This window comes from Nocardioides pyridinolyticus, assembly GCF_054653575.1.
Genome location: NZ_BAAIFY010000004.1, coordinates 1 through 115343, shown reverse-complemented (window position 1 = coordinate 115343; position 115343 = coordinate 1). Strand labels below are relative to the sequence as shown.

Annotated in this window: 107 protein-coding genes and 3 tRNA genes (1 of these 110 running past the window's edge); 57 read left to right on the top strand and 53 right to left on the bottom strand. The window is 71.2% G+C overall.

Going from position 1 to position 115343, the window contains the following annotated elements:
- The 4 genes in view from ACYQ0U_RS05345 to ACYQ0U_RS05330 are tightly spaced (at most 52 nt apart) and all read left to right on the top strand, a layout consistent with a single transcriptional unit that may run on beyond the window.
- A protein-coding gene (locus tag ACYQ0U_RS05345; RefSeq protein WP_459970216.1) for a maleylpyruvate isomerase N-terminal domain-containing protein crosses the window boundary here: on the top strand, positions 1-100 show its 3' end. Its footprint begins 500 nt before the window's first position; 100 of the gene's 600 nt are visible here — the last part of the coding sequence; its start codon lies off the left edge, out of view; its stop codon occupies positions 98-100.
- A gap of 4 nt (positions 101-104) precedes the next feature.
- On the top strand, positions 105-1112 hold the full coding sequence (locus ACYQ0U_RS05340; protein ID WP_459970213.1) for a glycoside hydrolase family 6 protein: 1008 nt from the start codon (positions 105-107) through the stop codon (positions 1110-1112).
- Between the two features lie 52 nt (positions 1113-1164).
- The gene (locus tag ACYQ0U_RS05335) at positions 1165-2448 is read left to right on the top strand and encodes an MFS transporter (protein WP_459970211.1); all 1284 of its coding nucleotides are present in this window, start codon (positions 1165-1167) and stop codon (positions 2446-2448) included.
- Entirely contained in the window at positions 2445-3908 is a 1464-nt protein-coding gene (locus tag ACYQ0U_RS05330) for an SDR family NAD(P)-dependent oxidoreductase (RefSeq protein WP_459970209.1), read from the top strand. The genes ACYQ0U_RS05335 and ACYQ0U_RS05330 overlap by 4 nt, the downstream gene beginning before the upstream one ends.
- A gap of 231 nt (positions 3909-4139) precedes the next feature.
- On the opposite strand, the gene ACYQ0U_RS05325 is transcribed toward ACYQ0U_RS05330, so the two are convergent.
- Positions 4140-4643, bottom strand: coding sequence for a mycothiol transferase (locus ACYQ0U_RS05325; protein WP_459970205.1), 504 nt, complete (start codon positions 4641-4643; stop codon positions 4140-4142).
- 58 nt (positions 4644-4701) lie between these two features.
- Positions 4702-6381 carry an ABC1 kinase family protein gene (locus ACYQ0U_RS05320; RefSeq protein WP_459970202.1) on the bottom strand — a complete coding sequence of 560 codons (1680 nt, stop codon included), beginning with the start codon at positions 6379-6381 and terminating at the stop codon, positions 4702-4704.
- Positions 6382-6531: 150 nt separating this feature from the next.
- On the opposite strand from ACYQ0U_RS05320, the gene ACYQ0U_RS05315 reads away from it, so the two are divergent.
- Complete coding sequence (locus ACYQ0U_RS05315; RefSeq protein ID WP_459970198.1) at positions 6532-7608, top strand: alkene reductase; 1077 nt, start codon at positions 6532-6534, stop codon at positions 7606-7608.
- Between the two features lie 88 nt (positions 7609-7696).
- Here ACYQ0U_RS05315 and ACYQ0U_RS05310 read toward each other — a convergent pair whose 3' ends face one another.
- The 11 genes from ACYQ0U_RS05310 to ACYQ0U_RS05260 form a co-directional block, all read right to left on the bottom strand.
- Positions 7697-8707, bottom strand: a complete 1011-nt coding sequence (locus ACYQ0U_RS05310; protein WP_459970196.1) for a S8 family serine peptidase — start codon at positions 8705-8707, stop codon at positions 7697-7699.
- A gap of 37 nt (positions 8708-8744) precedes the next feature.
- Positions 8745-9692, bottom strand: a complete 948-nt coding sequence (locus ACYQ0U_RS05305) for a hypothetical protein (protein WP_459970194.1) — start codon at positions 9690-9692, stop codon at positions 8745-8747.
- 143 nt (positions 9693-9835) lie between these two features.
- Positions 9836-10087, bottom strand: a complete 252-nt coding sequence (locus ACYQ0U_RS05300) for a GIY-YIG nuclease family protein (protein ID WP_459970447.1) — start codon at positions 10085-10087, stop codon at positions 9836-9838.
- Positions 9996-10931 carry an SNIPE associated domain-containing protein gene (locus tag ACYQ0U_RS05295; protein ID WP_459970192.1) on the bottom strand — a complete coding sequence of 312 codons (936 nt, stop codon included), beginning with the start codon at positions 10929-10931 and terminating at the stop codon, positions 9996-9998. Before ACYQ0U_RS05295 ends, ACYQ0U_RS05300 begins: the two co-directional genes overlap by 92 nt.
- A gap of 512 nt (positions 10932-11443) precedes the next feature.
- The gene (locus tag ACYQ0U_RS05290; protein ID WP_459970190.1) at positions 11444-12688 is read right to left on the bottom strand and encodes an HNH endonuclease; all 1245 of its coding nucleotides are present in this window, start codon (positions 12686-12688) and stop codon (positions 11444-11446) included.
- A 294-nt stretch (positions 12689-12982) separates the two neighbouring features.
- Positions 12983-14632, bottom strand: coding sequence for a DUF429 domain-containing protein (locus tag ACYQ0U_RS05285; protein WP_459970188.1), 1650 nt, complete (start codon positions 14630-14632; stop codon positions 12983-12985).
- 40 nt (positions 14633-14672) lie between these two features.
- Entirely contained in the window at positions 14673-15506 is an 834-nt protein-coding gene (locus ACYQ0U_RS05280) for an SGNH/GDSL hydrolase family protein (protein ID WP_459970186.1), read from the bottom strand.
- Positions 15506-16627, bottom strand: coding sequence for a glycosyltransferase family 4 protein (locus ACYQ0U_RS05275; RefSeq protein ID WP_459970184.1), 1122 nt, complete (start codon positions 16625-16627; stop codon positions 15506-15508). Before ACYQ0U_RS05275 ends, ACYQ0U_RS05280 begins: the two co-directional genes overlap by 1 nt.
- Before the next feature lie 39 nt (positions 16628-16666).
- Positions 16667-17587, bottom strand: coding sequence for a pseudouridine-5'-phosphate glycosidase (locus ACYQ0U_RS05270; protein WP_459970180.1), 921 nt, complete (start codon positions 17585-17587; stop codon positions 16667-16669).
- On the bottom strand, positions 17584-18678 hold the full coding sequence (locus ACYQ0U_RS05265) for a carbohydrate kinase (protein WP_459970177.1): 1095 nt from the start codon (positions 18676-18678) through the stop codon (positions 17584-17586). Before ACYQ0U_RS05265 ends, ACYQ0U_RS05270 begins: the two co-directional genes overlap by 4 nt.
- Positions 18679-18699: 21 nt before the next feature.
- Positions 18700-19872, bottom strand: a complete 1173-nt coding sequence (locus tag ACYQ0U_RS05260; protein WP_459970175.1) for a YibE/F family protein — start codon at positions 19870-19872, stop codon at positions 18700-18702.
- 62 nt (positions 19873-19934) lie between these two features.
- Between ACYQ0U_RS05260 and ACYQ0U_RS05255 the strand changes: the two genes are divergently transcribed.
- Positions 19935-20576, top strand: coding sequence for a LysE family translocator (locus ACYQ0U_RS05255; RefSeq protein ID WP_459970173.1), 642 nt, complete (start codon positions 19935-19937; stop codon positions 20574-20576).
- 82 nt (positions 20577-20658) lie between these two features.
- Here the strand turns inward: ACYQ0U_RS05255 and ACYQ0U_RS05250 are convergent, their stop codons facing one another.
- A complete protein-coding gene (locus tag ACYQ0U_RS05250; protein WP_459970170.1) occupies positions 20659-22176 on the bottom strand; it encodes a PucR family transcriptional regulator in 1518 nt (505 codons plus the stop codon).
- 80 nt (positions 22177-22256) lie between these two features.
- Between ACYQ0U_RS05250 and ACYQ0U_RS05245 the strand changes: the two genes are divergently transcribed.
- The 5 genes from ACYQ0U_RS05245 to ACYQ0U_RS05225 all read left to right on the top strand — a co-directional run bounded on the left by ACYQ0U_RS05245 (position 22257) and on the right by ACYQ0U_RS05225 (position 27290).
- A complete protein-coding gene (locus ACYQ0U_RS05245; RefSeq protein WP_459970167.1) occupies positions 22257-23750 on the top strand; it encodes a CoA-acylating methylmalonate-semialdehyde dehydrogenase in 1494 nt (497 codons plus the stop codon).
- 26 nt (positions 23751-23776) lie between these two features.
- Complete coding sequence (locus ACYQ0U_RS05240) at positions 23777-25084, top strand: aspartate aminotransferase family protein (protein ID WP_459970163.1); 1308 nt, start codon at positions 23777-23779, stop codon at positions 25082-25084.
- Positions 25071-26486, top strand: a complete 1416-nt coding sequence (locus ACYQ0U_RS05235) for an NAD(P)/FAD-dependent oxidoreductase (protein WP_459970161.1) — start codon at positions 25071-25073, stop codon at positions 26484-26486. The genes ACYQ0U_RS05240 and ACYQ0U_RS05235 overlap by 14 nt, the downstream gene beginning before the upstream one ends.
- A gap of 39 nt (positions 26487-26525) precedes the next feature.
- Positions 26526-26753 (top strand): hypothetical protein, encoded by a 228-nt coding sequence (locus tag ACYQ0U_RS05230; protein ID WP_459970159.1) that lies wholly within the window; start codon positions 26526-26528, stop codon positions 26751-26753.
- 138 nt (positions 26754-26891) lie between these two features.
- On the top strand, positions 26892-27290 hold the full coding sequence (locus tag ACYQ0U_RS05225) for a low affinity iron permease family protein (RefSeq protein ID WP_459970156.1): 399 nt from the start codon (positions 26892-26894) through the stop codon (positions 27288-27290).
- On the opposite strand, the gene ACYQ0U_RS05220 is transcribed toward ACYQ0U_RS05225, so the two are convergent.
- The gene (locus ACYQ0U_RS05220; protein ID WP_459970154.1) at positions 27287-27928 is read right to left on the bottom strand and encodes a GNAT family N-acetyltransferase; all 642 of its coding nucleotides are present in this window, start codon (positions 27926-27928) and stop codon (positions 27287-27289) included. The two genes, ACYQ0U_RS05225 and ACYQ0U_RS05220, sit on opposite strands and share 4 nt — an antisense overlap.
- A 40-nt stretch (positions 27929-27968) precedes the next feature.
- Here ACYQ0U_RS05220 and ACYQ0U_RS05215 point away from each other — a divergent pair, with 40 nt between their 5' ends.
- Genes ACYQ0U_RS05215 through ACYQ0U_RS05200 form a run of 4 tightly spaced genes read left to right on the top strand, consistent with a single transcriptional unit; the run spans position 27969 to position 30809 of the window.
- On the top strand, positions 27969-28604 hold the full coding sequence (locus ACYQ0U_RS05215; RefSeq protein ID WP_459970152.1) for an MBL fold metallo-hydrolase: 636 nt from the start codon (positions 27969-27971) through the stop codon (positions 28602-28604).
- On the top strand, positions 28601-29299 hold the full coding sequence (locus ACYQ0U_RS05210) for a DinB family protein (protein ID WP_459970149.1): 699 nt from the start codon (positions 28601-28603) through the stop codon (positions 29297-29299). The genes ACYQ0U_RS05215 and ACYQ0U_RS05210 overlap by 4 nt, the downstream gene beginning before the upstream one ends.
- Positions 29299-30381 (top strand): heparan-alpha-glucosaminide N-acetyltransferase domain-containing protein, encoded by a 1083-nt coding sequence (locus tag ACYQ0U_RS05205; protein ID WP_459970147.1) that lies wholly within the window; start codon positions 29299-29301, stop codon positions 30379-30381. Before ACYQ0U_RS05210 ends, ACYQ0U_RS05205 begins: the two co-directional genes overlap by 1 nt.
- A gap of 56 nt (positions 30382-30437) precedes the next feature.
- On the top strand, positions 30438-30809 hold the full coding sequence (locus ACYQ0U_RS05200; protein ID WP_459970143.1) for a sulfotransferase domain-containing protein: 372 nt from the start codon (positions 30438-30440) through the stop codon (positions 30807-30809).
- Positions 30810-31641: 832 nt separating this feature from the next.
- On the opposite strand, the gene ACYQ0U_RS05195 is transcribed toward ACYQ0U_RS05200, so the two are convergent.
- On the bottom strand, positions 31642-32331 hold the full coding sequence (locus ACYQ0U_RS05195) for a GntR family transcriptional regulator (RefSeq protein ID WP_459970140.1): 690 nt from the start codon (positions 32329-32331) through the stop codon (positions 31642-31644).
- Positions 32328-32846 (bottom strand): VOC family protein, encoded by a 519-nt coding sequence (locus ACYQ0U_RS05190; protein WP_459970138.1) that lies wholly within the window; start codon positions 32844-32846, stop codon positions 32328-32330. The genes ACYQ0U_RS05195 and ACYQ0U_RS05190 overlap by 4 nt, the downstream gene beginning before the upstream one ends.
- Before the next feature lie 130 nt (positions 32847-32976).
- Here ACYQ0U_RS05190 and ACYQ0U_RS05185 point away from each other — a divergent pair, with 130 nt between their 5' ends.
- On the top strand, positions 32977-35154 hold the full coding sequence (locus tag ACYQ0U_RS05185; protein ID WP_459970136.1) for an alpha-ketoacid dehydrogenase subunit alpha/beta: 2178 nt from the start codon (positions 32977-32979) through the stop codon (positions 35152-35154).
- A gap of 1 nt (position 35155) precedes the next feature.
- Positions 35156-36469 (top strand): dihydrolipoamide acetyltransferase family protein, encoded by a 1314-nt coding sequence (locus tag ACYQ0U_RS05180; protein ID WP_459970133.1) that lies wholly within the window; start codon positions 35156-35158, stop codon positions 36467-36469.
- A gap of 119 nt (positions 36470-36588) precedes the next feature.
- On the opposite strand, the gene ACYQ0U_RS05175 is transcribed toward ACYQ0U_RS05180, so the two are convergent.
- Complete coding sequence (locus ACYQ0U_RS05175; protein ID WP_459970130.1) at positions 36589-37824, bottom strand: hypothetical protein; 1236 nt, start codon at positions 37822-37824, stop codon at positions 36589-36591.
- 364 nt (positions 37825-38188) lie between these two features.
- The gene (gene dnaB, locus ACYQ0U_RS05170; protein WP_459970444.1) at positions 38189-40594 is read right to left on the bottom strand and encodes a replicative DNA helicase; all 2406 of its coding nucleotides are present in this window, start codon (positions 40592-40594) and stop codon (positions 38189-38191) included.
- Positions 40595-41135: 541 nt separating this feature from the next.
- Between dnaB and ACYQ0U_RS05165 the strand changes: the two genes are divergently transcribed.
- Together ACYQ0U_RS05165 and ACYQ0U_RS05160 are read left to right on the top strand one after the other, a co-directional pair.
- Positions 41136-42479: an MATE family efflux transporter gene (locus ACYQ0U_RS05165; RefSeq protein WP_459970442.1), complete on the top strand. Its 1344-nt coding sequence runs from the start codon at positions 41136-41138 to the stop codon at positions 42477-42479.
- Positions 42476-43021 carry a hypothetical protein gene (locus tag ACYQ0U_RS05160; RefSeq protein ID WP_459970128.1) on the top strand — a complete coding sequence of 182 codons (546 nt, stop codon included), beginning with the start codon at positions 42476-42478 and terminating at the stop codon, positions 43019-43021. The genes ACYQ0U_RS05165 and ACYQ0U_RS05160 overlap by 4 nt, the downstream gene beginning before the upstream one ends.
- Before the next feature lie 103 nt (positions 43022-43124).
- Here the strand turns inward: ACYQ0U_RS05160 and rplI are convergent, their stop codons facing one another.
- The 4 genes from rplI to rpsF all read right to left on the bottom strand — a co-directional run bounded on the left by rplI (position 43125) and on the right by rpsF (position 44843).
- Complete coding sequence (rplI, locus tag ACYQ0U_RS05155) at positions 43125-43571, bottom strand: 50S ribosomal protein L9 (RefSeq protein ID WP_459970126.1); 447 nt, start codon at positions 43569-43571, stop codon at positions 43125-43127.
- A gap of 14 nt (positions 43572-43585) precedes the next feature.
- On the bottom strand, positions 43586-43822 hold the full coding sequence (gene rpsR / locus ACYQ0U_RS05150) for a 30S ribosomal protein S18 (RefSeq protein WP_008355445.1): 237 nt from the start codon (positions 43820-43822) through the stop codon (positions 43586-43588).
- Between the two features lie 81 nt (positions 43823-43903).
- Entirely contained in the window at positions 43904-44455 is a 552-nt protein-coding gene (locus ACYQ0U_RS05145; RefSeq protein ID WP_459970123.1) for a single-stranded DNA-binding protein, read from the bottom strand.
- 97 nt (positions 44456-44552) lie between these two features.
- Complete coding sequence (gene rpsF, locus ACYQ0U_RS05140) at positions 44553-44843, bottom strand: 30S ribosomal protein S6 (protein ID WP_459970120.1); 291 nt, start codon at positions 44841-44843, stop codon at positions 44553-44555.
- Between the two features lie 214 nt (positions 44844-45057).
- Between rpsF and ACYQ0U_RS05135 the strand changes: the two genes are divergently transcribed.
- Entirely contained in the window at positions 45058-45864 is an 807-nt protein-coding gene (locus ACYQ0U_RS05135) for a deoxyribonuclease IV (protein WP_459970118.1), read from the top strand.
- 491 nt (positions 45865-46355) lie between these two features.
- On the opposite strand, the gene ACYQ0U_RS05130 is transcribed toward ACYQ0U_RS05135, so the two are convergent.
- A complete protein-coding gene (locus ACYQ0U_RS05130) occupies positions 46356-47873 on the bottom strand; it encodes a CHAT domain-containing protein (protein WP_459970115.1) in 1518 nt (505 codons plus the stop codon).
- A gap of 36 nt (positions 47874-47909) precedes the next feature.
- On the opposite strand from ACYQ0U_RS05130, the gene ACYQ0U_RS05125 reads away from it, so the two are divergent.
- A complete protein-coding gene (locus ACYQ0U_RS05125; protein ID WP_459970113.1) occupies positions 47910-48470 on the top strand; it encodes a hypothetical protein in 561 nt (186 codons plus the stop codon).
- A 337-nt stretch (positions 48471-48807) separates the two neighbouring features.
- Here ACYQ0U_RS05125 and ACYQ0U_RS05120 read toward each other — a convergent pair whose 3' ends face one another.
- From ACYQ0U_RS05120 to ACYQ0U_RS05110, 3 genes are read right to left on the bottom strand one after another with little or no spacing between them, the layout of a single operon-like run.
- A complete protein-coding gene (locus ACYQ0U_RS05120; protein WP_459970111.1) occupies positions 48808-50382 on the bottom strand; it encodes a S8/S53 family peptidase in 1575 nt (524 codons plus the stop codon).
- A 10-nt stretch (positions 50383-50392) separates the two neighbouring features.
- Positions 50393-50854, bottom strand: coding sequence for a hypothetical protein (locus tag ACYQ0U_RS05115; protein ID WP_459970109.1), 462 nt, complete (start codon positions 50852-50854; stop codon positions 50393-50395).
- 1 nt (position 50855) lies between these two features.
- Positions 50856-51428: an RNA polymerase sigma factor gene (locus tag ACYQ0U_RS05110; RefSeq protein ID WP_459970106.1), complete on the bottom strand. Its 573-nt coding sequence runs from the start codon at positions 51426-51428 to the stop codon at positions 50856-50858.
- A 180-nt stretch (positions 51429-51608) separates the two neighbouring features.
- On the opposite strand from ACYQ0U_RS05110, the gene ACYQ0U_RS05105 reads away from it, so the two are divergent.
- Entirely contained in the window at positions 51609-52745 is a 1137-nt protein-coding gene (locus ACYQ0U_RS05105) for a lipid II:glycine glycyltransferase FemX (RefSeq protein ID WP_459970104.1), read from the top strand.
- On the top strand, positions 52742-53797 hold the full coding sequence (locus ACYQ0U_RS05100) for an alanine racemase (RefSeq protein WP_459970102.1): 1056 nt from the start codon (positions 52742-52744) through the stop codon (positions 53795-53797). The genes ACYQ0U_RS05105 and ACYQ0U_RS05100 overlap by 4 nt, the downstream gene beginning before the upstream one ends.
- Here ACYQ0U_RS05100 and ACYQ0U_RS05095 read toward each other — a convergent pair.
- Both ACYQ0U_RS05095 and ACYQ0U_RS05090 read right to left on the bottom strand, forming a co-directional pair.
- Positions 53758-55197: a glycosyltransferase family 87 protein gene (locus ACYQ0U_RS05095; RefSeq protein WP_459970100.1), complete on the bottom strand. Its 1440-nt coding sequence runs from the start codon at positions 55195-55197 to the stop codon at positions 53758-53760. The two genes, ACYQ0U_RS05100 and ACYQ0U_RS05095, sit on opposite strands and share 40 nt — an antisense overlap.
- Positions 55197-57434 carry a transglycosylase domain-containing protein gene (locus tag ACYQ0U_RS05090; RefSeq protein ID WP_459970097.1) on the bottom strand — a complete coding sequence of 746 codons (2238 nt, stop codon included), beginning with the start codon at positions 57432-57434 and terminating at the stop codon, positions 55197-55199. The genes ACYQ0U_RS05095 and ACYQ0U_RS05090 overlap by 1 nt, the downstream gene beginning before the upstream one ends.
- Positions 57435-57625: 191 nt before the next feature.
- On the opposite strand from ACYQ0U_RS05090, the gene ACYQ0U_RS05085 reads away from it, so the two are divergent.
- From ACYQ0U_RS05085 to ACYQ0U_RS05075, 3 genes are all read left to right on the top strand, one after another.
- On the top strand, positions 57626-58246 hold the full coding sequence (locus tag ACYQ0U_RS05085) for a PadR family transcriptional regulator (protein WP_459970095.1): 621 nt from the start codon (positions 57626-57628) through the stop codon (positions 58244-58246).
- Positions 58247-58274: 28 nt separating this feature from the next.
- Entirely contained in the window at positions 58275-59360 is a 1086-nt protein-coding gene (locus ACYQ0U_RS05080) for an inositol-3-phosphate synthase (RefSeq protein ID WP_459970093.1), read from the top strand.
- 366 nt (positions 59361-59726) lie between these two features.
- A complete protein-coding gene (locus tag ACYQ0U_RS05075) occupies positions 59727-63356 on the top strand; it encodes a PKD domain-containing protein (protein WP_459970091.1) in 3630 nt (1209 codons plus the stop codon).
- A 73-nt stretch (positions 63357-63429) separates the two neighbouring features.
- Here ACYQ0U_RS05075 and ACYQ0U_RS05070 read toward each other — a convergent pair whose 3' ends face one another.
- The gene (locus tag ACYQ0U_RS05070) at positions 63430-64845 is read right to left on the bottom strand and encodes a CCA tRNA nucleotidyltransferase (protein WP_459970440.1); all 1416 of its coding nucleotides are present in this window, start codon (positions 64843-64845) and stop codon (positions 63430-63432) included.
- A gap of 99 nt (positions 64846-64944) precedes the next feature.
- Between ACYQ0U_RS05070 and ACYQ0U_RS05065 the strand changes: the two genes are divergently transcribed.
- The 7 genes from ACYQ0U_RS05065 (at position 64945) to trxA (ending at position 73597) form a co-directional block, all read left to right on the top strand.
- Complete coding sequence (locus tag ACYQ0U_RS05065; protein WP_459970089.1) at positions 64945-67140, top strand: DUF6049 family protein; 2196 nt, start codon at positions 64945-64947, stop codon at positions 67138-67140.
- Entirely contained in the window at positions 67137-68816 is a 1680-nt protein-coding gene (gene murJ, locus ACYQ0U_RS05060; protein WP_459970087.1) for a murein biosynthesis integral membrane protein MurJ, read from the top strand. Before ACYQ0U_RS05065 ends, murJ begins: the two co-directional genes overlap by 4 nt.
- A gap of 47 nt (positions 68817-68863) precedes the next feature.
- Positions 68864-70696: a protein kinase family protein gene (locus ACYQ0U_RS05055; RefSeq protein ID WP_459970085.1), complete on the top strand. Its 1833-nt coding sequence runs from the start codon at positions 68864-68866 to the stop codon at positions 70694-70696.
- On the top strand, positions 70693-71382 hold the full coding sequence (gene sigM, locus ACYQ0U_RS05050) for an RNA polymerase sigma factor SigM (RefSeq protein WP_459970083.1): 690 nt from the start codon (positions 70693-70695) through the stop codon (positions 71380-71382). Before ACYQ0U_RS05055 ends, sigM begins: the two co-directional genes overlap by 4 nt.
- 54 nt (positions 71383-71436) lie before the next feature.
- Positions 71437-72087 (top strand): hypothetical protein, encoded by a 651-nt coding sequence (locus ACYQ0U_RS05045; RefSeq protein WP_459970081.1) that lies wholly within the window; start codon positions 71437-71439, stop codon positions 72085-72087.
- 70 nt (positions 72088-72157) lie between these two features.
- A complete protein-coding gene (gene trxB, locus ACYQ0U_RS05040) occupies positions 72158-73183 on the top strand; it encodes a thioredoxin-disulfide reductase (RefSeq protein WP_459970079.1) in 1026 nt (341 codons plus the stop codon).
- 90 nt (positions 73184-73273) lie between these two features.
- A complete protein-coding gene (gene trxA, locus ACYQ0U_RS05035; protein WP_459970078.1) occupies positions 73274-73597 on the top strand; it encodes a thioredoxin in 324 nt (107 codons plus the stop codon).
- 10 nt (positions 73598-73607) lie between these two features.
- Here trxA and ACYQ0U_RS05030 read toward each other — a convergent pair whose 3' ends face one another.
- Positions 73608-74234, bottom strand: coding sequence for a GNAT family N-acetyltransferase (locus ACYQ0U_RS05030; RefSeq protein WP_459970076.1), 627 nt, complete (start codon positions 74232-74234; stop codon positions 73608-73610).
- A 61-nt stretch (positions 74235-74295) separates the two neighbouring features.
- Here ACYQ0U_RS05030 and ACYQ0U_RS05025 point away from each other — a divergent pair, with 61 nt between their 5' ends.
- Together ACYQ0U_RS05025 and ACYQ0U_RS05020 are read left to right on the top strand one after the other, a co-directional pair.
- Complete coding sequence (locus tag ACYQ0U_RS05025) at positions 74296-75510, top strand: pyridoxal phosphate-dependent aminotransferase (RefSeq protein WP_459970074.1); 1215 nt, start codon at positions 74296-74298, stop codon at positions 75508-75510.
- Between the two features lie 10 nt (positions 75511-75520).
- Complete coding sequence (locus ACYQ0U_RS05020) at positions 75521-76264, top strand: lysophospholipid acyltransferase family protein (RefSeq protein ID WP_459970072.1); 744 nt, start codon at positions 75521-75523, stop codon at positions 76262-76264.
- Between the two features lie 44 nt (positions 76265-76308).
- Here ACYQ0U_RS05020 and ACYQ0U_RS05015 read toward each other — a convergent pair whose 3' ends face one another.
- The 8 genes from ACYQ0U_RS05015 to rpmH are packed head-to-tail and all read right to left on the bottom strand — an operon-like array spanning position 76309 to position 81427.
- The gene (locus tag ACYQ0U_RS05015; protein WP_459970070.1) at positions 76309-77274 is read right to left on the bottom strand and encodes a ParB/RepB/Spo0J family partition protein; all 966 of its coding nucleotides are present in this window, start codon (positions 77272-77274) and stop codon (positions 76309-76311) included.
- Positions 77271-78338, bottom strand: a complete 1068-nt coding sequence (locus ACYQ0U_RS05010; protein ID WP_459970065.1) for a ParA family protein — start codon at positions 78336-78338, stop codon at positions 77271-77273. Before ACYQ0U_RS05010 ends, ACYQ0U_RS05015 begins: the two co-directional genes overlap by 4 nt.
- A complete protein-coding gene (gene rsmG, locus ACYQ0U_RS05005; RefSeq protein WP_459970063.1) occupies positions 78335-79033 on the bottom strand; it encodes a 16S rRNA (guanine(527)-N(7))-methyltransferase RsmG in 699 nt (232 codons plus the stop codon). The genes ACYQ0U_RS05010 and rsmG overlap by 4 nt, the downstream gene beginning before the upstream one ends.
- Positions 79034-79091: 58 nt before the next feature.
- Entirely contained in the window at positions 79092-79658 is a 567-nt protein-coding gene (locus ACYQ0U_RS05000; RefSeq protein ID WP_459970061.1) for a Jag family protein, read from the bottom strand.
- Entirely contained in the window at positions 79606-80592 is a 987-nt protein-coding gene (gene yidC / locus ACYQ0U_RS04995; RefSeq protein ID WP_459970438.1) for a membrane protein insertase YidC, read from the bottom strand. Before yidC ends, ACYQ0U_RS05000 begins: the two co-directional genes overlap by 53 nt.
- A 16-nt stretch (positions 80593-80608) precedes the next feature.
- Positions 80609-80899, bottom strand: coding sequence for a membrane protein insertion efficiency factor YidD (gene yidD, locus ACYQ0U_RS04990; RefSeq protein ID WP_459970057.1), 291 nt, complete (start codon positions 80897-80899; stop codon positions 80609-80611).
- The gene (gene rnpA / locus ACYQ0U_RS04985; protein WP_459970055.1) at positions 80896-81255 is read right to left on the bottom strand and encodes a ribonuclease P protein component; all 360 of its coding nucleotides are present in this window, start codon (positions 81253-81255) and stop codon (positions 80896-80898) included. Before rnpA ends, yidD begins: the two co-directional genes overlap by 4 nt.
- A 34-nt stretch (positions 81256-81289) precedes the next feature.
- Complete coding sequence (gene rpmH / locus ACYQ0U_RS04980) at positions 81290-81427, bottom strand: 50S ribosomal protein L34 (RefSeq protein ID WP_459970053.1); 138 nt, start codon at positions 81425-81427, stop codon at positions 81290-81292.
- A 535-nt stretch (positions 81428-81962) separates the two neighbouring features.
- Here rpmH and dnaA point away from each other — a divergent pair.
- The 13 genes from dnaA to ACYQ0U_RS04915 all read left to right on the top strand — a co-directional run bounded on the left by dnaA (position 81963) and on the right by ACYQ0U_RS04915 (position 94131).
- Positions 81963-83429 carry a chromosomal replication initiator protein DnaA gene (gene dnaA, locus ACYQ0U_RS04975; protein WP_459970051.1) on the top strand — a complete coding sequence of 489 codons (1467 nt, stop codon included), beginning with the start codon at positions 81963-81965 and terminating at the stop codon, positions 83427-83429.
- A 389-nt stretch (positions 83430-83818) separates the two neighbouring features.
- A complete protein-coding gene (gene dnaN / locus ACYQ0U_RS04970; protein WP_459970049.1) occupies positions 83819-84958 on the top strand; it encodes a DNA polymerase III subunit beta in 1140 nt (379 codons plus the stop codon).
- A 29-nt stretch (positions 84959-84987) separates the two neighbouring features.
- Positions 84988-85896, top strand: coding sequence for a phosphogluconate dehydrogenase (NAD(+)-dependent, decarboxylating) (gene gnd, locus ACYQ0U_RS04965; RefSeq protein WP_459970047.1), 909 nt, complete (start codon positions 84988-84990; stop codon positions 85894-85896).
- A 23-nt stretch (positions 85897-85919) separates the two neighbouring features.
- Positions 85920-87035 carry a DNA replication/repair protein RecF gene (gene recF, locus ACYQ0U_RS04960; RefSeq protein ID WP_459970045.1) on the top strand — a complete coding sequence of 372 codons (1116 nt, stop codon included), beginning with the start codon at positions 85920-85922 and terminating at the stop codon, positions 87033-87035.
- Positions 87025-87546, top strand: coding sequence for a DciA family protein (locus ACYQ0U_RS04955; RefSeq protein ID WP_459970043.1), 522 nt, complete (start codon positions 87025-87027; stop codon positions 87544-87546). Before recF ends, ACYQ0U_RS04955 begins: the two co-directional genes overlap by 11 nt.
- A gap of 225 nt (positions 87547-87771) precedes the next feature.
- A complete protein-coding gene (gyrB, locus tag ACYQ0U_RS04950) occupies positions 87772-89826 on the top strand; it encodes a DNA topoisomerase (ATP-hydrolyzing) subunit B (protein ID WP_459970040.1) in 2055 nt (684 codons plus the stop codon).
- A 52-nt stretch (positions 89827-89878) separates the two neighbouring features.
- Positions 89879-92572: a DNA gyrase subunit A gene (gyrA, locus tag ACYQ0U_RS04945; protein WP_459970038.1), complete on the top strand. Its 2694-nt coding sequence runs from the start codon at positions 89879-89881 to the stop codon at positions 92570-92572.
- The gene (locus tag ACYQ0U_RS04940) at positions 92572-93093 is read left to right on the top strand and encodes a DUF3566 domain-containing protein (RefSeq protein WP_459970036.1); all 522 of its coding nucleotides are present in this window, start codon (positions 92572-92574) and stop codon (positions 93091-93093) included. Before gyrA ends, ACYQ0U_RS04940 begins: the two co-directional genes overlap by 1 nt.
- Before the next feature lie 52 nt (positions 93094-93145).
- A tRNA-Ile gene (locus tag ACYQ0U_RS04935) sits at positions 93146-93222 on the top strand.
- Between the two features lie 36 nt (positions 93223-93258).
- On the top strand, positions 93259-93384 hold the full coding sequence (locus ACYQ0U_RS04930) for a DLW-39 family protein (protein WP_459970034.1): 126 nt from the start codon (positions 93259-93261) through the stop codon (positions 93382-93384).
- Between the two features lie 27 nt (positions 93385-93411).
- Positions 93412-93487 (top strand) — tRNA-Ala (locus ACYQ0U_RS04925).
- A 123-nt stretch (positions 93488-93610) separates the two neighbouring features.
- A complete protein-coding gene (locus tag ACYQ0U_RS04920) occupies positions 93611-93868 on the top strand; it encodes a type II toxin-antitoxin system Phd/YefM family antitoxin (protein WP_459970032.1) in 258 nt (85 codons plus the stop codon).
- 2 nt (positions 93869-93870) lie between these two features.
- Entirely contained in the window at positions 93871-94131 is a 261-nt protein-coding gene (locus ACYQ0U_RS04915; protein WP_459970030.1) for a Txe/YoeB family addiction module toxin, read from the top strand.
- Positions 94132-94157: 26 nt separating this feature from the next.
- On the opposite strand, the gene ACYQ0U_RS04910 is transcribed toward ACYQ0U_RS04915, so the two are convergent.
- The 4 genes from ACYQ0U_RS04910 to ACYQ0U_RS04895 form a co-directional block, all read right to left on the bottom strand.
- A complete protein-coding gene (locus ACYQ0U_RS04910) occupies positions 94158-95030 on the bottom strand; it encodes a hypothetical protein (protein WP_459970028.1) in 873 nt (290 codons plus the stop codon).
- 109 nt (positions 95031-95139) lie between these two features.
- Positions 95140-95916, bottom strand: coding sequence for an MBL fold metallo-hydrolase (locus ACYQ0U_RS04905; RefSeq protein ID WP_459970026.1), 777 nt, complete (start codon positions 95914-95916; stop codon positions 95140-95142).
- An 18-nt stretch (positions 95917-95934) separates the two neighbouring features.
- Positions 95935-96660 (bottom strand): sterol desaturase family protein, encoded by a 726-nt coding sequence (locus ACYQ0U_RS04900; protein WP_459970024.1) that lies wholly within the window; start codon positions 96658-96660, stop codon positions 95935-95937.
- Entirely contained in the window at positions 96660-97394 is a 735-nt protein-coding gene (locus tag ACYQ0U_RS04895) for a FadR/GntR family transcriptional regulator (RefSeq protein ID WP_459970022.1), read from the bottom strand. The genes ACYQ0U_RS04900 and ACYQ0U_RS04895 overlap by 1 nt, the downstream gene beginning before the upstream one ends.
- A 61-nt stretch (positions 97395-97455) precedes the next feature.
- Here ACYQ0U_RS04895 and ACYQ0U_RS04890 point away from each other — a divergent pair, with 61 nt between their 5' ends.
- The 4 genes from ACYQ0U_RS04890 to ACYQ0U_RS04875 all read left to right on the top strand — a co-directional run bounded on the left by ACYQ0U_RS04890 (position 97456) and on the right by ACYQ0U_RS04875 (position 100525).
- Complete coding sequence (locus ACYQ0U_RS04890; RefSeq protein WP_459970020.1) at positions 97456-98220, top strand: SURF1 family protein; 765 nt, start codon at positions 97456-97458, stop codon at positions 98218-98220.
- Positions 98217-98642 (top strand): DUF3817 domain-containing protein, encoded by a 426-nt coding sequence (locus ACYQ0U_RS04885; RefSeq protein WP_459970018.1) that lies wholly within the window; start codon positions 98217-98219, stop codon positions 98640-98642. Before ACYQ0U_RS04890 ends, ACYQ0U_RS04885 begins: the two co-directional genes overlap by 4 nt.
- Positions 98639-99463: a patatin-like phospholipase family protein gene (locus tag ACYQ0U_RS04880; RefSeq protein ID WP_459970016.1), complete on the top strand. Its 825-nt coding sequence runs from the start codon at positions 98639-98641 to the stop codon at positions 99461-99463. The genes ACYQ0U_RS04885 and ACYQ0U_RS04880 overlap by 4 nt, the downstream gene beginning before the upstream one ends.
- Positions 99464-99529: 66 nt before the next feature.
- On the top strand, positions 99530-100525 hold the full coding sequence (locus ACYQ0U_RS04875) for a 1-acyl-sn-glycerol-3-phosphate acyltransferase (protein WP_459970014.1): 996 nt from the start codon (positions 99530-99532) through the stop codon (positions 100523-100525).
- 184 nt (positions 100526-100709) lie between these two features.
- Here ACYQ0U_RS04875 and ACYQ0U_RS04870 read toward each other — a convergent pair whose 3' ends face one another.
- Positions 100710-102311, bottom strand: a complete 1602-nt coding sequence (locus ACYQ0U_RS04870) for an IS1182 family transposase (protein ID WP_459970012.1) — start codon at positions 102309-102311, stop codon at positions 100710-100712.
- A 76-nt stretch (positions 102312-102387) separates the two neighbouring features.
- Positions 102388-102987, bottom strand: a complete 600-nt coding sequence (locus tag ACYQ0U_RS04865) for a DLW-39 family protein (protein ID WP_459970010.1) — start codon at positions 102985-102987, stop codon at positions 102388-102390.
- Positions 102988-103140: 153 nt separating this feature from the next.
- Here ACYQ0U_RS04865 and ACYQ0U_RS04860 point away from each other — a divergent pair, with 153 nt between their 5' ends.
- Positions 103141-103647 (top strand): peptidylprolyl isomerase, encoded by a 507-nt coding sequence (locus ACYQ0U_RS04860; RefSeq protein ID WP_459970009.1) that lies wholly within the window; start codon positions 103141-103143, stop codon positions 103645-103647.
- 14 nt (positions 103648-103661) lie between these two features.
- Positions 103662-104594: a rhomboid family intramembrane serine protease gene (locus ACYQ0U_RS04855; RefSeq protein ID WP_459970008.1), complete on the top strand. Its 933-nt coding sequence runs from the start codon at positions 103662-103664 to the stop codon at positions 104592-104594.
- Between the two features lie 237 nt (positions 104595-104831).
- On the opposite strand, the gene ACYQ0U_RS04850 is transcribed toward ACYQ0U_RS04855, so the two are convergent.
- A complete protein-coding gene (locus tag ACYQ0U_RS04850) occupies positions 104832-105284 on the bottom strand; it encodes a cell division protein CrgA (protein WP_459970007.1) in 453 nt (150 codons plus the stop codon).
- Positions 105285-105335: 51 nt separating this feature from the next.
- Between ACYQ0U_RS04850 and ACYQ0U_RS04845 the strand changes: the two genes are divergently transcribed.
- Positions 105336-106166 (top strand): DUF881 domain-containing protein, encoded by an 831-nt coding sequence (locus ACYQ0U_RS04845; protein ID WP_459970006.1) that lies wholly within the window; start codon positions 105336-105338, stop codon positions 106164-106166.
- Here the strand turns inward: ACYQ0U_RS04845 and pknB are convergent.
- From pknB to ACYQ0U_RS04810, 7 genes are read right to left on the bottom strand one after another with little or no spacing between them, the layout of a single operon-like run.
- Positions 106096-107907 (bottom strand): Stk1 family PASTA domain-containing Ser/Thr kinase, encoded by a 1812-nt coding sequence (gene pknB, locus ACYQ0U_RS04840; protein WP_459970005.1) that lies wholly within the window; start codon positions 107905-107907, stop codon positions 106096-106098. The two genes, ACYQ0U_RS04845 and pknB, sit on opposite strands and share 71 nt — an antisense overlap.
- Before the next feature lie 16 nt (positions 107908-107923).
- On the bottom strand, positions 107924-109237 hold the full coding sequence (locus ACYQ0U_RS04835; protein WP_459970004.1) for a serine/threonine-protein kinase: 1314 nt from the start codon (positions 109235-109237) through the stop codon (positions 107924-107926).
- Complete coding sequence (locus ACYQ0U_RS04830) at positions 109234-110706, bottom strand: peptidoglycan D,D-transpeptidase FtsI family protein (RefSeq protein WP_459970002.1); 1473 nt, start codon at positions 110704-110706, stop codon at positions 109234-109236. The genes ACYQ0U_RS04835 and ACYQ0U_RS04830 overlap by 4 nt, the downstream gene beginning before the upstream one ends.
- Positions 110707-110724: 18 nt before the next feature.
- The gene (locus tag ACYQ0U_RS04825) at positions 110725-112128 is read right to left on the bottom strand and encodes an FtsW/RodA/SpoVE family cell cycle protein (RefSeq protein WP_459970000.1); all 1404 of its coding nucleotides are present in this window, start codon (positions 112126-112128) and stop codon (positions 110725-110727) included.
- Complete coding sequence (locus tag ACYQ0U_RS04820) at positions 112128-113429, bottom strand: PP2C family protein-serine/threonine phosphatase (protein WP_459969997.1); 1302 nt, start codon at positions 113427-113429, stop codon at positions 112128-112130. Before ACYQ0U_RS04820 ends, ACYQ0U_RS04825 begins: the two co-directional genes overlap by 1 nt.
- Before the next feature lie 6 nt (positions 113430-113435).
- Positions 113436-113909, bottom strand: coding sequence for an FHA domain-containing protein FhaB/FipA (locus ACYQ0U_RS04815; protein ID WP_459969995.1), 474 nt, complete (start codon positions 113907-113909; stop codon positions 113436-113438).
- A gap of 7 nt (positions 113910-113916) precedes the next feature.
- Entirely contained in the window at positions 113917-114624 is a 708-nt protein-coding gene (locus ACYQ0U_RS04810; RefSeq protein ID WP_459969991.1) for an FHA domain-containing protein, read from the bottom strand.
- A 182-nt stretch (positions 114625-114806) separates the two neighbouring features.
- Here ACYQ0U_RS04810 and ACYQ0U_RS04805 point away from each other — a divergent pair.
- Positions 114807-114890: transfer RNA gene (locus ACYQ0U_RS04805), tRNA-Leu, on the top strand.
- 102 nt (positions 114891-114992) lie between these two features.
- On the top strand, positions 114993-115241 hold the full coding sequence (locus ACYQ0U_RS04800; RefSeq protein ID WP_459969986.1) for a hypothetical protein: 249 nt from the start codon (positions 114993-114995) through the stop codon (positions 115239-115241).
- Positions 115242-115343 lie beyond the last annotated feature (102 nt).

Here is a 115343-nt window from a genome sequence, read left to right as displayed (position 1 = left end):
CCGCACCCAGATGCAGGCCTGGGGGTTGGCGCTCTCGCCGGAGCAGCTCGACGAGCTCTGCATCTTCGGCCCCCGCGAGGACGACCAGCCCGTACCCTGACCCGGTGCTCCCTCGTCCGTTCCTGCGGGCCCTCGGCCTGGCCCTCGCCCTCGGGATCGGTGTCGTCGCGCCCGGCGCGGCGCAGCAGCCGGCGGACCACTCGTCCGTCGACAAGGGCGTCGAGAAGGGCACGGACCCGCGCAAGACGCGGGGCCTGTTCGTCGACCCGAAGATGCCGGCGTACACGCAGGGCGGCGTCTACCGCGAGCGGATCGGCGAGGTTCCGCAGGCGTTCTGGGTGATCCCGGAGGCATACGGCACGCACGCGGTGCGCGCCAAGGTCGAGGAGTACACCGGCGACGCCCGCCGGGCCCGCAAGACGCCGGTCCTCACCGTCTACGGCATCCCCGGCCGCGACTGCGGGATGTACTCCTCCGGCAACCCGCTCACGACAGCCGCCGAGTACCGCGGTTGGATCAAGCAGCTGGCGCGCGGACTCGAGGGCACCAAGGCGCTGGTCGTGCTGGAGCCGGACGCCCTGCCGCTCTTCAGCAGCTCGGTGCAGGCCTGCCCGGAGAAGCCCCGCCGCTGGAAGGGCATGCTGGCGTTCGCGAGCAAGCGGCTCAGCGACACCGGGGCCTGGGTCTACCTCGACGCCGGACACTCCAACTGGACCCCGTACGACGACCGGCCCACCTTCCTCCGGGCGGCCGGCGTGAGGTATGCACGGGGCATCAGCACCAACGTCTCCAACTTCCGCCCGACCGCCGATGAGAAGGCCTACGCGCAGGAGATGCTGCGCGGGCTCAGGAAGCTCGGCATCAGGGGCAAGCGCTACGTCGTCGACACCTCGCGCAACGGCGCGACGCCGAGCTCGGACGGCTACGACGTCATCAACCCCACGTGGGCCCGGCTCGGCAAGAAGCCGCGGCTGGTCTTCGACGGCGCGTTCGACGGCACGCTGTGGGTCAAGCACCCCGGCGAGTCCGACGGCGAAGAGGTCGACTCAGGCGATTGGTGCGACTACCTCGCCGACCGGCTGCTCGACCGTCGCGAGTCCGACTCCTGCTGAGCCGGCCTCCCGGCGGCGGGAACACCGGGCGGCCGGGCTAGGTTCGGGGATCGTGCGCGGACTCCGAGGACTGATGGCGGACACCCGCCCGTTGCGCAACGAGCACTTCCGCCGGCTGTGGCTGGCCAACATCATCACGGTGATCGGCGCCCAGCTCACGGTCGTCGCGGTGCCGGCCCAGATCTACCAGATGACCGGGTCGTCGGCGTACGTCGGCCTGACCGGGCTGTTCGGCCTGGTGCCGCTGGTGATCTTCGGGCTGTGGGGCGGGGCGCTGGCCGACCACTTCGACCGGCGCACGCTGCTGATCTGCACGACGCTCGGGCTGATCGGGACGAGCGCGCTGTTCTGGGTGCAGGCGGCGCTGGGCAACACCGACGTGTGGCTGCTGCTCGGGCTGTTCTCGGTGCAGCAGGCGTTCTTCGCGATCAACCAGCCGACCCGGTCCGCGATCCTGCCCAAGCTGCTGCCGACCGAGCTGCTGCCGGCGGCGAACTCGCTCAACATGACGCTGTTCACCGCCGGCGCCATCGGCGGCCCGCTGATCGCCGGCGTGCTGATCCCGGTGATCGGCTTCGGCTGGCTCTACCTCATCGACACGATCACGCTCTTCGCGACGCTGAGTGCGGTCGTCCGTCTCCCCCGGCTGCCGGTCGAGTCGGTGACGGGCACGCCGGGGCTGCGCTCGGTGATCGAGGGCTTCGCCTACCTCCGCGGCCATCCGGTGCTGATGATGTCGTTCGTCGTCGACCTGATCGCGATGATCTTCGGCATGCCGCGGGCGCTGTTCCCCGAGATCGCGCACGTCTCCTTCCACGGCCCCGACGAGGGCGGCCTGGTCTTCGCGCTGCTGTTCGCGGCGATCCCCGCTGGCGCGGTGCTCGGCGGCATCTTCTCCGGCTGGGTCTCGCGGGTGGAGCGGCAGGGGTACGCCGTCATCGTCTGCATCCTCATCTGGGGCGCCGCGATGACCGGCTTCGGCGTCGCGGTCGCGCTGGCCGACCACTGGCAGCAGGCGATGCTGCTGGTCGCGCTCCTCATGCTCGTCGTCGGCGGCGCGGCCGACATGGCCTCGGCGGCGTTCCGCACCTCGATGCTCCAGAGCGCCGCGGACGACTCCGTGCGCGGCCGCCTCCAGGGCATCTTCATCGTGGTCGTCGCGGGTGGCCCACGGATCGCCGACGTGGTGCACGGCGCGAGCGCGGCCATGGTCGGTACGGCGGCAGCCGCGGCCGGCGGCGGGCTCCTGGTCGTCGTCGGGACGATGGTCGCGGCGGTCGCCGTGCCCTCGTTCATTCGGTACCGGATCACCCGGCCACCTACCATCTCCGCGTGAATCGCCCCGTGATCGACCCCGACGACCTGGCCACGACCGTGCGCGTCCTCGGCCAGCTGCACCACCTCGACCAGGACGACCCGGACCTGGTGACGGTCAAGCGGGCGGCCTCGCACATGTACAAGGCGCTGAAGGCCGAGCGGCGCACGCGCAAGCGGCAGGCCGAGCTGGCCCACGACCGGGCGGTCACCGAGGCGACGGCGACCGGGTCGCCGATGCGCATCGACGACGAGACCCGGGGCATCCCGCTCGTGTCGAACGCTCCGGGCGCGTACGCCGGCGAGCTGATCAACCCGCGCGGCTGCTACATCTGCAAGACCGACTACACGCTGGTCGACGCGTTCTACCACTGGCTCTGCCCGAGCTGCGCCGCGATGTCACACGCCAAGCGCGGCCAGGGCACCGACCTCACCGGACGGCGCGCCCTGCTCACCGGCGGACGCGCGAAGATCGGCATGTACATCGCGCTGCGCCTGCTGCGCGACGGCGCCCACACGACGATCACGACGCGCTTCCCGCACGACGCGGTCCGCCGCTTCTCCGAGCTGGAGGACAGCGCCGAGTGGATCGACCGGCTGAAGATCATCGGCATCGACCTGCGCGACCCCACCCAGGTGATCGCGCTCGCCGACGAGGTCGCGGCCGACGGTCCGCTCGACATCCTCATCAACAACGCCTGCCAGACGGTACGCCGGTCGCCGGGCTCCTACGCCCCGCTGGTCGAGGCCGAGCGCGCGCCGCTGCCGAGCGGCGTCGTCCTGCCGGAGATCGTGTCCTTCGACCGGATCAGCGACGCCCACCCGGCCGCGATCGCGGGCACCCTGAGGCAGCACGCGGTCGCCCACCACGAGACCCCGGCGCACACGCCGGCCTCGATCACCGCCCTCGCCCTCACGGCCGGCAGCGCCAGCCTGGACGCGCACCTGGCCGGGACCGCGGTGGACGCGGGCGGCCTGCTGCCGGACCTCCAGACCGTGAACTCCTGGACCCAGACGGTCGACGAGGTCGATCCCCTCGAGCTGCTCGAGGTGCAGCTCTGCAACGCGACCGCGCCGTTCCTGCTGATCTCCCGGCTGCGGGCGTCGCTGCGGGCGTCCCCGGCACGGCGTACCCACGTCGTCAACGTGTCCGCGATGGAGGGCCAGTTCGGCGGCCGCCGCTACAAGGGCTCCGGCCACCCGCACACCAACATGGCCAAGGCCTCGCTCAACATGCTGACCCGCACGAGCGCGGCCGAGATGTTCGAGACCGACGGGATCTTGATGAACGCCGTCGACACCGGCTGGATCACCGACGAGCGCCCGCACCAGGACAAGCTGCGGATCGCGGCCGAGGGCTGGCACGCGCCGCTCGACCTGGTGGACGGCGCGGCGCGCGTCTACGACCCGATCGTGCGCGGCGAGGCCGGCGAGGACCTCTACGGCCACTTCCTCAAGGACTTCGTGCCGGCTCCCTGGTGAGAGGCTGGTGAGGCCCTGGTGAGGCGCGCCTCCCCTCTGCCGGGCCCGCCGCTGGCAGGATCGCGGCCATGGACGCGATGGAGTGTGACGGCTGCGGGGCGACGATGCGCTGGGAGACCTCGCACTCGCGCTGTGACCGGTGCGGCTACATCCGGCCGTGCTGCGAGGGCGCCCCGGTGACGGCGAGCTGCGTCGTCCCGTCCGCCGCTCCGGTGTCCGCCGGCTCTCGCGTCAGCCCTCGATGAGCCCACGCAGGTACGCCGCCTGGCCGACGTGCTGGGCGTCGTCGTCCGCGATGCTGACCAGCCGCACCCCGAGGCTCACGGGCGGGTCCCAGCGGTCATCGACGATCCGGTCGAGGTCGCTCTCGCCGAGCGTGCCGAGGTAGCTGGCGGTCGCCCGGTGCACCGCGGTCAGGTAGTCGGCGAGCAGCTCGCCGCTGGCCCGCACCTTCCCGACCTGCTCGCTGGTGTGGCCGTAGCCGTGGTCCTGCGGGTCCAGGTCGAGACCGAACCGGTCGACCCACCCCTCGCTGAACCACACCTGCTCGGTCCCGGCCACGTCGGCGACCTGCGCGTCCTGCACCCGCGCCGCGTGCCAGACCAGCCAGGCGATCGAGTTCGCGTCCGGCGTCGGCCGGTGCGCGAGCTGGTCGTCATCGAGCCCGCCGACCACGGCGGTCCCGTTCTCGAGGATCCGCTCGAAGAAGTCCAGGTAGACGTCCGCTGGAGTCATGGTCCCGACGGTACTCAGGGCGCGCGGCGCCGTCCTGCGGGCAAACCGGACCGCACCCCTACGAGTCGGCCGTCGGCGACCTGCCGGCCGCCTGCGCGACCTTGCGGTCGGTGAGCACGATCCAGAGCGCGAGTGCCGCCCCGGCCAGGACGGCGAAGGTGAAGAACACCATCGCGATCGCGGGGTAGCCGAACACCTGGTGGTCGCTGGGCACCCGCATCATCATCGCCGCACCCAGGATGGTGGCGGCGATGATGATCCCGAGGGTGAGCCGGTTCGCGAGCCGGTGGAGAACCGTGTGGAGCCGCTCCTCGTCGAGGGCCCGCACGCGCATGCTGAAGTCGCCCTGGGCGAGATCCTCGAGGATCCGGTTGCCGCGCTTGGGCAGCATCGAGGCGAACTCCTTCGCCTCGATCGCGGCGGCCATGACTCCGGCCGGGCTGACCTTGAGCCCGCTGGTGAGCAGGTGGGAGAGGTTGTCCCGGATCGCCTCGGCCGGATCGAAGTCCGGATCGAGGTGCAGGGTGGACTGGTCGAGGTTGAGCAGCGCCTTGCCGACCATCGACATCTCGGCCGGCGGCCGTAGCCCGTGCGCGCCGGAGATCCGGCTGAGCTCGACCAGGACGCTGCCGGCCTGGAGCTCCGGTCCCTGGCTGGCAGCCTCGGAGACGAGGTGGGCGACGTTGGCGCGGAAGGCCGCGGCGTCGTAGTCGGCCAAGGGGTGACCCATGCTGGCCAGGACCGCGGCCACCTCCTCCCCGTCGCCGTCCCCGATCGCGAGGAGCAGCTTGACCAGCTTGTCCTGGAGCCGCGGGGACACCGAGCTCACCATGCCCAGGTCCAGCAGGGCGAGCCGGCCGTCGTCGGTGATCATCACGTTGCCCGGATGGGGGTCCGCGTGCAGGACGCCGTGGTCGAGCATCAGCTCGAGGTAGCACCTGAACAGCTGGTCCACGATCGGCCGGGCGTCGATGTCGAGGAGCCCGAGCGGCCCCACGTCGGTGACCTTGCGCCCCTCGATCCGGTCCATGGTGAGGACGCGGGAGGTGCTGTACTCGAGCACGGGCTGCGGGACCACGAGCAGGTCGTACTGCTCGGTCAGGTCACCGAACCTGAGCAAGTTGCGGGCCTCGCGCCGGTAGTCCAGCTCGCCGGCCAGCGAGCGCCGGAAGTGCGTGAGCAGCTCCTCGAACCCGTACGTCCTGCCCGCCGACGTGTGCTTGTCCGCGAGCCCGGCCAGCCGCGCCAGCGTCTCCATGTCCTCCCGGGCGATCTCGCGGACGTCGGGCCGCTGGATCTTCACCACGACCTCGCGGCCACTGGGCAGCGTGGCGCGGTGCACCTGGCCGAGGGACGCCGCGGCCAGCGGCTCCTCCTCGAACTCCGCGAAGAGGTGCCGGAGCCGACCGCCGAGCTCGGACTCGACGATCTCCTGGACATCGGCGAACGGGAACGGCTCCGCGTCGTCCTGCAGTCGGGCGAGCGCGGTGGTGTACGCCGGCGGCAGCAGGTCGAACCGGGTCGAGAGCAGCTGCCCGAGCTTGATGAAGGTGGGCCCGAGCTCCTCGAGGTCGCGGGCGAACGCCGCAGCCTTGGCCTCGTCCCCCATCGGTGGGTCCTCGTCGAAGGTGAACTCGTCGAGACCGGCACCGGAGATGAGGTCGGAGCGCCCGAACCGGGCCAGCAGGCGCGCGAGGGCCGTGTACCTTCCGACGTTTCGCACGCTGAGCACCGGCATGGAGCCAGAGTGCCCACCTCGGCGGGCCGCCGAACCTGAACCCACGGCGTGGGTCGTGAGAACGGCCACAGGGCTGTGCGGGATGGACCGCCCGGGGTTCCACCGTTGTGCAGAGCAGAACCACGACCCCCGAACATGAAGGAGTAGCGCATGCGCCTGCTGGAGCCGTACCAGCTGGGACCGATCGAGCTGCAGAACCGGATCGTGATGGCGCCGATGACCCGCTCCCGGGCCTTCGACACTGTCGCGGGCGACCTCCACGCGGAGTACTACGCGCAACGCGCCGGTGCCGGGCTGATCATCACCGAGGGCACCCAGGTCAGTGAGCTCGGGGCGGGCTACCCGTTCACCCCGGGCATCCACACGGACGCCCAGGTCGCGGGCTGGCGCAAGGTCACCGACGCCGTACACGCGAAGGGTGGCCGCATCTTCGCCCAGCTGTGGCACGTCGGCCGGATGAGCCACCCGGCCGTCCACGGGCAGACGCCGGTCGCGCCCTCCGCGATCGCGCCGGGCGAGGACATCTTCACGACCGAGGGCATGCAGCCGATCCCGACGCCGCGAGAGCTGGACACCGCCTCGATCGCCGGCGTCGTGCACGAGTTCCGGCTCGCGGCTCACCAGGCCAAGGCGGCCGGCTTCGACGGCGTCGAGGTGCACGGCGCCAACGGCTACCTGATCGACCAGTTCCTGCAGAGCGGCTCCAACCAGCGCACCGACGAGTACGGAGGTTCGGTGGCGAAGCGCACCCGGTTCCTGTTCGAGGTGCTCGACGCCGTCACCGACGTCTGGGGCCCCGGCCGGGTGGGCCTGCGGCTCTCGCCCGGCGGCGCGTTCGGCGGGATGAGCGACGACGACCCGGCCGACACCTTCGGCTACGCGATGAAGTCGCTCAACAACTACGACCTCGCCTACCTGCACGTGGTCGAGACCTCGCAGACCCTCCCGCCGGTGGGCCTCGACGAGGTCGGCGGACCCACCGCGCTGGCCCGGTCCACATACGACGGAACGATCATCACCGCCGGTGAGTACGGCCGGGAGTCCGCCGACGCGGCCGTCGCGGACGGACGCACCGACCTGGTCGCCTTCGCCCGAGCCTTCATCTCCAACCCCGACCTGCCGGAGCGGTTCCGCGTCGGCGCGGACCTCAACGAGGGCGACGAGGCCACCTACTACGGCGGCGGCCCCGAGGGCTACGTCGACTACCCCACCCTCGAGCAGGCCTGACACACCCCACGATCAGCGGCGGCCGGTGCCTCACCGGCCGCCGCTGTCGTCGAGAACGCCTCGGTTGTTGGAAGACGCCTCGCCAGCCTCAAGGGACAAGGAGCGCCGTGGCGACGGCCGCCGCGAACGAAGTGCCGTAGATCGGCTCGACGTTCCCTGCGCCATCCGTGATGGTGCCAAAGGTGTCCGCGGCGTCACCGCCGGTCGCATGCACTGGCTGATGGGTCGAGGGAACAGCGACGTTGTAGGTCGTTGGAGAGCGGGAGAAGTCCCAGGCCTGCACGACCGTGCTGCCAGGCAGGCTCGCGGGGTACCCGAACGCCTGACCTGTGGTGGTGTTACCTGCCGCTGCAACTATCTGAGGCGGAATCACTCCGTTGTTGTGGCAGATGTCCAGGACCATATCGAGGGAGCCCCCGAGCACCGTCATGCATGTGTTGGTTCCTTGGGCTGACAGACTCACGTTCACGACGTCGAACATCCCGGACCACAGCGCGTACGTCATGGCGCACAACAGCTCGTAGCTGCCGCCCTTCTGTGCGTTGACGGCGCGTAGCGCACTCACGTCTGAGTTGGTGTTGACCTGACGGATGACCTCTGCGACGGCGGTGCCGTGACCCACGACATCGTCGGCCGGCATGGGGCCGGCAAGGCCGCCAGTGAAGTCCGACATCGTCGGCTTGCCGAGCAGGTCACCGGTGTCGATGACGGCGACCCTTGGACCGGGGGCCGAACCCTTCACTGCGTCTGTGTCGACCGCCGCGAGGGCAGCAGGATCGAGGGCCACGGATGGGATCCCACCTCCACCGCCGGGTCCTCCGCCAGCCGAGAGTCCAACGCGGTGCTCAGCTTCAACCAGGATCGGCAGTTGGTGGAGGATCATCTCGGCCTGGAGTCGCTCTGCCACCGGCACACCGAGTTCCCACTTATGGTGCACGCGGGCCACGGCGGGGGCTCGGTCGTCGAAGGGACGCTCGCTTTCGAGGTGCCCGAGGTATCCCATCTGAGGTGGTTCGAGGTACATCGCACGAGCGGTGCGGAGTCGGTCCCAGCCGTCGTGCAGCTCGTGGAGAGCACCGAAAGGTCCCGTGAATGTCACCGAACCTCCTACCAGGTCGCACATCTTCTCCGCCTCCTCAGCACTTCGCTCTCTGCTCCAGCTCTGTCACCGAGGTCATGTCGATGGACTCCGTAGTCGTTCGCGGCCCATCTGTGACCTTGAGTTGGAGTTGGCCGTCCTTCACCCCCACCACCTCTCCGCACAGTGACATCTCCCTGCCGCCGTCGTCGTAGGTGGCTGTGACCGGCCGATCGGGATCCGGCTGAAGCCACAGGACCCCGAGCGCGGCGAGCAGGGCGGTCAAGGAGGCAACGGACAGTCCGGCGCCGATCCGTACGTTCCGCGCGATCTGAGCGTTGCGGCTGTTGATCTTCTCTACTGCGGCGAGGACGTCGTCGTTGGTGCGAAGCGAGACTTCCTTCGGCCAGCCGAACGCGGCCCGGTACACCAGGATGACCGAACCGGCGGCCGTGAGCACGGCCAGTGCCACGAGCGAGAATGCGAGCAGCCGGGCACTCCAACCCAGGCCGGCCACCGAGTCCTTGGACACGACCACGCCGGCCAGGCCGAGGATCCCGACGATGGCACCGACCCCTGGAATCCACTTCTCCGCAAGAGTGCGAAGCCCCTTCCCCGTCGCCTGCGACTCTTCCGCGATGAGCTTGGCTGCGGCATTCAGCTCCGGTTGCGCGGAGATCTCGAGGTGGTACCGATCGTTGTGCTTGTTCTTCCGCGGCTGCGCCACCCAGTAGGCGCCGCAGCCCTTGTCCTTGGTCTTCGGCCTACCTGCGTGCACCTCCTCGCACGCACATGGGAAGTAGGTCACCGCGTCGAACGCGGCCTCACCGTCTGCTGCCGCGGTCACGATCACTGTCGACGAATGAATCTGTTGGGAGAAGTCGGCATCGCAGCGGGGACATCTGCCGCTGAGAGTCAGAATCCCAGACCGCTCTTGGCCCTGCCAGGACTCGAGGGAGGCTGCCCGAAGCACAACGGGGCCTTCCTTCCACGCCTTGGTGGCCATGGGAACCGGTGTACAGGCCTCGGTCAGGTGCCGACGCGCCTTGGGGTCGAAACCACCAAAGTGGGCTACGGGTTCTCTCCGCCGTGCGCCGGCTCCTCAGATGGGTCCGATGGGGAGCGTCCTACCGCCGCCATTCTCCGTCGTCAGGTCCCGGCGGGAGCCTTGATGACGGCGGCATCCTCATCTGTGACCGACACGCCCTGATGGAACTCGATCGCCTCAGGTAGTTCGTCGAACTGGAGCAGTTCTCCGGTGAGCTCGGCGAGCAGGTCACGAGCCTCGGCTGGGGTGGCGTAGAAGAACTCACGTCTGAGGTTGACGCGGTTGACACGTCGGTCGGCGAGCCGGGCGTGCATCTTGCTCTCGATGTCGACGGCGTCGTCTGCGAAGAACAGTGCATGGACGTCGAAGTTGAACGGAACTGATGCGTCGCTGAGGCTCCTTGATGCGCAGACGGTGATACTCCGGTGCCACTCGGATCGACATGGTCTTCCCGAGCCGCTCGATCGTGAACGCGACCTTCTCCAGGCGGTCCACGGCGGTCGCGAGCTTGTAGGGCTTCATGCCGCGCGACAGGTTGTCGGCCTCGGCGTTGTAGGCGCGGAGCATCAGCTTGGAGAAGTCGCTCACCATCTTGCGGCCCTGTGCCGCGGAGCCGTTGACCTGCCAGTTGCTGGTCGCCTGGATCGCCCCGCCGTCCTTGCGGGCCATCGCCTTGATCTGCTCCTGCAGCACCTTCAACTGCTCCCTGTACGCCACGGAGTCGTTGAGCGGATGCCGGTAGGTGTAGATCCCGACTTCCTGGAGGATCTCCTCTTCCTGCGTGAGCGCCACTCGCTGCCTGAGCTTCGACAACTCCGATTCGAGTTGGGACCGCTGCTCCGCGTACTCCCGCCGCAGCCCTTCCACCTCGGTGCGCAGGCGCTCGGCCTCCCGCTGTAGGTCAGCAGCGTCCAGCACACCGAGGCGTTGCATCTCGGCCCGCAGCTGCTCGAGCTCGTCAGCCTGCTGGCGAGCCACGTTGCGAGCGCCGAACAGCGGAACCTTCGTCTTCGACCCAGCCTGCGGGCCGGCGCTAGGTGCTGCGGGAACGCTCGGCTCGGCAGCGCTCGACGCGGTCCGTGCCGGGGAGCGGGCCTCCCGCGGTGCTCGGTGTTCGGTCCACTGGTGGCCGTCCCAGTACCTCAGTTGATCGGGATCATGAGGATCCGGGTACCAGTTCGCCGGCGGGTTGGTCATGGCCTCTTCCCCCTGGATTCGCTTCCGAGATCTCGTCGCTGCATACCAGCACGCCCAGCAAGACGGACAGCAGCCGCCCGGCAGCACCGCGCGCCTGGCCTCCGGCTCGCGCGACGTGCGAGCAGCGACATTCCGCCACCTGTCGGCGCGGGCGAAAACATCCCTGAACCCGCACCGATGTGCTGAGGTCGCTGCGGACAAGTCTTCGCTCACAACTTCACGACTGAAGATGAGGCCATCTCCGTGGACAATGCCCGGCCGTCACGAGCATCGTCGAAGAGCGGCCCCGAGCCAGTCCCGCAGGAGACCCCCGCACGACCTCACCGGTACGGGATCGCACCCGCGGTGGACCGCCCAGGTGTAGCCCGCGGCAACGCCAACGAGCAGCACCACGCCGAGGGTGACGGAAACCAAGTACACGGACAGCGGAAGAGGACCCGACTCGGTCGACTGAACTGCCATAGGGCATTGGGCCGATGTAGCGGAAGGAGTCGGGGTGAGCGGACTTCCCGTTACGTGCGTCGGTGGAAGCTGACGTCGCCGTTGGGGTGGTAGGTGGTCTGGTAGTTGGTGTCGTGGGCGCGGTTGTGGTGCCAGTGGCACAGCGAGATGGCGTTGTCGAGGTCGGTGGTGCCGCCGTCGGTCCAGCGTTGCTTGTGATGGGCGTGCAGGCCCGCCGTGCGGTCGCAGCCTTCGGCGGCGCAGCCGCGGTCGCGGACCTGTAGGGCGAGGCGCTGGGCGTCGGTGAAGAGCCGGTGCTTGCGGCCGACGTCGAGGGGCTGGGAGGCGCCGCCGAGGACGACGGGGATGACCCCGGCCTCGCAGGCCAGCCGGCGGGCCAGGGCGGGTGAGATGCGCTCGCCGGTGTCGAGGACCCCGGCCTTCCCCAGGCGTCCGGTGAGGACGTCGAGGTCGATGGTGACCACGACGGTGGCGTTGACGCCGCCGGTCTTGGGGAGCCGGTCCGTGGGGTAGCGCTCGATCAGCTCGCGGAACGCCTGACCAAGGGCCTCGGGGGTGGGGCGGCGCTCCGGGCCGGGGCCCTCGGCGGCGGCGCGGTGCTTGGGTGCGGCGAGCGCGGCCAGGGCTTTCCTCAATGCGGCTCCGGCGAGGGTGGGGATGGTGAAGGTGCCGTGGGTCCGGCCCTGCCCGTCGTCCCACATCGACAGCCGGGTCGCCTTCGCCGCGGCGGCCTCCTCCTTGGCCAACAGGGCGGCCTCCCGGGCATCGGCCTCGTCGGGGGCGACGACCTCGTACAGGTGCTTGCCGAGCCGGTTCAGCGCCTTCGCGTCGTGGTGCCGGGCCTGCGCCAGCAGGTGCGCCTCCGCCTGCTCGCGGGTCTCGGCGTCGACCTCGGCGGGGAGCCGGTCGACCCAGCGGATGATCGCCCGGGCCTGCTCGGCCAGCACCTGGCCGGCGGCGAGCGCGGACCGGGTCTGCTGGTGCTGCTCCAGCGAGTGGCCGAGCCGGACGATGTCGTGCGCATCGGCCCGGGTGGCCTTGGACTCGTGCGCCAGCCAGTTCGCCGCCGAGGAGGCACCGACCTCGGAGCCGACGTGGAGGTCGTCGGCGTGCGCCGCGACGCGGGCCTTCAACTCGAAGATCCGGGCCTCGGCCCGCTGCAGTGCGACCAGGGTGGAGGCGGTCTCGGCAGCGTCCATCGACCACACCGAGGCGTCGGCGACGGTGTCGAGCTCGGCGTGGACGTGCGCGGTCGCGACACTGACCCGGTGGCGGGGTGTGGCGATCGCTGTCATGGGTCTACTCAAGCACTGCCCACCGACAACGAAATGCCTAGAAGCCCTTGTTTCACAGGGATCTGGGTCACGAAAGGGTCACGGTTGTTCCACAGGCTGGGGTGGTTTCGAGACGGGCGCAGAGCGCCCTCCTCAACCACCGCGAGCATGCCGGCCGGACCGCAGGTAGGCGTCCTTCCGATAGGCGCCAACTGTGCGCGAGGGAGGAGCCGTCAAGGGCGCGAAGCGGCGAAGCGAACCCTTGACGGCGGAGGACTCGCGCGCATCCTTGCGCCGTACGGAAGGACGACGAGATCAACCACCGTCCATGCGGGCGAGGCGGGTGCGGAGGGCGTCGCGGCGGTGGGCGTTGCCGGGCAGGTCGACGTAGCTCTCGCCGAACGCCGACAGCAGCGCGTCGTCGAGACGGCGCACGGCGCCGGGCGGGTACTTGTAGTCCATCCGCGCGGCGATCGCCGCGGAGTCCACGCCGGCGAGGGCGTCGCCGAGCTCGGCGAGCGTGGTGATGCCGAGCTCGGGCAGCAGGCCGGCGATCCAGGCGTAGTGGTCGGTGCGCGACCACTCGGCGTCCGGGTACTGCCCGGCCAGGTACGCCGCCAGCTCCTGGGGCGACACGCCGCCGGATGCGGCGACGGGAGAGGCGACCGCCCCACCGCGCAGCCGCTCGCGGATCGTCGTGAACTCCTGGTCGGCGAGCTCGAGGAGCCCGGCCGCGAGGGTGAACCGGCGGTCGAAGTCGCGGGCGTGCTCGGCGGGCACCGTGCCCTTGTAGCGGATGTCGTGCTCGAACTCGGCCCACGCGTGCTGGAGCACCGTGCGCACCTGCACCTGCGCGACGCCGCCCTCGCGGGCCAGCAGCAGGTGCCGGCTCGCGTAGCCGAACCGGCCCTCGCTCGCGGTCTCCTGCCCCAGGTCGCGGTCGTCGATCACGGTCAGCTGTGCGCCGAGCACGTCGGCCACGGCGGCCACGTCGCTGCGCACGTAGGTGATCACGCGGACGCCGACCTGGTCGGTGATCTCGCGCAGGGGGTCGGTGTAGCCCGGGCGGCCGTCGACGGTGCGCGAGGCCTTGGCCGCGAACGAGCCGACGCTCTTCGCCCGCCCGGTGACCGTCAGGTAGTTGATGCCGGCCTCGTCGAGGATCGAGGTCACCGTGGCGACGTACTCCTCGGCCGCCTCGACCAGGCCGGGCTGCAGCAGCTCGTACTCCTCGACCGCCTGCCGGATCGTGGCGTGCGCGTCGAGCAGCGTCGGCGTGACGATGTAGCCGAGCTCGAAGCTGCCGTAGGTCGTCACCCGCTCGGGCCAGCGGTCCGCGAACAGCGCGACGTAGGCGCATACCACCGCGTCGACCTGGTCCTCGACCTCGCGCAGGTCGACCTTGCGGGTCGCGGTCTCGACCTGGGTGCGCAGCGCCTGCCAGGTGCGGTCGGTGCGCACGACCCGCTCGACGTGCCCCATCAGCCGCAGCAGCTCGGCCCGCATCGAGTCCAGCGTCCGGCCGGGCTTCGCCTTGTACTTCAGCGTCTTCGACAGGCCGAACAGCACGATGGTCGCGGGGTGCGGGTAGACCTCGATCGCCCGCTTCGTGCGGCCCGACGCCGGATTCATGTCGAGGCCGAGCAGCTTGGCGACGCGCGCGCCCCGGGTCCCGTCGCGGAACTCCGGCTTGCCGGTGTTCGACGGGTGCGCGCCGGCCTCGAAGCCGCGGAAGTCCGCGTTCAGCTCCTGCTCCGCGACCCGCGAGCCGGTCGGGTTCGTGACGATCAGCGGCGCGTCGATGCCGACCAGGCAGGCGCCCTCGACGTACGGCGCCAGCTCGTCCCGGATCTCCTCGTCGGTGTGCACCGTGGCGAGGTGCACGAGCGCGCCGTCCGCGTCGAGGACCGCCAGCCCGGTCGGGCTCTTCGTCCCCCACGCGAGGTCGATGCCGATGTAGTGCACGGGCTCAGCCTGCCCTAGTGCGCCGCCGGAACCACGAACGTCAGCGCCGAAGTCCGGGTGCGGAGCCCTCGCGGGTCACCACGGGCGGGTGGTGGCCGAAGGGCACCGACTCGGCGTGGCCGAGCGCCAACAGCACGCTGGGCAGCATCGCCTTCGCGGTGCGCCGGTAGCCGGCTCCCGAGGGGTGGAACCGGTCGAGCGCGAACATCTCGTCGGGCTGGGTGATGAAGAACGGGCCGACGACCTGCGCGAGCGCCACGACGTAGCCGCCGTGCTCGGTGGTGACCTCGCGCTGGGCGGCCGCGAGCTGGCGCGACGCCCGGGAGCCGAGGGAGCGCAGCGGCTGCGGCAGCGGCTGGAGCGCCCCGAGGTCCGGGCAGGTGCCGACGACGACCTCGGCGCCGAGCCCGCGCAGGCGACGCACCACCTCGCCCAGGTCGCGCCGCGAGTCCGCGACCCGCACCCGGTGCGTGATGTCGTTGCCGCCGACCACCACGACCGCGACGTCCGGCACGTAGCCCGGCGGCAGCCTCGCGAGCTGGCCGGGGAGGTGGGAGGTCTCGGCGCCGACCACCGCGACGCTGCGCAGCCGCACGCTGCGGTGCGTGGCCCGCGCGAGCCGGCGGGCGAGCTGGCCGCCGAGGGTGTCCCGGGGGCGCTCGGCGCCCAGCCCGGCCGCGATCGAGTCCCCGACCAGCAGCAGGTCGACCGGGTCGCCGTAGGACGACTTGTAGGTCTTGTCGATCCGGAGCGCCTCCTCGCCGAGCGGCTTGCCGATCCGGGCGCGGGCGATCGCGGCCTGGTGGCGCAGTGCGTACGCCGACGCGGCGACCGAGGCCGCGACCACACCGGTGGCGGTGAGGAACGTCCGCATCAAGCGGCAGTCACCGCGCGGTAGTGGACGTCGACCAGCTCGGCGACCACCCCCGCCCAGCCCCGGCCGGACACGGCCGCGCAGCCGTGGCCGGCGAGGGTCGCGCGGAGGTCCGGCTCGTCGACGAGCGCGGCCACCTGGTCGCGCAGCGTGCCGAGGTCGGAGGGGTCGAAGAGCAGCCCGGTCCGGCCCGGGTCGACCAGGTCGAGCGGTCCGCCCGAGGCCGGCGCGACCACCGGGACGCCGCTGGCCTGGGCCTCCTGGACCGTCTGGCAGAAGGTCTCCGCGTCGCCGGTGTGCACGAACACGTCGAGCGAGGCGAACGCCGCCGCCAGCTTGTGGCCGCGCAGCAGGCCGGTGAAGTGAGCCGTCGGCAGCCGCTGCTCGAGCTCGGCGCGAGCCGGGCCGTCGCCGATCACGACCAGCTGGACGTCCGGCAGGCTCGCCAGCGCCGCGAGCCGGTGGACCTGCTTCTCGTGGGCCAGCCGGCCGACGTACCCGACCGCGACCTTGCGGCCGCAGGTCCAGTGCGCGTTGATCGCCGCGCTGCGACGGCTCGGGTCGAAGAGGTCGAGGTCGATGCCGCGCCGCCAGAGGTGCAGGTTGCCCACGCCGAGCGCGGCGACCTGGTCGAGCGAGGCCGACGACGGCACCAGCGTCCGGTCCACCCGCTTGTGCAGGCGTCCGACCCACCGGTCCACGACCTGGTCGGCCACCAGGTCGGCCACGAGGTCGGCGCCGGCGCCGTATCGGCGCGCGAAGCCGGCGACGTCGGTCTGGTAGACGGCGAGCGTCGGCAGCTCGTAGCGGCGGGCGGCCCGGAGGCCGACGGCGCCGAGCGCGATCGGCGAGGCCAGGTGGACCAGGTCGGGGCCGAAGCGGTCGAGCGTGCGCGCGAGTGCGCCGTCGGGGAGCCCCACCGGGAAGGACCTGTAGCCCGGCAGGCCGACGGAGCGGACCCGGACCACGGGCACGCCCCGGTAGTGGTGGGGTCCGGGGCCGGGGGCCACGACGACGGCCTCGTGGCCGGTGTCGGTGAGCTCCTCGACGACATGGCGCACCGTGTTGGAGACGCCGTTCACCTGCGGCAGGAAGGACTCGGTCACGATCGCGACGCGCATGCCTTCACGGTGGGTGTGGCCGGTGAACGGCCGGTGGCGTCACCGGGAGGGTCGGGCGAACTCCCGCGCAATGGCAGCACCCAGGCGCGCATTGTTCCGCACCAGCGCGATGTTGGCCGTGAGGGAGGCGCCGCCGGTGATCTCGACGATCCGGCCGAGGAGGTACGGCGTCGCGTCCTTGCCGCGGACGCCGAGCCGGTCCATGTCGGCCAGCGCCTGCTCGATGATGACACCGATCTCGTCGGCCGGGATCTCGTCCTCGGCCGGGATCGGGTTGGCCACGACGACACCGCCGCCCAGGCCCAGGCGCCACTTGGCGTCCATGAGCGCGGCGATCTCGGCTGCGGAGTCGACCCGGTTGGGCGCCGCGTGGCCGCTGGAGCGGGAGTAGAACGACGGGAACTCGTCGCTGCCGAGCACGACCACCGGGACGCCCAGCGTCTCCAGGGTCTCCAGGGTGAGCCCGATGTCGAGGATCGACTTCACCCCGGCGCTCACGACCGCCACGTCGGTCTGGCCGAGCTCGGTCAGGTCGGCGGAGACGTCGAAGGTCTGCTGGGCGCCGCGGTGCACGCCCCCGAGCCCGCCGGTGACGAAGACCCGGATGCCGGCCAGCGCGGCCAGCCGCATGGTCGAGGCCACGGTGGTCGCGCCGTGGGCGCCGCGCGCCATCACGACCGGCAGGTCGCGGACGCTGACCTTGGTGACGTCCTCGTGGCTGGCGAGCAGCTCGAGGTCGTCGGCCGACAGGCCGATGCGGGGCCGGCCGTCGAGCACCGCGATCGTCGCCGGCACCGCGCCGTGCTCGCGGATGATCCCCTCGACCTCGATCGCCATCGCGACGTTCTGGGGGTAGGGCATGCCGTGGCTGATGATCGTGCTCTCCAGCGCCACGACGGGCGCGCCCTCGGCGAGCGCGCTGGCGACCTCGTCGGTCACGGTGAGGAGGGGGTGGGTCACAGGAGGCTCCTGACGAGTCGGTCGGTGAGGTCGGGCCGCACCGTGTGCGGGCTGGCGATGGTGAGGGCGGCGGCCGCGTGGCCGTACGCCGCCGCCTCGGTCGTGCCGGCGCCGGCGAGCAGCGCGTGGCAGAAGCCGGCGAGCATCGCGTCGCCGGCGCCGGTGACGTCGACGACCTCGGCCGCGAGCGACGGCAGCGGGGTCTTCTCCTCGCGCGTGCTGAGGAGCGAGCCGTCGGGGCCCAGGCGCACCCACACGAGCTCGACACCTCGCTCGTGCAGGGCGTTCGCAGCCTTCTCGACCTGGCGGGCGGTGCGGGTCGGCAGGCCGGTGAGCGCCCCGAGCTCGTCGCGGTTCGGGGTGATCGCGTGGATCGGCCGCTCGGGGGCGACGAGGTGGGCGCGGGCGGCGGCCTTGGGCACGCTGACCGGCTCGAGCACCACCCGGGTGCCGGCGGCGGCCGCGAGGTCGAGCGCGAAGCCGATCGTCTCCGGGGCGAGGTTGCCGTCCAGCACGACGAGCGCCGCCGCGGCGACCAGGTCCCGCGCGGCGTTGACCTGCTCGGTCGACAGCTCGTCGGTCGCGGCCATGTCGGCGACCGCCACGACGAGCTCGCCGTCGGCGTCGAGGACGGCCGTGTAGGTGCCGGTCGACCGGGCGCTGCGGCGTACGTGCTCGACGTGGACGCCGGCGCCGGAGGTCGCCGCGAGCACCTGGTCGCCGAGGCCGTCGCTGCCGATCGACGCGACCAGGTGGGTGCGGGTGCCGAGGCGGGCGAGGTTCTCGGCGATGTTGCGGCCGACCCCGCCGACGGCCATGGAGCCGGTTCCGGGGTTGCTGGTCGCCGGGACCGCGGTCGCGCTGCTCCGGGCCTTGACGTCCATGTTGGCGCCGCCGATCACCACGACCGACGGCTGCTCGCTGAGCACGTAGCCGCGGCCGAGGATCACGCCCTTCTTGCCCAGGTTCGACAGGTGCACGTTGACCGCGGCGCGCGTGGTGCCGAGGGCGTCGGCGATCGCCGCCGAGCCCATCAACGGGTCGCGGCGCAGCAGCGCCACGATCTCGTTCTCGCGCTCGGTCAGGCTCATGCTGACCAGGATAAAGGATCCTTATTCAGATGAAGGACCGGGGACGACGAGGGCGGCGATGCCCGTCGTCAGCGGCACCGCCAGCACCAGGCCGATGCTGCTGGCGAGCGTCCGCACGATCTCCTCGGTGACGTCCTCGGTCGTGAGGAGGACCGAGAAGGGCAGGCCGTAGAGCTGGAGGATCAGCAGGACGGCGAGTGCGGTGCCGGCGTAGGCGAACACGATCGTGTAGATGGTCGAGGCGATGTGGTCGCGGCCGATCCGCATGCCGCTCGTGAACACCTGCCGGCGGCCGAGGGCGGGGCCGGCCCCGCGGATCTCCCACACCGCCGAGGACTGGGTGATCGTGACGTCGTTGAGCACGCCGAGGCCGGCGATGACGATCGCGCAGGTGAACAGGCCCTGGAAGCTCAGGTCGCCCGCCAGCGACTGGAGGATCGAGCCGTTGTCGGTGACGCCGGTCGCCCGGGTCGTCGCGGCGCCGACCGTCCCCAGCGCCGCCGTCACCAGGACGCCCACCAGCGTGCCGGCGAGCGCGGTCGACGTGCGCAGTGAGAAGCCGTGGGTCGTGTAGAGGACGACATACATGATCAGCGCCGACCCGGCCAGGCCGACGGCCAGCGCGGGCGCGCCGGTGAGCAGCGCCGGCAGCAGGAACTTCCAGATGACGACGCCGCTGAACACCAGCCCGAGCAGGGCGAAGAGCCCCCGCCACCGTGCGACCAGCAGCACGAGCACCACGAACGCGAGCGTCATCACCAGCAGCGGCGTCGAGCGGACGGTCTCGAAGAAGCTGTACTGGAGCTCGGTCCCCTCGGTCGCGGGGATGCGCTGGAGCTTGACCTCGTCGCCCTCCCGGAGCCCGGCGTCGACGACCTGGGGTGGGACCCGGACGGTGACCTGGTCGCCCTTCCCCGTGCCCTCCTGCACGATGACCTCGACCGCGCCGTCGCCGGCGACCTGCTGCACGACCGCGTTCGGGAACGTCACGCCGTCGGCCGCGAAGCTGACCTCGTCCTTGATCCGGTCGACCTCGGCGCCGTCGGGCCACAGCCACACGACGGCCGCGACCGTGACGACCGCGGCCAGCGCCAGGCAGGCCAGCAGCACCGCCCGCGGCCCGCGGGCCACCTCGAACCCGTCCCCGTCGGCCCGGTGCGCGCGGTGCGCCCCGTGCGCATGTCCCGAACCCATGGCGCACATCCTCCACGACAAACCTCGGGCACCGGCGGCCCGGACCCTCCACAATGGCCTGCGTGCCGACGACCAGCCAGTGGCTCGCCTTCGTGATCGCGAGCGCCCTCTTCATCCAGGTGCCGGGGCCGAGCCTGCTGTTCACGATCGGTCGCGCCCTCACCGTCGGCCGTCGCGACGCCCTGCTCTCGGTGGTCGGCAACGCGCTCGGCATCACCACGCAGGTGCTGCTCGTCGCCGTCGGCCTCGGCGCCGTCGTCGCCGCGAGCGCGGAGGCCTACACCGTGCTCAAGGTCGCGGGTGCGGCGTACGTCGTCTGGCTCGGTGTCCAGGCCATCCGCCACCGCGCCGACGCCCGCGCCGCACTGGTGGCCGTCGAGGGCCAGCACGTGGTCCCGGCGCCCGCCTCGCGCTCGCTGCGGATCGGCTTCACCGTCGGGCTCACCAACCCGAAGACCATCGTGTTCTTCGTGGCGTTCCTGCCGCAGTTCGTCAACGAGCCCGCCGGCCACCCCGGCGCCCAGCTCGCCCTGCTCGGCGTCGTCTTCGGCGCGATGGCCGTCGTCTCCGACGGCGCCTGGGCCCTGGCCGCCAGCAGGGCCCGCGACTGGTTCGCCCGCCGCCCCCACCGTCTCGACCGCCTCGGCGTCGCCGGCGGCGTGATGATGATCGGCCTCGGCGCGACCATGGCGGCGTCGGAGTAGTCGCGCCGCCGCCACTTGTAACGCGGGGTTAGGACGTCTTTGATCCCGTTCGAACGGGGTGACCAGATGTCCTAACCCCGCGTTACAGCTGGCGGGCCTGGTCGTGGGCCAGCAGCGCCACCCCGAGCGAGAGCCGCGAGGTGGGGTCGTCGAGCGGGTGGCCGACGAGGTCCTCGAGGCGACGCAGCGCGGGGTAGAGCGAGGTCCGGTTGCGGTGGGCGACCCGGGCCAGCTCGGTCTTGTTGCCGCCGACCGCGAGGAACTGGCGCAGCAGGTCGACCAGCCCGCCGCCGTGCCGGGCCTCGTGCTCGAGCAGGGCGCCGAGCTCGGCCTCGGCGAACTCCTGGAGCCGCGCGTCCTCGCGCAGCGACATCAGCAGCCCGGGCAGCCGGATGTCGGCCTGCCGCACGCACCCGTCGAGCGCCGGCAGCGTGGCCGCGACGTCGGCGACGACGCGGGCCGAGCGCAGCGAGTTCGCCGCCGGGAGTACGCCGGCCACCACGTGCCCCGCGGCCAGGACCGCGTCCTGGCCGAGCGACCGGGCCACCGCGTCGAGGTCGCTCGACGCGGGGACGAGCAGCCCGACGTGGACCGCGTCGAGCACACCGACCAGGCCGGGGACCGCACCGAGCGCCGCCACCAGCCGGTCGACCGGCCCCTCGGAGCGCAGCCGGGCCACCGCCCCGACGTACGAGGCCGACCCGGGGACGCCGAGGGCGCGCAGCCGCGCGGCGGCGACCGGCTCGCTGCCGACCCGGCCGTCGAGCAGGTCGAGCAGGAAGCCGCCGTGCACCCGCAGCTGGATCGAGGTCTCGTCGCGCTCGATCATCCGGCCCAGCTCGAGCGCCTGCGCCGCACGCTCCAGCACCAGTCGCCCCCGGGCGCCGGCCCGCGGCAGCACCAGCCGCCCCCACGCACCGCCCTGGATGCCGACCGGCGTGGTCAGCCAGCCCTCCGGGCCGCCGACGCCCGAGGCCCGGAGGAACGGCGTCAGCCGCGAGCGCCGCTCCCAGTCCGTCAGCAGCCGCTCGACCGGCTCGTCGCGCGCCACCGGCACCAGCACCCGGCGGGCCAGGTCCTCCAGCACCACCGAGCCGCCGGCCAGGTCGGCCGCGGCCTCGACCAGCCGCCCCATCGGCGCGCGCTCGAGCCCGAGCGCGGTGAACGTCTCGTGCACGTCGCCGGCGAACCGCACCTCCTCGAACTGCTCCGCGACGATCGCGCGGTGCACCTCCTCGGTCACGTCGACGAACCGCACCGGCCGGTTCAGCGCGACCAGCGGCAGCCCGGCCGCCCGGGCCCGCCGCAGCGCCGGCTCCGGCACCGAGGGGTACGCCGCGCCGAGCTCGATGACCAGTCCCGCGGCGCCGACCTCGACGAGCTGCCGGACGAAGTCGTCGGCCGCGTCCGCCGAGGCCGCCATGCCGAGGCCGGTCGTGAGCACCAGCTCGTCGCCGGCGAGCACGGCGCCGACGTCGCGCACCTCGGACACGTGCACCCAGCGGAGCACCGCGTCCAGGCCGGACTCGCCGCCGAGCACGACCGGGTCGCCCGCCGCGAGGGCGGGGAGCGCGAGCGCTTCGCGGACGGTCACCGGCACGGACACAGTGTCGCACTCGGCGGCCGACTGGGGACAGATCGTCCCTCGCCAGGCCGGGAGGGCGGCGACACGATGGCGGCATGGAGACCATCCCCCACTGGATCGACGGCCGGGCGCACCCGGGCAGCAGCGAGCGCGCGGGCGACGTGGCCAACCCCGCCACCGGTCAGGTGACCGGCCGGGTGGCCTTCGCCGGACCGGGGGAGGTCGAGGCCGCGGTGGCCTCGGCCAAGAAGGCGAGCACGGACTGGGCCGCCGCGTCGGTCAGCGCGCGCACCCAGGTGGTCTTCCGCTTCCGCGAGCTGCTCAACGAGCGCAAGGAGGAGCTGGCCGCGATCATCACCGCCGAGCACGGCAAGGTGCACTCCGACGCCCTCGGCGAGGTGGCCCGCGGCCAGGAGGTCGTGGAGTTCGCCTGCGGCATCCCCCACCTGCTCAAGGGCGGCAACTCCCCGCAGGTCTCGAACGGCGTCGACGTGAAGAGCCTCCGCCAGCCGCTCGGCGTGGTGGGCATCATCAGCCCGTTCAACTTCCCCGCGATGGTCCCGATGTGGTTCTTCCCCATCGCGATCGCCGCCGGGAACGCGGTCGTGCTGAAGCCCAGCGAGAAGGACCCGTCCGCGTCGATCTGGATGGCCGAGCTCTGGAAGGAGGCCGGCCTCCCCGACGGCGTCTTCACCGTGCTCCAGGGCGACAAGGTCGCCGTCGACGGCCTGCTCGACCACCCCGACGTCGCGGCGATCAGCTTCGTCGGGTCGACCCCGATCGCCGAGTACGTCTACGAGCGCGCCAGCCGGGCCGGCAAGCGCGTCCAGGCCCTCGGCGGCGCCAAGAACCACATGGTCGTCCTGCCCGACGCCGACCTCGACCTGGCCGCCGACGCCGCGGTCAGCGCGGGCTACGGCTCGGCCGGCGAGCGCTGCATGGCGATCAGCGTCGTGGTCGCGGTCGGCGACACCGGCGACGCACTCGTCGAGAAGATCGTCGAGCGCACCGCCACGCTGAAGATCGGCGACGGGACCCGCAACACGGACATGGGCCCTCTGGTCACGCGGCAGCACCGCGACAAGGTGGCGTCGTACGTCGACGCCGGCGAGTCCGAGGGCGCGACGCTCGTGGTCGACGGGCGCACCGTCGACGCCGACGGCGCGAGCGACGGCTTCTGGCTCGGCCCGACGCTGTTCGACCACGTCCGCCCGGACATGAGCGTCTACACCGACGAGATCTTCGGACCGGTGCTGAGCGTCGTCCGTGCGGACACCTACGCCGACGCGCTGGACCTGGTCAACCGCAACCGGTACGGCAACGGCGTAGCGATCTTCACCAGCAACGGCGGGGCCGCCCGCGCGTTCGAGACCGACGTGCAGGTCGGCATGGTCGGCGTCAACGTGCCGATCCCGGTGCCGATGGCCTACTACTCCTTCGGCGGCTGGAAGGCCTCCCTCTTCGGCGACACGCATGCCCACGGCACCGAGGGCCTGCATTTCTTCACCCGTGGCAAGGTCGTCACCACCCGCTGGCCCGACCCCGCGACCGCCGGGGGCCTCGAGCTGGCCTTCCCGAAGAACCACTGAGCCGCACGGACGACGGAGGTACGACGATGAGCACCGCCTACGAGCTGGACCGCAAGCACGTCTTCCATTCCTGGTCCGCCCAGGCCGAGATCACCCCGATGGTGATCACCGCGGCCCGCGGCTCCTACGTGTGGGACGACGAGGACCGCCGCTACCTGGACTTCTCCAGCCAGCTGGTCTTCACCAACATCGGCCACCAGCACCCGCGCGTGGTCGCCGCGATCAAGGAGCAGGCGGACCGGCTCTGCACGATCGCGCCGCAGTTCGCCAACGACCAGCGCTCCGAGGCCGCGCGGCTGATCAGCGAGCTCGCCCCGGACGGCTTCGAGAAGACCTTCTTCACCAACGGCGGCGCCGACGCCAACGAGCACGCCGTCCGCATGGCCCGTCTGCACACCGGCCGGTTCAAGGTGCTGTCGACCTACCGCAGCTACCACGGCGGCACCCAGACCGCGATCAACATGACCGGCGACCCGCGCCGCTGGGCCAACGACACCGCGACCGCCGGCACCGTGCACTTCTTCGGGCCGTTCCTCTACCGCTCAGAGTTCCACGCGACCACCGAGGCCGAGGAGACCGAGCGCGCGCTGGCCCACCTGGCGCGCACGATCGAGGCCGAGGGCCCCGACACGATCGCGGCGATCATCCTCGAGACGATCCCGGGCACCGCCGGCATCTTCCCGCCGCCGCCGGGCTACCTCGCCGGCGTCCGCGAGCTGTGCGACCGGCACGGCATCGTGATGATCCTCGACGAGGTGATGGCCGGCTTCGGCCGCGCCGGCACCTGGCTGGCGCTCGACCTGTACGGCGTCACCCCGGACCTGATCACCTTCGCCAAGGGCGTGAACTCCGGCTACGTCCCGCTGGGCGGCGTCATCATCAGCGAGCCCATCGCCGAGACCTTCGCCCACCGCCCCTACCCCGGCGGCCTCACCTACTCCGGCCACCCGCTCGCGACCGCGGCCGCCGTCGCGACCATCAACACGATGCGCGACGAGGGCATCGTCGAGAATGCCGAGCGGCTCGGCCGCGAGATCCTCGGTCCGGGCCTGCGCGAGATCGCGGAGCGCCACGCGTGCGTCGGCGAGGTCCGCGGTGTCGGCGCGTTCTGGGCGGTCGACCTGGTGACCTCCCAGGAGACCAAGGCGCTCATGCCGCCCGCCGGGCTCAACGACGTCGTCGCGGCGTGCCGGGCCGCGGGCGTGCTGCCGTTCTCCAACACCAACCGGATCCACTTCGTGCCGCCGTGCACGATGAGCGACGAGGAGGCCCGCGAGGGCCTGGCCATCCTCGACGACGCGCTCAAGGCCGGCGACGTGCATGCCGAGTCCTAGCCCGGCTCACCGCACCGTCTACGAGCGGCTCGCCCCGCCCGCGGCGGCGGTCGACGCCGCCCTGGAGGGCAGCCGGCGCGCGGTGTTCTGGCTGGAGGACGCGCCCGCCACGGCGTACCCCCCACTCGCGGGCGACGCCGCCGCAGACCTGACCGTGGTGGGCGGTGGCTACTGTGGGCTGTGGACCGCGGTGCTCGCCAAGCGCCGCAACCCCGGCGCACGGGTGGTGCTGCTGGAGGCGGAGACCGTCGGGTGGGCGGCGTCGGGCCGCAACGGCGGGTTCTGCGAGGCCAGCATCACCCACGGCGAGGAGAACGGACGGCGCCGCTGGCCCGAGGAGTACGACCTGCTCGAGCGGCTCGGCCGGGAGAACCTGGACGCGTTCGAGAAGGACGTCACCGAGCTCGGGCTCGACGCGGAGTACGAGCGCACCGGGGCGATCACGGTGGCGGTGGAGGAGCACCAGGTCGACTGGATCCGGGACCAGCCCGGCTTCCTCGATGCCGCGGCCGTCCGCCGGGAGATCGACAGCCCGGTCCTCCTCGGGGGCGTCTGGGACCGGGAGGACTGCGCGCTCGTGCACCCGGCCAAGCTGGCCCGCGAGCTGGCCCGGGCGGCGGCCGAGCTCGGCGTCGAGGTGCACGAGCGGACCCGCGTCACCGGGCTGGACACGCCATCCCCGGGACCGGTGCGGGTGCGGACGGCGGGCGGCACGGTGACCAGCGACCGGGTGGTGCTCGCGACCAACGTCTTCCCGTCGCTGCTGCGCCGGACCCGGCTGCTGACCGTGCCCGTCTACGACTACGTGCTGATGACCGAGCCACTCACCGACGAGCGGCTCGCCTCCATCGGCTGGGCGCACCGGCAGGGACTCGCCGACCTGGCCAACCAGTTCCACTACTCCCGGCTCACGGCCGACAACCGGATCCTCTGGGGCGGGTACGACGCCATCCACCGGCGCCGGGTCCGCGACGAGCACGAGGAGCGGCCGGCGACGTACCGACGCCTCGCCTCGCACTTCCTCACGGTCTTCCCGCAGCTGGCGGGCGTCCGGTTCAGCCACCGGTGGGCCGGCGCGATCGACACCTCCACCCGGTTCGCCGCCTTCCACGGACTCGCATCGCACGGCCGGATCGCCTACGCCGCAGGCTTCACCGGGCTGGGGGTCGGCGCCACCCGGTTCGCCGCGGAGGTGATGCTCGACCGGCTGTCCGGCCTGACCACCGAGCGCACCGGGCTGGAGATGGTGCGGCGCAAACCGGTCCCGTTCCCGCCGTCCCCGGTCGCCGACCTCGGCATCGGGCTCACCCGCTGGTCGCTCGACCGGGCCGACCACCGGCAGGGCCGGCGCAACCTGTTCCTCCGCAGCCTCGACCGGGTCGGCCTCGGCTTCGACTCCTGACGCGTGAGTTGAAGCTGCCGTGACCGGGTACGGCCCGGCATGGCCAGGCACAACTCCGACCTCCAGGCAGCCGTCGACGCGACCTCGGTCGCCAACGACGCCCACACGACGACCGACCTGCACAGCTATCTGGTGGAGCAGCTCTCCGAGCGCGACATCGAGACGACGGACGAGGACTGGCTGCGCCGGACCGTCGAGGCGATCAAGGCGGACCCGAACTACATGATCGCGGACGAGCCGTCCGACTTCGAATCGGAGGAGCACTGAGATGACGACGACACCCGAGGAACCCCAGCCCGAGCCCGAGGTCGTGCCCAGCGGCGACCCGGCGCCGGAGACCGACCCGCTGCCCTAGCGTCGCCGAGTCGCCGAGCGGATCCACGCGCGCGCCCGTAGGGTGCGCGCATGGAGCAGCGCAGCGACGCGGCGGAGTCCCGCGAGAAGCCCGACGCCCGGGGGCCTTTCGAGCGGTTCGTCGAGGCGGTGTACGACTGGGTCAGCCGCGCGCCGTTCTTCCTCCTGTGCACCGCCCTGGTCGTCGTGTGGGCCGTGAGCTTCCCGCTCTGGTCGAGCGCCAAGTCCTGGCAGGTCGCGATCCACACGGTCGCCAGCGTGATCACGCTCCTGCTGCTCGCGCTGCTCGAGAACTCCGGCCGCCGGGCCCAGGAGGCCGCGCAGGAGAAGCTCAACGTCATCGCCGAGGCCCTCTCGGACCTGATGTCCTCACGCGCGCAGGACGACCCACACCTCGAGGAGTCCGTCCGCAAGCTGCGCGACGCGGTCGGGCTCGAGGAGCGGCACTAGGGCTGCGCGGTCCAGACCATCGTCTGCTGGTGCATCGGCCGGCCCTCGAACCGCAGGCCCGGCACCGGCGGGCTCGGGCCGTGCCTCGTGAAGCCCATCCGCTCGAAGTAGGCGATGCCCCGGGTGTTCTCGGCCGAGGTGTGCAGGTAGCAGCCCGGCGACCCCACGGCCCGGAGCCGGTCGCACCACAGTGCCATCAGCTGCGCGGCCGCGCCGGTCCCGCGGACGACCGGCTCCACGTCGACGTGCAGGTGCGAGGGCCAGCGCGGGTCGCTCAGCTCGCCGGCGACCTCGTCCCACCTCCGGGCGTCGCGCCGGGCCCGGAGGAAGAACCGCAGCGGTCCCGGGCGCCAGTAGAGGTGGTGCCGGCGGATCGCCTCCCGCGTGCGGTCGTCCTCGCTGGGGAACGCGGCGTCGTCGACGCAGCCGACGAGGTAGCCCGCGGGCCGGCCGTCGGCGGTGACCACGAAGGCCGACTCCGGCTCGAGGTCCAGGTACGGCGTCAGGTAGACGTCGGCGAGCGACCGCGCGTGTCCCCACGCCTCGCCGCCGGGCGCACCGCAGCCCGCGAGGCCGAACCCGCCGCCCAGCTCCTCGCGGTCGGCGGGGTCGTAGGGCCGGACGGCGATCTCGGTCACCGGTCCACCCTAGGAGGCAGCACTCCTTAGGGTGGGCGGTGTGCGCATCGAGGACGTGCGGCGGATCCCGCTCGGCACCTTCACGCGGCCGGCCGAGGAGACCGGTGGCGCGCCGGGCGGCGAGGTCGTGAACGGCTACCTCGTCCGCCACGACGCCGGGCTGGTGCTGCTCGACACCGGCATGGGCCGGGGCAACGACGGCACCGAGGCCTGGTACCAGCCCCGGCGCATCGACCTGCGCGACGCGCTCGCCACGGCCGGCGTACGCCTCGGCGACCTGACGCTGGTCGCCAACTGCCACCTGCACTTCGACCACTGCGGCGGCAACCCCTTGCTGGGGACGACTCCGGTCCTCTGCCAGCGCGACGAGCTGGCGACCGCGCAGGCGGGCGGCTACACCGTCGAGCACCTCCTCGACGGTGTCCGCTACGAGCTCCTCGACGGTGAGTCCGAGCCGCTGCCCGGTCTGCACGTGGTCCCGACACCCGGCCACGTCGACGGCCACCAGTCGCTCGTCGTCGAGTGCGCCGACGGCTCGGTGGTGCTCGCCGGCCAGGCGCGCGAGCACGCCGACGACTGGAGCACCGACGACCCCACGGGCTGGATGGCACGACTGCTGTCCTTCGCCCCGCGGCGCGTCGTGTTCGCCCACGACGACGAGGAGTGGCGCCCGTGAGCGAGATCCGAGGCGAGTGGTTCCGCAACGTCTACGCCCGCGACGTCGTCGTGCGCGGCGGCTGGTTCGAGAACGTCGACATCGACGCGGAGCTGCGCAACGTCGTCGTCAACGGCGTCGACATCCACCCGCTGCTCGAGGCCGAGCTCAACCGCCGCGACCCCGAGCGGCACCTCATCCACCCGCAGGACGCCGACGGGTTCCGCGCCGGATGGGCGATGACCGAGCGCCGCTGGGCCGCGACCGTCGAGCGCGCCCGCGCGCTGCCCGCGGAGCTCCTCCACGAGCGGGTCGAGGAGGAGTGGTCCTTCATCGAGTCGCTGCGCCACCTGGTGATGGCCACGGACGCCTGGGTGCTGCGGGTCATCGGGGGTGACCCGCGCCCGTTCAGCCCGCTCGGCCTGCCGCACGACGAGATGGGCGACATCCCCGGCGTCCCGAACGACCGCACCCTGCGGCCCACGCTGGACGAGGTGCTCGCGGTCCGCGCCGAGCGGATGGCCGTCGTGCGTCGCGTCATCGGCGCCCTGTCCGATGCCGACCTCGACCAGATGACCGAGCCGGTCACCGAGCCGGGCTACCCGGAGTCCCGGTCCTACCGGGTCGGTACGGTGCTCGAGAAGATCCTGGTCGAGGAGTACCTCCATCGGGGGTACGCCGAGCGTGACCTCGCCGTGCTGGAGGCCCGCCTCTAGTGGGGCCGGCGAAGGACCGGCTGGTCGGCCTCGACGTCGCCCGGTGCCTTGCCCTGCTCGGCATGGTGGCCACCCACATCGTCGACGAGCGCACCCCCGCGGGCGACCTGACCGTCGGCCAGTGGCTCGCCGGCGGACGGTCGTCGGCGCTGTTCGCCGTGCTCGCCGGCGTGAGCCTGGCGCTGATGACCAGGAGCGACCGTGGCCCGCGGAGCCTCGCCGCGATCGCCGTACGCGCCCTGCTGATCGCGCTCCTCGGCCTGTGGCTCGGCGGGCTGGGCAGCGGGCTGGCGGTGATCCTCACCTACTACGGGCTGCTGTTCCTGCTCGGCCTGCCGTTCGTGTTCCTGCGCGCGCGGACGCTCGGAATCCTCTGCGGGTGCTGGGTGCTGGCCGCTCCGGCGCTGTCGCACGTCGTCCGTCCCCATCTGCCCGAGCGTGGCTTCGCCAGCCCGACCTTCGACCAGCTCGCGGACCCCGGGCAGCTGCTGAGCGAGCTGCTGTTCACCGGCTACTACCCCGTCGTCCCGTGGCTGGCCTACCTCCTCGCCGGCCTCGCGCTCGGCCGGGCGAACCTGCGCGACCCGCACCTGCTGGGCATCCTCACCCTCGGCGGGCTCGGCGTCGCGATCGTGGTGACCCAGGTGTCGCGCGTGCTGGTCGACCCGGTGGTCGCGTCGGAGAACGCGACCGGCATGTACGGCACCACCCCCGCCGACGGCGACTGGTCCTGGCTGCTCGTCGTGGCGCCACACAGCGCGACGCCGTTCGACCTCGCCCAGACCATCGGCAGCGCGCTCGCCGTCGTCGGCGCCTGCCTGCTGCTGGAACGGCTGCTCCCGCGCCCCGGCGTGGTCGCGCTCGCGATCGTCTTCGGCGCCGGCGCGATGACGCTGACGCTCTACTCGCTGCACGTGGTCCTGCGAACGCCGGACGTCTGGCCGCCCGACGACCCCGGCGCCTACCTCACGCACGTCGCGGTGCTGCTGGCGATCGGCGCGGTCTACGCGGCCGTCGGGCGGCGCGGCCCGCTGGAGACGCTCGTGGGTTGGCCGCGGCGCTGGCTGACCGCGAAGGAGTAGCTCCTCGTCGAGCGCCACCGCGACCGGCGTTCCGTCCGCTCGCTAGTCTGCAGCGCATGCCGGCGCCGACCTTCCTCCGCATCGGCGCCCAGAAGTGCGGCACCACCTGGCTCGCCCCGGCGGTCGCCCAGCACCCGGAGGTGGGCACGGGCCGCAAGAAGGAGCTGCACTTCTTCGACCAGCGCGCCGCCTGGGCACGCGGGCTCGACTGGTACGAGCGGCAGTTCCGCACCACTCCTGCAACCCGCGCCGTCGGCGAGTTCGCACCGAACTACTGGCGCACCGTCGGCGCCGAGACGCCCACGAACTTCCTCGGCTCGGCCGACCGCGTCGCCAACGCCTACCCCGACCTCCGGCTGTTCGTCTGCCTGCGCGACCCGGTCGACCGGGCGGTCTCGAAGAGAGCGACGGAGAGATCCTCGAGGTAGCCGGCACCCTCCTGACGCTCGCCGACCTGACGCTAGGCGCTCGGGAGATCTGGCGCCGCCTGCGGCCCACTCTTCTGCGGCGGGCGCACCTGACCTGGGCCTGAGCGGAGGTCACGGGCGTCGAATCTGACTCCCGAACTGCGCGCCCTGTTCGGGTGTGGCGTGCCGGGTTCAGCAGAGGCTCTGGGCGAGCCCCTGGTCCCCGGAGTCTGAACTCTTCTGGACTCTGCCGCCGGGCATCACGAGGACGAGACGGGGCGGGGCTACCCCGACAGGGTCTCGACGCACGTGCCCAACCTGGACGCGGACGGCAAAGGCGTTGCCCGCGTCACCCGCCATCTCGGCAGCGATCAGACGACCTACGGCAGGCGTAGCCCAGACCGCGTCGGCCGGGATCTCCAACCCGGACTGAGTACGGCCGAGACCGCCGACTCGACCAAGGCGTAGGAACGCCTCGCCGGCCCAGCCGCTGCCGTACAAGCCGTCAACGAGCCGCAAAGACAGGTCGTGTGCGCCGGCGCGTGCTGCGTGCCATGGGCACTGGCACTGGCCCTTGACGGAGGAGCAGATCACGAGAGAGGCCTGATCACCTTGCTGACGAAGGCGTCCGATAGGTCAGGCGTCGATCAAGCGCGCATCAGTTGTCGCACGTCATGTTGTTGTCAGTGCTGGCGTCATGAACTGTCACTACTGACATCCTCGTGTCGTTCCTCCACAGCCTTACTGACCTGAGGTATCGCGGCGCTGACGCTGAGATGTCGCCGCCTCACGACGGCTGTGTCTGGTCGCCTAACTAGGGGATGCTCGAACACTGGTGGTGCCTTTCGCTGGGTCAGTTGGTGTCGAAGAGAGCCGGGTGGTGGCTCAGCTCGATGCGGGTCCGTCGGATGTGGCCTTCCAGGAAGCGCTCAGCGTCAACGGAGTCGCGTCGCACGATGGCGTCGAGCAGCAGTCGGTGCTCGGCGTTCACGACCCACATGCGGCCCTGGCCACCGAGCGAGACGAACGCGCGGCGGTAGTGCTGGGTCGAGTTCCACAGTCGGGTGACGATCGCGTTAAGCGGGTCGACCTGGCAGCCGGCGTACGTGCCGAGGTGGAACGTGCGGTCGAGCTCGAGGAACCTGTCGAGATCGGTGTTCTGCTCGATCTGCTGCTGGATCTCCTCCAGCCGGTCGAGGTCTTCCTGCACCAACTGCGGAAGGCTCACGGCCAGCGCGATCGGTTCGAGGCGTTCCCTCATCCGGTAGATGACGTCGACCTCGTGCATAGACAGACGAGGCACCCGGGCACCCTTGTGTGGCTCGTGCTCAGTCAGACCTTCGGCCTCGAGCATCCGCAGGGCCTCGCGTACCGGCAGACGGCTCGCACCAAGCCGGTCGGCGATGTCCTCCTGGCGGATGCGGTCGCCCGGCTTGAGGACGTCACGCAAGATCAGGTCGCGCAGGTAGCCCGCGACGCGAGCGGATGCAGCACCGCCGGTGTCGGTGGGCTCGTCGGTGGTCGAGATGTCGGGGTTCGTCACGCGCCCATCCTCTCGCCGCCGGGGTCGCGCGGGTGCTCGTTGTCCCACGCCTTCCCGTTCGGGTAGCAAACGAGCTCGAACTGCATCCCCCACGGGCTGAGGAAGTAGATCCACCTGTTGCCCGCAGCTGCACCCTTGCTCGCAGTGGGGCCCTCGAACACGCGGACGCCGCGTGACCGAAGGTGGTCCACCGCCACGTCGATGTCATCGACGTACAGGCCGATGTGGTGCCCGCCGACGTCGCTGTTGCGGGCGATCATGTTGCGCTGGTCAGGCGACTCGTAGTGAAACACCTCGAAGACGGCCTGCTCACCGCAGCGAAACCACCGGTTGAACATGCGGGTGTCGCGGTGGACGTTGAGGTGGGTCTCCATCCAGTCGTCCTCGGCCTCGTACGGGCCCAGTGTGTAGAGGTACTCGCAGCCGAGCACGTCGACCAGGAACTCGTGGGCCTCGTCGATGTCGGGCACGGTGAAACCGATGTGGTCGAAGCGCCGCAGCCCGGGCATCGCCATTCGCCGTACACCTCCTGATTGGATCCCAAATGGGAGGCAACCACGAAGGTCTCAGCGTTGTCTACCTCATCTGGTCTAGAGTTTGGATCCAATTCGTGTCATGGTGCGGCCGAAGCCAAAGGAGAGCCGCATGCCCGAGCACAACCCCCTTCAGCCCGCCTCCCCCTGGGTGGAGGTCGCCGCGACCGACGCTGACTGGGACGCCGCCGACCCCGAACTGCTGCGCACGATCTACGCCCAACTGGTGTGGATCCGCAGCTTCGAGCAGTACGTCCTCGACCTCGCAGGAGCGGGCCTGATCCACGGTCCGGCGCACTCGAGCATCGGCCAGGAAGGCGGCGCCGTCGGCTCCGTCCTGGCGCTGAACAGCCTGGACTCCATCAACGGCTCGCACCGCGGCCACCACCAGTTCCTGGCCAAGGCGCTGCACCACATCGAGCCGAAGGGTCTCGACCCGCTCGCGGCCCCGAGCGAGGAGATGCGCGAGGTTCTGCTGCGCACTCTCGCCGAGATCGCCGGCCTCGACCGCGGCTGGTCCCATGGCCGCGGCGGGTCGATGCACCTGCAGTGGCAGGAAGCCGGCGCAATCGGTACCAACGCCATCGTCGGCGGCGGTGTCCCGCAGGCCGCTGGGTACGCGTGGGCACACATGCACGCCTACAAGGACAACGTCGCGGTCAGCTACTTCGGTGACGGCGCCGTGAACATCGGCTCGACGCTGGAGACGATGAACCTCGCGGCGGCCTGGGACCTTCCGGTGTGCTTCTTCATCGAGAACAACCGGTACGCCGTCTCCACCACGGTCGAGGAATCGACTGCCGAACCACGCCTGTCAGCCCGCGGTCTCGGGTTCGCTATCGCCTCCTGGAAGGTCGACGGCATGAACCCGCTGGCCGTCTACCTCGCGATGACCGAGGCGGTCGCGCACATGCGGCGTGGCGACGGCCCGTCCGTCGTCGAGGTCGACACCTACCGCTACTTCCACCAGAACGGCGGGTTCGCCGGTAGCGCGTTCGGCTACCGCAGCAAGGACGAGGAGCGGGAGTGGCGTGATCGCGACCCGCTGAAGCAGACCGCCGCGCAGTTGGTGCGCCTCGGCATCATGAGCGAGGAGGAGACCCAGCAGGCTGTCTCCCAGGCCAAGGCTGTCATGGAGGAGCTCGGCTCCGTCATCCTCGAGCCCGACCCGGACGGGAAGCCCGGCCAGCGGCGCATCAAGCCGTCCGAGTGGCCCGACACCGCCTTCGCCGACGTCGGGATCCGCGGCGACCTGTCCGAGCTCGACAGCGCCCCGGTCATCACGGACGAGGTGTCGATCGCCGTCCAGGACACCAAGTTCATCGACGCGGTCGCCTCCACGATGGGTCGCCGGATGGAGACCGACCCCGGCATCGTCGTCATGGGCGAGGACGTCCACCAACTCAACGGGGGCACGAACGGCGCTACCCGCGGCCTACGGGACCGCTTCCCCGAGCGGGTTCGCGGAACGCCCATCAGCGAGAACGCGTTCGCCGGCCTCGCCGGCGGCATCGCCCAGGACGGACGGTTCACCCCCGTCGTCGAGTTCATGTACGCCGACTTCATGTGGGTCGCCGCCGACCAGGTCTTCAACCAGATCGCGAAGGCCCGACACATGTACGGCGGGAACGGCTCAATGCCGCTCGTTCTTCGCAGCAAGGTCGCGATGGGCACCGGCTACGGCTCCCAGCACTCGATGGACCCCGCCGGCGTGTTCGCCACTTCCCCCGGTTGGCGGATCGTGGCCCCGAGCAACCCCTTCGACTACGTGGGCCTGATGAACACCGCCTTGCGACTGCAGGACCCCGTGGTCGTTCTCGAGCACGTCGACCTCTACAACTCCTCCGGTCCCGGCCCGGTCGACGACTGGGACTACTGCCTTCCCGTCGGCAAGGCAGCCGTCCGACGCAGTGGCTCCGACCTGACCGTCCTGACCTACCTCGCGATGACGCCGTACGTGATGGAGGCCGTTGAGGGGCAGAGCGACGTGGACGCCGAGGTGATCGACCTGCGCTGGCTCGACCGCGCCAGCATCGACTGGGACACCATCGAAGAGAGCCTCAAGAAGACCAACAAGCTCCTGATCGCCGAGCAGGGTGCCATCGGCACCTCTTACGGCGGCTGGCTAGCTGACGAGATCCACCGCCGGTTCTTCGACCTGCTCGACGCCCCCGTGTGGCGCGTGACCGGAGGCGAGGCGTCGCCGTCGATCAGCAAGGTGCTCGAGCGCGCCGCGATCGCCCAAGCCGCCGAGGTCTCGGCGGCACTCGCCGAGATCGCGAGGTACTGACATGGCGCAGGTCATGCGAATGCCTGGCGTCGCCGCTGACTCCACTGAGGCCGTGCTGTCGGACTGGCTGGTCAAGGAGGCCGCCGACTTCGGGGAGTCCGACGCGATCGCGACAGTCGAGACCGAGAAGGCCGCCGTTGACGTCGAGGCCGAGTCCGCCGGGCGAATCCTCAAGTACCTCGTCCCGGCAGGTGCGCTGGTCGAGGTCGGTGACCCGATCGCAGTCCTGGGCGACCCGGGCGAGACCGTTGACGACCTCGACGCGCTCCTGACGTCCTTGGGCGTCGCACCGGTAACCGACGTCGTGGTGCCTGAGCGCCGCGCCGTTCCCGATCCTGCGCCGCAGGATCCCGAGTCCGCCGCCCCGCTGGCCGAGGTTTCCTCCGCTCCGGCACCCCTCCAGCCTCGGCCAGATGGGGCGGCTCCAGACCGAGTTTGGTCGAGCCCGTTGGCCCGCAAGATCGCCAAGGACGCCGGACTGTCCATCGAAGAGATCGCCGGCACCGGTCCGCGCGGACGGATTCTTCGCCGCGACGTGGAAGTTGCCCTGGCGAACCGCACGACGCCCGCCGCCGAACCGGAGCCCGCAAAGGCAACCCCGCCGGCTGCGAAGGCACCGGCGGTCACCGGTGCAGCGGCCGCCTACGAGGAGATCCCTCACTCCCGCATCCGGGTTGCGACCGCACGGCGACTCACCGAGAGCAAGCAGCAGGCTCCGCACTTCTACCTGCGTGCCACGGTTCGAGCTGAGGCTCTGTTGGCTCTGCGCGCCGAGATCAACGACGAGACCACACGGGTGTCAGTCAACGACCTGGTCGTCAAGGCGGTCGCTGCGGCTCACGTCCGCGTTCCGGAGATGAATGTGACCTGGACGGCGGATGCAGTTCGCCAGTACTCGTCCGTCGACATTGCTGTCGCGGTCGCGACCGAACGCGGGCTGATGACGCCGGTCGTTCGCGACGTGAGTTCTCTGCCCGTGTCGGCCCTGTCCGCGTCGGTCCGTGACCTCGCTGAGCGTGCTCGGGACGGCAAGCTGAAGCAGGACGAGCTCGAAGGCGGGTCGATCGCAGTGACCAACCTCGGCATGTTCGGTGTCGAAGAGTTCGCGGCCATCATCAACCCTCCGCAGGCCGCGATCTTGGCAGTCGGCGCCGTCCGGGACGAGCCCGTCGTCGAGGCCGGCACGGTCGTTCCCGGGAAGGTCATGACCGTCACTCTCTCGGTCGATCACCGACCCGTCGACGGGGTCCTTGCAGCGAAGTGGCTCGCTGCACTGGTCAGCGTGCTGGAGCACCCGGCACGCGCCCTGGCATAGGCACCTCAACCCCCTGGGCTCCTGGCCCGCCGCGTCGGCAACACGGCCTCCTGGCCTGCCGCGTACGCAGCGCGGCGGGTCAGGTCCGTATAGGCACCGAATGACTGCCGAGTCAGCCGCTATGCCGGCTGGGAACGGACCGCATCGGCGCGATCTCGCTTCGGGATAAGGCGGTACCGAATTCGATCGAGTGCCTCGTCGGAGACCGTCGCCCAGGTGAATCCCGTCAAGGGGAAGAGGAACGACTCGATCTCCTGCATGCAGGAGACAACGCGAGCCTTCTCCGCGGCCGTGCCTTCGTCGGCGTGCTTCAGTTGCTGCAAGTTCCGGCGGGTTCGGGTCAGTGCGATCGCGGCGACGATGTTCATGTCGGCCGCCGTGCCGGCCGGCTCGCCCGCGTGGACGAGGCAGAGGGCTTGACCACGCTTGCTCGGGCGGACTCGTCCGTGGCCATCAACGTAGGTCGTCTCCGGCAGGCTCGGATAGTTAGCGTCTAGCCACTCGAGCACTTCGTCGTCGGTGAAGACTCGAAGCAGCCTGTCGACGAGTTCGATCAGTGAATTGGCTGCTTGGGAGACTGAGTCCGACGAGTGCGCCAGGGCATCCTTCGCGCCGGCGAGCTTACGACTGAGTGTGGCGCTGAGGTCCTTGACGGCCTCACGGGAACGGCCGGCCGTCAGTTCGCGCATCTCAGCACGGAGTAGATCCATCTCGTCCTCGCCGACCCTGGTCAGCGTCGCGCGCCCGCTCCACGTCTCAGGTATGTCCAGGTGCACGACCGTCGAGTCGAGCAGGCGGAAGAGGGCCGCCATCATCGGAAGCATCGCTCCCCGACTCTCAGCGATGTCCTTGAACGCCGACAACTGCGTCTCACTGAGTTCGGCAGTGAGGTCGTCCCAGGCCACGATGTACGGCGCAACGGCGCTCAGAGCGATACGAGAGACGGTTACCACGGGAGCCGAGTCCTTCGTGAATGCAGCACTGAGCCGGTGGTACGCGGCCGCGCCAACCAGCCTCTGGAAGAATCGGCGGAAGTTTTCTGTCGGAAGTGTCTCGACATATGTCGCGACGTCGATCTCCGCGAGGTCGGCGATGAAGGCATCGATGTCGCCTTCGCTCAGGTCGTAGCCGTCCAAGACCATGTCGGCGACGTCCTCGACCTTGTCGAGCCAACCACGGTTGTCAGATTCGTCCAGAACCGGCCAACAGAACGCAACCAATCCGTCGAGGACGACCAGAACCGGGGTGGTGATGCCGTAGCGCCTCCGAACGGACGCCGGCAACTTCGCTAACTCAGCAGCAAATTCTGACCGTCGTAGTTGGATCTGAACCCGTTGGTCGGCGGCAACGTCCACTGACGTCGATCTGGCTTCTGGCGGTTGAGCGGTGTCCAACTGATGTCTACCCTGCGAGTGACTAGCAAGCAGGTGGGCTCTGTTCCGGACACAAGTTCGGGCAGAGCCCTCACTGTTAGGTGACATTCTACGCTCGCGCGCCCCCACCACCGGGACCTGAAGGCTCGCGACAGCCGTCAGGTTCGCCAGGAAGCGGTTGCCCGCCGACGTGGGAAGGCGGCCCAGCCGCACGGTGCGCCACAGCGAGTCGCGGGCGTGCTCGCACGGCGTCATCTCGCTCACTGAAGCGGTGCACCTGCAACTGGCGGTTTATCTCGCATTACTGGCACCTTTCTCCTGCTCCGTCACGTCGATCAAGCGCGCATCAGTGCGCCATGTCGACGAAGCGGGAGTAGTGGCCCTGGAAGGCGACGGTGATGTCGCGGGTGGGTCCGTTGCGGTGCTTGGCGACGATCAGGTCGGCCTCGCCGGGACGGGTCGACTCCTTCTCGTAGACGTCGTCGCGGTGGAGGAGGACGACCATGTCGGCGTCCTGCTCGATCGAGCCGGACTCGCGCAGATCGGACATCATCGGGCGCTTGTCGCCGCGCTGCTCGGGACCACGGTTGAGCTGGGAGAGCGCGATGATCGGGATCTCGAGCTCCTTGGCGAGCAGCTTGATCTGCCGGGAGAACTCCGAGACCTCGAGCTGGCGGGACTCGACCTTCTTGCCCGAGCTCATCAGCTGGAGGTAGTCGATGATCATGATCCGCAGGTCGTGCTTCTGCTTCAGGCGCCGGGCCTTCGCGCGGATCTCCATCATCGTCATGTTCGGCGAGTCGTCGATGAACATCGGCGCCGAGCTGACCTCGCCCATCTTGCGCGCGAGCTTGGCCCAGTCGTCGTCGTTCATGTTGCCGTTGCGGATGTGGTTGAGCGGCACCTTGGCCTCGGCCGAGAGCAGGCGCATCGTGATCTCCGAGCGCGTCATCTCCAGGCTGAAGAACGCGCTGGTGAGGTTGTTCGCGATCGAGGCGGCACGGCAGAAGTCGAGGGCCAGTGTCGAGTTGTGGGTCGGGATCATCGACTCGCCGGCGAGGTACAGGTGGTCGTCGTTGTCGACCTGGACACAGCGGACCGGGACGCTCTCGATCGGCCGCACCGCCGTGATGTAGCGACGGCCGATGCGCGAGGTGGTCTGCGGGCGCTCCTCCTTGTGGAGCAGGTGCTTGCGCTCGAGCCGGAACACGTCGTCGGTCGCGGAGAAGTTCAGGATGTAGCAGGTCGACGTCGCCTCGGATCGACCCTGGACCGCCTTCGTCGTGCGGCCGCACTTGTAGCCGAGGCTGACGACCAGCTCGTGGACGTCGTCAGCGAGCCGCTTGCTCGTGACCGCGAACTGGCACGAGCCGACCCCCCTCACGACGGTGCCGTCGGTGTCCATCAGGCCGGCGAGCAGCTCGCGACGCTGCTGCTCAGAGGCCCGCAGGTAGGCGGTGGGGATGTGCTTGCCGTTCAGCACGCCGAGCTCGCGGAGCAGTCCCTGGAACGAACCCCGCCGGTCGCCCTCGGGCAGCTTCACGCTGTAGAGCATCGCGCCCCTGTGCTCGACCCGGAGACCGAGACCCTCGAGGTACATCGGGATCTCGTCGGTCTCGCAGGTGATCCGCGCTGACGCGCTGTGCCCGTCGCCCAGCCAGGCGCCCAGTGCGTACGGCGGGATCGGCAGCGCTGCGTCCGGCGCGGCGAGAGCGCCGGCGTTGAGCACCGCGTGGTTGGCCCGCTCGTCCGCGTTGACCCGCACCGTCGCGGCGATCTCCTCGGTCGTCACGACCGAGGCGGCGATGCGCTGGTTGCGGGCGCGGTTGTACTGGTGGTCAGCGGCCCACTTCGACTTGCGGGCGGCGCGGGTCTCGGTCAGCCACTGGTGCTGGGCGTCGGCGACGATCCGCGACCCGTCCGAGAACTCGACCTCGTAGCAGGGTCGACCGGTCATCACCTCGGTCGCTGCGACGACGCGCGTCGGCAGTCCGTCCGCGTCGTACAGCAGGTCGCCGACCTGGACCTCACCCATCGTCGTCCACCCCGTCGGGGTGGGGAGCGGGGTGTCGAGCGCGAGCGCCTTGCCCATGGCGGGACGCGCCGCGACGATGATCATCTGGCCGGCGTGCAGGCCGTTGGTGAGGTCGTCGAGGTCGGCGAAGCCGGTCGGGACGCCGTACAGGCCGGCCTCCCGGTTGGAGATCGCCTCGATCTCGTCGAGGACGCCGTCCATGATGTCGCTCAGCGGCGCGTAGTCCTCCGACGAGCGCTTGTCGGTGATCTTGTAGACCTCGGCCTGCGCCTCGTCGACGATGTCGTCGACCTGGCCCTCGCCGGCGTAGCCGATCTGCACGATCTTGGTGCCGGCGTCGACCAGCCGCCGCAGGATCGCCTTCTCGCGGACGATCTCGGCGTAGTAGCCGGCGTTGGCGGCGATCGGCACGTTCGCCGAGAGCGTGTGGAGGTACGGCGCCCCGCCGATGCGCTGGAGCTCGCCCCGACGCTGGAGCTCGGCGGCGACGGTCACCATGTCGACCGGCTCACCGCGGCCGTACAGGTCGAGGACCGCGTCGTAGATCGTCTCGTGCGCGGGGCGGTAGAAGTCGACGCCGCGGATCGTCTCGGTGACGTCGGCGATCGCGTCCTTGGAGATCAGCATCGAGCCGAGCACGGACTGCTCGGCCGCCATGTCCTGCGGCGGCGTCCGGTCGCCCGGGGTCGAGGGCCGCTCGCCGGGCGCGTAGGACACCGGGCCGTCGCCCCAGTCGTCGTACGGCGGCTCGGGAACCCGCGCGTCCTGGTCGGTGACGCTCACCTGTGGCCTCCTCTGATCGCACCCGTCTCGACCCACTGCCGACCGCCGCCGAGGCTAGGGAAGACCACCGACATCCGGACCGCGATGCCGGCCAACGCGGAGACGCTACGTGGCCCGGGTGGGTCGGCGACAGCCCCGTATCCACACCCTCTCCACCCGGTTGGGGATAACCGGCGGACGGGTCGTGGAGGACACGCCGACAGATGTGCACAGGTTGGGGAGGGCGCTGTGGACAGGTCCGGCCTCCACGCGCGCGACAACGCGCTGACCTGCGAGGATGCTCGCTCACAGGTGTGGATCGGAAATTCCCGGGCCGGATTTCTCGTTCACCCGGTGGTCACCTCGCGGTCAACTGCCGGTTTGTCGACATACCGTGGTCGCGGCTGGTTTTCCCAGGCTTGTCCACAGATGTTGATAACTAGTCATGTAGGAAGCAGGACACGCCGATGCTCATTACCATGACTACGTGCAGCGCATGAGGGACGCCCGGGACCGCGAGATCCTCCGGCTGGCCGTCCCGGCGTTCCTGGCCCTGATCTCCGAGCCCCTGTTCCTGCTCGCCGACGCCGCGATCGTCGGCCACCTCGGCACCGCGCCCCTCGCCGGTCTCGGCATCGCCGCCGTGGTCCTCCAGACCGTGGTCGGGCTGTGCGTCTTCCTCGCCTACGGCACCACCGGCAGCGTCGCCCGCCGTCTCGGCGCGGGCGACCTGCGCGGCGCGATGGCGCAGGGGGTCGACGGCCTCTGGCTCGCGCTCGCCATCGGGACCGTCGTCACGGTCGCCGGCGTGCTCCTCACCGAGCCGCTCGTGCACCTCTTCGGCGCCTCGGAGGAGGTGTCCGGCCCGGCGGCGACGTACCTGCGCATCGCGTTCCTGGGTGTGGTGCCGCTGTTGCTCGTGCTCGCCGCGACCGGTGTGCTCCGCGGCCTCCAGGACACCCGCACCCCGCTCGTGGTCGCGGTGGCCGGCAACGCGCTCAACGTCGTGCTCAACCTGCTCCTGGTCTACCCCGCGGGCCTGGGGATCGCGGGCTCGGCCCTCGGCTCGGTCCTCGCGCAGGTCGCCATGGCCGCGGCGTTCGTGCTCGTCGTGGTCCGCGCCGCCCGCCGCCACGGCGCCTCGCTCCGCCCGCACCTGCCCGGCATCCGCGCCGCCGGCCGCGCGGGCGTCCCGCTCGTCGTCCGGACCCTCACCCTGCGCGCCGCCCTCCTCGTCACGACGTACGCCGTGACGCTGGCCGCCGTGGGCGCCCGCGACCAGGAGGTCGACCTGGCGACGCACCAGCTCGCGCTGACGCTCTGGGGATTCCTCGCGTTCGTGCTCGACGCCATCGCGATCGCGGCCCAGGCGATCACCGGACGCGCGCTCGGGGCCGGCGACGTGGCCGGTACCCGTGAGCTCACCCGCCGGATGATCCAGTGGGGCGCGGTCAGCGGGGTCGTGACCGGCGTGCTGCTCGCGGCGCTCAGCCCGGTGCTCGGCCACCTCTTCACCGGCGACGGCGCCGTGCAGGACCTGCTCGTGCCCGTGCTGATCGTCGCGGCGCTCGGCCAGCCCGTGGCCGGCGTGGTGTTCGTGCTCGACGGGGTGCTCATCGGGGCCGGCGACGGGCCGTACCTCGCCCGCGCCGGGGTCCTCACCCTCGTCGTCTACGCGCCGGTCGCCCTCGCCTGCGCGGCGCTGGAGACCGGGCTCGTCGCGATCTGGGTCGCGTTCACGGTCGTCTTCATGGGCGCCCGGCTGGTGGTCCTGCTCCGCCGGGCCCGGGGCGACGGGTGGCTCGTGACCGGCGCGGTCACCGTAGGGTCGGGCCCGTGAAGCCGCTGCCCTGGATCGCGATGGGCCTGGTCATCGTCGCGCTGTCGGCCCAGGCCCGCGGCGTCGACCTGCTCGCCGACCCGGTGGGCTGGCTGCTCGTGCTCCTCGGCGTGCACCGGTTCGGCAGGCTGCCGTCCGCGGTGACCTGGCTCGCCCTCGTGGCGCTCGTCGTCTCGGGCTTCCTCTGGTGGCCGGGCGCCGCGGACGCGCTCGCGGACCGGGACCCGGCCCTGGTCTGGGCGGCCTCGGTGCCCGAGCTCGCCACGATGGCGGCCCTCTGCGCCGGCCTCGCCCGGGTCGCGGGGCCGGCCGGAGACCGGCGCGCCCGCGCCTGGCTGGGCACGGCGGCCGTGCTCGCGGTCGTGACCGCCCTCGCCCCGCTGCCCGTGCTGGCCGTTGAGCGCGACATCGAGTCGGTGCTGCTGCTCGGGCTGGTCACCGTCGTGGCCGTGATCGTCCTGCTGTTCCGCTACTCCTCGCGGCCGTGGGCGGTCGTCGAGTCGGACCGGACCACAGCCGCCGCCCGACCACGGTCCCGTTGAGGCAGCCCGACGCTCGGTGTGGCGGTCCTCGTCGCCGGAAATGGCGTCGGCCCGCCCGATCAGAGATCGGGCGGGCCGGCGACTCGAGCCGCTGCGCTGAGGATCAAGCAGGGATGACGTTGAGGGCCACCGTGGCGGACACCTCGTCGTGCAGCTTGACCGAGACCTCGTGCGAGCCGAGGGCCTTGATCGGGTTGTCGACCACGATCGTGCGCTTGTCGACCTGCTCGCCGGAGGCGTCGGCGAGGGCGCCGGCGATCTCCGAGACCGTGACGGCGCCGAACAGGCGACCGCCGGCACCGGCGCGCACCTTCACGCTGACCGGCTGGGCCTCGAGCTTGGTCTTGATCTGCTCCGCGTGGTCGTGGTCGCGGACCGAGCGCGACGCCCGGGCGGCCTTGATCGACTCGACGGTCTTCTCGGCACCGCGGGTCCAGCGCAGCGCGAGGCCACGCGGAACCAGGTAGTTGCGGCCGTAGCCGTCCTTCACCTCGACGACGTCGCCGGGGGCACCGAGACCGGTGACCTCCTGGGTCAGGATGAGCTTCATCTTCCAGGCTCCCTTCAGCGACCGGTGGAGGTGTAGGGCAGCAGGGCCACCTCGCGGGCGTTCTTGACGGCGATCGCCACGTCGCGCTGGTGCTGGACGCAGTTGCCGGTCACCCGACGCGCGCGGATCTTGCCGCGGTCGGAGATGAACTTGCGGAGCAGCGTGGCGTCCTTGTAGTCGACACCGGTCGCCTTCTCCTTGCAGAACTGGCAAACCTTCTTCTTCGGCTTGCGAATCACTGCCTTGGCCATTGTGGTGCTTCCTCTCTAGAAGCCCGGCCCAGACTGGTTACTGGCCCGGAATGGTTGAGGGTGTTCGGGTTGGGTTGAGGATCAGAACGGCGGCTCGTCGGAGCCCACACCGGGCGCGCCCCACGGGTCGTTCGCCGGGGCCTGGCCACCGCCGGACGGCTGGCCGCCGCCCTGCTGCGGAGCCGGGGTGGCCCACGGGTCGTTGCCCGCCGGCTGCGGCCGGGACTGGCCGCCACCGCCACCGTACCCGCCGCCGCCACCACCCGAGCGCGACGCCCGGGTGACCTTGGCGGTGGCGAACGCGAGCGCGGGGCCGACCTCGTCGACCTCGAGCTCCACGACGGTGCGCTTCTCGCCCTCGCGGGTCTCGTAGGAGCGCTGCTTCAGGCGGCCCTGCACGATCACGCGCATGCCGCGCTGCAGGGACTCGGCGACGTTCTCCGCGGCCTGGCGCCACACCGAGCAGGAGAGGAACAGCGCGTCGCCGTCCTTCCACTCGTTGGTCTGGCGGTCGAAGGTGCGCGGCGTCGACGCGATCCGGAAGTTCGCCACGGCCGCACCCGACGGGGTGAAGCGCAGCTCCGGGTCGTCGACGAGGTTGCCGACCACCGTGATGACGGTCTCGCCTGCCATGTAGGGCTCCCTAAGCGTTGGTTCTGATCAGAGTCGTCCGACCACGTCAGCACATCGTTGCGTCTCGCACCGACAGGCGGAAGTGGTCGTCCACAGCTCAGTGTGCGTCGGGACGCAGCACCTTGGTGCGGAGGATCGACTCGTTGAGGGTGAGCTGGCGGTCGAACTCCTTGACCGTGGCCGGCTCGGCCTTCAGCGTGATGACGGCATAGATGCCCTCGGCGTTCTTCTTGACCTCGTAGGCCAGCCGACGGCGACCCCACACGTCGACGGACTCGACGGTGCCGCCGTCCTTGCGGATGACGTTGAGGTACTTGTCGAGCGACGGCTCGATGGTTCGCTCTTCGAGGCTCGGGTCGAGGATGACCATCACTTCGTAGGCACGCATAGCGGTCTCCACCTCCTCTGGACTCAGGCGGCCACGGACTCTCCGTGGCAGGAGGGATATGCGTCTCCGCCGCCCCGATCACTCGGACCGGCGGGTCCTCCGCGGGCTCCCGTCGGTGGGAGCTGGACGCAGAGAACGCCCAAGGCTAGCAGTGGGCACGGAGGCGATCCCAATCCGTGCACAGGCCGTCGGCGGGGGCACCTAGGGTGGCGGCATGAGCACCACGGGAAGCATCGCCATCGGCGCCCACGTCGACCAGTCCGACCCGATCGCCGAGGCGCAGGCGAGGGGCATGTCGCACGTGCAGTTCTTCCTGGGCGACCCGCAGAGCTACAAGGGACCGGTCTTCCGGTACGCCGGCGGCGCGGACGGCCTGAAGGCCGATGCCGAGGCGGCCGGCGTGGGGCTCTACGTCCACGCGCCGTACCTCATCAACGTCGCCACCACGAACAACCGGCAGCGGATCCCGAGCCGCAAGCTGCTCCAGCAGCACATGGACGCGGCCGCGTCGATCGGGGCGAGGGGCCTGATCGTCCACGGCGGCCACGTGCAGGACGAGGACGACCCCGCGAAGGGCTTCGACAACTGGCGCAAGGCGATCGAGGCGACCGACATCAAGGTGCCGCTGCTCATCGAGAACACCGCCGGCGGCACCAACGCGATGACCCGCTACCTCGACCGCATCGCCGGCGTGTGGGACGCGATCTCCTCGACCGAGCAGTTCGGCCTGGTCGGCTTCTGCCTCGACACCTGCCACGCCCACGCCGGCGGCAACGCCCTGGAGACCGTGGTCGAGGACGTCCGGGCCATCACCGGCCGGATCGACCTCGTGCACTGCAACGACAGTCGCGACGCCTTCGACTCCGGCGCCGACCGGCACGCCAGCCTCGGCGCCGGCCAGGTCGACCCCGACCTGCTGGCCGCCGTGGTCCGCGACGCCGCCGCCCCGGTGATCCTCGAGACGCCCGGCGGTGCGGCCGAGCACTCCGCCGACGCGGAGTGGCTGTCCTCGCGGGTCTAATGCTGGTCGCTCGTGTCGCTGATTCATCACGGTAGGTGGGTGAACCTGCACTCCCCGCGCCGTACCCACCGCGGGGAGTGGCGACTCGACTGCCTACCGTGATGAATCGGCAGGCGCGTCGGCCGACCAGCACCACCAGGTCGCGGACCTCGCTCGAGCCCGGCCGGTCGACCCGGCTCCGGACGAGCCGCAGCGGCTGCGGGCCGGCCTCGTCCCCGCGGAACACCAGGAAGTGGAAGCCGTGGTCGCCCTCCTCCAGCGGGACGAGGTGTGCCGGCCGGTCCTCGACCTGCCACCGACTGAGCCCGAGGCCGCGGCGGCGGAAGCGCAGCTCGAGCCGGCTCCCCGGCTCGACGCGGACCACCTCGCCGGCCTTCGGGTCGCGCAGGACGCGGTGCTGCGTGCGGATGCTCATGCTGCTCACTCCTCCCGGTCAGTGCTCCCCCCGTGACCCAGAGGAGCGGCGACCCACGGGCCTGATACCGGTCCGGTCAGCCGAAGCAGACGAGCGGCACCGGGGCGGTGTCGGCCGACACGGCCGGCACCGCCGTGGCCAGGGCCGCCGCCGGGTCGACCCCGGAGGCGAGCTGCTGGTGGAGGGCGACGAGGACGTCGTACGCCGCCTGGTCGTTGATCGCCGCCGGCGACGCGACCACGCGACGGGCGCCGGCGTGCAGCCAGGCCGTGGTCATGCCGATCAGCTCGTCGCCCCAGCGGACCGTCGAGCGGCCGACCTCGCAGGCGGACAGCACGACCACGTCCGGCACCTGGCGTAGCTGGTCGATGTCATAGCCGAACCACGGACCGTCGGCGAGCTGGAGACCGGAGAACATCGCGTTCTCCGAGGTGTGGCGGCCGTGCGCGGCGACGTGCAGGACATCGACCGAGGAGGCCAGCTCCGACACGGCCTCGGCCGTCGCGGCGTCCCCGGTCAGCACGCGCGCAGCCGACCACTCCTTGGCCGCCGCGGTCACCTCCTCCTCGGCGCGCGCGACGCGCGGCCCGGCGACGAACCCGGCAGTGGACGACCGGAGCGGCGTCCTCCGGCGGACGAGCCAGCTGGTCGCGGACTGCGCCACCGTGAGCGGACGACCGGTGAAGCCCGGGAGCAGCGTCCACGGGACACCCGCGAGCACTCCCGACGGCGTGAGCACGACCCGGCGGTCGCCGACCGTGGCGAGGACCGGCGCGACCAGGACCTCGGCGATCGCGAAAAGACGTTGGGCCAGCTCCTGGCGGACGAACCCGGCCATCGCACCCGGCAGCTCGGACGCTGCCATGTCGAGGTCGGGCAGCAGGCCGCCGAGCAGCGGGTCGATCGCGGCGCGCTCACCGAGGTCGGCCCAGGCCACCTCGGCCGTCGTGACGGCGAGCGCGACCACGCGGTCGGCGGCCACGACGTATGCCACCAGCGCGGTGTCCCCGTCGAGGGCGGCTCGGAGCTCCGCGAGCGTGACCGGGTCGACCACCTCACCCGACCCCCGGTGTTGCCAGGCCCGCTCGCGCACCCGCTGCCGCAGCACCGCCTCGCGCTCGGGGTCGCGGCGCCCGCCTTCGGCCGTCATCTCGCGCAGCTCGGTCAGGTCGGCGACGATCTGCTCGTCCTCCGGCGCCCGAACCGGCTGCACGCGGCTGGCCAGCATGCGCGCCCGCTCGGACCACTCGAACAGCACGTCTGGCCTGCCCGTCTCTAGGGCGAGAGCCAGACCCCGCGCGGCGAGCCGGGCACCCTGACCTGCCACGCCGGTCTGGAGGTCGAGCGAGCCGAAGGAGCTCTGCCAGGCATGGAGCTCCGAGAGTCCAGAACGCAGGTGCTTCAGAGCCGCGGATCGTCGATCGCCGGCGACCGCCACCTCACACTGTGCCTCCCGGTTCATCAGTCGTGCATCGAGCGGTCCGCTGGAGCCGACTCCGGCGGCCCCGATCAGGACCTTGGCACGCTCCGGAGCGTCGTTGGCGGCGTAACGGAGGGCGAGCGCCAGTCGTACCCGAGCTGCCACCCATCGCATCTGCTGAGCATCAAGTGCGGCCGCCAGGTCCTCCCCTTGGCGGAGCCGTTCCGACAGCCGCCCCGGTCCGACAAGAGCAGCGACGATCGCGACAGCCTTCGCCCGATCCGCCATCGGGTCCGCACCTGCCCGCGCGAACCGACGGGCAGCGCGACTGGCGACGTCGCGCGCTGCGGTCGGGTCGGATGTGAGGAGGTTGCGAGCAAGTGCGAGCTCGGCGTCAGCCTGTCGGCGAAGCACGCGCCGCTGACCATAGGTGCGCGCGGCCGCTGCGAGCGCCGCCTGCCCACTGCTGGCCAAGCCAGCGGCGAACAGCACCTCGGCCCGGTCCTGGTCGCAGGTCGCCTGCGCGAGCGGGCTCAGCGGCGCAAGCACTTCCCTCGCCCGATCCATCTCGCGAAGGGCTCCCACGAGATCGCCGGCCAGCAGAAGGGCGTACCCCAGGTTGTGCTCGTCCATCGCTGCCTCAGTCGGGAGACCGGCCTCGCGCAGAAGGTCGACGGCTGCTGTGAAGTCCCGCTGCGCGGCCGCCACCTCGTTGCGCTGCAGGTGCAGGTTGCCGCGGTGGCTGTAAGCGCGGCCGAGGAACTTCGTTGATCCAGCCAACATGACAATCGCGGCGTCGAGCTCTCTCATCGCCTCGACTGATCGACCGCCCAGCATCATCAAGGTGGCACGCTGACTGTGGATCGACCCGCGAGTCTCCTGGTCGAGCCCAGCCCGGGAGAGGGCAGTCTCACACAGCCGCATCGCTTCGACGAGGTTGCCTGACTCAGCCTCGACGTAGGCAAGGGTCGCCTCCACCGCGCCGCTCACGGCCGGGGTCGTCGCCGTCGCCTGGGCTCTGCTCAAGAGGCTTCGAGCACGGGCGAAACGACCTGCATTGACCGCCTCGACCGCGCGCGCGTGCCACTCCTCCGCAGAGACCACCCGCTCAGTCTGGCGTGATGGTCGTCAGCGCGGCCAGCGCTGCGCGAGCCCGTGCCCGCGCGATTGCCGGCGCGTCGCCGTCCTCGAGACCACCGGCGATGTGGGCAGCGATCCTGCCGGCCATCAGCGGCCCGGCGAACGACGTACCGCTCCACACCGCGAAGCCACCACGGAAGTCGTCGGGGTCAATGGTGTCGCGACGACGCCCGTACGCGGTCGTGGCGGCAGCCGACTGGAGACCTCCCTCGAAATCCACGGGCAGCGTGCTCACGACCGCGGCACCGTGGGTGTGGGCGCGTACCCAGGGACCGGCATTGCTGAACAAGGCGTCGCTCTCGCCGTTGGGGTTGAGCGCTCCGACCGAGAGGACGGGCAGGGTGTCGACGTCGTGGGTCACCGGCCCGTTGCCGTCGCTCCATGGCGCGAACGCGGCCGGGAACGCCGGCCGGCTGGTCGCCTCGTTGCCCGCCGAGCAGACGACCTGGGTTCCGTTGCGCGACAGGTCAGCGAGGACGTCGTACAGCGTCGGGTCGAAGAGCTCGTCCGCCGGAGTCTCGTGGTAATAGCCGAGCGACAGCGCGAGCACATCGATCATGCGGCCGTGCGGGTCGCCCTGGTGGTACCGGTGGACCAACTCGGCGATCTGGGCCAGGCAGGCGACGAGGTCCGACTCGACGATCGGGCGATCAGCCCGGACGCCGCGCCAGACGAGGATGTCGGCGTCGGGGCAGGCCTGGTGAACGAGCCCCGCGATGAAGGTGCCGTGCCCACTGAGCGGATCAATCAGCCCGTCGAGGGGTCCATCGACATCACCGCCGGACTCCGAGATCGACACCTGATCGTCGTATCCGATCGTCATGCCGTCGATCTGGATATCCCTGATCACGGCTCGATCGAGCCACCGGTGCTTGCCACAACCGGTGTCGAGGACGGCAACGACTGGGCGCCTGGGGCCCGGGAAGTCGGCCTGCCGGACCGGGTCGGGGCCGACGTAGGCAACCGGCTGCCGACCGCCGAAGCCGGGAACGCCGTAGCTCGTGACGGGCCCGGACGACTCGCCCGCGGCCGGGTTGCTGTGCGTGAACGGGTTGCTGTGCGTGAACGGATTGCTGTGCGTGAACGGATTGCTGATGAGCCCACCGGGGAAGACGATGTGGTCGAGACCGACGCCCCGTACGGCCTTCGGGCCGTACTTCAGCCGCGTCTGCTGGAGCAGGGTCCAGCCATCGGGGGCGATGGCGGCCCGGGCCGAGGCCACGCTGATCATCACGGTTCGCAGTCCGAAGCGCAGTCGGACGGTCCGCTCGTCCTCCGGCTCGAGATCGACGCGCCATCCCAGCGGATCTGCGACCTCGCCCAGGATCCGCACGGCCAGCTCGACGTCGATCGATTTCGCGATGGTGAGCCTGGGGCCGATATAGACCGTAGGTCGGGGCACCACACCGGACACCATGATCGCGGTCGCAGGATCGAGCACCCGACCTTCGACGGCCGCGATCGCCGGGGGCCACGGCGGGGAGGGATCGCGATCCAGGGGCTTGCGGACGGGGCGCTTCTGCTCGGGCTGCTGCTCCGCCATGGCGGGGCTCCTAGATCTCGAAGGTCGGCGTCGCGAACGCCGGGCGGGTGGTGTCGTGGGGTTCGAGACGCAGCCGCAGCAGCCCGAGCGGCAGGTCGGTGAGCTCGAACCTTCCGGACTCGGTGACGACCGCGGAGTGCGCGGTCGGCTCCTCGCCGGGCAGGGCACGGATCGTCATCGGCTCAGGTGGCACGACCCAGCCGTCGACGCGGGAGCGGGCGCCGTCCACGGCGACCCGCAGCAGGAGGTCGGTGTCGCCGTGCACGAAGCGGAGCGTGTACGACGAGGAGCCGCGTGCGCCGGCCAGCTCGGTCGCCTGCTCCACGAGCTCCATCAACTCGACGTCGAGGTCGGACGCGGCGAACGCCGCCGCGGCCTGCATCGCCGGGACCAGGTGGTCGGGGACCGGGTCGTGGCGCTCCCAGGTCTCGCGCACGATCCCCAGCAGGGCGTCTCTGCTCAGCTCGCTCATCTCACAAGTCCCCCGTCTGCATCAGGGCCACGCGCAGCTTCGCCAGACACCGTCCCCGGGTGGGGCCGATGCTGCCGACCGGCATCCCGAGGTCGGTCGCCAACTCACGGTAGTCCGGTCTGTCCTCGAACGCGACGATCCGCAGCAGCCGGCGGCACCGCTCGGGCAGGCCGTCGACGGCCGCCCAGATCCGGTCGCCCTCGTCGTGCTGGACGGCGGTGTCCTCGGCGGAGCGCTGGGTGGGGATCCGCGGCTCGAGGTCCTCGTCGGCGACCGGCAGCGTCCGGTGGTCGCCCTGGGCGACCCGCCACGCCTCGCGCCGGGCCGTCGTGGTGAGCCAGCCGCCGATCGCGGTGGCGTCGACGATGGCGGCGCGGCGGCGTACCAGCGCCAGCCACGTCGTCTGGAGGACGTCCTCGGCCTGCGACTCCGACAGCCGGTAGGAGCGCACCACGTGCCACAGGACGGGGGTCATCGCGGCGACCAGGTCGTCCAGCCCGGCCGGATCTCCGGCGACCCAGCGGTTGAATCCCTCGGTCGCCTCGGCCCACACCTCGTTCGTGCGTGTGCTCACTGGCCGTACCGCTCCCCGGTGTCGGTGGTTCTGTCTCTCGATCAGGATCACGCCACGGAGGAGGTTCCGCGAGTGCTTGTGGATACGTGGTCACCGGAAAATTCCGCGGCCCGGGCCGGACCGGCCTCGCCCGGTCCGGGTGGGACCGGACGCTTGGCACCGGTTCGCTAGTGTCGGACGGTGCCCCGGCCCGAGCTCAGCGTCCGCGAGATCTCCCCGAGCGACCACCTGGACCACCTCCGGAGTCGCCGCTCGGTGAGCTTCCTCCAGACCCCGGCGTGGGCGCGGGTGAAGTCGGAGTGGCGGCACGAGTCGATCGGCTTCTTCCGCGGCGGCGAACTGGTCGGCGCCGGCCTGGTGCTCTACCGGCAGCTGCCCCGCCTCAAGCGGTTCCTCGCCTACCTCCCGGAGGGTCCCGACCTCGACTGGGAGGACGAGGACCTCGCCGCCTGGCTGGTCCCGATGGCCGCCCACCTCAAGGCCCGCGGCGCGTTCGGCGTCCGCATGGGCCCGCCCGTCGTCGCCCGCCGCTGGGACGCGGCGACCGTCAAGGAGGGCATCGCCGACGAGGCGGTCCACCGTCTCGGCGACCTCGTCCCCACCGAGCGCACCCACCACGGCGCCCGCGTCGTCGCCCAGCTCACCGAGCTCGGCTGGCGGCCGCAGGCCGCCGCGGGCGGCTTCGCCGCGGGCCAGCCGCAGTACGTCTTCCAGGTCCCGCTCGCCGGGCGCGCCGAGGAGGACGTGCTCGCCGGCATGAACCAGCTGTGGCGCCGCAACATCAAGAAGGCCGCCAAGGAGGGCGTCGAGACCGCGTCGTACGGCGGTGCGGACATCGAGCCGGAGCTGAAGTCGTTCCACGACCTCTACGTCCACACCGCCGAGCGCGACCGCTTCACGCCGCGGCCGCTGTCCTACTTCCACACGATGGTCGACGCGCTCAGCAGCGAGGACCCCGACCGGATCCGGCTGCACACCGCCCGCCACGAGGGCACGCTCGTCGCGGCGACGATCGCGATCCGCGTCGGCGCCCACGCCTGGTACTCCTACGGCGCCTCCTCCACCGAGAAGCGGGAGGTCCGCGGCTCCAACGCCGTGCAGTGGGCGATGATCCGCGAGGCGATCGCCGCCGGCGCCGACGTCTACGACCTGCGCGGCATCACCGACACCCTCGCCTCCGACGACCCGCACCTGGGCCTGATCCAGTTCAAGGTCGGCACCGGCGGCGAGGCGGTCGAGTACGTCGGCGAGTGGGACCTGCCCCTCAACCGGCCGCTCTACAAGGCCTTCGAGCTCTACATGAAGAGGCGCGGATGAGCCTGGTCCTCACGGTGGACGGCGACCGCTGGCGCCGGCACCTGCGAGCGGTCGCGGACGGCGAGCCCGGCCTGGTCCCGGTCGCCAAGGGCAACGGCTACGGCTTGACGCTCGGGCGGCTGGCCCGCAAGGCCGGCTGGCTCGGCGTCGACACGCTCGCCGTCGGCACGTACGACGAGCTGCCGGAGGTCGTCCAGCGCTACGACGGCAGCCTGCTGGTCCTCACGCCGTGGCGCCCGTTCGGTGCGGCCCTCGAGACCGACCCGTCGCTCGCGAAGCGCGTCATCCACACGGTCAGCCGGGTCGAGGACCTCACCGACCTGCTCGACCGCCAGCCCGACGCCCGCTTCGTGCTCGAGCGCGCCACGAGCATGCTGCGCCACGGCATGACCGCCCGCGGGCTCTGGGCAGCCGCCCGCGAGGTCGCCGCCCGGCCGGGCGCGCGGATCGAGGGCGTGGCGCTGCACCTGCCGCTCGCGCACGGTGCCCACCTCACCGAGGTCCGGCGGCTGGTCAACGACGTGGTCGCGGCCGAGCTCGACCTGCGCACGATCTGGGTCAGCCACCTCAGCGCCGGCGAGCTCGCCGAGCTGCGCGCGGCGTACCCCGACCTCACCTTCCGCCCGCGCATCGGCACCGACCTCTGGCTCGGCGACCGCGGAGCGCTGCGGGTGACCGCCACCGTGCTCGACGCCCACGAGGTCGAGCGGGGCGACTCCTACGGCTACCGCCACCGCACCGCCCCGAAGGCGGGCCACATCCTGGTGGTCAGCGGCGGGACGGCGCACGGCATCGGGCTCGAGGCGCCGACCGGCGACGCGTCGATCAAGGCCCGCGCCGCGACGCTCGCCCGGGGAGGCCTCGACGCGGCCGGCTTCGTGCGCTCGCCGTTCTCCATCGACGGCAAGCAGCGGCTGTTCGCCGAGCCACCCCACATGCAGGCGTCGATGCTGTTCCTCCCGCACGGCGCACGGGTGCCGGCGGTCGGCGACGAGGTGGACGTGCGGGTGCGCTACACCGCGACGTCGTTCGACCGCATCGTGGTCGCCTGACGCTGCGTCTGCCGCACCGGGTCGTGCCGCGGGGCGCGGATGTCGCGCACCACCATCGCCACCAGGTAGAGCTCGCACGCGACCCGCAGCAGCGTGGCCACCCAGTAGAAGCCGGCGTCGCCGCCGGCCGCCGGCGCCAGGAAGCCACCGAGATACCACCAGACCGCGGCGAAGTAGAGCACCTCGCCGGCCTGCCAGATCAGCAGGTCCCGCCAGCGCGGCCGCGCGAGCACCGCGAGCGGCAGCAGCCACAGCACGTACTGCGGTGAGTACACCTTGTTGACCAGCAGGAAGCCGGCCACGACCAGGAAGCCGAGCTGGGCCAGCCGGGGTGTCGACGGCGAGGTCAGTCCGAGCGCCAGCACGCCGACGCACCAGAGGCCGAAGAACAGCCACGACCCGAGGTTGATCGTGTGCGGGTCGAACGCGAACGGGTGACCCGTGCGCTCCAACGCCTGCTGCACCACGAGCCAGACCGAGCCGAGGTCCGCGCCCCGGTCGGAGTTGAAGGTCCAGAAGACCTTCCACTCCTCCGGTCCGGCGAGGTACGCCGGGGCGTTGGCGGCCAGCCAGGCGCCGGCGGCGCCGAGGGCGGCCGTGGCGAACGTGCGGATCCGCCGCTGGCGCAGGCAGATCACCAGGATCCCGCCGAGCAGGAAGAGCGGGTAGAGCTTCACCGCCGTTCCCACGCCGATCAGAACCCCGGCGAGCAGCGGTCTCTCGCGGGCCCACGCCCAGAGCGCCCCGGCGACGAAGACCACGGCGACCAGGTCCCAGTTCACGAGGGCGGTGAGCAGCAGGGCCGGCGCGAGCGCGAACGCGGCGGCGTCCCAGGGGCGGCGCGGGTTCACGCCGGCCAGGAGCCAGACCGCGAGCAGCGTCAGCACCGCGAAGCCGAGCGCGTTGACGATCACGAACGCCCGCATCTCGCGCTTCACCTCGGCCGTGCCGGCGAAGCCGGACACCGGCATCCGGTAGCGCGCCTCCACGTCCGGCGACCCCGTCAGCCAGTGCGTCACGACCGCCGTGCCGTAGGCCCAGTAGGCGATGCCGACGGGGTACTCCATGACCTCGTAGCGGGCGCGCGTCTCGGTGTCGTCGCTGTAGGGCCAGCTCAGCTCGGCGAACCCGCGCCCGGTGTAGAGGTAGGGCAGGTCGGAGTAGCACATGTGGGAGTACCGGGCGTCGCCGTCCTGCCACGTGTCCTCGTAGCAGTGGGTCTTCTGCCACATCCCCAGGGCGAGGACGACCGCGGTCAGTGCCAGCACCACGCGCACCGGCGTCCACCAGGGGTGCCGCGCCGCGCGCGGGCCCGTCGGCCCGCCCACGCTTTCGCTCAGCGCGCCGACGACGGGGTCATCCGTGGTGGGATGGACCCAGTCGCCGCGCGCCGGCGGCATCAGGCAGCCCGGCCCGGCGTACGCCGCCGGCCGCGCCGGTCCCGGACGGCCCCGGCCTCGGCGGACTGGCTCGCCGTCTGCGACGGGGTCTGCGAGGGCGTCTCCGACGGGCTCGACGACTCGCAGCCGAGCACGCCGCACGGCTCCGACGGCTCCTCGGTCGGGGTCGGCGTCGGCGTCGGGGTCGGGGTCTGCGAGGGCGTGCTCGACGGCGTGCTCGACGGCGTCGGCCTCGCGGTCCTGGTGTTCGTCGGGGTGGGCGGGGCCGGCTCGTGGCCGGTCGACGGCGCCTCACCGTCGACGTACGCCGGCGGCGGGAAGTCCTCGACGTCCAGGCCCTCCATCGCCCGCGTCATCACGGCGGTCCAGGTCTGCGCGGGGTAGCTGCCGCCGAAGAACGGCTCGAGGTAGCCGTCGAGCGGCTCCGCGCCCTTGCCGCGGACGTAGACGACCGAGGTCGCCAGCTGCGGGGTGTAGCCGGTGAACCAGGACGACACCACGTCGCCGTTGTCGTTGGTCGAGGTGCCGGTCTTGCCGGCGGCCGGGCGACCGAGCTCGAGCGCGGCGGTGCCGGAGCCCGCCTGCACCACCTGCTGGAGCGCGTAGGAGACGTCGGCCGCGATGTCGGGATCGACGGCGTCGCGCGTCTGCACCTTGTGGCTGTAGAGCTGCGCGCCGTCGGCGTCCTCGATCTTCTCGATGACGTACGGCTGCGCGGCCTCGCCCTCGGCCGCCAGCGTCGCGTAGGCGTTGGCCATGTTGATCGGGCTCACCGTCGCGCTGCCCAGGGCGACGCCGATGTTCGGCTGGAGACCCGGGGTCTGGTCGGGGAAGCCGTGGACCTTCGAGGTGCGCTCGGCCGGCGGCAGGCCCATGTCCTCCATCGCCTCGAGGATCTTGTCGGGCCCGTCGTCCATGCCCAGCGCCATGTCGATGAACGCGGTGTTGATGGAGTCCTCGGTCGCCTTGATCATGCTGACCGTGCCGTAGCTGATGTTGCCCTGGTTCTCGACGTCGGAGCCGTCGGGCAGGATGTAGGGCGAGTTGCCGTCGAAGGTGTCCCTGAGCGAGAAGCCGTCGCGGATCGCGGCCACCAGCTCGAACGGCTTGAGCGTCGAGCCGCCCTGGCCGCCGGCGACCGCCCAGTTGATCTGCGACTGGAGGTAGTCCTGGCCGCCGTAGAAGCCGCGGACCGCGCCGGTGCCCGGCTCGACGCTGGCGACGCCGACGTGGAGCTCCTTGTCGCTGAGCCCCTCGGGCCGCGCCTCGGCGACGCCGGCCGCGGCGGCGGCCATGTCCTTCGCGGTGAACGTGGTGGTCACCCGGAGCCCGCCGCCGTCGATCTGCTGGTCGGTGTAGCCGAGGCGCTCGAGCTCGTCGCGGACCAGCGTGAGCATGTGGCCCTTCTGCCCGCCGTACCGGCTCTCCGCCTTGATGGGCGGGAACTTCGGCAGGCGGCGCTGGGCCTTCTCCGCCTGCTCGGCGGTGATGTAGTCGGCGCCGGCCATGCCGTTCAGCACGTAGTCGTAGCGCTCCTTGAGGTTCGCGCGCGCTTCCTTCCCGTTGTCCGGGTCGTAGCCCGACGGGTTGTTCAGGACGCTGGCGAGGACCGCGGACTCCTTGAGGCTGAGGTCCGAGACGTCCTTGTCGAAGTACGCCTCGGAGGCCGCCTGCACGCCGTACGCGCCGCGGCCGAAGTAGATCGTGTTGAGGTAGCCCTCGAGGATCTCGGACTTGCTCTGCTCGCGCTGCACCTTGAGCGAGAGGATCGCTTCCTTGATCTTGCGCTTGTAGGAGCGCTCCTGGGTCAGGTACAGGATCTTGACGTACTGCTGGGTGATCGTCGACGCGCCCTGCTGGGCGTTGCCCTGGGCGTTGCTGAACGCCGCGCGGACGATGCCCTTGGGGTCGATGCCCCTGTCGCTCCAGAAGCTGCGGTTCTCGGCGGCCACGACCGCGTTCTGGATGGTCTCGGGGATCTTGCCGAGCGGGACGAACGTGCGGTTCTGGACCGCGAAGTTGCCGACCTCGGTCTTGCCGTCGGCGTAGTAGACGAACGAGGTCTCGGTCTGGAAGTCCTCGTTCGCCTTCGGGATGTCGATCGCCCGGTAGAGCACGACGAAGACACCGACGGCGAGCAGCACCAGCACCAGGCCGGTGACGCCCAGCCACTTCACGACCCGCAGCACCTTCTGCTTGCGCGTGCGTGGAGGCCGCTTCGCAGCACTCTTCTTCACTGCGGGGCCACTGGCCCTCCGCTTACCGCTCACGAGGCTGGCTCCGGGGTCGGGGTCGAGATCCTCGTCAGGGTACGGGGATCGTCCACAGCCTCCCAACACGTGGTCCGCGTGCCCTCGGACACGTCGGTCCGCGCATCCCGACAGGTCCACGGTTCGCAACGCGCGGATATATCGCTACGATAGGTCGTATGGCACGTCGTGCGGAGACCATCGAGCTGGCAGTCCTCGGGCTGCTGCACGAGGCGCCGATGCACGGCTACGAGCTCCGGAAGCGGCTGAACCTCATGCTCGGATGGGGTCGGGTCCTCTCCTACGGATCGCTCTACCCCACCCTGAAGAAGATGCTCCGGGCGTCCCTCATCGAGGAGACGATGAGCACGAAGACCCCGGGCACCCCGGTGTCCAAGCGCCCCCGGATCACCTACCAGGTCACCGAGGCGGGCACGCGCGAGTTCGAGCGCCTCATGTCGGAGGTCGGTCCCACCGCGTGGGAGGACGACAACTTCGACATCCGCTTCGCCTTCTTCTCCTCGACCGACATGGAGATCCGGCTCCGGGTGCTCGAGGGGCGGCGGACCCGCCTCCAGGAGCGCCTCGACCGGGTCCAGAGCCAGCTGTCGATGACGCAGAAGGAGGTCGACCGGTACGCCGCGGAGCTCCAGCGCCACGGCGTCGAGTCGGTCGAACGCGAGGTCCGGTGGCTCTCGGACCTCATCAACGCCGAGCGCAGCGGAGAGCACGACCGCGTGGCCCCTCCGCCGGAGGGCGACACCACCAGCAGCGGCCAGCAGGCCACCCCTCAGAAGTAGTCGTAGAAGACAAGGAAAGGGATCCCTCATGGGTTCGGTACGAGTGGCAATCGTGGGAGTGGGCAACTGCGCCACCTCCCTGATCCAGGGCGTGCACTACTACAAGGACGCCGACCCCTCGGGCACCGTCCCGGGTCTCATGCACGTCACCTTCGGCGACTACCACGTCTCCGACGTGCAGTTCGTCGCGGCGTTCGACGTCGACGACAAGAAGGTCGGCAAGGACCTCTCCGAGGCGATCAACGCCTCCGAGAACAACACCATCAAGATCTGCGACGTGCCGACCCTCGGCATCGAGGTGCAGCGCGGCCACACGCTCGACGGCCTCGGCAAGTACTACCGCGAGACCATCGAGGAGTCGGCGGCCGACCCGGTCGACATCGTCTCGGTCCTCAAGGAGACCGGCGCCGACGTCCTCGTGTCCTACCTCCCGGTGGGCTCCGAGGAGGCCGACAAGTTCTACGCGCAGTGCGCGATCGACGCGGGCGTCGCGTTCGTCAACGCCCTCCCGGTCTTCATCGCCTCCGACCCCGTATGGGCGAAGAAGTTCGAGGACGCCGGCGTCCCGATCGTCGGCGACGACATCAAGTCGCAGGTCGGCGCCACCATCACCCACCGCGTGATGGCCCGCCTGTTCGAGGACCGTGGCGTGACGCTGGACCGCACCTACCAACTCAACGTCGGCGGCAACATGGACTTCAAGAACATGCTCGAGCGCGAGCGCCTGGAGTCCAAGAAGGTCTCCAAGACCCAGGCCGTCACCTCGAACCTCAACGGCGAGCTCGCCGGCAAGGTCTACGACAAGAACGTGCACATCGGCCCGTCCGACTACGTCGCGTGGCTCGACGACCGCAAGTGGGCCTACGTCCGCCTCGAGGGCCGCGCCTTCGGTGACGTCCCGCTGAACCTCGAGTACAAGCTCGAGGTCTGGGACTCCCCGAACTCCGCCGGCATCATCATCGACGCGATCCGCGCCGCGAAGATCGCCAAGGACCGCGGCATCGGCGGCCCGATCATCTCCGCCTCGTCGTACCTGATGAAGTCGCCCCCGGTGCAGCTCCCCGACGACGAGGGCCGCCGCCGCGTGGAGGCCTTCATCCGCGGCGAGGAGTGACCTGCCCCTGATGGGCCTCGGCTGACGCCGAGACCGTCGAGACACGAACGGCCCCTGGGACCTGGTCCTGGGGGCCGTTTCTGGTGTCTCGACGCAGCCACGAGATCGTCGCCCGAACGGCGCAATTGCGCCGCAAGCGCAGTCCGACCCGCGCCCGAGCCGCCCAAACCGCGCAATTGCGCCGAAAGGCCGGCAGCCGGCCCCGCCCACCCCGGGCTGGCACGACCCGTCAGGTCCAGACCGGTCGGTGGACGTGGTCTGTCTGTTGCGGGCGGGGGGGAACGCGACGTAACCAGCGCGACCGGTCGGTCGTTGCAGACCCAACGTGTCGTCACCCGCGACCCATTTCGGAGATCAGGTCCATCCATGACCAAGCGCACCACCGCCCTTCTCGCCGCTCTCGCCACCGGCCTCACCACCGGTCTCGTCGCTCTCACCGCGACACCCGCCGCCACCGCGGCCCCCACCGCGGCCCCCACCGCGGCCACCGCGGCCACCACCGCCCCGCTCGCACGGGTCGCCCCGGCGGCACCCGCGGTGAGCACCGTCGACGTCGGCGGCCTCCAGGTCGAGAACAGCTTCGTGTCCTCGGTCGGCTGGGTGAAGCCCGGCGACGAGTACCCCTCGCGGATCATCGTCAGCAACACCACCGACCTCCCGGTGGCCGGCGCCACGGTGACGGTCACCGCGCCCGAGGGTTCGACGATCGTCGACGCCGGCTCCGGCGCGGTCGTCAACGGCAGCGGCGACCAGGTGACCTGGGCGGTCCCGACGGTGCCCGCCAAGCAGACCACCACGCTGGTGCTCGAGAGCATCGCCGACACGACGGAGCAGAACCCGGAGATCGTCTGGCGCGACATCTCGACCACCGCCGACATCACCGTCGCGGGTACGACGAAGTCGGCCACCAGCCACGGGCCGAAGGTGATCCCGCCGTCCGGCGTCTACGACACCGCGCGCTACGGCGACCGGCCGTTCCCGGTCGTCCCGGTCCAGTACCGGGACCGCGCCTACCAGGCCGGCCACAGCGGCGACTCGCTCGAGTCGGTCATCAACGACCCGGCCAACCCGGGCTCGACGTACAACCTCTTCCAGGAGATGTCGCTGGGCCAGCTCTTCCCCGACGGCACGGTCCCGTCCGTCGGCATCGCGAGCAGGGACTTCACCTACGCCCCGGGCTTCCCGTTCACCCAGATCGAGCCCGGCCAGACCTGCGCGGGCATGACCCAGACGGCCGGCGTCCCCGCACCCGGCACGGTCGGCGGCGCCGCGTACACCCAACGGATCACCAACGGCGTCTACAACCTGCCCGGCAACACCGGCTACTACGGCTCCGACGCGAACGGCTCCGCGATCATCGGAGCCGTCGGGGGTGTCGGGGCGCTCCAGAACATCGACTCCGGCTGCGGCTCGGCGGGCAAGCTGGTCTACGACGCCGCCGCGATCGCGGACCCGGAGATCGACTACTCCGACTACGACACCGACAAGGACGGCATCGTCGACTTCTTCATGGCCGTCTTCGCCGGCTGCGGCGGCAACGGCTCCTCGCAGCTGTCGGTCGTGGGCTGTGACTACCCCGATGCGTCGTACGACAACGTCTGGCCGCACTCCTCGTCGCTCGAGTACTACTACTCCGACCCGGTGACCGGCCTGCCCGGCTTCACGACCGACGACCAGCTCAAGGACCTCGAGGGCCGGCCGCTCTGGTACGAGGACGACACCTACTCCGACATGACGACCACCGACAAGGGCGACGCGCTCAAGGTGCTCGTGCGGGTCGGCCCCTACAACGTGAACCCCGAGACCGCCATCGACAAGGCCTCGGTCATCTCGCACGAGTATGGCCACTCGCTCGGCCTGCCGGACTTCTACTCCACCGGCAACCGCGACACCTACGGCGACTGGAACCTGATGGCGACCGACAAGTCGCAGAACATGGACGCCTTCTCCCGCCAGGAGCTCGGCTGGGTCGTTCCGCAGGTGCTCGCTCCCGGCCAGTCCAGGACCGTCACCGGCATGACCGACTCCAAGGAGGACATCGGCACCATCACCTGGCAGCGCCCGGACGGTACGCCGTACACGCTGACCAACGGCCCGGACGGCACGGTGCACAACTCCCAGATGTTCGTCGCGAAGCTCCCCGGCCGGCAGCTCCTGGACCCGGCGGTGTTCGAGCTCGGCGACAAGGCCTCGAAGACCCACGCGTGGTGGTCGGGCTCGGGCAATGACTTCGGCTGCGCGCCGAACGCCGGCCACAACCTGGATCTGTCGATCCCGGCGCTGACGAGCCTGCCCGCCGGGAGCACGGTCAAGCTGTCCTTCAAGTCCAACTGGGACATCGAGTGGGACTACGACTACGGCTACGTGCTGACGACCACGGACGGCGGCAAGACCTACACCTCCCACGCGTCGGAGAACGGGTACACCACCTCGAACACCGACCCGCTCGCGGGAAACCCCAACCAGAACGCCTGCCAGACCGAGTACGACAACGGGCTCACCGGCTCCAGCGGGTCGTACGAGGCGGGCACGGAGGCCAGCGACCGCAAGCTCAGCGAGTACCCGCCTGCGGTGTTCCTGACCGACAGCTACGACATCAGCGACCTCGCGGGCAAGCCGAACGGCGCTCTCCGGTTCAGCTACGCCACCGACCCGGGCCTGGCCCGGCCGGGCTGGTTCATCGACGACGTCACCGTCACCGCGACGACGCCGTCCGGTGAGAGGGTGCTGCTGAAGACGGACTTCGAGACCGACGGGGGCCCCGACGACGCCCGGGTGTTCAACGGCGGCTGCCGCGAGGATCTCACCACCGCCCAGCGGTGCACGCAGGGCTGGAAGTTCCTCGAGGCGGGTGCGGAGTCCGAGCAGGACCACGCCTACTACCTGGAGCTGCGGGACCGGTCCGGCTTCGACCTCGACGGCCACGGCCAGATCGACCGCGACCCGATCGGCTTCGAGCCCGGCCTGTACCTCTCCTACACCGACGAGGCGCACGGCTACGGCAACGCCGGCACGGACGACCCGCCGGCGCAGTCGCCGCTCGACTCCACCCCGCAGCCGGGCTCGTCGTCGCCGAACCTCAACGACGCCGCGTTCAACGCGTCGGCCGCGCGCTCGTCGTACTCCGACGCGAAGGCCAAGCCGCACGTCGACAACTACTCAGACCCGGGCTCGGCGTCCGGCAACTGGGAGTTCGGCTACGACTGCCTCGGCTTCAAGGTGCAGTCGATGTCGGGCAACACCAACGGACCGGCGACGTCCAACGGCGACCTGACCGGCACGGTCGCGTTCACGATGGGCTCCGGCTGTGGCGCCTTCGACTACGGCTACGTCCCGGTGACGGCCCCGCAGAACACGGCGCCCACGGCGAAAGCGGCGGCCACGCCGAGGAACGCCCGGGTCGGTCAGCGCGTGACGCTCGACGCCGGTGGCAGCAGCGACGCCGAGACGCCCGGCGACCTCGACTACAGCTGGGACTTCGGCGACGGCGGCAGCACCAAGGACGCCGCCGGCAAGGTCGTGCGGCACCGCTTCGACAAGCCCGGGACGTACGACGTGACCGTGCTCGTCACGGATCCGTCGGGCGTGACCGACACCGACAGTGTCGAGGTCACCGTGGCCAAGGGTGACGACCCGACGCCGACGAAGCGGCGGACGGTCGCCTGCGAGAGCGACCGGGTCGCCAAGCACGGCAGCTGGCGCGAGGTGCGCAGCTACTGCGACAACCTCGGGACGGGTCGGGGCAAGGACACCATGACGCTGACGACCGCCGGGCCGCGGCTGGAGCTCTTCTTCGGGAAGGCCGAGGGCGGCGGCAAGGCCCGCCTCCTCGTCGACGGCGAGCGGGTCGCGACGATCAGCTTCGACGGTGCGAAGAAGAGGGTGACGCTCGGTCACCTCAAGGTCGTCAAGGGCCTCGGCGCCGGCGAGCACGTGGTGCGGCTGGTCGTGGTGAAGGGCCGGGCCTACGTCGACCGGTTCCGCTTCAAGGCCTGACCGGACCCGGCGCGGTCTCCCCGGAGACCGCGCCGGGTAGGCCGGTCCGGTGACGCGGCTAGGCCCGCAGGCGTCAGCGCGACGCCCACCAGTCGCGCAGCGCGCGCTCGGCCGCCTCGGGCTCCTGGGGCCCGTGGTCCATCCGCAGCTCCAGCAGGAACTGGTAGGCCTGCCCGACCTCCCGGCCCGGGCCGATGCCGAGGATCGCCATGATCTGGTTGCCGTCCAGGTCCGGGCGGATCGCGTCGAGCTCCTCCTGCTCCGACAGCCGGGCGATGCGCGCCTCGAGGTCGTCGTACGTCCGCTGGAGCCGGTCGGCCTTGCGCCGGTTGCGCGTGGTCGAGTCGGCGCGGGTCAGCACGTGCAGGCGGGCCAGCTGGTCGCCGGCGTCGCGGACGTAGCGGCGGACGGCGGAGTCGGTCCACTCGCCCGTGCCGTAGCCGTGGAAGCGCAGGTGCAGCTCCACGAGCTTGCCGACGGCCTCGATCTCGTCGTTGGAGAAGCGCAGCGCCTTCATCCGCTTGCGGGTCATCTTCGCGCCCACCACGTCGTGGTGGTGGAAGGTGACCGTGCCGTCGTCGAGGAACTTCCGGGTGCGCGGCTTGCCGACGTCGTGCATGAGCGCCGCGAACCGGGCCACGAAGTCAGGGCTCTCCAGCCGGCCGGGCTCGAGGTCGATGGCCTGCTCGAGCACCGTGAGCGTGTGCTCGTAGACGTCCTTGTGCCGGTGGTGCTCGTCGCGCTCGAGCTTGAGCGTCGGCAGCTCGGGCAGCACCAGGTCGGCGAGCCCGGTGTCGACGAGGAGCGCCAGCCCCAGGCGGGGGTACGGCGCGCAGACGAGCTTCACCAGCTCGTCCCGGACGCGCTCGGCCGAGATGATCTCGATCCGGTCGGCCATCGCGGTCATCGCCGCGACCACCTCCGGGGCGACGGTGAAGCCGAGCTGCGCGGCGAACCGAGCCGCGCGCATCATCCGCAGCGGGTCGTCGGAGAAGGAGTCCTCCGGCCGGCCCGGCGTGCGCAGCACGCCGTGCGCGAGGTCGACGATCCCGCCGTACGGGTCCTCGAGCGCGCGACCGGGGAGCGCCACCGCCATCGCGTTGACGGTGAAGTCGCGGCGACCGAGGTCGCCGGCCAGACTGTCGCCGTAGGCGACCTCGGGCTTGCGGGAGTCGGGGTCGTAGGACTCCGATCGGTAGGTCGTGATCTCGACCTGCCACTCGCCCTTGCGGCAGCCGATGGTGCCGAACTGGCGGCCCATGTCCCAGATCGCGTCCGCCCAGCCCTTGAGCAGCGCCTCGGTGACGTCGGGGTGCGCCGACGTCGTCAGGTCGAGGTCGTTGTGCTGGCGCCCGAGCATCGCGTCGCGGACCGGACCCCCCACCAGCGCGAGCTCGTGGCCGGCGTCGGCGAAGCGGCGACCGAGCTCGTCGATGACCGGCGCGATCCGGTCGAGCTCGACGGCCACGGCACGCTGGGCGTCGGCCATGTTGAGCGGCTGGGGAGGAGCGTCTGACACGGGCGGTCAGTTTAGTGGTGTCGGGGCGGGCCGCCGATTCGGCACCGATGGCTTAAGTAGAGTCGGCGCGTGGTCCGTCCGGTGTCGCTGCTGCCTGCGCTCGTGGTGGTGGCGACCTGTCTCGGCGGGCTCGTGGCGCCGGCCGAGGCCCGGGCGCCGCGCCCGCGCGCCATCGAGGACACCCCGCTCACGGTGACGATCGAGAACCTCACCCCGACCGCGATCCCGAAGAAGGGCCCGATCCGGGTCTCGGGCACGGTCACCAACCAGGACGACGAGACCTGGACGTCGATCAACCTCTACGCCTTCCAGTCCGCCGTGCCGATGACGACTGCCGAGGAGCTCGCCGCCGCCGCGGAGACCCCGCCGGAGGACCAGGTCGGCGAGCGGATCACGGACATCGGCACCTACGACACCATCGAGGAGCTCGCGCCGGGCCAGACGTTGTCCTACGCCCTCACCGTGCCGCGGTCGGAGATCCTCGCGTCCGATCCGGGCGTCTACTGGTTCGGCGTCCATGCGCTCGGGTCGAGCGTCGAGGGCGGCGACAGCTTCGCCGACGGCCGGGCGCGCACCTTCCTGCCGCTGGTGCCGCCGAAGACGAAGAAGGCCGTCGACACGACGCTGGTGATCCCGATCCGGCACCACGTGGCGCACGCGTCCGACGGCTCGATCGCCGACGTGCGCCTGTGGACGCGCGCGCTGCGACGCGGTGCGCTGAGCGCCCTGGTGGACCTCGGTGCCACCGCCGGTGCCCGGCCGGTGAGCTGGCTGGTCGACCCGGCCGTCGTCGACGCCGTACGCCGCCTGGCCGACGGCAACCCGCCGCGCTCGCTCGGCCCGACGGTCACCGGGGATGGCACCGACGGCACCGACGGCACCGACGGCACGGAGGAGACCGGGTCGCCCAGCCCCTCGCCGACCGAGGGCGACGAGAACGGCGACGAGGACGGCGACGACGCGGAGGGCAGCGAGGACGGCACGGAGGACGGCACGGAGGAGGAGCCCGACCCGCGCACGGTCGCGGCCGCCGCGGCGGCGACCGCGTGGCTCGACCGGCTGCACGACGCGCTCCTCGGCCAGGAGATCCTGACGCTGCCCTACGGCGACCTCGACGTCGCGGCCGCCGCCGACCACGACCCGGATGCCTACCGGGAGGCGCGCAAGCGGTCCTCGGGCGACCTCGCCCCCTGGGGCCTCGCGACCTCGCCGGCGGTCGCGCCGCCGAGCGGCTACCTCGACGCCGCCGGGATCCGGCAGACCGAGTCCGGCACCACCACGATCATCACCGACCGGATGTACGGCGAGGACGCCCCCTCGATCGTCACCACCGAGGGCCGCTCGCTCCTCCTGGCGTCCTCCGGCGCCGCGAGCGGGGGTCCCGGCCCCGACGACCCCTTCTCCCCCGTCGCCGTCCGCCAGCGGATCGCGAGCGAGGCCGCGGTGCGGCTGCTCGCGCCGGGCCGGTCGCCGTTGTTCGTCGCGTTCCCGTCGACCTGGTCGCCCCAGGCCGACAGCGACTTCTTCAGCGGCTTGGACGACCTCGGGTGGTTGAATCTGACGACGATCGACGACGCCTCCTCGCTGCTGGGCACGGAGGTGCCCGTCGGGAGGCTCGACTATCCCGAGGAGCAGGCGGAGCTCGAGCTCGACGCCGGGACGTTCGCCGCGGCCCAGGACCTGATCGACGCCGGCGGGACCCTCCAGAACCTGCTCACGCTCAACGACCAGGTCGGCGGCGAGGTGCGCGACGAGGCGCTCACCGACCTCTCCTACGCCAACCGGACCGACCCGTTCGGCGCGGCGGCCGACGCCAGCCGCTCCCGCGGCTGGATCGAGTCCCGACTGCACGCCGTGCGGATCGACGCTCCGAGGGCCGTGATCCTCTCCAGCGGCAGCGGCCGGTTCGCGGCCACCGTGACCAACGACCTCGACCAGCCGGTGAGCGTGAAGATCCGGGCGGTCGCCGACGCGCCGTTGAACGTCGACGTGCCGGCCGAGACCATCGAGCTCGGACCGGGGCCGAACAGCCAGAGCACCGTGCTGCTCAACGCATCCTCGCCCCTGAGCGGCGTCCGGAACCTCACCCTGCGGCTGACCGACGTCGACGACGTCGAGATCGGGTCGTACGACGACCTGCCGATCCGGTCGAACCGGGTGAGCAACGTGATCTGGCTGATCATGGGAACCGGGGTCGCGCTGCTCTTCGGCGCGATCGCGGTCCGCCTCGTCCGCCGGGTCCGCACGGCGAGGCGGGGCGCATGACCGAGGAGACCGGCACCGGACGGGAGACCGAGCAGCAGCGCGTCCTCGCGAACAGCGCGGTGATGGCGGCCGGCACGGTCGTGTCGCGGATGAGCGGGTTCGTCCGGTCCGCGCTGCTCGCCGTCGCGCTGGGCGCCTCGCTCCACGCGGACCTGTTCAACATCGCGAACACGATCCCGAACATGCTCTACATCCTGCTGGCGGGCGGCGTGTTCAACGCGGTGCTCGTGCCGCAGCTGGTGCGGTCGATGCGCAACGACGCCGACGGCGGCGACGCCTACCTGAGCCGGGTCGTCACGCTGGCCGCGCTGTTCCTCGGCACGGTCACCGTGCTGCTCATCGTCGCGGCGCCGTGGGTGATGGACCTCTTCCTCTCCCCCGACTACGACGACCCGAGCCTCGCCGAGCAGCGCCAGTCGATCATCGACTTCGCGCGGCTCTGCCTCCCACAGGTCTTCTTCTACGGGATGTTCGTGCTGGTCGGGCAGGTGCTCAACGCCCGCCGCCGGTTCGGCCCGATGATGTGGGCGCCGATCGCCAACAACGTGATCTCGGTCGGCGTCCTCGTCGTCTACCTGTTCGTGTTCGGGCCGGCCGAGGGCGAGGAGGTCCTCGGCGCCTTCACCCCGGGCCAGGAGCTGCTGCTCGGCCTCGGCGCGACGCTGGGCATCTTCGCCCAGCTCGCGGTGCTGGTGCCCTACCTCCGTGCCGCCGGCGTGCGCTACCGCCCGCGCTTCGACTTCCGGCACACCGGCCTCGGCCACACCCTGCGCCTGGCCGTGTGGACCGTGCTCTTCGTCATCGTCAACCAGGTGGCGTACAGCTTCGTCGTCCGACTCGCGTCCGGCGGCCCCGCGTCGTCGGACGACGGCACCGGCTACACCGTCTACGCCTACACGTTCCTCATCATGATGGTCCCGCACTCGATCGTGACGGTGTCGCTGGCGACCGCGATCCTGCCGCACCTCTCCGAGCGCGGCGCCGAGGGCGACCGCGCCGGCATGGCCCGGACCCTGTCGGAGACCCTGCGCACGGCCCTGGCCGTCGTCCTTCCCTTCGCGTTGCTGCTGCCGGTGGTCGCGCTCGACCTGTCCCACGTCATCTGGGGCTTCACCGGCGCGGCCGCCGAGACCTTCGACCACTACGCCCCGTCGCTCTCGCTGTTCGGCATCGGCCTGGTGTTCTTCACCGTGCACTACCTGATGCTCCGCGGCTTCTACGCCCTCGAGCTCACGCGCACGGTCTTCTGGATCCAGTGCGCCGTCGCCGGCACCAACATCGCCGCGGCCCTGCTCCTGGTCCGCGCGGCCACCGCCGCGCAGACCTCGCCGGCGCTGGTGCTCGCCTACGGCGCGTCGTACCTCGTCGGCTCGGCGATCTCCTACGCCGTGCTCCGGCGTCTCCTCGGCGGCCTGCGCACCCCGACCCTCGTGCGCTTCCTGGTGCGGATGCTTCTCGCGGCCGTGGCGGCGACCGCGGCGGCGGCCGGCACGACGTACCTCCTCGACCTGCTCGACGACGACCCCGGCTGGCTCCTCGCCGCCGTCCGGGTGGGCGTGGTCGGGCTCGTGGACGTGGTCGTGCTGCTCGCGATGGCCCGGCTGCTGCGCATCCGCGAGGTCACGTCGGTGGTCGAGACCATCACTCGCCGCGTGCCCGTCCTCCGTCGCCGGTAGATCGCGCCCTACGATGGGCCTGTCCGGGAACCGACGAGGGGAGCTGCGTGCCAGGCTCGATCCGGCCCGGCGACGTGCTCGCCGACCGGTACCGCTTGGTCGACCTGCTGACCGAGAGCAGCGGCGGCCGCTTCTGGCGAGCGCACGACAAGGTCCTCGAGCGGTACGTCGCGCTGCACGTCATCGCCGCTGACGACGAACGCGCGCCGGCGCTGCTGGAGGCGGCCCGGCGGTCCGCGATCGTGCACGAGCGCCGGCTGCTGCGGGTGCTCGACGCCGACCGCACCGACACGCTCGTCTACGTCGTCAACGAGTGGGGCTCGGGCGACTCGCTCGACATCATGCTGGCCGGCGAAGGACCGCTGACCCCGCGCCGGGCCGCGTGGCTGGTGTCCGAGGTCGCGGCGGCGATCGCGTCCGGTCACGAGGCCGGCGTCGCCCACGGCCGGCTGGTGCCCGAGAACGTCCTCGTCGACCACACCGGCGCCGTCCGCCTGATCGGCTTCGCGGTCGAGGCGGCGCTCTTCGGCCTCGGCCCGTGCCGCCCGAGCGCCGACGTCGACGCCCTCGGCGGGCTGCTCTACGCCGCGCTCACCGGCCGCTGGCCCGGGGCGCTGCCCTCCCAGGTCCCCGCCGCGCCGGTGGTGGGCGGCCGGGTGCTGCGGCCGCGGCAGGTCCGCGCCGGCATCCCCAAGCCGCTCGACGTGCTCTGCGACGAGGTCGTGAACCCGTACGCCGGCACCGACGGGTCCCGCCTGCGCGAGGTCCACGACCTGGCCAGCGCCCGGGGCATCGCGGACTACCTCGCGGCCTTCGTCGGCGACCCGACCGGCCTGGCCGAGGCCGAGGCCGCCGCCGGCCACCGCGACCTCACCGAGACGATCTCGCTGCCGAGCATCCCGGACCCGCCGCCCCGGGAGCCGGACCCCGATCCCGAGCCGGACCCCGAGCCCGAGCCCGAGCCACCCCCGGCGCCGCCGTCCTCGACCGACCTGCAGACCCAGGCCGGGCTGCCGATCTTCGACGACGACAACGACGACGTGTCCTGGCTGGCGGCCCGCGCCGAGCCCGCGCCGCCCCCGCCGCCGTTCGAGGAGCCGCCGGAGCGCCCGCTGTTCGCGCCCGCGGACAGCCCGGCCCGCAAGCCCCGCCGCCCGGTCCCGGCCGCGGCGGCCGGTGGGGCGTCGTACTGGCCGTGGGAGAGCACCGGCCCCAGCACCGGCACCGGCGTCACCCCGGTCGTCGACGAGCCCGAGGAGGAGGTGCCCGGACGGAGTTGGCTGCGCCTGGCCGGCGTGATCGGCGCCTGCCTGCTCCTGCTCCTCGCGATCGTCGTGGCCTACAACCTCGGCCGCGGCCGCAGCCCGCTCGGCGCGCTGCCCGGCGAGGACGACAGCACGCCGTCGAGCCCGCCCCCCACCACTGCGACCGCCCAGGTGATCAGCGGGGTGACCGCGACCGACTTCGACCCGCAGGGCTCGCCGCCGCAGGACGAGTACCCCGAGCTGACCGCGCTCGCGGTCGACGGCAAGCCGGGCACGGCCTGGCGGACGGCGACCTACCTCCAGAACTTCGGCCCCGGCGGGCTCAAGGACGGCGTCGGCCTGATCCTGGACCTCGGCCGGACCTACGACGTCAGCTCGCTGGACGTCACCTTCATCGGCGCCCCGACCGGCTTCCAGGTCTTCGTGACCGAGGCCGCCCCCACCGCCGTCGAGGGGCTGACGCCGGTCGCGGAGGACACCGCCGAGGAGGGCCGCACCCGCGTGGACCTCGAGCGCCCGGCGACCGGTCGGTTCGTCACCGTCTGGCTCACCTCGCTGCCCGAGGTCGAGGACGGGTGGCGCGGCCAGGTCGCCGAGGTCGCGGTCCGCGGATGACGCCGCAGGAGCGGGAGACCGCCAGCGACGCCGACCTCCTGCAGGCGCACGTCGACGGCGACCCGGACGCGTTCGGCACGCTCTTCGCTCGGCACCGCGACCGGCTGTGGGCGGTCGCCCTCCGCACCATGGGCAACCGCGAGGACGCCGCCGACGGCCTGCAGGACGGCATGGTGGCGGCGTACCGGCGCGCGGACAGCTTCCGCGGCGACGCGGCCGTCACCACGTGGCTGCACCGGGTCGTGGTCAACGCCTGCCTCGACCGCCTGCGGGCCGCGAGGGTACGCCGCGCCGAGGCGCTGCCCGACGACCTCGAGGAGTACCGCGACCGCGGCTCCCTCGCCTCCGCCACGGACGAGGCCGACGACCCGGCCGACCGGTCGGTGCGCACCGAGCGGCGCCACCAGGTGCTGGCCGCACTGCGCACGCTGCCGGACGAGCAGCGTGCGGCCCTGGTGCTGGTGGACATGGAGGGCTACCCGGTCGCCGAGGCCGCCGAGATCCTCGACTGCGCCGTCGGGACCGTGAAGTCCCGGTGCTCGCGCGGTCGGGCCCGCCTGGCCGAGCTGCTCGCCCCGCTGCTCGCCACCGAGGGTGACCCGGGACACCCGCCGGACCGGAACCCCCGCACCGCCGGCCCCGTCGAATCCGACGATGCCCCCCGTGGGCCACCCACGCCGGCCTGACCCAGCCCACGACCCCGATGAAGCCCCGATGAAGCCCCGATGGAGGTGACACCCATGTCCCACGACGACCCAACCGACGAGCAGGTCCGCCGGCTGCTGGCGGACGCCCGGCACACCGAGCCGGTGCCGTCCGACGTCGCCGAGCGGCTCGACGGGGTGCTCGCCGACCTCCGCGCCGACCGCCCGCTCCGCCCGGCGGTCACCGACCTCGCCGCGGCCCGGCGCCGGCGCCGGGTCCGCACCATGCTGATCGCCGCCGCAGCCGTCGTCGTGGTGGGCCTCGGCGTCGACCAGCTCCGCGGCATGGAGACGTCCGGCAGCGACTCCTCGTCCTCCGACTCCGCGGGTGGCGTCGCCGGCCCGGCCGCCGAGGAGCTCGAGCGCGACGAGCGACCGGTCGACGAGTTCGGCGCCCAGTTCGACGGCACGGACCTCAACGGCGCGCGCGTCGAGGCCGACGACTTCGGCCGGAAGGCACTGCGCCTGCGGGTCCAGCGCTCCGCCGGAGCCATGCAGTACCTCACGGCGGCGAAGAGCCCGTGCACCGGCGGGGACGCCGGCGCAGGCGACGCCGTCCGGATCCGGTACGGCGGCAGCCCGGCCGTGCTCGTCTACCGCGCACCGCGCGGCGACACCCAGATCGTCGACCTCTACATCTGTGGACGCGACGGCATCGCGCGGACCATCACGCTGCCCGCGCCGTAGCCGGGAAGATTCCTCACCTACGATCGGTTCTACCTGCGTCACTTCCGATCTCCGAGGAGTACACCTCTCCATGACCGACGTCCGCGATGCCCCCCGTGATGTGATCGTCATCGGCTCCGGCCCGTCCGGCTACACCGCCGCGCTCTACACGGCCCGGGCCAACCTGAAGCCGCTCGTGTTCGAGGGGTCGGTCACCGCCGGTGGCGCGCTGATGAACACCACCGAGGTCGAGAACTTCCCCGGCTTCCGCGACGGCATCATGGGCCCGGCGCTGATGGACGAGATGCGTGCCCAGGCCGAGCGCTTCGGCGCCGAGCTCGTGGCCGACGACGTCGTCGAGGTCGAGCTCACCGGTGACGTGAAGGTCGTCAAGACCGCTACGGGCACCTTCCACGCGCGCGCGGTGATCCTCGCGATGGGCTCCGGCTACCGCAAGCTCGGCCTGCCCCGCGAGGAGGAGCTCTCCGGTCGCGGCGTCTCGTGGTGCGCCACCTGCGACGGGTTCTTCTTCCGTGAGCAGCACATCGCCGTCGTCGGCGGCGGCGACTCCGCGATCGAGGAGGCGACGTTCCTGACCCGCTTCGGCTCGAAGGTGTCGCTGATCGTGCGCCGCGACGAGCTCCGGGCCTCCAAGATCATGCAGGAGCGCGCGTTCGCCGACCCGAAGCTCGAGATCCTCTGGAACTCCGTCGTCGAGGAGATCAACGGCGCCGACCGGCTCGAGTCGGTGACGCTCAAGGACACCGTGACCGGCGAGACCCGCAACCTCGACGCGACCGGCCTGTTCATCGCGATCGGCCACGACCCGCGCTCGGAGCTGCTGCCCGGCCAGGTCGACCTCGACGAGAACGGCTACGTCATCGCGAGCCACCCCTCGACCGGCACCAACCTCCCCGGCGTGTTCGCGGCCGGCGACCTGGTCGACCACCACTACCGCCAGGCGATCACCGCGGCCGGCACCGGCTGCGCGGCCGCGCTCGACGCCGAGCGCTACCTCGCCGAGCTGGACCACGCCGCCGGCGGCGACCCGCGGACCGCCCAGGAACGCGCCGACGCCGAGATGGTCACCGAGACCGTCCAGACCGCCGGAGCCTGACCCGGTCCAGCGCGCCTGGGAACAACCGTCCCCGGGTGGCTGTTGACTGTGATCAGACCTCAGAGTTCACCTTCAGAAGGGAAGTCCCCCGTGGGCAACATCAACGCCGTGACCGACGCCGAGTTCGACGCGCAGGTCCTCAAGTCCGACAAGCCGGTCCTCGTGGACTTCTGGGCGGAGTGGTGCGGCCCGTGCCGCCAGGTCGCCCCGATCCTCGACGAGATCGCCTCCGCCCACGGCGACAAGATCACGTTCTTGAAGATGAACGTCGACGAGAACCCCGTGACCCCGTCGAACTACCGGGTCACCGGCATCCCGACCATCAACGTCTACCAGGGCGGCGAGGTCGTGAAGACCATCGTCGGTGCCCGCCCGAAGGCCACGCTCCTCAACGAGCTGTCGGACTTCATCTGAGCCACCGCTCTCAGTTCTGAGCCCGCGAGGCCCGCGTCGACTTCGGCGCGGGCCTCAGTGCTCCCATGAGCCGGTCCACGACCGCGTCGACCGGGTCGCGCCAGGTCACGGCCGTGCGCAGGTCCATCCGCATCCGCGGGTGGGCCGGGTGCGGGCGATGGGTCTTGAACCCCACGCTGCCCAGGAAGTCCGCGGGCAGCAGGCAGTGCCCGGACCGGCCGCGCACGTCGCCGTACGCCTCCACCGCGCCGGCGCCGCCGCGCTGGATCACGTCGCGGGCCATGCCCTGCACCAGCATCCGGCCGAGCCCGCCGCCGCGGTGGTCCGGGTCGACGTACGCCATCGTGAGCAGCACCGCGTCCGGGGAGACCGGCGCGGTCGGGAACCCGGCGGCCCCCGGCACGAACGCCTCGGGCGCGTAGACGAGGTAGCCCGCGGGCCGTCCGTCCACCAGCGCGACCCGGCCGCACGACCCCCACTCGCGCAGCACCTCGGAGACCCACGCGTCCTTCTCGGCGCCGGGGTCGTCGATGCGCTCGCGGCGGACCGGGTCGAGCTCCCAGAACAGGCACGACCGGCACGGGGCGCGGAAGGTCTCGAGGTGGTCCAGCGTCAGGCGGACGATCTTGCGCGACATCACATCTCCGTCCCGTGATACCCGGATGCCATCGTAGGTCGCCGCCTGCAACGATGGTCGGGTGCGCAAGATCCGACAGAGCCGGAAGCTGCAGAACGTCCGCTACGACGTCCGGGGCCCGATCCTCGTCGAGGCCCAGCGCCTCGAGGCCGAGGGCCACCACATCCTCAAGCTCAACATCGGCAACACCGCACCGTTCGGCTTCGACGCCCCGGAGGCGATCGTGGCCGACATCGTCCACCACCTGCCGGACTCGCAGGGCTACAGCGACAGCCAGGGCATCTACCCGGCGCGCACCGCGGTCGCGCAGTACTACCAGAGCCACGGCCTGCGGGACGTCTCCGTCGAGGACGTCTTCATCGGCAACGGGGTCTCCGAGCTCATCACGATGGTGCTCCAGGCGTTCCTCGACGACGGCAACGAGATCCTCGTCCCGGCGCCGGACTACCCCCTCTGGACCGGTGCGGTGACGCTGTCCGGCGGCACGGCGGTGCACTACAGCTGCGACGAGACCAACGGCTGGAACCCCGACCTGGCCGACGTCGAGTCCAAGATCACCGAGAACACCCACGGCCTGGTGATCATCAACCCCAACAACCCCACCGGCGCGGTCTACAGCGAGGACACGGTCAAGGGGCTGATCGACATCGCTCGCCGGCACGACCTCGTGGTCTTCGCCGACGAGATCTACGAGAAGATCATCTTCGACGACGCGGTGCACCACCACGCCGCGACGTACGCCGGCAACGACGTGCTCTGCCTGACCTTCAGCGGCCTGTCGAAGGCCTACCGGGTCTGCGGCTACCGCGCCGGGTGGGTGATGATCTCGGGCCCCAAGGAGCTCGCCGAGGACTTCCTCGAGGGCCTGACCCTGATCGCCAACATGCGCATGTGCGCGAACGTCCCGGCGCAGCACGCGATCCAGACGGCTCTGGGCGGCTACCAGTCGATCGAGGAGCTGATCGTGCCGGGCGGCCGGTTCTACGAGCAGAACAAGCTCGCGGACCGGCTGCTCAACGAGATCCCGGGCGTCACCAACGTGGCGCCCCGCGGCGCGCTCTACTGTTTCCCGCGGCTCGATCCCGAGGTCTACCCGATCGAGGACGACGAGACGTTCGTGATCGACCTGCTCCGCGCCAAGAAGCTCCTCGTCACCCACGGCACCGGCTTCAACTGGCCGACGCCCGACCACTTCCGGCTGGTGACGCTCCCCGACGTCCACGTGCTCGAGGAAGCGATCGGGCGCATCGCCGACTACCTCCAGACCCGCTACTGACAGGCCGGCGATGCGCGACCTCACCTACCCCCCGGTCATCCTCGCGGCCAAGACGGCCTTCCGCCTGCTCGGTCAGCGGATCGAGATGACCGGCACCGAGCACGTCCCCCGCAGCGGCGGCGTGCTGCTGGCCTGCAACCACATCGGCTACGTCGACTTCATCTACGGCGGGCTGGCCGCGAACCCGTCGGGCCGCCTGGTCCGGTTCATGGCCAAGCGGGAGCTGTTCACGCACCGCTACGTCGGCCCGCTCATGCGGTCGCTGCACCACATCGAGGTCGACCGGGGCGCCGGCGTGGCGTCGTACCGGACCGCGGTGGAGTACCTCCGCGCCGGCGAGGCGGTCGGCATCTTCCCCGAGGCCACGATCTCGCGCTCCTTCGAGCTCAAGGAGTTCAAGACGGGTGCGGTCCGGATCGCGGCCGAGGCGGGCGTCCCCGTCGTGCCGGTCGTCATGTGGGGCACGCAGCGGATGATGACCAAGGACCACCCGCGCGACTTCTCCCGCGGCAAGACGATCTCGATCACGGTCGGGGACCCGCTGCGCCCGACCGGTGCGGACCCGGTGGCGGAGACCGCCGAGCTCCGCGCGGCGATGACCGCGCTGCTGGACCGGACGATCCGCGCCTACCCGGCCGCGGAGCAGCCCCCGGGCTCGTGGTGGCTCCCCGCGTCCTACGGCGGCAGCGCGCCCACGCCCGAGGAGGCGCTCCGCCTGGACGCGGAGGAGCTGGAGCGGCGCCGGCGTCGCTAGAGCGACAGGTCGCTTTGTCGACTTATCGTTTTGTCGTCTTACTGCTAGATCGGCCGGTCGCTCCGGTTGCGCGGATCCATGATGTCGACGATCCGCTGCAGGTCGTCCAGCGAGGCGAAGTCGACGGTGATCTTGCCCTTGCTCTTGCCGAGGTCGACCTTGACCCGGGTCTCGAGCCGGTCGGAGAGCCGGTCGGCCAGGTCGACCAGGCCGGGCGCGAACGGCTTGGGCCGAGCGGCCCGCCGGGTCGGGCCGGCGTCGTTCCCGTCGCGGAGCGCGACGATCTCCTCCAGGCCGCGGACGCTGATGCCCTCGGCGATCACCCGCTGGGCCAGCCGGTCCTGGAGCTCGGAGTCCTCGACCGAGAGGAGCGCCCGGGCGTGGCCGGCCGAGAGCACCCCGGCGGCGACCCGGCGCTGGACCGCGGGGCTGAGCTTGAGCAGCCGAAGCGTGTTGCTGATCTGCGGGCGGGAGCGGCCGATCCGGTCGGCGAGCTCCTCGTGGGTGCAGCCGAAGTCGTCGAGCATCTGCCGATAGGCGGCCGCCTCCTCCAGCGGGTTGAGCTGCGAACGGTGGAGGTTCTCCAGGAGCGCATCGCGGAGCATGTCCACGTCGTCGGTCTCCCGGACGATCGCCGGGACCGCCTCGAGTCCGGCCTCGCGGGACGCGCGCCACCGGCGCTCGCCCATGACCAGCTCGTACTGCTCGGGCCCGCGCTTGCGCACGACCACCGGCTGGAGCACGCCGATCTCGCGGATCGAGTGGACCAGCTCGGCCATCGCCTCCTCGTCGAAGACCTGGCGCGGCTGCACCTGGTTCGGCGCGATCTGGTCGAGCGGCACCTCGGCGAAGTAGGCACCGGCGACCGGCGCGAGCTCGGCGGTCGCCGTCGCGGTCCCGCCGCCCGGATCCGCCTCAGCGGTGGGCACCTCGGCCGGGCCCGTGGGGATCAGGGACCCCAGCCCCCGACCCAGCCCGCGTCGCTGCGGCGGGCGGTTGGCGGCGTTCATGCAGGAGCTCCCTTGGTCGCGATCTCGCGCGCCGCCTCGAGGTAGGACAGCGCACCCGGCGATCCGGGATCGTAGGTCATCACGGTCTGGCCGTAGGACGGGGCCTCCGACACCCGCACGGAGCGCGGGATGGCCGTCTTGAGGACCTGGTCGCCGAAGTGCTCCCGGACCTCCTCGGCGACGCCGGCGGCCAGGCGGGTCCGGGCGTCGTACATCGTGACCAGGATCGTGGAGATCGACAGGCCCTGGTTGAGGTGGGCGCGCACCATCTCGACGGTCTCGATCAGCTGGCCCAGGCCCTCGAGGGCGTAGTACTCGGCCTGGATCGGGATCAGCATCTCGTTGCCGGCCACCAGGGCGTTGAGCGTGAGCAGGCCCAGCGAGGGCGGGCAGTCGACCAGCACGTAGTCGAACCGGTCCTCCCCCGCCTCCTCGGCGCTGCCGACCTGCGGGTGCCCGTAGATCGCCTTGCGCAGGCGGCTCTCGCGCGCGACCACCGAGACCAGCTCGATCTCGGCGCCGGCCAGGTCGATGGTCGCCGGCACGACGTACAGGTTGTCGACCTCGGGGCTCGGGGTGACCACCTCCTCGAGCGGCTCCCCGTCGACCAGCGCGTCGTAGGTCGAGGGCACCCCGCGCCGGTGCTCGACGCCCAACGCGGTCGAGGCGTTGCCCTGGGGGTCCAGGTCGATGACCAGGACCTTCTGGCCGAGCTGGGCGAGCGCGGCGGCGACGTTCACGGTCGACGTCGTCTTGCCGACGCCGCCCTTCTGGTTGGCGACCACGAAGATCCGGGTCGAGCCGGGGCGCTCCATCGGCGGGCGCATCCGGGCTCCGTGGCGGGCGAGGACGGTGTGCTCGGCCGCCCGGGCCAGCGGCGTCGCGGGATCGTGGTCGAAGTCCGGAGCGGCGACCGCGATGTCCGCCGCCGTGCGGACGGCGAAGCCGGTTTCACGTGAAACATCGGGGGTCTCCTCCCCGCCGGCGTTCTGTGGAGGAGTGCCGCCTGCCTGTGGATAACCACGCTCAGCAGGCGTGCTCCCACCGGTGGAAAACTCGCTCACGCCCGTCGCCTCCGGTTCGATGTCGCGCGCTTGCGGGTCGCGCGCTGCTTCGGTCGACCGCCCCCGTGCGGTGCCGCAAGCGGCCAAGATACCTGTCCCGGATCGGCCCAGGCCACCCGGAGAGCGACGGTGGTGGAAACGGCCAGGTCCTCCCCCAGCACGCGGATCTCCGGCGGAGCGCAGCCCCACCGGACGAGCTCGGGCTCGGCCTCAATCACCTCGTCGGCCACCGAGGAGCCCTTCATGGCCACAAGGGCCCCGGTGGGGGCGACCAGCGGCATGGACCAGTCCAGTAGCCGTCCCAACGGGGCCACGGCGCGGGACGTCACGACGTCGAACCGCCGCTGTCCGTGCAGGGAGTCCGCCCGACCGCGCACCACCTCGACGTGGTCCAGACCCAGCTCCGCGACGACCTCCTCGAGGAACGTCGTGCGGCGCAGCAGCGGCTCGACCAGCGTCACCTGGACGTCCGGGCGAGCGATCGCCAGCACCAGGCCGGGCAGCCCCGCCCCCGAGCCGATGTCGCACACGGTGCTGCCCGCAGGAACGAGCTCCGCGAGGAGAGCACAGTTGACCAGGTGCCGGTCCCACAGGCGCGGTGCCTCACGCGGGCCGATCAGTCCCCGCACCACCCCGTCGGTCGCCAGGAGCCCGGCGTACCGCTCGGCCAGCGGCAGCCGCTCCGACGCAAACACCCTCCGCGCCGACTCGGGGGCGGAGGGTGTTTCACGTGAAACATGGTCCGTCATGCGCTCACGACGGGAGCACCACCACGTGGCGGCGGGGCTCCACGCCCTCGGACTCCGAGGTCAGGCCGGCCGCGGCCACTGCGTCGTGGACGACCTTCCGCTCGAACGGCGACATCGGGTCGAGCGCGGCCGGCGAGCCCGTCTCCTTGACGCGGGCGACGGTCTCCTCCGCCAGCTTCACCAGCTCCTCGCGCTTCTCCGCCCGGAACCCGGAGATGTCCAGCATCAGGCGGGAGCGCTCACCGGTCTCTCGATAGACCGCGAGCCGGGTCAGCTCCTGGAGCGCGTCCAGGACCTCGCCCTTCGCGCCGACGAGCTGCGAGAGGTCGGCGCCCACGATCGAGACCGCGGCACGGTCGCCGTCGACGTCCATGTCGAGGTCGCCGTCGAGGTCCGCGATGTCGAGCAGCTCCTCGAGGTAGTCGGCGGCGATGTCACCCTCGCGCTCGAGCTGCTCGATCCGCGACCCCGCGGCCACCTCCTCGCTCTCCACGGCGGCGTCGTCGTTCTCGATCGGGTCACTCACTGGTGCCTCCCTCGGGCTTCGGCTTCGGGGTGGGCTTGGCCCCACCGGACTTCTTGCGCTGCTCGCGCGACTGCTTCTTGGGCTGCTGGCGCTGCTGGGGGCGACGCTCCTCCTCGGGCGTCGGCTCCGGCTCGACGACCTCTGCGGGTCGGCCCTTACGGGCGGCCTTCGCGGCGTCGCGCTCCTGCTTCGCGGTCTCCGCCGCGGTGCCGGGCGCCGGGTTGTTGCGGATCACATAGAACTGCTGGCCCATCGTCCAGAGGTTGGAGGTGGTCCAGTAGAAGAGGACGGCGATCGGGAACGCGATGCCACCGACGGCGAACACGACCGGCAGCACGTACAGCAGCAGCTTCTGCTGCTGGGCGTACGGACCGGTGAGCGCGTCCGGCGGCATGTTCTTGCTCATCAGCTGGCGCTGCGTGGTGAACGTCGTCGCGGTCATCGCGATGACGAGCAACGCCGCCAGCACCTGCACCGAGACCTGGCCGCCCGAGTTCAGGAACGTCGCCTCGATCGGGATGCTGTTGAAGAGCTTCGCGTTCACGAAGCTGTCGGAGAGCTCGGCCGTCAGGAAGGCGACGCCGCCCTCTTCCGCGTGGTGGTCGAGCAGCCGGAACAGCGCCAGGAAGATCGGCATCTGGATGAGGATCGGCAGGCACGAGGAGAACGGGTTGGTGCCGCTCTCCCGGTAGAGCTTCATCGTCTCCTGGGCGAGACGCTCCCGGTCGTGGCCGTACTTCTTCTGCAGCTCCTTGACCCGCGGCTGGATCAGCTGCATGTTGCGGCTGGCCTTGATCTGGCGCACGAACAGCGGGATCAGGAGTGCACGCACGACCAGGGTCAGGCCCACGATCGAGAGCACCCACGTGCCGCCACCGTGCGGGTCCAACCCCAGCTCGGTGAGGACCCAGTGCCACGCGACCAGGATGGCCGAGATGGCGTAGTACAGCGGCGTCATGATGAGGCCGCCGATCTCCATGAAGAAGTCCACCGGGTCAAGCTCCTTGCTGGGGTGTGGGAGAGGAGCCCGCCCGCAGGCGGGGCTGGTCAGGGGATCTGCGGAGCGGGACCGGGTCGTAGCCTCCGCGGGCCCAGGGGTGGCAGCGGACGAGCCGGCGGACGGTCAGCCAGGACCCGAGGATGCTGCCCCGCTCGGTGACCGCCTCGAGCGCGTAGGCCGAGCAGGTCGGATGGTAGCGACAGACCTGCCCGTAGAGCGGGCTGATCAGCAGCCGGTAGGCGCGCAGGAGGCCGATGAGCGCCCAACGGAGCGGGTCGTACCTCACGCCTTCACCTCCGGGCGACCGGCGTCGAGCGCCCGACGGAGGCAACGTGCGAGGTCGGCACCGAGTTCCGCCGACGACGCGGTCGCCGCTGCCGGGAGCGCCCGGACCACGAGCACAGCAGAGCCCGGGAGCGACGAGACGTGCTCCCGGGCGAGGTGTCGAAGCCGGCGCTTCACGCGGTTGCGGGTGACGGCGTCTCCCACGGCCTTGCTGACCACGAAGCCGATCCGCGGGGTCCCCGCACCGCCACCGGGTGCCAGATGCACCACGACGGTGCGCGCTCCGCTGCGGCGGCCCGTGCGGACCGCCTCGCGGAACGAGGCACCGTCGGTGAGGCGATGAGCCGAGGACAGCACGCGGCTGACCCGGATCCGGCCTGGTCGACCGTCGTCAGACGGCGAGGCTCTTGCGGCCCTTGCGGCGACGCTGCGACAGGATGGCGCGACCGGCACGGGTGCGCATGCGCAGGCGGAACCCGTGCACCTTGTGACGGCGGCGGTTGTTCGGCTGGTACGTACGCTTGCTCACGAGCTTCTCTCCATGGTGTTGTCAGGGCAGTCACACGGGTCGGAGCGGCAGCGCTCGGCCGGCCTCGAGGGCCAGTTCGGCTGGCACCGCCCACCCACGCGCAGACTGCTCTGTCGTGGACATGCGGCACCCGTCGACACCGGGTGACCGAGCAACGGTACGCGCTGCGATTCCACAGGGTCAAACCGGCGCTGGACCGCTGGACCGGAACCTGTGGATGACGGGTTGCCCGGGCCCGGCCGCGCTTGTTACGTTCGCTCGCAACGAGGTTCCCCGCCACCTGGGCAACGGTCCGGGACAGCGGCCCGTGTGACCCCGGTCACGTTCGCCAGTTCGGGCCCCTGACCTGCACAAACACCGACTCGGACCGGTCGCCGGGAGGACTCGTACCGGCTCTCTCCACAAGGGAGGGGGCAGGTTCACAACCTGTGGACAAAGTTGTGGAGACAGAACCGGGCGTTCTCCTGCAGGAGCCCCCCGGCCTCCCCGACGATGGACCGGCATCGGCCCCGCGGTCGACGAGCAGCACGAGAGAGTGGGAACGGTGGAGCAGAGCACCTCGGACCTCGGCCCCGACCTGAGCGTGGCCTGGCGCAGCGTCGTCGACGACCTCCAGCCGAATCAGCGGGCCTGGCTGCGCGCGAGCGAGCCGGTCACCCTCCACGAGAGCACCGCCATCGTCGCGGTGCCCAACGACTTCACCCGCAGTCAGCTCGAGGGCCGGCTGCGTGGACAGCTCGAGGATGCGCTCACCCTCCGGTTCGGCCGCGAGATCCGGATCGCGGTGACCGTGAACCCGCAGCTCGAAGAGCTCCAGGACGCGGTGGCCGACGAGCCGGCCGTCGCACCCGATGAGGCGACGAGTGGACATGTCGATATGTCGACAATTGCCGCCGAGCCGGTCGGGCCGCTCCCGTCCGCGCCCCTGGAGCCGCTCGACCCCGCCAAGCGCCCCACCGCGCTGGAGACCCGACTCAACCCCAAGTACACCTTCGAGACCTTCGTCATCGGATCCTCCAACCGGTTCCCCCACGCGGCGGCCGTGGCCGTCGCCGAGGCCCCCGGCAAGGCGTACAACCCCCTGCTGGTCTACGGCGACTCCGGACTGGGCAAGACCCACCTGCTCCACGCGATCGGGCACTACGTCCGCTCGCTCTACACCGGCGCCAAGGTGCGCTACGTGTCGAGTGAGGAGTTCACCAACGAGTTCATCAACGCGATCCGTGACGACCGGCAGGACCGGTTCAAGCGGCGCTACCGCGACGTCGACGTGCTGCTGATCGACGACATCCAGTTCCTGGAGGGCAAGACCCAGACCCAGGAGGAGTTCTTCCACACCTTCAACACGCTCCACAACGCGAACAAGCAGATCGTCCTCACCTCCGACCGCGCACCGAAGCGGCTCGAGGCGCTCGAGGACCGGCTGCGCAACCGGTTCGAGTGGGGCCTCATCACCGACGTGCAGCCCCCGGACCTCGAGACCCGCATCGCGATCCTGCGCAAGAAGGCCGCGATGGACCGCCTCACCGCGCCACCGGACGTGCTCGAGTTCATCGCCAGCAAGATCCAGACCAACATCCGCGAGCTCGAGGGAGCGTTGATCCGGGTCACGGCGTTCGCGAACCTCAACCGCCAGGAGGTCGACATGACCCTGGCCGAGATCGTCCTCAAGGACCTGATCCCCGAGGGCGGCGAGCCCGAGATCACCGCGGCGCTGATCATCGCCCAGACCGCGGCGTACTTCGGCCTCTCCATCGAGGAGCTCACCGGGCCGAGCCGCGGCCGGCATCTGGTGATGGCGCGGCAGATCGCGATGTACCTGTGCCGGGAGCTCACGGACCTGTCGCTGCCGAAGATCGGCGCGCAGTTCGGCAACCGCGACCACACGACCGTGATGTACGCCGACCGCAAGATCAACCAGCTGCTCGCCGAGCGCCGCGCGGTGTTCAACCAGGTCTCGGAGCTCACCAACCGGATCAAGATGCACGCCCGCCAGGGCTGAGCTCGCCTCACCACACGCCCGCCGCACCCTCGAGCACGTTGTGGAGGAAATGTGGTTCGTCGTCACCCCGCCCGGGAGAAGCTGTGGACGAACGACAGGTTCTCCCGGAGACGAGCCGCGGGCTCCACACCCGGCGCGAGTACCTCATTTGTGATTCCACAGGGGCTGTGCACGCCCAATCGACGGGCTGACCTGCGAGAACACGCGTTGTCCACAGTCTCCACCGACGCTATGACTCCCACCTACCTCCAGACATCCCGATCCCTGGTGAACATCCACCCGGCCCCCTTCCTGGGGACAACTCCCGCCGGTCGGCGTCGCGTGGCAGGATGCGCATCCCACGACTTTCTCGAAAAACCCTCTAGTTCGACCGACCCGAAGGAACCACTGTGAAGTTCCGCGTCGAGCGCGACGTGCTCGCCGATGCCGTCGCCTGGGCTGCCCGCAGCCTCCCGGTCCGTCCCAGCGTGCCCGTGCTCGCCGGCCTCCTCATCGAGGCCAGCGACGACGGTCTGGTGCTGTCCACCTTCGACTACGAGACCTCGGCGCGCGCCACGCTCGCCGCCCAGGTCAATGACGAGGGCAAGGCGCTGGTCAGCGGCCGGCTCCTCGCCGACATCTGCCGCTCGCTGCCCGCCAAGCCGGTCGACATGGTGCTCGACGGCGCCCGGGTCTCGCTCACGTGTGGTTCGGCGCGGTTCAGCCTCCAGACCATGCCGGTCGAGGACTATCCCTCGCTGCCGGACATGCCGGCCGCGACCGGCACCGTCGACGCCGAGTCGTTCGCCCACGCGGTCTCCCAGGCGGTCACCGCGGCAGGCCGCGACGACATGCTCCCGGTCCTGACGGGTGTCCGCATCGAGATCGACGGCTCGACCATCTCCCTACTCGCGACCGACCGCTTCCGCCTCTCGCACCGCGAGCTCGACTGGAGCCCGCGCACGCCGGACGAGTCCGCGGCCGCGCTGGTCCCTGCTCGCGTGCTCGGCGACACCGCCAAGTCGCTCACCGCCGGAGGAGAGGTCACGATCGCGCTCGCGTCCACCGGCACCGGTGAGGGAATCATCGGCTTCGAGGGTCAGGCGACCGGCGGCGTACGCCGCACGACGACCCGCCTGCTCGACGGCGAGTTCCCCAAGGTCCGCAGCCTCTTCCCGAACGAGCACCAGACCACCGCGCTGGTCGACAAGGCCGCGCTGGTCGAGTCGGTCAAGCGCGTCGCCCTGGTCGCGGAGCGCAACACCGCCGTCCAGCTCGCGTTCAGCGACGGCGTCCTCACCCTCGACGCCGGCTCCGGGGACGAGGCGCAGGCGTCGGAGTCGATCGAGGCCACCATCACCGGCGAGGACATCACCACGGGCTTCAACCCGCAGTTCCTCCTCGACGGCCTCACCGCGATCGACCAGCCGGTCGTCGAGCTGGCGTTCACCCAGGCGTCCAAGCCGGTGGTCCTCAGCGGCCAGCCCGGCGACGGCGAGGAGCCCGCACCGTTCCGCTACCTGCTGATGCCGCGCCGCCTGCTCTCCTGACCCATTACCCGCGCGCCTAGGCTGAGTGCATGGACATCGGACTCGTCGGACTCGGCAAGATGGGCGGCAACATGCGGACGCGGCTGCGCGACGCGGGGCACACGGTCGTGGGCTACGACCGCAACCCCGACCTCGCGGACGCCGACAGCCTCGCCGCCATGGTCGAGCGACTCCCGTCGCCGAAAGTAGTGTGGGTGATGGTGCCCGCGGGCGACGCGACCCGCGACACGATCCGCGACCTCGGCGAGCTGCTCGGCGAGGGCGACCTCGTCGTCGACGGCGGTAACTCCCGGTGGACCGACGACCAGATGAACGCCGAGATGCTGGCCCAGAAGGGCATCGGCTTCGTCGACTGCGGCGTCTCCGGCGGCGTGTGGGGCCTCCAGAACGGCTACGCGCTCATGTGCGGCGGCACCGACGAGGACGTCGCCAAGGTCCAGCCGGCACTCGATGCCCTCAAGCCGGAGGAGGGCGGCTTCGTCCACGCCGGCAAGAAGCCCGGCGCCGGGCACTTCGCCAAGATGGTCCACAACGGCATCGAGTACGCCATGATGCAGGCCTACGCCGAGGGCTGGGAGCTGCTGGAGAAGGTCGACCTGGTCGACAACGTGCCCGACGTCTTCGACTCCTGGCGCTCCGGCACCGTGATCCGGTCCTGGCTGCTCGACCTCCTGGTCGCCGCCCTCGAGGACGACCAGCACCTCGACAAGATCGCCGGCTACGCCGAGGACTCCGGCGAGGGGCGCTGGACCGTCGAGGCCGCGATCGACAACGCCGTGCCGATGCACGTCATCGCCGCCTCCCTCTTCGCCCGGTTCACCTCGCGCCAGGACGACAGCCCGGCGATGAAGGCGGTCGCCGCGATGCGCAACCAGTTCGGCGGCCACGCCGTCCGCACCGAGCCGCCGGTCGGCGGCGACGCGAACCCCGACGCCTGACCTGACAGTGACGTGACAGTGACGTGTACGTCTCGCACCTGACCCTCCACGACTTCCGGTCCTACGCCGCGGCGGACGTCGCGCTCGAGCCCGGTGTCACCGCGTTCATCGGGCGCAACGGTCAGGGCAAGACCAACCTCGTCGAGGCGATCGACTACCTCTCCCGGCTGGCCAGCCACCGGGTCGCCAGCGACACCCCGCTGGTCCGCGCCGGCGCCGACCAGGCGGTGGTCCGGGCCGCGGTCGTGCGCGACGGGCGCACCGCCGTACTCGAGGTGGAGCTCAACCCCGGCAAGTCCAACCGGGCGCGGATCAACCGGTCGCCCCTCCCCCGCGCCCGCGAGATCGTCGGCCTGGTGCGGACGGTCGTGTTCTCGCCCGAGGACCTGACGCTCGTCAAGGGCGACCCGGGCGACCGCCGGAAGTTCCTCGACGACCTGCTGGTGCTGCGGGTGCCGCGGCTGGCCGGCGTCCGCTCCGACTACGACCGGGTGCTGCGGCAGCGCAACTCGCTGCTCAAGACCGCCCGGATGAGCAAGGGCAGCCTGGAGACCCTCGGCGTGTGGGACGCGCACCTCGCGCGCACTGGCGCCGAGCTGCTCGCCGAGCGGATCGCGCTGGTCGAGGAGCTGCGGCCCTACGTCGGCAAGGCCTACGAGACCGTCGCCCGGGGCGCCACCCGCGACGACGCCGACATCGCGTACAAGCCGTCGTTCGACCTCCAGGGCCGGACCGCCCGCGAGGACCTGACCGAGGCGCTGCTCGCCGAGCTCGAGGCCCGGCGCGGCGACGAGCTCGACCGCGGGGTCTCGCTCGTCGGCCCGCATCGCGACGAGCTGCTGCTCACCCTGGGCGACCTCCCCGTGAAGGGCTACGCCTCGCACGGCGAGTCGTGGTCGTTCGCGCTGGCGCTCCGGCTCGCGTCGTACGACCTGCTCCGCGCCGACGGCGACGACCCGATCCTCATCCTCGACGACGTGTTCGCCGAGCTCGACACCGAGCGCCGCCTGCAGCTCGCCGACCTGGTCGCCGGCGCCGAGCAGGTGCTGGTCACCGCGGCCGTCCCGGCCGACGTCCCCGAGGCGCTCGCCGGAGCGCGGTTCGCCGTGGCGAACGGGGAGGTGGTCCGTGAGCAGTGAGGAGGACCGGCCCGCCGAGCACCGCGACGACGGCCTCGACCTCGCCAAGGCGCTGACCCGGGCCACCGCGAAGTCGACCCCCGCCGCGCGGCGCAAGCAGCGCTCCAAGGACGCCCCGAAGCGCGGCCGGGTCTCCGGCGCGCACCCCGACGACCGGGATCCGCAGCTGCTCGACGCCACCCTCGGCCGGCTGGTCGAGGACCACGGGTGGACCCTGGACCTGCGGGTGCACGGCGTCTTCGGCCGGTGGGAGGAGCTCGTGGGCGCCGAGGTGGCCCAGCACTGCACACCCGAGTCCTTCGCCGAGGGCCGGCTGGTGGTCCGCACGGACTCCACCGCGTGGGCCACCCAGCTGCGCCTGCTGGCCCCGACCGTGGTCCGCCGGCTCAACGAGGAGCTCGGCCACGGGACGGTCACGGCGATCGACGTCCAGGGCCCGCACCTGCCCACGTGGAAGAAGGGCCCGCGCTCGGTCCGCGACGGCCGCGGGCCCCGCGACACCTACGGCTGAACGAGACGATCCAGGAGGCGCTCCGGCGTACGGGGGCCTGTCGGCACCCCTGTTCGGCGCTCGTGTCGCCGCTCAGGAGCCTTATCGGACCCGATTTCGTCCACAGCCACCCCCCTCGTGGGAGTGGACACGTGGAATGCGGCCTTCTGACGGGTAGTATGGACATCGGCCGCCCAGCCCTCGCGCAGCGGCCTTCGCCATGTCAAGAGCAGCAGAAGAGGTTCCGTGAGCGCCAACGACGAGGTCCAGTACGACGCCTCCGCGATCCAGGTCCTCGAGGGCCTCGAAGCCGTCCGCAAGCGGCCCGGCATGTACATCGGCTCGACCGGTGAGCGCGGCCTGCACCACCTGATCTGGGAGATCGTGGACAACGCGGTCGACGAGGCCCTCGCCGGGCACTGCGACCGGATCGTGCTCACCCTCCAGTCCGACGGCGGCATCCGCGTCGAGGACAACGGCCGCGGCATCCCGACCGACACCGCCCCCGGCCAGGAGCTGCCCGCGCTGACGCTGGCCCTGACCGTGCTGCACGCCGGCGGCAAGTTCGGCGGCGGCGGCTACAAGGTGTCCGGCGGCCTGCACGGTGTCGGCGTCTCGGTGGTCAACGCGCTGTCCACGAAGGTGATCGCCGAGGTCAAGAACCGCGGCCACCTGTGGCGCCAGACCTTCACCGTCGGCGTGCCGGACGGCCCGCTCGAGGAGGTCCGCCCGATGGAGCCCGGTGAGCGCACCGGCACCTCGATCACGTTCTACGCCTCCCCCGACATCTTCGAGACCACGACGTACAACCTCGAGACGATCACGTCGCGGATCCGCGAGTACGCCTTCCTCAACAAGGGCCTCGAGATCGTCGTGCGCGACGAGCGGCCGCAGGCCGACGAGATCGTGGACGCCGTCGAGGACGACACCGTCGCCGACGCCGTCGACACCCAGCCGGCCGACGGGATCCGACGCGGCGAGGGCGGTGGCATCGAGCAGGTCTTCCGCTACGACCGCGGCCTGGTCGACTACGTCGAGCACATCAACCGCAAGAAGCAGGCGGCGAACCCCTCGATCATCTCCTTCGAGGCCGAGACCCCCGAGTCCTCCGAGAGCCACATGAGCCTCGAGGTCGCGATGCAGTGGAACACCTCCTACACCGAGTCCGTCCACACCTTCGCGAACACGATCAACACCCACGAGGGCGGCACGCACGAGGAGGGCTTCCGTGCGGCGCTGACCTCCCTGGTCAACAACTGGGGCTTCGAGTGGGGCCTGATGAAGAAGCAGGAGGACCGGGTGTCGGGCGACGACATCCGCGAGGGCCTCACCGCGATCATCTCGATCAAGCTCGGCGAGCCGCAGTTCGAGGGCCAGACCAAGACCAAGCTCGGCAACACCGAGGCCAAGGGCTTCGTCCAGCGCGTCGTCAACGACCAGCTCGGCGCCTGGCTCGAGCAGAACCCCGGCGAGGGCAAGGACATCATCCGCCGGGCCCAGGCCGCGGCGACCGCGCGCATCGCCGCGCGCAAGGCGCGCGACCTGGCCCGCAACCGCAAGGGCCTGCTCGGCGGCGGCGGCCTGCCCGGCAAGCTCGCCGACTGCCAGTCGACCAACCCCGCCGAGTGCGAGGTCTTCATCGTCGAGGGCGACTCCGCGGGCGGCTCGGCCAAGTCCGGCCGCGACCCCCGGGTCCAGGCGATCCTCCCGATCCGCGGCAAGATCCTCAACGTCGAGAAGGCCCGCATCGACAAGGTCCTCGGCAACACCGAGGTCCAGGCGATCATCTCCGCGCTCGGCACCGGCATCCACGAAGAGTTCGACATCGAGAAGCTGCGCTACCACAAGGTGGTGCTGATGGCGGACGCCGACGTGGACGGCCACCACATCAACACGCTGCTGCTGACGCTGCTGTTCCGCTTCATGAAGCCGCTGATCGAGGGCGGCTACGTCTACATGGCGCAGCCGCCGCTCTACCGGCTGCGCTGGAACAAGCCGGCCGAGCACGAGTTCGTCTACTCCGACGCCGAGCGTGACGCGCTCATGCGCGCCGGCCTCGAGGCGGGCAAGAAGCTGCCGAAGGACAACCCGGTGCAGCGCTACAAGGGTCTGGGCGAGATGAACGCCGACGAGCTGTGGGAGACCACGATGGACCCCGACCAGCGGCTGATGCTCCAGGTGACCCTGGACGACGCGGCGCACGCGGACGAGATCTTCTCGATCCTCATGGGCGAGGACGTCGAGCAGCGCCGTTCGTTCATCCAGCGCAACGCCAAGGACGTCCGATTCCTGGATATCTGACCGTCTAGCGACAGTCCTAGATTCCTCCTAGATTCGACGAGAGAGACACAGAGTGACTGAGACCCCGACTCCCGGCGGCCGGATCGAGCCCATCGAGCTCCAGACCTCGATGCAGCGCGCGTACATCGACTACGCGATGGCCGTCATCGTGGGCCGCGCGCTGCCCGACGTCCGCGACGGCCTCAAGCCGGTGCACCGCCGGGTGCTGTACGCGATGTTCGACGGCGGCTACCGCCCCGACCGCGGCTTCTCGAAGTGCTCGCGCGTCGTCGGCGACGTGATGGGTCAGTACCACCCGCACGGCGACTCCGCGATCTACGACACCCTGGTCCGCCTCGCGCAGCCGTGGGTGATGCGCAACCCGCTCATCCACGGGCAGGGCAACTTCGGCTCGCCGGGCAACGACCCGGCCGCCGCGATGCGGTACACCGAGTGCCGGATGGCGCCGCTGGCCATGGAGATGGTCCGCGACATCGAGGAAGACACCGTCGACTTCCAGCCCAACTACGACGGTCGCTCCCAGGAGCCGACGATCCTGCCGGCGCGGTTCCCGAACCTGCTGGTCAACGGGTCGGCCGGCATCGCGGTCGGCATGGCCACCAACATCCCGCCGCACAACCTGCGCGAGGTCGCCGAGGGCGCGAAGTGGAGCCTCGAGCACCCCGACGCCAGCCGCGAGGAGCTCCAGGACGCGCTGATCGAGCGGATCAAGGGCCCCGACTTCCCGAACGCCGCCCTCATCGTGGGCCGCCAGGGCATCGAGCAGACCTACCGCACCGGCCGGGGGTCGATCACCCAGCGCGCGGTGATCGAGGTCGACGAGGACGCCAAGGGCCGGACCTGCCTGGTCATCACCGAGCTGCCCTACATGGTCAACCCGGACAACCTGGCGCTGAAGATCGCCGAGCTCGCCGACTCCGGCAAGGTCCAGGGCATCTCCGACGTCCGCGACGACACGTCCTCGCGGACCGGCCAGCGCCTGGTGGTCGTGCTCAAGCGCGACGCCGTCGCGCGGGTCGTGCTCAACAACCTGCTCAAGCACACCGAGCTCCAGACCAACTTCTCGGCGAACATGCTGGCGCTGGTCGACGGCGTCCCGCGGACGCTGACCATCGACCAGTTCATCTCGAACTGGGTCGCCCACCAGATCGAGGTCATCCAGCGGCGTACCCGCTTCCGCCTGGCCGAGGCCGAGCGGCAGGCGCACATCTACCGGGGCCTGGTGAAGGCGCTCGACGCGCTCGACGACGTGATCGCGCTGATCCGCAACAGCCCCGACGTCGAGCAGGCGCGCACCGGCCTGATGGAGCTGCTCGAGATCGACGAGGTCCAGGCGAACGCCATCCTCGAGATGCAGCTGCGACGCCTGGCCGCCCTCGAGCGGCAGAAGATCATGGACCGCCTGGCCGAGCTCGAGGCGGTCATCGCCGACCTCGAGGACATCCTCGCCAACGAGGCCCGGCAGCGGCAGATCGTCTCCGACGAGCTCACCGAGATCGTCGACAAGTACGGCGACGACCGCCGTACGCAGATCATCGCGGCCGACGGCGACCTCTCGATGGAGGACCTGATCCCCGACGAGGAGCTGGTCGTCTCGATCACCCGCGGCGGGTACGCCAAGCGCACCCGGGCCGACCAGTACCGGACCCAGAAGCGCGGCGGCAAGGGCGTGCGCGGCGCGACCCTGCGCGGCGACGACGTGGTCGAGCACTTCATCGCGACCACCAACCACCACTGGCTGCTGTTCTTCACCACGGCCGGCCGGGTCTACCGCACCAAGGCCTACAACCTGCCCGAGGCGTCGCGCGACGCCAAGGGCGGCCACGTGGCCGGACTCCTGTCCTTCCAGCCCGACGAGAACATCGCGCAGGTGCTGGCGATCCGCGACTACGAGCAGGCGCCGTACCTCGTGCTGGCGACCCGCAACGGCCTGGTGAAGAAGACCCGCCTGGGCGACTACAACAGCCCGCGGCAGGCCGGCGTCATCGCGATCAACTTCCGCGAGGACGACGACGAGCTGATCGGCGCCGAGCTGGTCAACGCCGAGGACGACATCCTGCTGGTCTCCCGCAAGGGCTCGGCGATCCGGTTCAAGGCCGCGGACGACCAGCTGCGGCCGATGGGGCGCGCGACGTCCGGTGTCACCGGCATGAAGTTCCGCAGCAACGACGACTCGGTGCTGTCGATGTCGGTGATCCGTGCGGAGCAGGTCGCGGCCGAGGAGGCCGCGGAGGCGAAGGCCGAGGAGGCCGGCGCGTCGACGGCGGCGGGCGACCTGCCGGACGTGAAGGAGCAGTACGTCTTCACGATCACCGATGGCGGCTATGCCAAGCGCAGCCGGATCTCGGAGTACCGCGTCACCAACCGCGGCGGTCTCGGCATCAAGGCGATGACGCTCACCAACGAGGAGCGCGGCGGCCTGGTCGGCGCGTTCATCGTCGAGGAGGGCGACGAGGTCCTCTCGATCACGCAGAACGGCCAGGTCGTGCGCAGCCCGATCAACGCCGACTTCCGCCCGACCGGCCGCTCGACCCAGGGCGTGAAGTTCGTGACGCCGAAGTCGGGCGACTCGGTGGCGGTGGTGGCCCGCTCGGTCGAGGCGAAGGACGAGGACGAGGACGCCCCCGAGGGCGCGATCGAGGACGCTGCAGAGGCAACCTCCGACGTTCCGGAATCGTCGGATGAGGGTAGGGATGCAACACTGGAACCGACCCAGCCCGAGACCGACGGGGAGAGTGACGGCTGATGACCGACGGCCAGGACACCGCTGTGCGGGCGCCCCTGGGCGACCGGATCTCGGCGAAGATCGCGAACGCAGCCGACGAGCACCGGGCCAACGCCCAGCCGGAGTCGCCCGCCGCGGCGAAGAAGGCGGCCAAGGGCGGCAAGCGGCCCCCGCGCCGCGCCCGACTCCGCCTGACCCGGATCGACCCGTGGTCGGTCATGAAGACGTCGTTCCTGCTGGCGGTCGCCTTCGGCGTCGTCACCGTGGTCTCGGTCTTCATCATCTGGTCCGTGCTCGCGGCGGCCGGTGTCTGGGAGTCGATCAACGACACCGTGCGCGACGTGGTCGGCGGCGAGGATGCGGCGAACTGGGACGTCGAGACGTACGTCGGGATGTCCCGCGTCATGGGCTTCACGATGCTCGTCGCCGTGGTCGACGTCATCCTGATCACCGCCATCGCCACCCTCGGCGCGTTCCTCTACAACATGGCCGCGGCCCTGCTCGGCGGCGTCGAGCTCACCCTGGCCGAGGACGAGCGGTAACCCCGTTTTGTTGCTGTCCGCGGGGGTCCGGTAGTGTTCCCCCTCGGTTCACGGGCCTATAGCTCAGACGGTTAGAGCGCTTCCCTGATAAGGAAGAGGTCACAGGTTCAAGTCCTGTTAGGCCCACCATCCCGGCAGTCCCCGCCCGCCACCAAGGGAGCCACCATGAAGAAGATCCTGTTCCTCCTGTCCCTGGTCGGCGCCGGCTTCGTCGTCAAGCGCAAGCTCGACGACGGCAAGAAGGAGCAGGCGCTCTGGGCCGAGGCGACCGACCCGGTCGAGCGCGCCTGACACCTCCCGTGGGGCCTGGCCCCGCACGGGGCCTTGGCGCAATTGGTAGCGCACCTGCTTTGCAAGCAGGGGGTTAGGGGTTCGAGTCCCCTAGGCTCCACCATCGTGATCTCTCAGGAGATCCCACGCCTGGCGAGCGCGGGTCTGTGAGCGACCGGCGGCGGAAACCCTCTGATTGCCTGGCGCATCGCTAGGGCGTACAGTTTTCTGTACAGGAGGTGGCGTCATGAAGACGTTGAGCTACACGGAGTCGAGGGCCCGCTACGCCGAGGTCCTCGACAGCGTCGTCAACGACCGCGAAGAGGTCGTCATCACCCGCGCGGGCCACGAGCCAGTCGTCATCGTCTCGCTGGCCGACTTCGAGTCGTTGCGCGAGACGGCGTACCTGATGCGGTCACCCGCCAATGCTCGCCGGCTTCTCGACGCGATGGAGCGGTTGGAGGGCGGCTCCGGGGACACCCACGACCTTCTCGACGCCGACTGAGCATGCGGCTGGTCTGGGACGCCAACGCGTGGGAGGACTACCTGTGGTGGCAGGCGCAGGACCGGAAGGTGCTCAAGCGCATCAACCAATTGATCCAGGACGTGGTGCGCAACGGGAACGAGGGCATCGGCAAGCCCGAGCCGCTCAAGCACGACTTCGCTGGCTACTGGTCGCGGCGGATCACTGACGAGCATCGCTTGGTCTACAAGGTTCTCGACGACGAAGTACGCATTGCCGCGTGCCGCTACCACTACGGTCGCTGAAACTCGGCGGCGATGCGCGGCGACGCTCAGTCGCTGCTGGAAGACGCACACACGGTGAGCACATCGAGATACTCATCCAAACAGGCGCTACGTCGATCAGACATTCCTGCTTCGACTGCAGCCAGACGAGGTCGACAGCACAAGGGCCGGGTCCGCGCCCCAAGATCGATCGAGGCCACATGGTTGTGTCGATTGTCGAAGACACTACTCGCGGTGCTCGACGATGTCTGCGGCAAGTGGTCGACGGCGACCCCGCCGAGCGCAGCAGCGGTCCGCAGTCGTTCCTCGGCGACCTCGGCATCCACATCGAGATCCTCGACGAGGATCTCGACGGCCGTGTCGATCACCCTCTGTCGCTCCCGTATGCGCTGCGGCGTTCTCGCGGCCTCGGCCCTCGTGCTGAACGCCAGGTCCGCATTGGTGACGGCTCCGGGCGCCCAGCCGCCGAAGATCGCGGCCAGCTCGTCATGGTGGCCGACGAAGGCGCGCCGCGAGCCGGCGTAGAGATTGGCGGTGCCCGCCACCCCACCGTCACGAATCAACGGCAGCGTCAGCGTGCTCCGCACCCCGAGAGCTGCGCTCGCCTCCGCGAACAGCCGCCACCGCTCCTCGTCCAGGGGGTCGTCGCTGCCGAACTCACGAACTTGCTCGGAGAGGGCACCCTCGACGCACGGCCCGCCCGAGAGGTATTGCACCGCATCGAGCGCAGCGAACTCGGCGGCGGTGGCCACCAGAGTGAAGCTGAGCTGCTCCTCCCGCCAGGTGATGCTGACCCCCAGCAGATCGGGCACGACCTCCGTGGCTCGGTCGGCCAATCCGACCAGCGTGTCGAGGAGCCCACCGTCCTCGAGCGCCTCTATGGCCTCCACGGTCTCAGGAACGGGCTCCATCGGCGCCATACCGCACTCCTCCCGGGAGCTGGTGATCCCGCCCGGTACCCCGCGTCCCGACCGCCACACCACGACAGGCGCTGCCGGCGCACACCGGCACCACGTGGCGAACCCGGGTTCACGAGCCTGCGAGGGCGGCGTACTCGCTCGGGTCGTGGGCGCAGAAGATCGTGACCTCGTCCGAGTGTGAGGACCAGAGCTCGCGCAGCCGCTCCTGGTTGGCGAGCCGGCGCTGGTTGTCGACGCCCATCAGGACCTGGAACGCCTTGAGCGCAAACGGCGGGGCGGGTGGCGTCTGCTTCTCGGAGGCGTGGAAGTAGGCGTCGCCGGCGTGGAGTAGCCAGCTGCCGTCGGTACGCCGGACGGCGACCCCGCAGTGGCCGCGGGTGTGGCCCTGGAGGGGGATGAGCAGCACGTCGTCGTCCAGGGCGGTCACCGAGCCGAAGCCGAACCACGCGTCGCCGGGCACGTCGTGGCGGACCCAGTCGGGGTCGTGGGCGCGCTGGACCTCGAGGTAGCGGGCCTTCTCCCGCATCGTCGGGTGGAGCGCCGCCTCGAGCTCGTCGGCGAAGACGTGCACCCGGGCGTGGGGGAAGTCCCCGATGCCGCCGACGTGGTCGAGGTCGAGGTGGGTGAGCGCGATGTCGGTGACGTCCGCGGCGTCGTACCCGAGCGCCCGAACCTGCGCGACCGCGGTCTCGGCGGGGTCGAGGACCGGCCGGACGACCGCGCGGAACGGCTGGCCGAGCCGCTTCGGGTCGGCGCAGTCGCCGGTGCCGAAGCCGGTGTCGACCAGCAGGAGCCCGGCCGGGCGCTCGACCAGCAGGCAGTGCGCCACCATCGGCGCGGTGGCGAGCGGGCGCATCGAGGCGCAGTTGAGGTGACGGACCGTCATGGCGGCGATCCTGCCGCGTCAGAGCGCTCCGCGGGAGTGCAGCGACCGCACGGTGGGCGAGGTCTCCACGCCGGCCGGGTCGGGGTAGGTGCCGAACAGGCGGTCGGCCGTACCGGCCGTGGTGACCGTGAACCAGTAGTGCTCGCTCTTGTAGTGGTGCAGCCGGTGGTTGCGCCACACCGACCGGAACCACCGCGAGCGCGGCCGGTAGTCGCTGTGCACGAGGTAGTGCGTCCACTCGTAGCCGAGCTTGATGCCGTAGACCGCCACCAGCAGCGACAGCATGCTCGTGGTGGAGGGGGTCGCGAGCCAGGCGACGACGACGTACGCCGGCAGCAGCCAGAGCACCGCGCGCCACGGGATGAACACCAGCGGGATGTCGCGCGGGTCGGCGTGGTGGGCGCGGTGCTCCCGCGCGAGGAGCGAGTCGATGCGCACCGGCCCGACCTGTCGCGGGCGCCCGTGCAGGATGCAGACGTGGATGACCCACTCGAGGGCGGGGAACAGCGCGATCAGCCCGGCGGGGATCAGCAGCTCCCACCAGGCACCGGCCCCGGCGAGCACCCGGCCCACGACCGCGGCGGCCAGGAACGTCGAGATCAGCCACGGGCTCGGCGCACGCCAGAAGGAGCGCCACGCGGTGCCGAGCGAGACGTTCGTGCGGCGGGAGCCGGTGATGCGCCGCTCGTCGGCGGCCAACCGCTCGGCGGCGGCCCGCTCCACCTCGAGACTGCTCCTGGTCATCAGTCCTCCAGCGCCGAGAGGGCCGAGAGGGCCGAGAGGGCGGACAGGATGCTGGTCGTGGCCGGGCGGAGCACCCGGTCGGCGGCGGCGCGCGCGGTCTCGGGGTCTCCCGAGCCGATCGCCGCGGTGAGCAGCCGGTAGGCGCCGTCCTGGCCGACCTCCTCGGCCATCATCGGGGCGAGCGCCTCGAGCGCGGGCTCGTACGCCGCGCGCAGGCTGTTGAACATCAGCCGGAAGACCATCGAGTCGGCGGCGTCGACGACCTGGTCCCAGAACTCCAGCGCGTGCACCTGCCGCTCGACGCCGTCCTCGGTCGCGGCCAGCCGGTCGACGGTCTCGAGCAGCGAGGCCTCGAGGGACGGGCCGCCGCGTTCGGCGGCGAGCGCGGCGACGCCGGGGCCGACGACGAGCCGGGCCTCCAGCACGCTGCGGGCGACGGCGGTGTCGATCTCGCCGCCGCGCACCAGCAGCTGCGGCAGCAGGTCGAGACCGGCGTACCGCTTGAAGTCGCGCACGGTCGTCGCGCCGCCGTGGCGGACGTCGAGCAGCCGGGTCTGGGCCATCCGCTGGAGCGCCTCGCGGACCGCCGGGCGGGAGACCCCGAGCACCTCGGCGAGCCGGCGCTCGCTGGGCAGCGGCTCGCCCGCGCCGATGCCGCCGTCGACGACCTCGGACAGCACCTGGTCGAAGACCTCGTCGGGCACGGAGCGGCGGGTCACGGGCTGGAGCGGCATGCCGCGACCGTAGCAGGAGGTCAAGTGGTATGACCAGTAGGGTGCCACGTACGCTGGCAGGGTGCACGCCAAGCTCGCCCCGCGGTTCTGGGGTGCGCACCTGCTGGCGCTGGCCTGTGTCGGGGTCGCCGTCGGGCTCGGCTTCTGGCAGCTCGGCGCCTGGCAGGCCCACCGCGAGGCCGAGGCCGCCGACCTGACCGACGCGACGACGATCGCGCTCGGCGAGGCGATGGGGCCCGACGACCCGTTCCCGGGCAACCGCGTCGGCCAGCCGGTGACCGTCACGGGGGACTGGGTGCCCGAGGGCACCGTCTACGTCGCCGGGCGCGAGCACGCCGGCCGCGACGGCTACTGGGCCGTGACGCCCGTGACCGTCGCCGGTGGGGACGCCGCCATCCCGGTCGTGCGCGGGTGGACCCCCACGGTCGAGGAGGCTCCCGCTCCACCGGCGGGCCCCGCCGACGTGGAGGGCTGGCTCCAGCCCGGCGAGGGCACCGGGCAGATGGACGAGGACCCGAACGACGACGTGCTCCCGCAGCTGCGGCTCGCCGACGTCATCCAGCACGTCGACCAGGACCTGTACGGCGGCTACGTCGTGGCGACGCAGCCGGGCGACGGGCTCGAGGCCGCCGACCTCGAGCAGCTGCCCGAGGCCAGCGCGACCACGGGCCTGAAGAACTTCCTCTACGCCGTGGAGTGGTGGATCTTCGGGCTGTTCGCCGCGTTCATCTGGTGGCGGTGGGTGCGCGAGGTCACCGAACCCGTGACCCCCACCGAGGCTGGCGCCGGGACGCCGCACGACGACCCGGTACCGTCGGGATCGTGAGCCACAAGCCCCCGGTCGACCCCGAGCTTCGCCGCCCGCTGCTCGCCTACCGCGTGATGGCGACGATCGTCGGCGTCCTGCTCGTGGTGCTCATCCTGATCGGCGTACCGCTCGCGAACTTCGACGGCACCGGCATGTGGGGCATCTTCCCGAGCACGCCCGAGATCTGGGCGGCCGGCTCGGACGCCCACCACCTCGGCGAGGCGATCACCGAGTACCTCGGCGTCGCTCACGGCTGGCTCTACATGATCTTCCTCGTCACGGCGTTCCTGCTCTCCCGCAAGGCCAGGTGGCCCATCGGGTTCACGGTCGTGACGCTGGCCTGCGGCACGATCCCGCTCCTCAGCTTCTGGGCCGAGCACCGGGCGACGGCGCGGGTCCGTGCCGAGCACCCGGCGCCGGTGGAACACTCGCTCGTGTGACGACCGCATTCGTGCTCGGCGGCGGCGGTGTGCTCGGCGCCGTCGAGGTCGGGATGCTCCGAGCGCTCCTCGAGCGCGACATCGTCCCGGACCTGGTGCTGGGCACCAGCATCGGCGCCCTCAACGGTGCCCTGGTCGCCCGCCAGCCCGACCTCGGGGTCATCGAGAAGCTCACCGCCCTCTGGCAGGGCGCGTCGGAGCAGACCACGCAGGTCTACGGCGACAAGCCGCTGCGCACGGTCCGCCGGGCCATGAGCACCGGCACCCACCTGTGGTCGTCGAAGCCGCTGCGCCAGGCGCTCGACGAGGAGTTCGGCGACCTCACCTTCGAGGAGCTGCCGGTCCGGTTCCAGGTGTGCGCGGCCAGCATCGAGCGCGCGGCGGAGCACTGGTTCGACGCGGGCCGGGTCGTCGACGCGGTCGTCGCCAGCGCCGCCGTCCCAGGCCTGCTGCCGCCGGCCCGGGTCGGTGGCGAGCACTACCTCGACGGCGGCATCGTGAACTCCGTCCCGCTCGGCCGGGCGGTCCAGCTCGGCGCGACCCGGGTCTTCGTGCTCCAGGTCGGCCGGATCGACCGGCCGCTGTCGGTGCCGCGGCGCCCGTGGGAGGTGGCGCGGGTGTCCTTCGAGATCGCCCGGCGGCACCGGTTCAACCGCGAGCGGGAGGAGCTCCCCGCCGGCGTCGAGGCCTACGTCCTGCCCGCGCGCGGCACCTCGGCCAAGGACGACAGCCTGCTCGGCAGCCGGGACTTCTCGGGCGTCCAGCAGCGGATCGACGAGACGTACGCCGCGTCCGTCGCCTACCTCGACGAGACCCTGTGATCAGCCTGTGATCAGCCTGGTGACCGGCCCGGTGAGCAGGCGGGTGAGCAGGCGGGTGAGCCCCCGGTGAGGTGGGTGCTGCGACGGCTGGTCGTCGCCCCCGCGGTCATCGGGCTCGCCGCCCTGATCTGGGTGACGCTGCCGTTCTGGCTGATCGGCGCCGCGGCCCTGTCGCCCCTCGTGCGCGGGCGGCTGCGCCCGCTGCGCATCCTGTGGGTGGCGATCGTCTACATCACCTGCGAGGCCCTGCTGCTGCTGACGATGCTCGGCCTCTGGATCGCCAGCGGCTTCGGGTGGCGGCTGCGCACGCCGTACTTCGAGGGCATCCACTACGACCTGGTGCAGGGCACCATGTGGGTCTTCTTCCGCGAGGCGCGGCGGGTGCTGCGGCTGACCATCGGCACCGAGGGCCCGACGCCGAACGCCCACCCGGGTCGTCCCATCCTGGTCTGCTGCCGGCACGCCGGGCCGGGCGACTCGTTCGTGCTGATCCACACGCTGATGGCGTGGTACCGCCGCGAGCCGCGGGTGGTCCTCAAGGACACCCTCGCCTGGGACCCGGCGATCGACGTGCTGCTCAACCGGATCCCGGCGCGCTTCATCACCCCGAACCCCCGGGGCGGCGAGAACCTCGAGGACCAGATCGCCTCGCTGGCCACCGGGCTGGACGAGAACGACGCGTTCGTGATCTTCCCGGAGGGCGGCAACTTCACGCCCCGCCGGCGGGAGCGGGCCATCGACCGGCTGCGCCGGCTCGGGATGGAGCGGATGGCCGAGCGGGCCGAGCGGATGATCCATGTGCTCGCGCCGCGGCCCGGCGGCTTCCTCGCCGCGCTCGACGCCGCTCCCGAGGCCGACGTGGTGCTCGTCGCGCACACCGGCCTCGACCACCTGCTCACCGTCGGTGACGTGTGGCGCGAGCTGCCGATGGACAAGCAGATCGTGATGCGGTGGTGGCAGGTGCCGCGCGACGAGATCCCCGCCGGCCGCGAGGAGCGGATCGACTGGCTGTACAGCTGGTGGGAGCGGATCGACGACTGGATCGCCGCGAACCGCCCCTAGGAGGCTGCTGAACAAGGTGCGTTCAGGAGCGGCAGTGGTGGGCGGCGGGTGGAGCGCCTCAAGGTGGGCCGTCGAGCGGCATTTCTGGTCAGCACTCTGGGTGCGACAACGAGGGTCGTTCCACCCGCCTGCAGCCATGCTGAGCGACTGGCGGTGGACGGCGCAAGGGTCCGCGGGCTCGCGCTCAGGCGAGGACCCAGGTCCCGTTCTGGACGGTGAGGCCCATGGCGAGGAGGCGGCGCAGGTTGAGGGCGGCGACGCGGTGGTGGAGCCAGTTGTTGTTCTTCTCGATCCCGCGGTAGGGCACGCGGCGCGCGCCTCGGGTGAGCCAGGCGATCGAGCGTTCGACCATCGGTCGATGCTGGCGGTAGACGGCTTGGAAGCCGTCGTCGGCGGCTCGCTGCCGGTGTTCGCGTTGCAGGTGGTGGTGCTCGCCGATCACCACGCTGCGGCCAGATGCTGAGGTGGTGCACTGCTCGCGTAGCGGGCAACCTCGGCAGGCGGCGCCGAAGGTGACGGTGCCCTTCGGCGACGGGCTGCGGGTGAGGGCACCGGGACAGGTCAGCGTGTTGGCGATCGCGTCGTAGACGAAGTCGTCGATGGTGAAGCCACCCTCGACGGCCGGCTTGATCGGCCACGGCTTGACCAGAGGCGTCCAGTTCCTCTGGTTGAGTTGATGGAGCATGTCGCCGCTGGCGTAGGCCGAGTCGCCGAGCACCTCGACGGCCTCGCCTGCGCCGATGGTGGTGTCGGCGGTGACCAGGTCCGCGCCGACGTTCGCGTCGGAATTCTCAGCGCCGTTCGTCTTGGTCAACCTCACCGCCGTGGTCAATCCGGTGTCGGGCTCGACCACCACATGCGCCTTGTAGCCGTCCTGGCGCCGTTCCCGGGTCTTGTGCGCGTGCCGGGCGTCGGGATCCACGGTCGAGATCACCCGATCCGGAGCCGTCCGGCGGGCGATGCGCCAGCGGCCGTCGGTGCCATCAGAGTCCTCAGCCGGCTCCACGTCCTGCCCGGCGACCAGCGCCAGCAACGCGACCGCCTCAGCCGGCCGCCCGCCCGCCCTGGTGATCTGCTCGAGTCCGACCTCATCATCGAGGGCCGCGAGCAGCGCCAGCGCGTCGCCCACCAGCGCGGACACCAGCTCGTCGCGGGCAGCCCGGTCGTCCCACGCGATCGGCGGCTTCCCCGTCGAGCTGTAATCCTGCCCGGTCAACGCAACCAGTCGGGTGCAGTGCGCCCCGATGAGGTTCTTGGCGTCGGGGACCTCGCGGCCGACCCGGCGGATCTGGGCGATCAGCTGGGTCACGGTGTCCTGTCGCGCGACCGCGTCATCGAGGACCGTGGAGTCCAGCGCCCGCCGCGTCTTGCCCGCCACCGCCCCGGTCTGGTCGATCACGTCGCGGACCACCTCGAAGATCCGCTGCGGCCGCTCGCTGGCCGCCAGCCGGCGCCGCCAGTAGGTCAACGTCGAGGCATCGAAGCCCTTCGCGTCGATCGCATACCCACACGCCGCCTTCCACCGCAGATCGAAGGTCAACGCGTCGACCGCCTCACGGTCCGAATGGCCGTACAACGCCTGCAACACGATCACCGAGGCGACCACCTCGCCCGGGATCGAGGGCCGCCCACGCCCCGACGGGAACAGATCGGCGAACAACTCGACCGGGAACAACCGGTCACGATGCTCAGCCAGCAACGCGAACACGCCGCCCGGCTCGAGCAGATGCCCCGCCACCGACTCCACGTCCAGCAGTTCACGCTGCCGATCCGACTCACCCTGCATACCCACAGGATTTCACCACCACCGGGCGACCGTGGGAGGCGCGCCTTTGTTCAGCAGTCTCCTAGCGGACCTGGCGTCAGTCCTTCTTGTCGACCTCGACGACCTCGGCCGGGTCGTCCGGCGTGGTGACCGGGTGCGGCGACTCGGCCTGGTCGGCGATCGCCTCGGTCGGCGAGGCACCGCCCGGGTCGGCCTCGGTGGCCCGCGGCGCCGGGGTCGGCGTGTAGGACGACTGCCAGTTCTGGCTCTCGTTGCCGCCGCGCAGCTTCTTGGCGACGAACGCCGCCGCGGCGGCGACGCCGGTGATGAGCAGCAGCTTCTTGAGCTTGCCGCCCTTCTTCTTGGGCGCGGCGGCCGCGGTCGCGGTCGTGGAGACCTCGTTCGCCTTGTCGGCGACCACCTGGGCGCCGGCGGCGAGCCTCTCGGCGGCCAGCGCGGCACCGGTCGCGACGACCGGGCCGGCCTTGGCCTTGGCGTCGGCGAGCGCGGGGGCCGCCTTCGCCTTCGCGTCGGCGAGAGCGGGGCCGGCCTTGGCCTTGGCGTCGGCGAGCGCGGGGCCCGCCTTCTCCTTCGCCACGGCCACCGCGTTCTCCACCTGCGGCCTCACCTGGTCGGCGTACTGGCTCACGGTGTCGGTGGCCTGGTCGAGGAGGGACTTGTTCTTGCGGAGACCCATCGTCGGCACTTCCTCTCGTCGAGTCCTGTCGCAATCGATCATGGCACCCGGGGGGTCACCAGCGTCAGGCTGCTTGGCGCTCGTGCGAGGATCGGGGACGCACATCTGCCCGAGGTACGCCCCGGGTGTACCCACCTTGAGCGAGAGGCAACCATGGCTGACCAGGCCGTCCTGCACACCAACCGCGGCGACATCGCGCTGAACCTGTTCCCGAACCACGCGCCCGAGACGGTCGCGAACTTCACCGGCCTCGCCGACGGCAGCAAGGCCTACGACGCCGGCAACGGGCACTCCGGCCCCTTCTACGACGGGCTCACCTTCCACCGCGTGATCTCCGGCTTCATGATCCAGGGCGGCTGCCCGCTCGGCACCGGCACCGGTGGCCCGGGCTACACCTTCAAGGACGAGCCGCACCCCGAGCTGACCTTCGACAAGCCGTACCTGCTCGCGATGGCCAACGCCGGCCCGGGCACCAACGGCTCGCAGTTCTTCATCACCGTCGGCGCGACCACCTGGCTGAACTTCAAGCACACGATCTTCGGCGAGGTCGCCGACCAGGCCGGCCGCGACGTCGTCGACGCGATCGCCAGCACGGCGACCGGCCCGGGCGACCGCCCGGTCGAGCCCGTCGTCATCGAGTCCGTCGAGCTCAAGGGCTGAGCTGACTCCCAGGAATGACTGAGTCTCCGACGCCCGAGACCGGGGTGCCGACCTGCTATCGGCACCCCGGCCGGGAGTCCTACATCCGCTGCCAGCGCTGCGACCGGGTGATCTGCCCGGACTGCATGCGCGACGCGGCCGTGGGCTTCCAGTGCCCCGACTGCGTGGCGGACGGCAGGAAGGCCACGCGCAGCGGCCGCACGGCGTACGGCGGTCTGCGACCCACGAACGCCGGGCTGACGTCGTTCGTGCTGATCGGCATCAACGCCGTCGTCTGGCTCGCGGTCCTGGCGGCCGGCGGCCAGGGCGGCTGGCTCTACAACTGGCTGTCGCTGCACGCGCGCGGCCTCTGCACCGCCGAGGGCGGCTACTACCGCGGTGTCGGCGCCGAGCAGGTGTGCAACCAGATCGGCGGCGCCACTTGGGTGCCCGGCGTCGCCGACGGCGCCTACTGGCAGCTGATGACCAGCGCGTTCACCCACGCGCAGCCATGGCACATCGCGTTCAACATGCTTGCGCTGTACGTGCTCGGTCCCCAGCTCGAGCTGGCCATCGGCCGGGCCCGGTTCCTCGCGCTCTACCTGCTCTCGGCGCTGACGGGCTCCGCGTTCGTCTACTGGTTCTCCGGCGAGTACACCACCACCGTCGGCGCCTCCGGCGCCATCTTCGGCCTGATGGGCGCGCTGCTGGTCGTCGTCCACAAGATCGGCGGCGACTACCGCACGGTGCTCACCTGGATCGGGATCAACTTCGCGTTCACGTTCCTCTTCGCCGGGATCTCCTGGCAGGGCCACCTCGGCGGCTTCATCGGCGGCGCCGCCGTCGCGGCCGTCCTCGTCCACGCCCCGCGCGGCTCGAGGCGCACGCTCTTCCAGGTCTCCGGCATGGTCGCCATCGGTGCGCTCACCGCGCTCGCGATCATCCTGCGCAGCGCCGCGCTCGCCTGAGGGTCTCAGCGGTCAGCAGCCGGAACCCGGGCGCCGCGCCCGGGCGGCTCGGCGTGTCCCCCGCGTCGTGGCGGTCAGCAGCCGAGACCCCTCGGAAGTGCACAGCTGTGGAAGCGCCTGTGGAGAACTACATCGATGTAGTTCTCCACAGCAGTTATCCCCAATGTGGACAAATGACCGACGCCGGCCGGTCCCGAGGGACCGACCGGCGTCCATGCATCTGCGCCGACCCGGCGGCTACTCCCAGCGGGTCGCGAAGGTGAAGCCGACCGCCATGAAGCCGATGCCGACCATCAGGTTCTTCTGCCCGAGGTCGTCGAAGACCGGGATGGCGGAGATGTCGTTGCTGAAGACGTAGTAGGTGCAGATCCACAGCAGCCCGATGAGGAAGCACCCCAGCATGCCGACGACCACGCCGCGGCCGCGGCCCAGCGGGGTCGAGGGGTGGGCGGAGACGACGAGGCCGAGGAGCAGGAGGCCGAACCCGATCAGGTAGTTCCAGCCGCCGAGGTCACCCATGAACGCCGGGGAGGCGTCGTCGTTCGGCGGGAAGGCCGTCGGGTCGAAGGCGAGGTAGTAGTAGGCGATCCAGGCGATGCCGAGCACCATGAGGACGATGGCGACGATGAATCGCGGCGAGAGGATCGGACCGCGCTGCGGCGCGAGGGGGTCCACGGGGGCCTTGGCCACGGGTGCTCCTGGATCATGGTCGGTTGAGAACTCCGAGTTACCTTAGTCGTCGTGACCACGGGAACCCATGCTCGACCCCCGGAGTCCGACGACTCCGGGGCGCCCGCGCGCCGGATCCCGCTCCCCGGAGGTCGGCCGAAGCCGGGTCGCCCGCGCAGCGCGTGGCGGATCGGGACGCCGGTGGTCGTCCTGCTCTGCGGTTCGCTCTTCGTGGTGAGCGCGGCCAGCTCCGACGGCGCCGACCTGCGTCCCGGCCGCTACACCGACCTGGCCTCGCTCGTGCAGGACGAGTCCGAGCAGTACGACGCACTGCGGCAGGAGGTCGCGGACCTCGACGCCCAGGTGGCGACGCTGAGCGCGGCGATGAGCGACCGCGACGTCAACCGCTACCACCGCCGGATCGCCGAGCTGAAGGATCCGGCCGGGCTCGAGCCGCGGTCCGGTGCGGGCCTGACGATCACGCTCTCGGACGCGCCCGAGGACCTCATCAACACCACGACCGGCAACATCAACGACCTGCTCGTGCACCAGCAGGACATCCAGGCGGTCGTCAACGCGCTCTGGCAGGGCGGCGCCACCGCCGTGACCGTCGCGGGCCAGCGGATCGTGTCGACCACCGGCATCAAGTGCGAGGGCAACGCGGTCCAGCTCCACGGCGTGCCCTACCCCCAGCCCTACGTCATCTCGGCGGTCGGCGACCAGGGCGACCTGCTCACCGCGATCGAGCACGACGAGTACGTCGGGATCTACCGCCAGCTCTCCGCCGACCCGGACTATGCGCTCGGCTGGGAGCTGACGCTCGAGGACTCGGTCACCGCTCCGGCGTACGACGGCCTGCTCGACCTGACCTTCGCCGTCCCGCTCGACCAGGCGGGGAGCTGAGCCGCTCCGTCACCGGTGGGACGGTCGTGGTCTCGGTCGGCGACCCCGTCGGCTCCGTCGGCTCCGTCGGCGACTCGGTCGGCTCCACGAAGCTCGACACCACCAGCGTCACCGTCGTGCCCTGGTCCGCCCTCGTGCCGCCGCGCGGCGACTGGCTGATCACGGTGCCGGCGGGCTCGGTGGAGTTGGGGTTCTCGATCGTCTCGACCTTGAAGCCCGCGTTCCGGAGGGTGTTCTTGGCCTCGGGCTCCACCATCCCCACGACGTTCGGGATCTCCTCGGGGCCGTCGGAGTAGAACACGGTCACGGTGGTGCCGTCCGCGACGGTCTGCCCCTGCGAGGGGTCGGTCCGGAGGACCCGGCCCTCGTCCTCGTCGGAGTCCTCCTCCTCGAACCGCACCCGGAGACCGGCCTCCTCGAGCTGGTCCTGGGCGTCCTCGCGGAAGTCGCCGATCACGTCGGGCACCTGCACCTCGGGCCGGCCGAGGGAGATGACCAGGTCGACCTGGCTGTCGGGGGCGACGAACTCGTCGGCGCCTGGATCCTGGCGGATCACCCTGCCGGCCTCGACGGTCTCGCTGTTCTCGCGGTCGATGGCGCCGACCGCGAGACCCGCCTCGCCGATCAGCCGGCGGGCCTGGTTCTCGTTCCGGTCGACGACGCTCGGCACCGCGACCTCCTCGGGCGCGGACTCGAACAGCCGGGGCATGAGGTACGCCGCGCCGGCGATCAGCACCACGAGCAGCAGGCCGAGCGCGATGAGGAGACCGGTGCGGCCGCGCGAGGAGTCGTCGTCCTCGCCCGGGGCCGCGGCGACGACCTGCGTCGCGGCGGTGGGGTACGGCGAGGGGGTCGGCGCCGGCGGCGGCACCTGGGCCTGCACCGGACGGCCGGCGAGGTAGCGCTCGATGTCGCTGCGCATCGCCGCGGCCGACTGGTAGCGGTCCTCGACCCGCTTCGCGAGCGCCTTCATCACGATCGCGTCGATCTCGGGCGGGAGGTCGGTGTCGTGGTCCGACGGCGGGAGGGCCGGCTCGCGCACGTGCTGGTAGGCCACGGCCACGGGGCTGTCGCCGACGAACGGGGGCCGTCCGGTCAGCAGCTCGTAGAGCAGGCAGCCGGCGGAGTAGACGTCGGAGCGGGAGTCGACGGTCTCGCCGCGCGCCTGCTCGGGGGAGAGGTACTGCGCCGTACCGACGACGGCGGCGGTCTGGGTCATCGTCGAGGACGCGTCGCTGATCGCCCGGGCGATGCCGAAGTCCATGACCTTGACGTCGCCGCTCGGCGTGAGCATCACGTTGCCGGGCTTGATGTCGCGGTGGATGATCCCCGCGCGGTGGCTGTAGTCGAGGGCGGAGAGCACGCCGCTGGTGATCTCCAGCGCCCGCTCGGGCAGGATCTTGCGGCCCTCGCGGAGGATGTCGCGCAGGGTCCGGCCGGCGACGTACTCCATGACGATGTAGGGCTGGGAGATGCCGGAGCCGTCGGTGGCCGGCTCCTCGCCGGTGTCGTAGACCGCGACGATGGCGGGGTGGTTGAGCGAGGCGGCGGACTGCGCCTCCCGGCGGAAGCGGGCCTGGAAGGTCGCGTCGCTGGCCAGGTCGGTGCGCAGGCGCTTGACCGCGACGATCCGGCCGAGCCGGCTGTCGGTGCCCTTGCGCACCTCGGCCATGCCACCTCGGCCGAGCAGCTCGCCGAGCTCGTAGCGACCTCCGATGAGGGTCGGCGGTTGGTTGCTCATGGGCGGAAGACCTGGCCTAACTGCTCGCTGCGCTGGGGGACGGTGTCTCGGTGCGGGTCGTCGCCGGTGACTCGGTCGGAGTCTCGGTGGGCGTCTCCGTGGGCGTCTCGGTCGGCGTCTCGGGGGGCGTCTCCGTCGGGGTCTCCGTCGGGGTCTCCGTCGGGGTCTCGCTCGGGGTCTCGGTGGGCGTCTCGGTCGGTGCCTCGGAGGTCGGTGCCTCGGTCGTCGGCTCCGGCGAGGACCTCTCGGAGCGCTGGGTCTGCGAGGGCGTCTCGCTCGGCTGGTCGGTCGGCTCCTCCTCGTCGCCCGTCGCCCGGGCGAGCAGCAGGATCCCGATGACCGCCACGGCGACCAGCGCCAGCACGAGCAGCACCGGCCACGCGGAGCTCCGCTTGCGGATCCGCTCGTCCTCGTCGGGTCGGTGCCCGGCGGTCGGACCGGCGTGGACCGGCGCCATCACCGCGGTGTCGGCGGCGACCGGGGCGGCGCCGATCCGGGTGGCGGCGGTCGCCGGGTCGCGCAGGGCGGCCGCGAGGGCCGCGCCGTCGGCGTACCGGTCCTGGGGGAGCTTGGCCATCGCGCGGCGCACGACCGCGGCGAGGTCGGCCGGCACGTCGTCGGGCAGCGCCGGCACGGGCTCGCGCAGGTGCATGAGCGCGGTCGCGACGGCCGTGTCGGCGACGTAGGGCCTCCGGCCGGCCAGGCACTCGAACGCCACCACGCCGAGCGCGTAGACGTCGGACGCCGCGGTCGCGGTCTGGCCCTGGGCCTGCTCGGGCGAGAGGTACTGGGGAGTGCCCATGACCTCGCCGGTCTGGGTCAGGCCCATCCCCTCGGCGGCGCGGGCGATGCCGAAGTCGGTGATCTTCACGCGGCGGTCGGGCGTGACGAGCAGGTTGGCCGGCTTCACGTCGCGGTGGACGATCCCGGCGGCGTGCGCGGCCGCGAGGCCGTCGGCGGCCTGAGCGAGCAGCTGCCGCACGGCGACCGGGTCCATCGGGGTGTCCGGGCGGATCAGCGCGGACAGCGGCTGGCCGTCCACCAGCTCCATGACGAGGTACGGCCGGCCGTCCTCGCCCGCGCCGTAGTCGTAGACGGTCGCGATGTTGGGGTGGTGGAGCGCGCCGGCGTGCTGCGCCTCGGTCTCGAAGCGGGCGCGGAAGGACGGGTCGTCGGCGTACTCCTGCTTGAGCAGCTTGACCGCGACCTCGCGGCCCAGACTCGTGTCGGTCGCGCGCCACACCTCGCCCATGCCCCCGGTGGCGAGGCGCTCCTGGAGTCGGTAGCGCCCGGCGTCGTCGGCGAACGTCTCCGCGGTCCGGTCGGTCACTTGATCACCGCCTCCATCACGGCCTTCGCGATCGGGCCGCCGATCAGGCCGCCGGCGATCTCGCCGCGGTCGATGTCGGCCTTCTGGATCATCACGGCGACCGCGACCTCGGGGTTGTCGGCCGGGGCGTAGGAGATGAACCAGGCGTACGGCGGCACGTCGTCGACGCCGCTCTGCGCCGTACCCGTCTTGCCGGCGACCGAGATGCCCGGGATCGCGGCCGGGCTGGCGGTGCCCTCGTCCACGGTGGCGACCATCAGCTTGGTGACCTCGCTGGCCGTGGTCGGGGAGACGGCCTGCGACAGCTCCTGCGGGTCGGTCTTGTCGAGCACGTCGAGGTCGGCGGACTGGCGCTCGTCGACCAGGTAGGGCTTCATCACGACCCCGCCGTTGGCCAGGCCGGCGGCGACCATCGCCATCTGCAGCGGCGTCGCGGCGACCTCGAACTGCCCGAAGCCGGTCTGGCCGAGCTCGGCGGCGTCGAGCTCGGCGGGGAACACCGACTCGGCCTGCGGGTTGAGGTCGTCGAGGTAGTGGCTGTTGAACCCGAACGCCTCGGCGGTGTCGAGCATGTCCTCCGCGCCGACCTGGCCGGCCAGCTGGGCGAACGTCGTGTTGCAGGACTGCTCCATCGCCTGGGTGAAGGGGATCCGGCCGCCGTTCGACCCGCAGGCCCGGCCCTCGTTGTCGATGACGCCGGACGGGCTGTCCCCGGTCAGCGGCAGCTGGTAGGTGTCGCCGCCGGGCACGTTGTCCGATGCCTTGTAGAGGCCCTTCTCGATCGCGGCGGCCGCGGTGAGGACCTTGAAGGTCGAGCCGGGAGGCAGCCGGGTCTGGATCGCCCGGTTGAGCAGCGGCTCGGTCGGGTCGCTCTCGAGCCGGTCGAAGGTCTGGGTCACCGACCGGAGGTCGTGCGACGCCAGCTTGTTGGGGTCGTGGGTCGGCAGCGACACCATCGCCAGGATCTTCCCGGTCGACGGCTGGATGGCCACGACGGCGCCCTGGACGGCCGGGACCGCGGACAGCCCGTCGAAGGCGGCCTGCTGCGCTTCGGGGTCGATCGTCAGCTGCACGTTGCCGCCCTGCGGGGGGTCGTTGCTGAGCAGGTCGACCAGCTTGGTGACGAACAGGCGCGAGTCCTCGCCGGAGAGCACGTCGTTCTCCGACGCCTCGATGCCGGTCTGGGAGTAGTAGGAGAACCAGCCCGTGACCGGAGCGTAGACGAACGGCTTCGGGTAGGTCCGCTGGTACTGGTACTCGTCGTCGGACTCGACGCTCTCCGCGATCGTCGTGCGGCCGGTGAGGATCGCGCCGCGCTCGCGGGAGTACGACGCCACGATCTCGCGCCGGTTGCGCGGGTCGTCGTTGAGGTCGCCGGCCTGCCAGTACTGCAGGTAGGTGGCATTGACCATCAGCGCCAGGAACAGCAGCAGGCAGAAGATGCTGATCGTCCGGATCGGCTTGTTCATCGCGTCATCACCCGGCCATCACAGCTTCACGACCTGAGTGGCGTCTGAGTCGATGGCCGCGGTGTCGTCGGACAGGCGCGGGACCGGGCGCCGGGCCTGGTCGGAGATCCGCAGCAGCAGCGCGACGATGACCCAGTTGGCCAGCAGCGAGGAGCCGCCGTAGGAGAGGAAGGGCGTGGTGAGGCCGGTCAGCGGGATCAGCCCGGTCACGCCGCCCACGACCACGAAGACCTGGACGGCGAGCACGGTGGCGAGACCGGTGGCCACCAGCTTGCCGAAGCCGTCGCGGCAGATTAGCGCGGTGCGCAGCGCGCGCTCGACGATGAGGCCGTACATCATGATCACCGCGATGACCGCGGTCAGGCCGAGCTCCTCGCCGACGGCGGCGACGATGTAGTCGGAGTTGGCCAGCGGCACCCGGTAGGGGTCGCCCTCGCCGAAGCCGCGGCCGATCAGCCCGCCCCAGCCGAGGCCGAACATCGCCTCGACCGGCTGGTAGCTCTGGCCGCCCTGCTCGGCGGTGTAGTAGTCGAAGGGGTGCAGCCAGATGTCGAAGCGCTCGCGCACGTGGTGGAACAGGACGTACGCCGTGGCCGCGCCGCCGGCGAACATGATGCCGCCGACGATCAGCCACCCCGGCCGCTCGGTGGCGACGTAGAGCATCACCAGGAAGACGCCGAAGAACAGCAGGCTCGAGCCGAGGTCGCGCTGGAAGACCAGGATGCCGAGGCTGACCAGCCACATCACGAGGATCGGGCCGAGGTCGCGGCCGCGCGGCAGGTCGACCAACACCACGCGGCGGCCGGCGAGCGCGAGGGCGTCGCGGTGCAGCACGAGGTAGCCGGCGAACGCGATCACCAGCAGCACCTTGGCGAACTCGCCGGGCTGGAAGTTGAACGGGCCGAGCTGGATCCAGATCCGGGCGCCGTTCACGGTCTTGCCGAGGCCGGGCAGCATCGGGAGCAGCAGCAGCACGATCGCCGCGAGGCCGCTGGTGTAGGTGAACCGCTGGAGCACCCGGTGGTCGCGGATGATCAGCAGCGTCGCCACGAACAGGATCACCCCGAGCGTCATCCAGGTCAGCTGCTGCTGGGCGTAGTCGGCCTTGCGGCCGGCGTCCTCGGCGGCGAGGTCGAGGCGGTGGATGACCGCGAGACCGAGGCCGTTGAGGGCCGCGACGACGGGGAGCAGCACCGGGTCGGCGTACGGCGCGACGACGCGGATGACGACGTGGGTGCCGATGAGCAGGGCGGCCAGCCAGCCGCCGTAGCCGAACAGGTCGGCTGGCACCTCCTGATCCACGCCGATGCCGACGGCGGCGTACGCCCCGATGCCGACGGCGAGGGCGAGGATCAGCAGGAAGAGCTCGGCGCCCCGGCGACGCCGGTGCACGAACCCCAGGAAGCTGCCGGCCTGCGCCATCACTCGACCTGCTCCTGACGGGCGGCGAGGTCCTGCACCTTGGCCTCGGCGTCGGCGAGGTTGTCGTAGGCGATGCCCTCGCGCACGCGGTCGGCCTCGATGTCGCTGAGCAGGTCGACCTGGACGTCGCTGGTCTCGTACGGCTCGAACAGCGCGAACCCGGCGATCTCGGTGTTGACGCCGCGGAAGATCGTGACGGAGCCGTCGTGCTCGGCGACGAAGTACTGGTCCTGGGTCCACGCGTAGGCGTAGGCGAGGCCGACCCAGGCCACGCCGATCACGACCAGCGTGGCGAAGATCCGCTTGAGCCACACGAAGCGGCGCGGCGGGCGGGGCGCGTAGCGCGCCTGCTCCGGGTCGATCGGGTCGCTGTTGATCGCGAACCCGGGGAGGTCGTCGGGGATGTCGGCCTGCACCGGCTCGAGCTCGCCGGTGTCGCCGGAGCGGTGACCGCGGAAGAGCCCGCCCATGCCGGCCACCCCGCGCCCGCGGGGCCGGGGGTCGGCGGCCGCGCCGACCACCAGCGGCGGCGCCTCGGGGCTGCCGTCGTCGGGGACCACGTCGGCGACCACGCAGGTGACGTTGTCGGAGCTGCCCGCCTCGAGGCTCGCGCGGACGAGCTCCACGGCGGCGTACTCGGCGCTGCCGCCGGAGAGGATGTCGGCGAGCCGTTCGTCGGGTAGCACGCCGCTGGCGCCGTCGCTGCAGAGGAGGAGGCGGTCGCCGGCGGCGAGCTCGATGACGAACAGGTCCGGCTCGGACTCGTGCACGCCGTCGAGCGCGCGGAGGATCAGGTTGCGGTGCGGATGGACCCGCGCCTCCTCCTCGGTGATCCGGCCCTCGTCGATGAGCGTCTGCACGAACGTGTGGTCGGAGGTGAGCTGGGTGATCTCGCCATCGCGGTAGAGGTAGGCGCGGCTGTCGCCGACGTGGCCCATGGCGACCCGATGGCCGTCGAAGAGCGCCAGCGTCGCGGTCGTGCTGGTGCCGTTGAGCCCCGGGTCCTCGTCGACGAGCTCGCCGATCCGGTCGTGCGCCCGGTGGAGGGAACCCGCGACCCGGCCGAGGAGGTCGTGGTCGGGGTCGTCGGTGGGCGGGACGTCGATCCGGCGCAGCTGGGCGATCGCGGTCGCGGAGGCGATGTCACCGCGCTCCGCGCCGCCGACACCGTCGCAGACGGCGAGCAGCCAGGGCCCGGCGTACCCGGAGTCCTGGTTGTCCTTGCGCACGCGGCCGACGTCGGAGGTCGCCGCGAACCGCATCCGCAGGTGCGCGGGCGCGCCGGAGGTGCCGTCGGTCATCGCCGGCTACTTCCTGAGCTCCAGGACGGTCTTCCCGATCCGGACCTGGGTGCCGAGCGAGAGCGTCGTCGGCTGGGTGATGCGCACGGTGCCGACGTAGGTGCCGTTGGTGGAGCCGAGGTCCTCGACGAACCACTGGTCGCCCGAGGCGGCGATGCGGGCGTGCCGCGTGGAGACGTAGTCGTCGTCGAGGCGGATCGCGGCGTCCGCGCCGCGCCCGATGAGGATCGGGGCCCGGTCGAGCTCGACGCGCTCACCGGCGTTCGAGCCGGCGGAGACGTAGACGTGGGTCGGCGCGCCCCGGCGCTTGCTCGGCGGCTTGGGCTGCTTGGGCGGCTTGCCCGCGCGGGCGCCGCGCGCCGCCTCGGGGACCCGCGCGCCGAACATGTCCGAGCGGATGACCGAGATCGCGGAGAGGACGAAGATCCACAGGATGGCCAGGTAGGCGATCCTGATCAGGAAGAGGGTCAGCTCGGACAACTGGTGATCACTGCTCCTCCTCGATGAGCCGGACCGTCATCGTCGTGTTGCCGATCTTCACCTGGGTCCCGTCCCGTACGCCGGTGGAGGTGATCCGGTGCCCGTCGACCAGCATGCCGTTGGTGGAGCCGAGGTCGTTGACCTGGATCGACAGCGCGGACTCGTCACCGCTCACGACGAACTCGACGTGCCGGCGGCTCACGCCCGGATCGTTGATCCGCAGGTCCGCGTCGGTGCCCCGGCCCACGACCAGACCCGGGACCTGGAGCGGGTGCCGGGTGCCGTTGACCTCGAGCAGGGCGCGCGCCCGGCGGGTCTGGGTGTGCGTCGCCGACCCGGTGACCTTGGCCTGGGCGCGGCTGCGGATTCGGAACCGGCCGGTGGTCAGGTCGTCGGCGGCCTCGAACCCGATCGACACCGGGCCGGGGAACACGTAGCTCTGCTGGTCCGCGTGCGCCTTGAGCTGGCGGACCAGCTCGTCGGCGAGCGCCGTGTCGTAGGGCGCCAGCCGCTCCAGGTCGGTCGTGGAGAGCTCGACGTGGAAGTCGTTGGGCACCAGGCGCCGGTCGCGAGAGAGGATCTGCGCGTTGTTGTCGCACTCGCGCTGGAGCGCCGCCGAGATCTCGACCGGCTGCACCGCCGACCGGAACGCCTTGGCGAACGCACCGGAGATCATCTGCTCGAGCCGGTTCTCGAGGCGCTGGAGTCCGCCCACGCCGCCTCCTTCCGCAGTCCCGTGATCGTGGCCCGATGGATGTCAGGGTGGGTCGTGCCCGCTGCGCGGCCGGTCCAACCGCGCGAGGGGCTCCCCGGGTTCTGACCGATCGTAACGAAGCGGGCCCATCCGCCCCGGTTTGGGCCAGACCGACGCGCTGGGATAGCCTTCGGGTGCTTCACGCGCGAGTGGCGGAATAGGCAGACGCGCACGGTTCAGGTCCGTGTGTCCGAAAGGACGTGGGGGTTCAACTCCCCCCTCGCGCACGTGAGTAGCCCCGGGGATGACCTGGGGCTTTACTCATTTCCGGAGTTAGCCTGAACGCCCAAGGGCGCACGAAGGGTGCACCAGCCTCTACTCGGAGAGGTTTGGACATTGCATACATAGAGAAGCGACGCCGCACCGACGGCGGGATCTCGGCGCGCGTGAAGTGGCGTCTGGGAGGCTTCGGTGACGGCGCGATACAGCTCGAGGTCTTCAGCGCTGGCACCGACGCGCAGAACCTCGCGCGGGCCGACGGCATCAAGAAGATGGTGGACGCTGCTGGCCAGAGGTGGCCGGCCGGCTGGGTAAAGGGCGAGGGCTTCGTCCGACCGGTCGGCGAGGCGGACCCCTAACTAACTATCACGGCCTGGTCTACGGAGTCTTCGGATACGCCGTCAAGCGCGGTTGGCTGTCTGCCAACCCTGCCGTCGGGACAGCACCACGGATGTCACGGG

Coding starts and splice junctions, on each gene's coding strand:
- ACYQ0U_RS05325 (WP_459970205.1), bottom strand. CDS start 4,643: ATGACTCCAGCGGACGTCTACCTGGACTTCTTCGAGCGGATCCTCGAG.
- ACYQ0U_RS05320 (WP_459970202.1), bottom strand. CDS start 6,381: ATGCCGGTGCTCAGCGTGCGAAACGTCGGAAGGTACACGGCCCTCGCG.
- ACYQ0U_RS05315 (WP_459970198.1), top strand. CDS start 6,532: ATGCGCCTGCTGGAGCCGTACCAGCTGGGACCGATCGAGCTGCAGAAC.
- ACYQ0U_RS05305 (WP_459970194.1), bottom strand. CDS start 9,692: ATGGCCACCAAGGCGTGGAAGGAAGGCCCCGTTGTGCTTCGGGCAGCC.
- ACYQ0U_RS05295 (WP_459970192.1), bottom strand. CDS start 10,931: ATGACCAACCCGCCGGCGAACTGGTACCCGGATCCTCATGATCCCGAT.
- ACYQ0U_RS05290 (WP_459970190.1), bottom strand. CDS start 12,688: ATGACAGCGATCGCCACACCCCGCCACCGGGTCAGTGTCGCGACCGCG.
- ACYQ0U_RS05280 (WP_459970186.1), bottom strand. CDS start 15,506: ATGCGGACGTTCCTCACCGCCACCGGTGTGGTCGCGGCCTCGGTCGCC.
- ACYQ0U_RS05275 (WP_459970184.1), bottom strand. CDS start 16,627: ATGCGCGTCGCGATCGTGACCGAGTCCTTCCTGCCGCAGGTGAACGGC.
- ACYQ0U_RS05265 (WP_459970177.1), bottom strand. CDS start 18,678: ATGAGCCTGACCGAGCGCGAGAACGAGATCGTGGCGCTGCTGCGCCGC.
- ACYQ0U_RS05260 (WP_459970175.1), bottom strand. CDS start 19,872: ATGGGTTCGGGACATGCGCACGGGGCGCACCGCGCGCACCGGGCCGAC.
- ACYQ0U_RS05245 (WP_459970167.1), top strand. CDS start 22,257: ATGGAGACCATCCCCCACTGGATCGACGGCCGGGCGCACCCGGGCAGC.
- ACYQ0U_RS05240 (WP_459970163.1), top strand. CDS start 23,777: ATGAGCACCGCCTACGAGCTGGACCGCAAGCACGTCTTCCATTCCTGG.
- ACYQ0U_RS05235 (WP_459970161.1), top strand. CDS start 25,071: ATGCCGAGTCCTAGCCCGGCTCACCGCACCGTCTACGAGCGGCTCGCC.
- ACYQ0U_RS05230 (WP_459970159.1), top strand. CDS start 26,526: ATGGCCAGGCACAACTCCGACCTCCAGGCAGCCGTCGACGCGACCTCG.
- ACYQ0U_RS05225 (WP_459970156.1), top strand. CDS start 26,892: ATGGAGCAGCGCAGCGACGCGGCGGAGTCCCGCGAGAAGCCCGACGCC.
- ACYQ0U_RS05200 (WP_459970143.1), top strand. CDS start 30,438: ATGCCGGCGCCGACCTTCCTCCGCATCGGCGCCCAGAAGTGCGGCACC.
- ACYQ0U_RS05190 (WP_459970138.1), bottom strand. CDS start 32,846: ATGGCGATGCCCGGGCTGCGGCGCTTCGACCACATCGGTTTCACCGTG.
- ACYQ0U_RS05185 (WP_459970136.1), top strand. CDS start 32,977: ATGCCCGAGCACAACCCCCTTCAGCCCGCCTCCCCCTGGGTGGAGGTC.
- ACYQ0U_RS05180 (WP_459970133.1), top strand. CDS start 35,156: ATGGCGCAGGTCATGCGAATGCCTGGCGTCGCCGCTGACTCCACTGAG.
- ACYQ0U_RS05165 (WP_459970442.1), top strand. CDS start 41,136: ATGAGGGACGCCCGGGACCGCGAGATCCTCCGGCTGGCCGTCCCGGCG.
- rplI (WP_459970126.1), bottom strand. CDS start 43,571: ATGAAGCTCATCCTGACCCAGGAGGTCACCGGTCTCGGTGCCCCCGGC.
- rpsR (WP_008355445.1), bottom strand. CDS start 43,822: ATGGCCAAGGCAGTGATTCGCAAGCCGAAGAAGAAGGTTTGCCAGTTC.
- ACYQ0U_RS05145 (WP_459970123.1), bottom strand. CDS start 44,455: ATGGCAGGCGAGACCGTCATCACGGTGGTCGGCAACCTCGTCGACGAC.
- rpsF (WP_459970120.1), bottom strand. CDS start 44,843: ATGCGTGCCTACGAAGTGATGGTCATCCTCGACCCGAGCCTCGAAGAG.
- ACYQ0U_RS05135 (WP_459970118.1), top strand. CDS start 45,058: ATGAGCACCACGGGAAGCATCGCCATCGGCGCCCACGTCGACCAGTCC.
- ACYQ0U_RS05130 (WP_459970115.1), bottom strand. CDS start 47,873: ATGCGATGGGTGGCAGCTCGGGTACGACTGGCGCTCGCCCTCCGTTAC.
- ACYQ0U_RS05120 (WP_459970111.1), bottom strand. CDS start 50,382: ATGGCGGAGCAGCAGCCCGAGCAGAAGCGCCCCGTCCGCAAGCCCCTG.
- ACYQ0U_RS05115 (WP_459970109.1), bottom strand. CDS start 50,854: ATGAGCGAGCTGAGCAGAGACGCCCTGCTGGGGATCGTGCGCGAGACC.
- ACYQ0U_RS05100 (WP_459970102.1), top strand. CDS start 52,742: ATGAGCCTGGTCCTCACGGTGGACGGCGACCGCTGGCGCCGGCACCTG.
- ACYQ0U_RS05095 (WP_459970100.1), bottom strand. CDS start 55,197: ATGCCGCCGGCGCGCGGCGACTGGGTCCATCCCACCACGGATGACCCC.
- ACYQ0U_RS05085 (WP_459970095.1), top strand. CDS start 57,626: ATGGCACGTCGTGCGGAGACCATCGAGCTGGCAGTCCTCGGGCTGCTG.
- ACYQ0U_RS05080 (WP_459970093.1), top strand. CDS start 58,275: ATGGGTTCGGTACGAGTGGCAATCGTGGGAGTGGGCAACTGCGCCACC.
- ACYQ0U_RS05075 (WP_459970091.1), top strand. CDS start 59,727: ATGACCAAGCGCACCACCGCCCTTCTCGCCGCTCTCGCCACCGGCCTC.
- ACYQ0U_RS05070 (WP_459970440.1), bottom strand. CDS start 64,845: ATGGCCGACGCCCAGCGTGCCGTGGCCGTCGAGCTCGACCGGATCGCG.
- murJ (WP_459970087.1), top strand. CDS start 67,137: ATGACCGAGGAGACCGGCACCGGACGGGAGACCGAGCAGCAGCGCGTC.
- sigM (WP_459970083.1), top strand. CDS start 70,693: ATGACGCCGCAGGAGCGGGAGACCGCCAGCGACGCCGACCTCCTGCAG.
- ACYQ0U_RS05045 (WP_459970081.1), top strand. CDS start 71,437: ATGTCCCACGACGACCCAACCGACGAGCAGGTCCGCCGGCTGCTGGCG.
- trxB (WP_459970079.1), top strand. CDS start 72,158: ATGACCGACGTCCGCGATGCCCCCCGTGATGTGATCGTCATCGGCTCC.
- ACYQ0U_RS05030 (WP_459970076.1), bottom strand. CDS start 74,234: ATGTCGCGCAAGATCGTCCGCCTGACGCTGGACCACCTCGAGACCTTC.
- ACYQ0U_RS05020 (WP_459970072.1), top strand. CDS start 75,521: ATGCGCGACCTCACCTACCCCCCGGTCATCCTCGCGGCCAAGACGGCC.
- ACYQ0U_RS05015 (WP_459970070.1), bottom strand. CDS start 77,274: ATGAACGCCGCCAACCGCCCGCCGCAGCGACGCGGGCTGGGTCGGGGG.
- yidC (WP_459970438.1), bottom strand. CDS start 80,592: ATGGAGATCGGCGGCCTCATCATGACGCCGCTGTACTACGCCATCTCG.
- gnd (WP_459970047.1), top strand. CDS start 84,988: ATGGACATCGGACTCGTCGGACTCGGCAAGATGGGCGGCAACATGCGG.
- ACYQ0U_RS04940 (WP_459970036.1), top strand. CDS start 92,572: ATGACCGACGGCCAGGACACCGCTGTGCGGGCGCCCCTGGGCGACCGG.
- ACYQ0U_RS04930 (WP_459970034.1), top strand. CDS start 93,259: ATGAAGAAGATCCTGTTCCTCCTGTCCCTGGTCGGCGCCGGCTTCGTC.
- ACYQ0U_RS04920 (WP_459970032.1), top strand. CDS start 93,611: ATGAAGACGTTGAGCTACACGGAGTCGAGGGCCCGCTACGCCGAGGTC.
- ACYQ0U_RS04915 (WP_459970030.1), top strand. CDS start 93,871: ATGCGGCTGGTCTGGGACGCCAACGCGTGGGAGGACTACCTGTGGTGG.
- ACYQ0U_RS04910 (WP_459970028.1), bottom strand. CDS start 95,030: ATGGCGCCGATGGAGCCCGTTCCTGAGACCGTGGAGGCCATAGAGGCG.
- ACYQ0U_RS04905 (WP_459970026.1), bottom strand. CDS start 95,916: ATGACGGTCCGTCACCTCAACTGCGCCTCGATGCGCCCGCTCGCCACC.
- ACYQ0U_RS04900 (WP_459970024.1), bottom strand. CDS start 96,660: ATGACCAGGAGCAGTCTCGAGGTGGAGCGGGCCGCCGCCGAGCGGTTG.
- ACYQ0U_RS04895 (WP_459970022.1), bottom strand. CDS start 97,394: ATGCCGCTCCAGCCCGTGACCCGCCGCTCCGTGCCCGACGAGGTCTTC.
- ACYQ0U_RS04870 (WP_459970012.1), bottom strand. CDS start 102,311: ATGCAGGGTGAGTCGGATCGGCAGCGTGAACTGCTGGACGTGGAGTCG.
- ACYQ0U_RS04865 (WP_459970010.1), bottom strand. CDS start 102,987: ATGGGTCTCCGCAAGAACAAGTCCCTCCTCGACCAGGCCACCGACACC.
- ACYQ0U_RS04860 (WP_459970009.1), top strand. CDS start 103,141: ATGGCTGACCAGGCCGTCCTGCACACCAACCGCGGCGACATCGCGCTG.
- ACYQ0U_RS04855 (WP_459970008.1), top strand. CDS start 103,662: ATGACTGAGTCTCCGACGCCCGAGACCGGGGTGCCGACCTGCTATCGG.
- pknB (WP_459970005.1), bottom strand. CDS start 107,907: ATGAGCAACCAACCGCCGACCCTCATCGGAGGTCGCTACGAGCTCGGC.
- ACYQ0U_RS04830 (WP_459970002.1), bottom strand. CDS start 110,706: ATGAACAAGCCGATCCGGACGATCAGCATCTTCTGCCTGCTGCTGTTC.
- ACYQ0U_RS04825 (WP_459970000.1), bottom strand. CDS start 112,128: ATGGCGCAGGCCGGCAGCTTCCTGGGGTTCGTGCACCGGCGTCGCCGG.
- ACYQ0U_RS04820 (WP_459969997.1), bottom strand. CDS start 113,429: ATGACCGACGGCACCTCCGGCGCGCCCGCGCACCTGCGGATGCGGTTC.